The sequence below is a fragment of the Streptomyces sp. NPDC006365 genome (assembly GCF_042870755.1).
Classification (GTDB): domain Bacteria; phylum Actinomycetota; class Actinomycetes; order Streptomycetales; family Streptomycetaceae; genus Streptomyces; species Streptomyces xiangluensis.
Map to the genome: position 1 here is coordinate 1 of NZ_JBIAHS010000008.1, position 112,114 is coordinate 112,114.

106 protein-coding genes, 1 pseudogene and 1 riboswitch (1 of these 108 cut by a window edge) are annotated in these 112,114 nt (G+C 70.0%); of the genes and pseudogenes, 49 read left to right on the plus strand and 58 right to left on the minus strand.

Annotation, left to right across the window (positions count from 1 at the left end):
• Positions 1-138, plus strand: a 138-nt coding sequence (locus ACFYO0_RS22295) for an acetyl-CoA carboxylase biotin carboxyl carrier protein subunit (RefSeq protein WP_388679460.1), incomplete at its 5' end; no start/stop codon positions are given.
• Positions 139-505: 367 nt separating this feature from the next.
• On the opposite strand, the gene ACFYO0_RS22300 is transcribed toward ACFYO0_RS22295, so the two are convergent.
• Together ACFYO0_RS22300 and ACFYO0_RS22305 are read right to left on the minus strand one after the other, a co-directional pair.
• Positions 506-1,456, minus strand: a complete 951-nt coding sequence (locus ACFYO0_RS22300; RefSeq protein WP_388678607.1) for a DeoR/GlpR family DNA-binding transcription regulator — start codon at positions 1,454-1,456, stop codon at positions 506-508.
• Positions 1,457-1,622: 166 nt separating this feature from the next.
• On the minus strand, positions 1,623-3,071 hold the full coding sequence (locus ACFYO0_RS22305; RefSeq protein WP_388678610.1) for an NAD(P)H-quinone dehydrogenase: 1,449 nt from the start codon (positions 3,069-3,071) through the stop codon (positions 1,623-1,625).
• A gap of 96 nt (positions 3,072-3,167) precedes the next feature.
• Here ACFYO0_RS22305 and ACFYO0_RS22310 point away from each other — a divergent pair, with 96 nt between their 5' ends.
• The 3 genes from ACFYO0_RS22310 to ACFYO0_RS22320 all read left to right on the plus strand — a co-directional run bounded on the left by ACFYO0_RS22310 (position 3,168) and on the right by ACFYO0_RS22320 (position 6,811).
• Positions 3,168-3,605, plus strand: coding sequence for a gamma-glutamylcyclotransferase (locus ACFYO0_RS22310; RefSeq protein ID WP_388678613.1), 438 nt, complete (start codon positions 3,168-3,170; stop codon positions 3,603-3,605).
• A gap of 215 nt (positions 3,606-3,820) precedes the next feature.
• Positions 3,821-4,645, plus strand: a complete 825-nt coding sequence (locus ACFYO0_RS22315; protein WP_388678616.1) for a purine-nucleoside phosphorylase — start codon at positions 3,821-3,823, stop codon at positions 4,643-4,645.
• A gap of 522 nt (positions 4,646-5,167) precedes the next feature.
• A complete protein-coding gene (locus ACFYO0_RS22320) occupies positions 5,168-6,811 on the plus strand; it encodes a phospho-sugar mutase (RefSeq protein WP_388678618.1) in 1,644 nt (547 codons plus the stop codon).
• 171 nt (positions 6,812-6,982) lie between these two features.
• Here ACFYO0_RS22320 and ACFYO0_RS22325 read toward each other — a convergent pair whose 3' ends face one another.
• Positions 6,983-8,653 carry a hypothetical protein gene (locus ACFYO0_RS22325; protein ID WP_388678621.1) on the minus strand — a complete coding sequence of 557 codons (1,671 nt, stop codon included), beginning with the start codon at positions 8,651-8,653 and terminating at the stop codon, positions 6,983-6,985.
• Positions 8,654-8,833: 180 nt separating this feature from the next.
• Positions 8,834-9,460: a PH domain-containing protein gene (locus tag ACFYO0_RS22330; protein WP_388678624.1), complete on the minus strand. Its 627-nt coding sequence runs from the start codon at positions 9,458-9,460 to the stop codon at positions 8,834-8,836.
• A gap of 323 nt (positions 9,461-9,783) precedes the next feature.
• Between ACFYO0_RS22330 and deoC the strand changes: the two genes are divergently transcribed.
• The 4 genes from deoC to ACFYO0_RS22350 all read left to right on the plus strand — a co-directional run bounded on the left by deoC (position 9,784) and on the right by ACFYO0_RS22350 (position 13,816).
• The gene (gene deoC / locus ACFYO0_RS22335) at positions 9,784-10,749 is read left to right on the plus strand and encodes a deoxyribose-phosphate aldolase (RefSeq protein WP_388678627.1); all 966 of its coding nucleotides are present in this window, start codon (positions 9,784-9,786) and stop codon (positions 10,747-10,749) included.
• A gap of 5 nt (positions 10,750-10,754) precedes the next feature.
• Entirely contained in the window at positions 10,755-12,194 is a 1,440-nt protein-coding gene (locus ACFYO0_RS22340; RefSeq protein ID WP_388678630.1) for an aldehyde dehydrogenase family protein, read from the plus strand.
• Complete coding sequence (locus ACFYO0_RS22345; RefSeq protein WP_388678633.1) at positions 12,184-13,095, plus strand: aldehyde dehydrogenase family protein; 912 nt, start codon at positions 12,184-12,186, stop codon at positions 13,093-13,095. The genes ACFYO0_RS22340 and ACFYO0_RS22345 overlap by 11 nt, the downstream gene beginning before the upstream one ends.
• Positions 13,096-13,171: 76 nt before the next feature.
• On the plus strand, positions 13,172-13,816 hold the full coding sequence (locus ACFYO0_RS22350) for a uridine kinase (RefSeq protein WP_388678635.1): 645 nt from the start codon (positions 13,172-13,174) through the stop codon (positions 13,814-13,816).
• 270 nt (positions 13,817-14,086) lie between these two features.
• Here ACFYO0_RS22350 and ACFYO0_RS22355 read toward each other — a convergent pair whose 3' ends face one another.
• Positions 14,087-14,845, minus strand: a complete 759-nt coding sequence (locus tag ACFYO0_RS22355) for a SigE family RNA polymerase sigma factor (RefSeq protein ID WP_388678637.1) — start codon at positions 14,843-14,845, stop codon at positions 14,087-14,089.
• A 276-nt stretch (positions 14,846-15,121) separates the two neighbouring features.
• Here ACFYO0_RS22355 and afsQ1 point away from each other — a divergent pair, with 276 nt between their 5' ends.
• The 5 genes from afsQ1 (at position 15,122) to ACFYO0_RS22380 (ending at position 19,145) form a co-directional block, all read left to right on the plus strand.
• Positions 15,122-15,799 (plus strand): two-component system response regulator AfsQ1, encoded by a 678-nt coding sequence (gene afsQ1, locus ACFYO0_RS22360; protein WP_128380879.1) that lies wholly within the window; start codon positions 15,122-15,124, stop codon positions 15,797-15,799.
• Complete coding sequence (locus ACFYO0_RS22365) at positions 15,796-17,406, plus strand: ATP-binding protein (RefSeq protein ID WP_388678640.1); 1,611 nt, start codon at positions 15,796-15,798, stop codon at positions 17,404-17,406. The genes afsQ1 and ACFYO0_RS22365 overlap by 4 nt, the downstream gene beginning before the upstream one ends.
• Positions 17,403-18,104, plus strand: coding sequence for a hypothetical protein (locus ACFYO0_RS22370; protein ID WP_388678642.1), 702 nt, complete (start codon positions 17,403-17,405; stop codon positions 18,102-18,104). Before ACFYO0_RS22365 ends, ACFYO0_RS22370 begins: the two co-directional genes overlap by 4 nt.
• 192 nt (positions 18,105-18,296) lie before the next feature.
• Positions 18,297-18,848 (plus strand): VanZ family protein, encoded by a 552-nt coding sequence (locus ACFYO0_RS22375; RefSeq protein WP_386351066.1) that lies wholly within the window; start codon positions 18,297-18,299, stop codon positions 18,846-18,848.
• 93 nt (positions 18,849-18,941) lie between these two features.
• Entirely contained in the window at positions 18,942-19,145 is a 204-nt protein-coding gene (locus ACFYO0_RS22380) for a PspC domain-containing protein (protein WP_033325258.1), read from the plus strand.
• Positions 19,146-19,228: 83 nt separating this feature from the next.
• On the opposite strand, the gene ACFYO0_RS22385 is transcribed toward ACFYO0_RS22380, so the two are convergent.
• Together ACFYO0_RS22385 and ACFYO0_RS22390 are read right to left on the minus strand one after the other, a co-directional pair.
• Positions 19,229-19,582 (minus strand): ATP-binding protein, encoded by a 354-nt coding sequence (locus tag ACFYO0_RS22385; protein ID WP_388678645.1) that lies wholly within the window; start codon positions 19,580-19,582, stop codon positions 19,229-19,231.
• A gap of 168 nt (positions 19,583-19,750) precedes the next feature.
• Positions 19,751-20,866: an adenosine deaminase gene (locus ACFYO0_RS22390; RefSeq protein ID WP_388678647.1), complete on the minus strand. Its 1,116-nt coding sequence runs from the start codon at positions 20,864-20,866 to the stop codon at positions 19,751-19,753.
• 113 nt (positions 20,867-20,979) lie between these two features.
• Here ACFYO0_RS22390 and ACFYO0_RS22395 point away from each other — a divergent pair, with 113 nt between their 5' ends.
• Complete coding sequence (locus tag ACFYO0_RS22395) at positions 20,980-21,741, plus strand: alpha/beta hydrolase (RefSeq protein ID WP_388678650.1); 762 nt, start codon at positions 20,980-20,982, stop codon at positions 21,739-21,741.
• Positions 21,742-21,904: 163 nt separating this feature from the next.
• On the opposite strand, the gene ACFYO0_RS22400 is transcribed toward ACFYO0_RS22395, so the two are convergent.
• A complete protein-coding gene (locus ACFYO0_RS22400; RefSeq protein WP_388678652.1) occupies positions 21,905-22,858 on the minus strand; it encodes a LysR family transcriptional regulator in 954 nt (317 codons plus the stop codon).
• A gap of 62 nt (positions 22,859-22,920) precedes the next feature.
• On the opposite strand from ACFYO0_RS22400, the gene ACFYO0_RS22405 reads away from it, so the two are divergent.
• Positions 22,921-24,216 carry an MFS transporter gene (locus ACFYO0_RS22405; protein ID WP_388678655.1) on the plus strand — a complete coding sequence of 432 codons (1,296 nt, stop codon included), beginning with the start codon at positions 22,921-22,923 and terminating at the stop codon, positions 24,214-24,216.
• A gap of 379 nt (positions 24,217-24,595) precedes the next feature.
• The gene (locus ACFYO0_RS22410; RefSeq protein WP_388678657.1) at positions 24,596-25,612 is read left to right on the plus strand and encodes a sigma-70 family RNA polymerase sigma factor; all 1,017 of its coding nucleotides are present in this window, start codon (positions 24,596-24,598) and stop codon (positions 25,610-25,612) included.
• Here ACFYO0_RS22410 and ACFYO0_RS22415 read toward each other — a convergent pair.
• The gene (locus ACFYO0_RS22415; protein ID WP_388678660.1) at positions 25,496-25,882 is read right to left on the minus strand and encodes an STAS domain-containing protein; all 387 of its coding nucleotides are present in this window, start codon (positions 25,880-25,882) and stop codon (positions 25,496-25,498) included. The two genes, ACFYO0_RS22410 and ACFYO0_RS22415, sit on opposite strands and share 117 nt — an antisense overlap.
• A 173-nt stretch (positions 25,883-26,055) precedes the next feature.
• Here ACFYO0_RS22415 and ACFYO0_RS22420 point away from each other — a divergent pair, with 173 nt between their 5' ends.
• Positions 26,056-26,976, plus strand: a complete 921-nt coding sequence (locus ACFYO0_RS22420; RefSeq protein WP_388678662.1) for an AEC family transporter — start codon at positions 26,056-26,058, stop codon at positions 26,974-26,976.
• Positions 26,977-27,010: 34 nt separating this feature from the next.
• On the opposite strand, the gene ACFYO0_RS22425 is transcribed toward ACFYO0_RS22420, so the two are convergent.
• The 8 genes from ACFYO0_RS22425 to ACFYO0_RS22460 form a co-directional block, all read right to left on the minus strand.
• Positions 27,011-28,303 (minus strand): thymidine phosphorylase, encoded by a 1,293-nt coding sequence (locus ACFYO0_RS22425; RefSeq protein ID WP_388678665.1) that lies wholly within the window; start codon positions 28,301-28,303, stop codon positions 27,011-27,013.
• A gap of 34 nt (positions 28,304-28,337) precedes the next feature.
• Positions 28,338-28,733 (minus strand): cytidine deaminase, encoded by a 396-nt coding sequence (locus ACFYO0_RS22430; protein WP_388678668.1) that lies wholly within the window; start codon positions 28,731-28,733, stop codon positions 28,338-28,340.
• Complete coding sequence (locus ACFYO0_RS22435; protein WP_388678671.1) at positions 28,730-29,995, minus strand: ABC transporter permease; 1,266 nt, start codon at positions 29,993-29,995, stop codon at positions 28,730-28,732. The genes ACFYO0_RS22430 and ACFYO0_RS22435 overlap by 4 nt, the downstream gene beginning before the upstream one ends.
• Positions 29,992-31,122 (minus strand): ABC transporter permease, encoded by a 1,131-nt coding sequence (locus ACFYO0_RS22440; protein ID WP_388678673.1) that lies wholly within the window; start codon positions 31,120-31,122, stop codon positions 29,992-29,994. The genes ACFYO0_RS22435 and ACFYO0_RS22440 overlap by 4 nt, the downstream gene beginning before the upstream one ends.
• Positions 31,122-32,747 carry an ABC transporter ATP-binding protein gene (locus ACFYO0_RS22445; RefSeq protein WP_388678676.1) on the minus strand — a complete coding sequence of 542 codons (1,626 nt, stop codon included), beginning with the start codon at positions 32,745-32,747 and terminating at the stop codon, positions 31,122-31,124. The genes ACFYO0_RS22440 and ACFYO0_RS22445 overlap by 1 nt, the downstream gene beginning before the upstream one ends.
• A gap of 225 nt (positions 32,748-32,972) precedes the next feature.
• Positions 32,973-34,019 carry a BMP family protein gene (locus ACFYO0_RS22450; protein ID WP_388678678.1) on the minus strand — a complete coding sequence of 349 codons (1,047 nt, stop codon included), beginning with the start codon at positions 34,017-34,019 and terminating at the stop codon, positions 32,973-32,975.
• A gap of 343 nt (positions 34,020-34,362) precedes the next feature.
• The gene (locus ACFYO0_RS22455) at positions 34,363-35,415 is read right to left on the minus strand and encodes a BMP family protein (RefSeq protein WP_388678681.1); all 1,053 of its coding nucleotides are present in this window, start codon (positions 35,413-35,415) and stop codon (positions 34,363-34,365) included.
• Positions 35,416-35,733: 318 nt separating this feature from the next.
• Positions 35,734-36,954 carry a M20 family metallopeptidase gene (locus ACFYO0_RS22460; protein ID WP_388678684.1) on the minus strand — a complete coding sequence of 407 codons (1,221 nt, stop codon included), beginning with the start codon at positions 36,952-36,954 and terminating at the stop codon, positions 35,734-35,736.
• Positions 36,955-37,334: 380 nt separating this feature from the next.
• Between ACFYO0_RS22460 and ACFYO0_RS22465 the strand changes: the two genes are divergently transcribed.
• Positions 37,335-37,982, plus strand: coding sequence for a class I SAM-dependent DNA methyltransferase (locus tag ACFYO0_RS22465; RefSeq protein WP_388678687.1), 648 nt, complete (start codon positions 37,335-37,337; stop codon positions 37,980-37,982).
• Between the two features lie 40 nt (positions 37,983-38,022).
• Here the strand turns inward: ACFYO0_RS22465 and ACFYO0_RS22470 are convergent, their stop codons facing one another.
• The 4 genes from ACFYO0_RS22470 to ACFYO0_RS22485 all read right to left on the minus strand — a co-directional run bounded on the left by ACFYO0_RS22470 (position 38,023) and on the right by ACFYO0_RS22485 (position 43,052).
• Entirely contained in the window at positions 38,023-39,366 is a 1,344-nt protein-coding gene (locus ACFYO0_RS22470) for a hypothetical protein (protein WP_388678690.1), read from the minus strand.
• A gap of 70 nt (positions 39,367-39,436) precedes the next feature.
• Positions 39,437-40,375 carry an N-acetylneuraminate synthase family protein gene (locus tag ACFYO0_RS22475; protein ID WP_388678692.1) on the minus strand — a complete coding sequence of 313 codons (939 nt, stop codon included), beginning with the start codon at positions 40,373-40,375 and terminating at the stop codon, positions 39,437-39,439.
• Positions 40,376-40,389: 14 nt separating this feature from the next.
• The gene (locus tag ACFYO0_RS22480; protein WP_388678695.1) at positions 40,390-41,688 is read right to left on the minus strand and encodes a cytidylyltransferase domain-containing protein; all 1,299 of its coding nucleotides are present in this window, start codon (positions 41,686-41,688) and stop codon (positions 40,390-40,392) included.
• Positions 41,689-41,744: 56 nt separating this feature from the next.
• A complete protein-coding gene (locus ACFYO0_RS22485; RefSeq protein ID WP_388678698.1) occupies positions 41,745-43,052 on the minus strand; it encodes a DUF6716 putative glycosyltransferase in 1,308 nt (435 codons plus the stop codon).
• Between the two features lie 198 nt (positions 43,053-43,250).
• Between ACFYO0_RS22485 and ACFYO0_RS22490 the strand changes: the two genes are divergently transcribed.
• The 4 genes and pseudogenes from ACFYO0_RS22490 to ACFYO0_RS22505 all read left to right on the plus strand — a co-directional run.
• Positions 43,251-44,228 (plus strand): glycosyltransferase family 2 protein, encoded by a 978-nt coding sequence (locus ACFYO0_RS22490; RefSeq protein WP_388678701.1) that lies wholly within the window; start codon positions 43,251-43,253, stop codon positions 44,226-44,228.
• The gene (locus ACFYO0_RS22495) at positions 44,225-45,559 is read left to right on the plus strand and encodes a polysialyltransferase family glycosyltransferase (RefSeq protein WP_388678703.1); all 1,335 of its coding nucleotides are present in this window, start codon (positions 44,225-44,227) and stop codon (positions 45,557-45,559) included. The genes ACFYO0_RS22490 and ACFYO0_RS22495 overlap by 4 nt, the downstream gene beginning before the upstream one ends.
• Positions 45,556-46,734: an acyltransferase family protein gene (locus ACFYO0_RS22500; RefSeq protein WP_388678706.1), complete on the plus strand. Its 1,179-nt coding sequence runs from the start codon at positions 45,556-45,558 to the stop codon at positions 46,732-46,734. Before ACFYO0_RS22495 ends, ACFYO0_RS22500 begins: the two co-directional genes overlap by 4 nt.
• A gap of 158 nt (positions 46,735-46,892) precedes the next feature.
• Positions 46,893-47,145: pseudogene (locus ACFYO0_RS22505) on the plus strand (FAD-dependent monooxygenase); the annotation flags it as partial.
• 181 nt (positions 47,146-47,326) lie between these two features.
• Here the strand turns inward: ACFYO0_RS22505 and ACFYO0_RS22510 are convergent.
• Entirely contained in the window at positions 47,327-48,907 is a 1,581-nt protein-coding gene (locus ACFYO0_RS22510; RefSeq protein ID WP_388678709.1) for a methylmalonyl-CoA mutase, read from the minus strand.
• Between the two features lie 243 nt (positions 48,908-49,150).
• Here ACFYO0_RS22510 and ACFYO0_RS22515 point away from each other — a divergent pair, with 243 nt between their 5' ends.
• On the plus strand, positions 49,151-50,014 hold the full coding sequence (locus ACFYO0_RS22515; RefSeq protein ID WP_388678712.1) for a L,D-transpeptidase family protein: 864 nt from the start codon (positions 49,151-49,153) through the stop codon (positions 50,012-50,014).
• 302 nt (positions 50,015-50,316) lie between these two features.
• Here ACFYO0_RS22515 and ACFYO0_RS22520 read toward each other — a convergent pair whose 3' ends face one another.
• The 7 genes from ACFYO0_RS22520 to ACFYO0_RS22550 all read right to left on the minus strand — a co-directional run bounded on the left by ACFYO0_RS22520 (position 50,317) and on the right by ACFYO0_RS22550 (position 56,707).
• Entirely contained in the window at positions 50,317-51,387 is a 1,071-nt protein-coding gene (locus tag ACFYO0_RS22520) for a hypothetical protein (protein WP_388678714.1), read from the minus strand.
• Entirely contained in the window at positions 51,387-52,049 is a 663-nt protein-coding gene (locus ACFYO0_RS22525; RefSeq protein ID WP_388678717.1) for an RNA polymerase sigma factor, read from the minus strand. The genes ACFYO0_RS22520 and ACFYO0_RS22525 overlap by 1 nt, the downstream gene beginning before the upstream one ends.
• 405 nt (positions 52,050-52,454) lie before the next feature.
• Complete coding sequence (locus ACFYO0_RS22530; RefSeq protein WP_388678720.1) at positions 52,455-53,045, minus strand: hypothetical protein; 591 nt, start codon at positions 53,043-53,045, stop codon at positions 52,455-52,457.
• A gap of 36 nt (positions 53,046-53,081) precedes the next feature.
• Positions 53,082-53,699 (minus strand): RNA polymerase sigma factor, encoded by a 618-nt coding sequence (locus ACFYO0_RS22535; RefSeq protein WP_388678723.1) that lies wholly within the window; start codon positions 53,697-53,699, stop codon positions 53,082-53,084.
• A gap of 148 nt (positions 53,700-53,847) precedes the next feature.
• Positions 53,848-54,423, minus strand: a complete 576-nt coding sequence (locus ACFYO0_RS22540; protein ID WP_388678726.1) for a hypothetical protein — start codon at positions 54,421-54,423, stop codon at positions 53,848-53,850.
• Between the two features lie 110 nt (positions 54,424-54,533).
• A complete protein-coding gene (locus ACFYO0_RS22545; protein ID WP_388678729.1) occupies positions 54,534-55,043 on the minus strand; it encodes a hypothetical protein in 510 nt (169 codons plus the stop codon).
• 107 nt (positions 55,044-55,150) lie between these two features.
• Positions 55,151-56,707, minus strand: coding sequence for a glycoside hydrolase family 20 protein (locus ACFYO0_RS22550; protein WP_388678732.1), 1,557 nt, complete (start codon positions 56,705-56,707; stop codon positions 55,151-55,153).
• Between the two features lie 260 nt (positions 56,708-56,967).
• On the opposite strand from ACFYO0_RS22550, the gene ACFYO0_RS22555 reads away from it, so the two are divergent.
• The 5 genes from ACFYO0_RS22555 (at position 56,968) to ACFYO0_RS22575 (ending at position 61,266) form a co-directional block, all read left to right on the plus strand.
• Positions 56,968-57,546 (plus strand): 2-oxo-4-hydroxy-4-carboxy-5-ureidoimidazoline decarboxylase, encoded by a 579-nt coding sequence (locus ACFYO0_RS22555; RefSeq protein ID WP_388678735.1) that lies wholly within the window; start codon positions 56,968-56,970, stop codon positions 57,544-57,546.
• Between the two features lie 295 nt (positions 57,547-57,841).
• Complete coding sequence (gene sdhC, locus ACFYO0_RS22560) at positions 57,842-58,222, plus strand: succinate dehydrogenase, cytochrome b556 subunit (protein WP_344391811.1); 381 nt, start codon at positions 57,842-57,844, stop codon at positions 58,220-58,222.
• A 5-nt stretch (positions 58,223-58,227) separates the two neighbouring features.
• On the plus strand, positions 58,228-58,719 hold the full coding sequence (locus tag ACFYO0_RS22565) for a succinate dehydrogenase hydrophobic membrane anchor subunit (protein ID WP_388678739.1): 492 nt from the start codon (positions 58,228-58,230) through the stop codon (positions 58,717-58,719).
• Between the two features lie 19 nt (positions 58,720-58,738).
• Complete coding sequence (sdhA, locus tag ACFYO0_RS22570; protein ID WP_344391813.1) at positions 58,739-60,493, plus strand: succinate dehydrogenase flavoprotein subunit; 1,755 nt, start codon at positions 58,739-58,741, stop codon at positions 60,491-60,493.
• Positions 60,493-61,266 (plus strand): succinate dehydrogenase iron-sulfur subunit, encoded by a 774-nt coding sequence (locus ACFYO0_RS22575; RefSeq protein WP_388678742.1) that lies wholly within the window; start codon positions 60,493-60,495, stop codon positions 61,264-61,266. The genes sdhA and ACFYO0_RS22575 overlap by 1 nt, the downstream gene beginning before the upstream one ends.
• Before the next feature lie 94 nt (positions 61,267-61,360).
• On the opposite strand, the gene ACFYO0_RS22580 is transcribed toward ACFYO0_RS22575, so the two are convergent.
• From ACFYO0_RS22580 to ACFYO0_RS22590, 3 genes are all read right to left on the minus strand, one after another.
• Positions 61,361-61,630 (minus strand): TM2 domain-containing protein, encoded by a 270-nt coding sequence (locus tag ACFYO0_RS22580; RefSeq protein ID WP_388678744.1) that lies wholly within the window; start codon positions 61,628-61,630, stop codon positions 61,361-61,363.
• 326 nt (positions 61,631-61,956) lie between these two features.
• On the minus strand, positions 61,957-62,391 hold the full coding sequence (locus tag ACFYO0_RS22585) for a DUF2752 domain-containing protein (protein WP_388678747.1): 435 nt from the start codon (positions 62,389-62,391) through the stop codon (positions 61,957-61,959).
• On the minus strand, positions 62,381-62,839 hold the full coding sequence (locus ACFYO0_RS22590; RefSeq protein ID WP_388678749.1) for a TM2 domain-containing protein: 459 nt from the start codon (positions 62,837-62,839) through the stop codon (positions 62,381-62,383). Before ACFYO0_RS22590 ends, ACFYO0_RS22585 begins: the two co-directional genes overlap by 11 nt.
• A 229-nt stretch (positions 62,840-63,068) precedes the next feature.
• Between ACFYO0_RS22590 and ACFYO0_RS22595 the strand changes: the two genes are divergently transcribed.
• The gene (locus tag ACFYO0_RS22595) at positions 63,069-63,857 is read left to right on the plus strand and encodes a hypothetical protein (RefSeq protein ID WP_388678752.1); all 789 of its coding nucleotides are present in this window, start codon (positions 63,069-63,071) and stop codon (positions 63,855-63,857) included.
• 226 nt (positions 63,858-64,083) lie between these two features.
• On the opposite strand, the gene ACFYO0_RS22600 is transcribed toward ACFYO0_RS22595, so the two are convergent.
• Positions 64,084-66,534 (minus strand): MMPL family transporter, encoded by a 2,451-nt coding sequence (locus ACFYO0_RS22600; RefSeq protein ID WP_388679462.1) that lies wholly within the window; start codon positions 66,532-66,534, stop codon positions 64,084-64,086.
• Between the two features lie 207 nt (positions 66,535-66,741).
• Here ACFYO0_RS22600 and ACFYO0_RS22605 point away from each other — a divergent pair, with 207 nt between their 5' ends.
• Entirely contained in the window at positions 66,742-67,431 is a 690-nt protein-coding gene (locus ACFYO0_RS22605; protein WP_388679464.1) for a response regulator transcription factor, read from the plus strand.
• The gene (locus ACFYO0_RS22610; RefSeq protein WP_388678755.1) at positions 67,428-68,888 is read left to right on the plus strand and encodes an ATP-binding protein; all 1,461 of its coding nucleotides are present in this window, start codon (positions 67,428-67,430) and stop codon (positions 68,886-68,888) included. Before ACFYO0_RS22605 ends, ACFYO0_RS22610 begins: the two co-directional genes overlap by 4 nt.
• Before the next feature lie 57 nt (positions 68,889-68,945).
• On the opposite strand, the gene ACFYO0_RS22615 is transcribed toward ACFYO0_RS22610, so the two are convergent.
• Positions 68,946-70,298 (minus strand): metallophosphoesterase, encoded by a 1,353-nt coding sequence (locus tag ACFYO0_RS22615; RefSeq protein ID WP_388678757.1) that lies wholly within the window; start codon positions 70,296-70,298, stop codon positions 68,946-68,948.
• Between the two features lie 13 nt (positions 70,299-70,311).
• Positions 70,312-70,554: an SCO4848 family membrane protein gene (locus ACFYO0_RS22620; RefSeq protein ID WP_388678760.1), complete on the minus strand. Its 243-nt coding sequence runs from the start codon at positions 70,552-70,554 to the stop codon at positions 70,312-70,314.
• A gap of 151 nt (positions 70,555-70,705) precedes the next feature.
• On the opposite strand from ACFYO0_RS22620, the gene ACFYO0_RS22625 reads away from it, so the two are divergent.
• Positions 70,706-72,025, plus strand: a complete 1,320-nt coding sequence (locus tag ACFYO0_RS22625; protein ID WP_388678762.1) for a D-alanyl-D-alanine carboxypeptidase family protein — start codon at positions 70,706-70,708, stop codon at positions 72,023-72,025.
• Here ACFYO0_RS22625 and ACFYO0_RS22630 read toward each other — a convergent pair.
• The 3 genes from ACFYO0_RS22630 to ACFYO0_RS22640 all read right to left on the minus strand — a co-directional run bounded on the left by ACFYO0_RS22630 (position 71,973) and on the right by ACFYO0_RS22640 (position 74,623).
• Complete coding sequence (locus ACFYO0_RS22630) at positions 71,973-72,986, minus strand: YihY/virulence factor BrkB family protein (RefSeq protein WP_388678765.1); 1,014 nt, start codon at positions 72,984-72,986, stop codon at positions 71,973-71,975. The genes ACFYO0_RS22625 and ACFYO0_RS22630 overlap by 53 nt on opposite strands.
• A gap of 171 nt (positions 72,987-73,157) precedes the next feature.
• The gene (locus ACFYO0_RS22635; RefSeq protein WP_388678768.1) at positions 73,158-74,096 is read right to left on the minus strand and encodes a decaprenyl-phosphate phosphoribosyltransferase; all 939 of its coding nucleotides are present in this window, start codon (positions 74,094-74,096) and stop codon (positions 73,158-73,160) included.
• The gene (locus ACFYO0_RS22640; protein WP_388678770.1) at positions 74,093-74,623 is read right to left on the minus strand and encodes a phosphatase PAP2 family protein; all 531 of its coding nucleotides are present in this window, start codon (positions 74,621-74,623) and stop codon (positions 74,093-74,095) included. The genes ACFYO0_RS22635 and ACFYO0_RS22640 overlap by 4 nt, the downstream gene beginning before the upstream one ends.
• Before the next feature lie 143 nt (positions 74,624-74,766).
• On the opposite strand from ACFYO0_RS22640, the gene ACFYO0_RS22645 reads away from it, so the two are divergent.
• Both ACFYO0_RS22645 and ACFYO0_RS22650 read left to right on the plus strand, forming a co-directional pair.
• Positions 74,767-76,158: an FAD-binding protein gene (locus tag ACFYO0_RS22645; RefSeq protein ID WP_388678773.1), complete on the plus strand. Its 1,392-nt coding sequence runs from the start codon at positions 74,767-74,769 to the stop codon at positions 76,156-76,158.
• Between the two features lie 52 nt (positions 76,159-76,210).
• Positions 76,211-76,966, plus strand: a complete 756-nt coding sequence (locus ACFYO0_RS22650; protein ID WP_388678776.1) for a decaprenylphospho-beta-D-erythro-pentofuranosid-2-ulose 2-reductase — start codon at positions 76,211-76,213, stop codon at positions 76,964-76,966.
• Between the two features lie 34 nt (positions 76,967-77,000).
• On the opposite strand, the gene ACFYO0_RS22655 is transcribed toward ACFYO0_RS22650, so the two are convergent.
• Both ACFYO0_RS22655 and trpS read right to left on the minus strand, forming a co-directional pair.
• Entirely contained in the window at positions 77,001-77,585 is a 585-nt protein-coding gene (locus ACFYO0_RS22655; protein ID WP_388678779.1) for a 2'-5' RNA ligase family protein, read from the minus strand.
• A gap of 194 nt (positions 77,586-77,779) precedes the next feature.
• Entirely contained in the window at positions 77,780-78,793 is a 1,014-nt protein-coding gene (gene trpS / locus ACFYO0_RS22660) for a tryptophan--tRNA ligase (protein WP_388678781.1), read from the minus strand.
• Between the two features lie 89 nt (positions 78,794-78,882).
• On the opposite strand from trpS, the gene ACFYO0_RS22665 reads away from it, so the two are divergent.
• The 3 genes from ACFYO0_RS22665 to ACFYO0_RS22675 all read left to right on the plus strand — a co-directional run bounded on the left by ACFYO0_RS22665 (position 78,883) and on the right by ACFYO0_RS22675 (position 81,210).
• Positions 78,883-79,485, plus strand: a complete 603-nt coding sequence (locus ACFYO0_RS22665) for an RNA polymerase sigma factor (protein WP_388678784.1) — start codon at positions 78,883-78,885, stop codon at positions 79,483-79,485.
• Positions 79,478-80,335, plus strand: a complete 858-nt coding sequence (locus tag ACFYO0_RS22670) for a hypothetical protein (protein ID WP_388678787.1) — start codon at positions 79,478-79,480, stop codon at positions 80,333-80,335. Before ACFYO0_RS22665 ends, ACFYO0_RS22670 begins: the two co-directional genes overlap by 8 nt.
• Before the next feature lie 125 nt (positions 80,336-80,460).
• Positions 80,461-81,210 carry a hypothetical protein gene (locus ACFYO0_RS22675; RefSeq protein ID WP_388678790.1) on the plus strand — a complete coding sequence of 250 codons (750 nt, stop codon included), beginning with the start codon at positions 80,461-80,463 and terminating at the stop codon, positions 81,208-81,210.
• A 64-nt stretch (positions 81,211-81,274) separates the two neighbouring features.
• Here the strand turns inward: ACFYO0_RS22675 and ACFYO0_RS22680 are convergent, their stop codons facing one another.
• Positions 81,275-82,729: a glycine hydroxymethyltransferase gene (locus ACFYO0_RS22680; RefSeq protein ID WP_388678793.1), complete on the minus strand. Its 1,455-nt coding sequence runs from the start codon at positions 82,727-82,729 to the stop codon at positions 81,275-81,277.
• Positions 82,730-82,761: 32 nt separating this feature from the next.
• Positions 82,762-82,850: riboswitch (ZMP/ZTP riboswitch) on the minus strand.
• A 142-nt stretch (positions 82,851-82,992) separates the two neighbouring features.
• Between ACFYO0_RS22680 and rocD the strand changes: the two genes are divergently transcribed.
• Complete coding sequence (gene rocD / locus ACFYO0_RS22685; RefSeq protein WP_388678796.1) at positions 82,993-84,198, plus strand: ornithine--oxo-acid transaminase; 1,206 nt, start codon at positions 82,993-82,995, stop codon at positions 84,196-84,198.
• 24 nt (positions 84,199-84,222) lie between these two features.
• On the opposite strand, the gene ACFYO0_RS22690 is transcribed toward rocD, so the two are convergent.
• From ACFYO0_RS22690 to ACFYO0_RS22700, 3 genes are all read right to left on the minus strand, one after another.
• On the minus strand, positions 84,223-85,407 hold the full coding sequence (locus ACFYO0_RS22690; protein WP_388678798.1) for a glutathionylspermidine synthase family protein: 1,185 nt from the start codon (positions 85,405-85,407) through the stop codon (positions 84,223-84,225).
• Positions 85,408-85,439: 32 nt separating this feature from the next.
• Positions 85,440-85,805 (minus strand): hypothetical protein, encoded by a 366-nt coding sequence (locus tag ACFYO0_RS22695; protein WP_388678801.1) that lies wholly within the window; start codon positions 85,803-85,805, stop codon positions 85,440-85,442.
• A gap of 80 nt (positions 85,806-85,885) precedes the next feature.
• Positions 85,886-87,289, minus strand: coding sequence for a PLP-dependent aminotransferase family protein (locus ACFYO0_RS22700; protein ID WP_388678804.1), 1,404 nt, complete (start codon positions 87,287-87,289; stop codon positions 85,886-85,888).
• A gap of 47 nt (positions 87,290-87,336) precedes the next feature.
• Here ACFYO0_RS22700 and ACFYO0_RS22705 point away from each other — a divergent pair, with 47 nt between their 5' ends.
• The 3 genes from ACFYO0_RS22705 to ACFYO0_RS22715 are packed head-to-tail and all read left to right on the plus strand — an operon-like array spanning position 87,337 to position 89,086.
• Complete coding sequence (locus ACFYO0_RS22705; RefSeq protein WP_388678807.1) at positions 87,337-87,855, plus strand: carboxymuconolactone decarboxylase family protein; 519 nt, start codon at positions 87,337-87,339, stop codon at positions 87,853-87,855.
• A complete protein-coding gene (locus ACFYO0_RS22710) occupies positions 87,852-88,298 on the plus strand; it encodes a carboxymuconolactone decarboxylase family protein (protein ID WP_388678810.1) in 447 nt (148 codons plus the stop codon). The genes ACFYO0_RS22705 and ACFYO0_RS22710 overlap by 4 nt, the downstream gene beginning before the upstream one ends.
• Positions 88,295-89,086 (plus strand): isocitrate lyase/phosphoenolpyruvate mutase family protein, encoded by a 792-nt coding sequence (locus ACFYO0_RS22715; protein ID WP_388678813.1) that lies wholly within the window; start codon positions 88,295-88,297, stop codon positions 89,084-89,086. Before ACFYO0_RS22710 ends, ACFYO0_RS22715 begins: the two co-directional genes overlap by 4 nt.
• A gap of 21 nt (positions 89,087-89,107) precedes the next feature.
• Here the strand turns inward: ACFYO0_RS22715 and ACFYO0_RS22720 are convergent, their stop codons facing one another.
• From ACFYO0_RS22720 to ACFYO0_RS22745, 6 genes are all read right to left on the minus strand, one after another.
• Positions 89,108-90,067, minus strand: coding sequence for an ABC transporter substrate-binding protein (locus tag ACFYO0_RS22720; protein ID WP_388678815.1), 960 nt, complete (start codon positions 90,065-90,067; stop codon positions 89,108-89,110).
• 1 nt (position 90,068) lies between these two features.
• Positions 90,069-92,021 (minus strand): ABC transporter permease, encoded by a 1,953-nt coding sequence (locus ACFYO0_RS22725; RefSeq protein WP_388678817.1) that lies wholly within the window; start codon positions 92,019-92,021, stop codon positions 90,069-90,071.
• Positions 92,021-93,115 carry a glycine betaine/L-proline ABC transporter ATP-binding protein gene (locus ACFYO0_RS22730; protein ID WP_388678819.1) on the minus strand — a complete coding sequence of 365 codons (1,095 nt, stop codon included), beginning with the start codon at positions 93,113-93,115 and terminating at the stop codon, positions 92,021-92,023. Before ACFYO0_RS22730 ends, ACFYO0_RS22725 begins: the two co-directional genes overlap by 1 nt.
• On the minus strand, positions 93,115-94,656 hold the full coding sequence (locus tag ACFYO0_RS22735) for a GMC family oxidoreductase (RefSeq protein WP_388678821.1): 1,542 nt from the start codon (positions 94,654-94,656) through the stop codon (positions 93,115-93,117). The genes ACFYO0_RS22730 and ACFYO0_RS22735 overlap by 1 nt, the downstream gene beginning before the upstream one ends.
• A gap of 135 nt (positions 94,657-94,791) precedes the next feature.
• Positions 94,792-96,312, minus strand: a complete 1,521-nt coding sequence (locus tag ACFYO0_RS22740) for an aldehyde dehydrogenase family protein (protein ID WP_388678824.1) — start codon at positions 96,310-96,312, stop codon at positions 94,792-94,794.
• Between the two features lie 366 nt (positions 96,313-96,678).
• The gene (locus tag ACFYO0_RS22745) at positions 96,679-97,776 is read right to left on the minus strand and encodes a DUF5954 family protein (protein WP_388678827.1); all 1,098 of its coding nucleotides are present in this window, start codon (positions 97,774-97,776) and stop codon (positions 96,679-96,681) included.
• Positions 97,777-97,878: 102 nt separating this feature from the next.
• Here ACFYO0_RS22745 and ACFYO0_RS22750 point away from each other — a divergent pair, with 102 nt between their 5' ends.
• A complete protein-coding gene (locus ACFYO0_RS22750; protein WP_388678829.1) occupies positions 97,879-98,772 on the plus strand; it encodes a GNAT family N-acetyltransferase in 894 nt (297 codons plus the stop codon).
• 81 nt (positions 98,773-98,853) lie between these two features.
• On the opposite strand, the gene ACFYO0_RS22755 is transcribed toward ACFYO0_RS22750, so the two are convergent.
• The 6 genes from ACFYO0_RS22755 to ACFYO0_RS22780 all read right to left on the minus strand — a co-directional run bounded on the left by ACFYO0_RS22755 (position 98,854) and on the right by ACFYO0_RS22780 (position 106,007).
• Positions 98,854-99,657 carry a hypothetical protein gene (locus ACFYO0_RS22755; RefSeq protein WP_388678831.1) on the minus strand — a complete coding sequence of 268 codons (804 nt, stop codon included), beginning with the start codon at positions 99,655-99,657 and terminating at the stop codon, positions 98,854-98,856.
• Positions 99,658-99,706: 49 nt separating this feature from the next.
• Positions 99,707-100,096: a hypothetical protein gene (locus ACFYO0_RS22760; RefSeq protein WP_388678833.1), complete on the minus strand. Its 390-nt coding sequence runs from the start codon at positions 100,094-100,096 to the stop codon at positions 99,707-99,709.
• Entirely contained in the window at positions 100,093-101,856 is a 1,764-nt protein-coding gene (locus ACFYO0_RS22765; protein WP_388678836.1) for a hypothetical protein, read from the minus strand. The genes ACFYO0_RS22760 and ACFYO0_RS22765 overlap by 4 nt, the downstream gene beginning before the upstream one ends.
• A gap of 283 nt (positions 101,857-102,139) precedes the next feature.
• On the minus strand, positions 102,140-103,129 hold the full coding sequence (locus ACFYO0_RS22770; RefSeq protein WP_388678839.1) for a malate dehydrogenase: 990 nt from the start codon (positions 103,127-103,129) through the stop codon (positions 102,140-102,142).
• 415 nt (positions 103,130-103,544) lie between these two features.
• On the minus strand, positions 103,545-104,849 hold the full coding sequence (locus ACFYO0_RS22775) for an XRE family transcriptional regulator (protein ID WP_388678842.1): 1,305 nt from the start codon (positions 104,847-104,849) through the stop codon (positions 103,545-103,547).
• 699 nt (positions 104,850-105,548) lie between these two features.
• Positions 105,549-106,007: a DUF2690 domain-containing protein gene (locus ACFYO0_RS22780; RefSeq protein ID WP_388678845.1), complete on the minus strand. Its 459-nt coding sequence runs from the start codon at positions 106,005-106,007 to the stop codon at positions 105,549-105,551.
• 28 nt (positions 106,008-106,035) lie between these two features.
• Between ACFYO0_RS22780 and ACFYO0_RS22785 the strand changes: the two genes are divergently transcribed.
• Positions 106,036-106,290 (plus strand): hypothetical protein, encoded by a 255-nt coding sequence (locus ACFYO0_RS22785; protein ID WP_388678848.1) that lies wholly within the window; start codon positions 106,036-106,038, stop codon positions 106,288-106,290.
• Positions 106,291-106,386: 96 nt separating this feature from the next.
• Here ACFYO0_RS22785 and ACFYO0_RS22790 read toward each other — a convergent pair whose 3' ends face one another.
• Positions 106,387-106,842 (minus strand): DUF3017 domain-containing protein, encoded by a 456-nt coding sequence (locus ACFYO0_RS22790; protein WP_388679466.1) that lies wholly within the window; start codon positions 106,840-106,842, stop codon positions 106,387-106,389.
• 343 nt (positions 106,843-107,185) lie between these two features.
• Positions 107,186-108,040: a bifunctional methylenetetrahydrofolate dehydrogenase/methenyltetrahydrofolate cyclohydrolase gene (locus tag ACFYO0_RS22795; protein ID WP_386351278.1), complete on the minus strand. Its 855-nt coding sequence runs from the start codon at positions 108,038-108,040 to the stop codon at positions 107,186-107,188.
• Positions 108,041-108,333: 293 nt separating this feature from the next.
• Here ACFYO0_RS22795 and ACFYO0_RS22800 point away from each other — a divergent pair, with 293 nt between their 5' ends.
• The 6 genes from ACFYO0_RS22800 to ACFYO0_RS22825 all read left to right on the plus strand — a co-directional run.
• Complete coding sequence (locus ACFYO0_RS22800) at positions 108,334-108,936, plus strand: hypothetical protein (RefSeq protein ID WP_388678851.1); 603 nt, start codon at positions 108,334-108,336, stop codon at positions 108,934-108,936.
• Between the two features lie 284 nt (positions 108,937-109,220).
• Entirely contained in the window at positions 109,221-109,829 is a 609-nt protein-coding gene (locus tag ACFYO0_RS22805) for an RDD family protein (protein WP_388678854.1), read from the plus strand.
• A 174-nt stretch (positions 109,830-110,003) separates the two neighbouring features.
• Positions 110,004-110,510 (plus strand): GNAT family N-acetyltransferase, encoded by a 507-nt coding sequence (locus ACFYO0_RS22810; protein WP_388678857.1) that lies wholly within the window; start codon positions 110,004-110,006, stop codon positions 110,508-110,510.
• Between the two features lie 239 nt (positions 110,511-110,749).
• On the plus strand, positions 110,750-111,202 hold the full coding sequence (locus ACFYO0_RS22815) for a hypothetical protein (RefSeq protein ID WP_388678860.1): 453 nt from the start codon (positions 110,750-110,752) through the stop codon (positions 111,200-111,202).
• 125 nt (positions 111,203-111,327) lie between these two features.
• Positions 111,328-111,600, plus strand: coding sequence for an ATP-binding protein (locus ACFYO0_RS22820; RefSeq protein ID WP_388678863.1), 273 nt, complete (start codon positions 111,328-111,330; stop codon positions 111,598-111,600).
• 125 nt (positions 111,601-111,725) lie between these two features.
• A protein-coding gene (locus tag ACFYO0_RS22825; protein ID WP_388678866.1) for an FHA domain-containing protein crosses the window boundary here: on the plus strand, positions 111,726-112,114 show its 5' portion. It continues 352 nt past the right edge of the window; 389 of the gene's 741 nt are visible here — the first part of the coding sequence; its start codon is at positions 111,726-111,728; its stop codon lies beyond the right edge, outside the window.

Consider the following 112,114-nt stretch of genomic DNA (forward strand, 5'->3'; position numbering starts at 1 on the left):
GACCTGATCGTCGTCCTGGAGGCCATGAAGATGGAACAACCCCTGAACGCCCACCGCTCAGGCACCATCAAGGGCTTGACCGCGGAGATCGGCGCGTCGATCACGTCTGGTGCGGCGATCTGCGAGATCAAGGACTGAGGCCTCCGGCGGTCGGGCGGGGCGCCTACCGGGCTGGTGGTTTGGGTGCGCGGGCGACTGCGGGTCCATCGTGGCTGGTCGCGCAGTTCCCCGCGCCCCTGAGGGGGCGCTCCCGGAAACGCAACGCCCAACCCTCCCGCACTCTCCCACCGGCGGGAGGGGCCGTGGACCGATGCGTCGCATGCCCGTCGCGTAGGTTCTGACGGGCTGACGCACCGGCCCGCGGCCCCGACCCCCAACGAACTCAGGGGCGCGGGGCTGCGACATCAGTGGCTCCGCCGCGGGGCGCGACCAGCCACAACGCATCCGCAGCGGCAGCGAGCCCCGAACCACCCACCCCGGAAGCCGCCGTCAAGGCGTCAAGGCGTCAACGCCGGCGCATATCCGCAACCCGCGCCCGCTCGCCCTGGGGCTGGTCCCCAAGAACCGCCGCGGTGCTCCGCAACTGCGGCCCCCCACCCGGGACTTGACCCCGACGCGGACTGGGAAGCGGCACATCCCGGCGGGGCGGCTGCCGCCCCGCCGGTCCCGCACCGCCCGAGCCGGCAACAGCGATCTGCACGCCCTGGTCGGCCAGGGCCTGCAACTCGGTGGCCGCGCGGTCGTCATGCGCGGGCGGCTCGTCCGTGACCAGGCGCGTGATCACATCCGTCGGCACCGTCTGGAACATCGTGTCGGTGCCGAGCTTGGTGTGATCGGCGAGGACGACGACTTCCGCGGCGGCCTGCACCAGCGCCCTGTCCACGCTGGCCGACAGCATGTTGGAGGTGGACAGGCCGCGCTCGGCGGTCAGTCCGCTCCCGGACAGGAAGGCCCGGGAGACCCGCAGCCCTTGGAGGGACTGCTCGGCCCCGCTGCCGACGAGGGCGTAGTTGGAACCGCGCAGGGTGCCGCCGGTCATCACGACCTCGACGCGGTTGGCGTGGGCCAATGCCTGAGCCACCAGGAGGGAGTTGGTGACGACGGTCAGCCCGGGCACCCGCGCGAGCCGACGGGCCAGCTCCTGCGTGGTGGTGCCCGCCCCGACCACGATGGCCTCGCCCTCTTCGACGAGACTCGCGGCGAGATCGGCGATGGCCGTCTTCTCGGCGGTCGCGAGATGTGACTTCTGCGGAAAGCCGGACTCCCGCGTGAACCCGCCCGGCAATACCGCACCGCCATGCCGGCGGTCGAGGAGTCCTTCTGCCTCCAGTGCGCGCACGTCCCGCCGTACGGTCACTTCAGAGGTCTGGACGACGCGGGCGAGCTCACGGAGCGACACGGCCCCGTTCGCTCGCACCATTTCGAGGATCAATTGGCGACGTTCTGCAGCGAACACGAAACTGACAGTAACCCCAACGACCGTCTGCTTTCAGCAGTTTGCGCCGAATAACAGAAGTTGTTCGCACGGCAGCACGGAAAGTGGTATACGCACCCGCTCCAGCTGTCCACGCCGTACGAAGAAGCGGCAACTCCCCGTGACCAGCCAGGAGTTACTTCCGGCCTCAGGCGTCGAGCTCGGTCTTCCGGGTGTGCAGCTGACGCGCCACCTCGGCGATCGAGCCCGAAAGGGATGGGTACACGGTGAAGGCGTTCGCGATCTGTTCGACGGTCAGGTTGTTGTCGACCGCGATCGAGATCGGATGGATCAGTTCCGAGGCGCGCGGCGAGACGACCACACCGCCGACGACGATCCCGGTGCCCGGCCGGCAGAAGATCTTCACGAAGCCGTCCCGGATGCCCTGCATCTTGGCGCGCGGATTGCGCAGCAGCGGCAGCTTCACGACCCGGGCGTCGATGACGCCGCCGTCGACGTCCGCCTGCGAGTAGCCGACGGTCGCGATCTCGGGGTCGGTGAAGACGTTCGAGGACACGGTCTTCAGGTTCAGCGGGGCGACCGCGTCACCGAGGAAGTGGTACATGGCGATACGGCCCTGCATCGCCGCCACGGAGGCGAGCGCGAAGACTCCGGTGACGTCACCGGCCGCGTACACCCCCGGAGCCGTTGTCCGGGACACCTTGTCCGTCCAGATGTGCCCGGAGTCCTTCACCTTGACGCCGGCCCCTTCGAGCCCCATGCCATGGCTGTTCGGGATGGCGCCGACGGCCATCAGACAGTGCGAGCCGGTGATGACGCGACCGTCGGCCAGCGTCACTTCGACCCGGTCGCCCACGCGCTTGGCGGACTGGGCACGCGAGCGCGCCAGGACGTTCATGCCACGCCGCCGGAACACGTCCTCCAGCACGCCCGCGGCATCGGGGTCCTCACCCGGCAGCACACGATCACGGCTGGATACGAGCGTGACCCGCGACCCGAGCGCCTGATAGGCACCGGCGAACTCGGCGCCGGTGACACCGGAACCGACCACGATGAGCTCCTCGGGCAGCTCGTCGAGGTCGTACACCTGGGTCCAGTTCAGGATCCGCTCACCGTCCGGCTGCGCGTCGGGCAGCTCACGGGGATGTCCACCGGTGGCGATGAGCACGGCATCGGCGACGAGCGTCTCCTCGCTGCCGTCCGCGACCCGCACCACGACCTTCCGGGACCCGTCCAGGGCCTGCTGACCGTCGAGCCGCCCACGACCGCGCATGACTCGCGCCCCCGCCCGCGTCACGGATGCGGTGATGTCGTGCGACTGGGCGAGCGCGAGCCGCTTCACCCGGCGGTTGACCTTGCCGAGATCGACTCCGACCACCCGGGCGGGCGTGTCGATGTGCGGTGTGTCGTCGGCCACAATGATGCCGAGTTCCTCGTACGAGGAGTCGAAAGTGGTCATCACCTCGGCGGTCGCGATCAGTGTCTTCGACGGCACGCAGTCGGTGAGCACCGACGCACCGCCCAGGCCGTCGCAGTCGACGACGGTTACCTCCGCGCCGAGTTGGGCGGCCACCAGGGCCGCCTCGTATCCGCCGGGTCCGCCACCGATGATCACGATCCGAGTCACGTACTCCATTGTCCCGTACGCCCCACGGTGCTTCCGCCCGGGGGCCTGCTCCGGGTGCCCCTGTTACAGGAGAGGCCCGCGCGTCGCTGCCGTACCCTCAACCCCATGTCGCTCTACGCCGCATACGCCGGCAATCTCGACCCGCGGCTCATGACGCGCCGGGCCCCGCATTCGCCGCTGCGCGCCACGGGGTGGCTCAACGGCTGGCGGCTGACCTTCGGCGGCGAGCACATGGGCTGGGAGGGCGCGCTCGTGACCATTGCGGAGGCGCCGCGCTCGCAGGTGTTCGTCGCGCTGTACGACGTCGCTCCACTCGACGAGGACTCCCTGGACCGCTGGGAGGGCGTCGGGCTCGACATATACCGGCGGATGCGGGTCCGTGTGCACACGCTGGAGGGCGAGGAGCCGGCGTGGGTGTACGTGCTGAACGGCTATGAGGGCGGACTGCCTTCGGCGCGCTATCTGGGGGAGATCGCGGACGCGGCGGAGTCGGCGGGGGCGCCGCACGACTATGTGATGGAGCTGCGGAAGCGGCCCTGTTGATTCAGGGGCGTTGGTTCCGGGCGTTTGTTCCGGGCGTTGGTTCTTTGGGTGCGGGGCCAGTGCGGCAGCAGATTCCTTCGAGGGTGCGAGGTATGCGTTCCCGGGCTGCGTCGGCTCAGAGAAGACAACGACAAGGACAAGGACAAAGGCAACGATCGCGAACCTGTGACCCTCAGCATCTACGCGCGTAGGCATTCACCAGCTACCCTCATCGCGTGAACGCTTCTCTTCTTCCGGACGACATCCAGGGCGACCCCTACGCCGCCGCCGACGCCGCCGCCTCGCGCCTGCGCGAGCTCACGGGCGCCGAGACCCACGACGTCGCGCTGGTGATGGGCTCCGGCTGGGCACCGGCCGTGCACGCCCTCGGTGCCCCCGAGGCCGACCTCCAGGTCACCGAGCTGCCCGGGTTCCCCCCGCCGGCGGTCGAGGGTCACGGCGGCAGGATCCGCTCGTACCGCTTGGGCGACAAGCGGGCGCTCGTCTTTCTCGGCCGCACCCACTTCTACGAGGGGCGCGGTGTCGCCGCCGTCGCGCACGGCGTGCGCACCGCCGTCGCCGCCGGGTGCAAGACGGTTGTGCTGACCAATGGCTGCGGGGGGCTCCGCGAGGGGATGCGGCCCGGTCAGCCGGTGCTCATCAGCGACCACATCAACCTCACGGCCACGTCGCCGATCGTCGGCGCCAACTTCGTCGACCTGACGGATCTCTACTCGCGTCGGCTGCGCGCCCTGTGCAAGGAGATCGACGCGTCTTTGGAGGAGGGGGTGTACGCGCAGTTCCCCGGGCCGCACTACGAGACGCCGGCGGAGATTCGGATGGCTCGGGTCATCGGGGCGGATCTGGTGGGGATGTCGACGGTTCTGGAAGCCATCGCTGCGCGGGAGGCGGGGGCGGAGGTGCTGGGCATTTCGCTGGTCACGAATCTTGCTGCCGGGATGACTGGGGAGCCGCTGAACCATGAGGAGGTTCTGCAGGCGGGGCGGGATTCGGCTGCGCGGATGGGGGCGTTGTTGACGCAGGTGCTGGATCGAATCTGAACCTTTGGGTTCGTTGTTTTTGTGCGGGTGCGTTGTGGCTGGTCGCTCGCCCACTCTCGGCTTCTCCCCCACTCTCGAATTCGCTCGAGCGGGGGACCCCCATCGTGCCGGAGCCGCTGATGTCACAGCCCCGCGCCCCTGGTTCGTGGTGGGTCGGGGCCGTGGGCCGGTGGGAGGCTGCGGGCACGTGCCGGCTGGTGAGCATGGTGACTGACGGCTCCGGGAGCGCTCCGTCAGGGGCGCGGGGCTGTATCGATTTGGGCTCCGCCCGTGGGCGCGGCCAGCCACGACGGACTGGCAGCCGCACTCGATCCCAACACCCCGCCCCGGTAGGCGCCCCACCCCCGGTAGGTCCCACTCCGCCCACGAACCCGCCCACCCGCGGTGAGCACCCCACCCGCCGGGGCAGGGACCTGGGGGCGGCAGCCTCCGGTTTCGGGAAGGGGCGGGGCTGGGGAAAGAAACCCTCCCCCACCCACCCGCACCAGGCCGACTAGGAACCAGAGAAAGAGGTTGACCCCCGTGCAGGATGAACTCGTCGCGAAGGCCAAGGCGTGGTTGGCCGAAGACCCCGACCCGGAGACCAGGGACGAACTCACCAGGCTGATCGACGCCAGGGACGAAGCGGAGCTCACCGCACGATTCACCGGCACCCTCCAGTTCGGCACCGCGGGCCTCAGAGGCGAACTCGGCGCCGGCCCCATGCGGATGAACCGCGCGGTGGTCATCCGAGCCGCCGCGGGCCTCGCCGCGTATCTCAAGGGCAAGGGCCGGGAGAACGGCCTGGTCGTCATCGGCTACGACGCCCGCCACAAGTCGGAGGACTTCGCCCGCGCCACCGCCGCGGTGATGACGGGCGCGGGCCTGAGGGCAGCCGTGCTCCCCCGCCCCCTCCCCACCCCGGTCCTCGCCTTCGCCATCAGGCACCTCGGCGCGGTCGCGGGCGTGGAGGTGACCGCCAGCCACAACCCGCCGCGCGACAACGGCTACAAGGTCTACCTCGGTGAGGGCTCCCAGATCGTCCCCCCGGCGGACGCCGAGATCGCCGCGGAGATCGAGGCGATCGCGAGCCTGAACGACGTACCGCGTCCGGCCGGAGGCTGGCAGATCCTCGCCGACGAAGGCGACGACAGCGTCCTCAACGCCTACCTCGCCCGTACGGACGCCGTACTCGCCGAGAGCTCCCCCCGAACCGCCCGCACCGTCTACACGGCGATGCACGGCGTCGGCAAGGACACCCTCCTCGCCGCCTTCGCCCGCGCGGGCTTCCCGGAGCCCGTCCTCGTCGCCGAACAGGCGGAACCGGACCCGGACTTCCCCACGGTCGCCTTCCCGAACCCGGAGGAACCGGGCGCGATGGACCTGGCCTTCGCGAAGGCCCGCGAGGCGAACCCGGACCTGATCATCGCGAACGACCCGGACGCCGACCGCTGCGCCGTGGCCGTCGAGGACGGCGGCGACTGGCGCATGCTGCGCGGTGACGAGGTCGGCGCCCTCCTCGCCGCCCACCTTGTGAAGCGCGGCGCCCGCGGCACCTTCGCGGAGTCGATCGTGTCGTCCTCTCTCCTCGGCCGTATCGCGGAGAAGGCGCAGCTCCCGTATGAGGAGACCCTGACGGGCTTCAAGTGGATCGCCCGGGTGGAGGGCCTGCGTTACGGGTATGAGGAGGCCCTTGGCTACTGCGTGGACCCCGAGGGCGTACGGGACAAGGACGGCATCACGGCGGCCCTGCTGATCACGGAACTGGCCTCGGAGCTCAAGGAGCAGGGCAGGACCCTCCTCGACCTCCTCGACGACCTCGCCGTGGAACACGGCCTGCACGCCACCGACCAGCTCTCCGTCCGCGTGGACGACCTCTCCCTGATCGCGAACGCGATGCGCCGCCTCCGCGAACAGCCGCCCACCCACCTCGCCGGACTGGCGATCACGAAGTCCGAGGACCTGACGAAGGGCACGGACAAGCTCCCGCCCACGGACGGCCTGCGCTACACGCTCGACGGCGCCCGCGTCATCGTCCGCCCCAGCGGCACGGAGCCAAAGCTGAAGTGCTACCTGGAAGTCGTCATCCCGGTCGCTTCGCACACCGACCTGCCCACGGCCCGCAAGAAGGCGACGGCTCTCCTGACGACCATCAAGCGGGACCTGTCGGCGGCCGCGGGTATCTGACGCACACGGGCGTCTACCGACAATCGCTTGAGGGTCGGATCGTGGGATCCGAGGAGGAGGTGTCCACGCAGGCTCAATGGGCGTGGCCGACGCACGATTTGGTGCGGCGCCAACCGCCACAGCGTGCGCCCTGCCGTCCGATGCGGAGCGCACCCCGAGCAGCCAGCGCGCTCACCTCAGCGCCATCACCGCAGCCACCCACCCCAGCGCCAGCACGACCGCCAGCGGCCACAGCGGGCGCCCGCGTTCGGGAGCCGTGCTCTCCCCCGTGGGCCGCAGCGCGGGATCCGTGCGCATCGCGCTGAGTTCGGCGGCCAGGGCGTCATACGGGTGTACCAGGCCGCGGGTGCGCTCCAGCCAGCCCCAGTGGGGTGCGGCGACAGTCCAGTTGTCGCCGCGCCAGCGCAGCTTGAGTTCGAAGCGCTGGCGGCGTACGGAGCGGAGGTCCTCCCAGGGGACGTGCTGGGGTCCGCGCAGGCCGGTGACCCATAGGCCCGTGCGGTCGGCGGTGATGCGCCAGGCCAGTTTCACGGGGACGCGGACCGCGCCGTAGACGCCCAGTACGACGACCAGGGCGAGCTTCCACATGGCGGTGCCGGATTCGGTGAACCAGGCCCAGCAGAGCCAGACGCCCCAGGCCACCAGCAGCGCGGCGGCCAGCCAGTCGAGCCACCCGGCATGCCAGCGACGCACTGCGACGGGCGGCTGGGTCCCGGCCAACTCCCTTGCTTGCTCCTCCAGTTGGCGACTTTGCGCCTCCCGGGCCTTGGCCCGCTCGATACGCCGCCGCCCCGCGCTCAGCGACAACGGGCGTACGGGTCCCGTCGACCACTCGATCAGCGGAGGCTGGGCCGGGTCCACGTCGGCGCTGAGGACGAGGACCTCGGCGCCGTCGAAGGGCGCACCGAAGAGGACGGCTTCGCGGACCGGGCCCGGGGTGTCGGCGTCCACGACCTCCAGGAGCCGCTCGAGCTCCTCCTCGTCGTCGTCCTCGGTCTCCGCCCCTTCGGCTTCGGCATCGTCGTCCTCGTCATCGTCATCGTCATCGTCGAACGAGGTCAGGTCGACCGTGAACAGGGGGCGGATGGCCCGGACGTCGTCCGCGGCGTAGACCTCCGTGCCGCCTTCCACGTCGTCGCGCACCAGGACGCGCAGTACCGGTGCGGGTTCCCGGCGCAGTTCGACGGCCCGGTGACGGCCGAACCAGGCCGAGGCCAGGGCGGTCGCGCCGAGGCCGGCCACGAAGAAGGCGGCTGCCCAGGCGCCTTGGCGGTCGGCGGCCGAGCCCCAGAGGCCGGAGGTGGCACCGGTCAGCACGCCGAGGGCGAGGACCACGAGGCCGAGGTTGCGCAGGAAGCTGCCGCGCCGCACCGGTTCCTCCGCGTCCGGCAGCCACGCCGTGATGCCCTCGGCTGCCTCCAGCGCCCGCTCGTACTGCGCGCTCCGGGCCCGCAGGCGTACGGCCACCACCGCCCAGCAGGCCGCCACGACGAGCACGAAGAGCGCGGTCACCGCCCACGGCTGCGACGGTGCCTGGAAAGCGAGCGCGAGGAGCAGCGCGGGCGCCCCGGCCCAGACGAGCTCGGGGCGGGCGAGCACCCACAGGACGTACACCGCGAACGCCGCCGCGAGCAACGGCCAAAGACCACCGAGCACCACGGCCCAGCCGCCCGCGCACAGCGCGAAGGTGGTCACTCCGGCCGCGACCGACCTGCGTACGCGCAGGAACGTCCAGCGCGGCGGCAGCGCCGCCGACCAGACCCCGGCCTGCCCTGCCGTCCAGTCCCGGCAGCCCTCGGGTATCGCCGTGGCGGGCAGCCGCAGAGGCTCGTCGTACGACACATCTACTCCCTCGGTGCGTGGCTACGCCGGTGACGCCTGGACCGGTGGTGTCGGGGGCCCCTTGACGGGACCCCCGGACGGCGAAGGCAGCCACCACCCTCTCGTACGGCCCAAAGCGCCCATCTCCTCAAGATCCGGGGTGTTGGGTACCGCATCAGGGCCCTGAGGCGGCCCGAGCGGTCACCCCATCGCCAGCAGAATGGCCAGCAGCACCGCACCGGCCAGCGCCGGCGCCACGATCTCGTAGGCCCATCGCACCGACGGCTCACCCTGCGCCCGCTTGTCCGGTCCACGCGCTACCACCAGCTCACGCAGCTCATCCATGATCTGGTCGGCGTGCGCGCGCACGGGCCCGGTCGGCTCCGGCATCCGCGACGGACGGATCTCGCCGCCCTCCTTGTCGGCGCGGGCCTGCTGCCGCGCCGCCTTCTTGCGGGCGCGCAGCGAGACGGGTATCGCCCACAGTTGGTACTTGGTGCCGGACTTGTCGAGCACCTCGTTCGAGTAGCCGGAGCGCAGGGCCTCGACCGTGCCCCAGGGCAGCACGATCACGCGGAAGGGGTTGCGGATGCGCAGCCTGTCGTCGTTCGCGAAGACGGCCGGGCGCAGGGTGAAGGCGACGACCAGCGGGACGAAGAGGATGAGCCCCGCGAGCGCCAGCCACGGCGTCCGGCCCTTGCCCACGATCAGCGCGTCGATACCGAGCCAGCCCGCGATGGCGAGCAGCAGGACACCGCCCGCGATGGCCGCGGGCGACCGGTAGATCCGGTCCCTGGACTCCGGACCCGAGGGCCGCGAGGGCGGCATGGACGGCGTGGGTTCCGGTGAGCCAGGAGAATCCGACGATGCCGGCGACTCAGGCATGCCCTGGGCATCCGGCGAATCCGAAGAGCCCTGGGAACCCGAAGAGCCCGGAGCATCCGGAGTCTCCGGGAACTCCGAGGAGCCCGAGGAGTCCGGTCGGGGTGGCTGATGGTCCGGGGTCGTCATGCTCCCGATTCTGCCCGACGCCTCTGACAGCGCTCATCCGCGGTCGCCAAGCACTCGATGAACTCGCGGCGAGCCCTCGATGAGCGCCGGGAAAGGCTCGAGGGCTGTACAGCTGCTACGCGCGTAGATATGCTCCCCTCGTGACCATGCCCACCACAGCACCAGCCGCACACGCACTCGGCGACGCAACCGCGTCCGACAGCACGCTGCGCCGCTTCCTCCACGGGCTGCCCGGCGTCGACACGGTCGGCCTGGAGGCGCGCGCCGCCTCGCTCGGCACCCGTTCCATCAAGACCACGGCGAAGGCGTACGCCATCGACCTCGCCATCTCCATGGTCGACCTGACGACACTGGAAGGCGCGGACACCCCGGGCAAGGTCCGGGCGCTCGGCGCCAAGGCCGTCCACCCCGACCCCACGGACCGTACGACCCCCACCACGGCGGCCGTCTGCGTCTACCCCGACATGGTGGCCACCGCAAAGGAAGCCGTCGCGGGCTCCGGCGTGAAGGTAGCCTCCGTCGCCACCGCCTTCCCGGCAGGGCGTGCCGCGATCGGCGTGAAGCTGGCCGACGTACGCGATGCCGTCAAGGCCGGGGCGGACGAGGTCGACATGGTCATCGACCGGGGTGCGTTCCTCGCGGGGAACTACATGAAGGTGTACGACGAGATCATCGCCGTGAAGGAGGCCTGCGGGACGAGCGCCCGCCTGAAGGTCATCTTCGAGACCGGCGAGCTGTCGACGTACGACAACATCCGGCGCGCCTCCTGGCTCGGCATGCTTGCGGGTGCCGACTTCATCAAGACGTCGACCGGCAAGGTCGCCGTCAACGCGACGCCCGCGAACACCCTGCTCATGCTGGAGGCCGTACGCGACTTCCGCGCGCAGACCGGGGTACAGGTCGGGGTGAAGCCCGCGGGCGGCATCCGCACCAGCAAGGACGCGATCAAGTTCCTGGTCCTGGTCAACGAGACGGCGGGCGAGGACTGGCTGGACAACCACTGGTTCCGTTTCGGCGCGTCCTCCCTCCTGAACGACCTGCTGATGCAGCGCCAGAAGCTGGCCACCGGCCGTTACTCCGGCCCCGACTACGTGACGGTGGATTGATCATCATGGCTTCCGTATTCGAGTACGCGCCGGCCCCCGAGTCCCGGTCCGTCGTCGACATCGCGCCCTCGTACGGCCTGTTCATCGACGGCGAGTTCACCGAGGCGGCGGACGGCAGGGTCTTCAAGTCGATCTCGCCCTCCACCGAAGAGGTCCTCTCCGAGGTCGCCCAGGCGGGCGAGGCGGACGTCGACCGTGCGGTGAAGGCCGCCCGTAAGGCCTTCGAGAAGTGGTCCGCGCTGCCCGGCTCCGAGCGCGCCAAGTACCTCTTCCGCATCGCCCGCATCATCCAGGAGCGCAGCCGCGAACTGGCCGTCCTGGAGACGCTGGACAACGGAAAGCCCATCAAGGAGACGCGCGACGCCGACCTCCCCCTGGTCGCCGCGCACTTCTTCTACTACGCGGGCTGGGCGGACAAGCTGGACCACGCCGGCTTCGGCGCGAACCCGCAGCCCCTGGGCGTCGCGGGCCAGGTCATCCCCTGGAACTTCCCCCTCCTGATGCTGGCGTGGAAGATCGCCCCGGCCCTCGCGACCGGCAACACGGTGGTCCTGAAGCCCGCCGAGACGACCCCCCTGTCGGCGCTGTTCTTCGCGGACATCTGCCGTCAGGCGGGCCTGCCCAAGGGCGTCGTCAACATCCTTCCGGGATACGGCGACACAGGCGCCGCGCTGGTCGCGCACGAAGACGTCAACAAGGTCGCCTTCACCGGCTCGACGGCCGTCGGCAAGGAGATCGCGCGGACCGTCGCGGGCACCCGTAAGAAACTCACCCTCGAACTCGGCGGCAAGGGCGCCAACATCGTCTTCGACGACGCCCCCATCGACCAGGCCGTCGAGGGCATCGTCACTGGCATCTTCTTCAACCAGGGCCAGGTCTGCTGCGCGGGCTCCCGTCTCCTGGTCCAGGAGTCGATCCACGACGAGTTGCTGGACTCCCTGAAGCGCCGCCTGTCGACCCTGCGCCTGGGCGACCCCCTCGACAAGAACACCGACATCGGCGCGATCAACTCCGCCGAACAGCTGGCCCGTATCACCGCGCTCACCGAGCAGGGCGAGGCGGAGGGCGCCGAGCGCTGGTCCCCCGCCTGCGAACTGCCGTCCTCCGGCTACTGGTTCGCCCCGACGCTCTTCACGAACGTCACTCAGGCGCACACCATCGCACGCGACGAGATCTTCGGCCCGGTGCTGTCCGTCCTCACCTTCCGCACGCCGGAAGAGGCCGTCGCCAAGGCCAACAACACCCAGTACGGCCTCTCCGCCGGCATCTGGACGGAGAAGGGCTCCCGCATCCTCGCGGTGGCGAACAAGCTCCGCGCCGGCGTCGTCTGGTCCAACACGTTCAACAAGTTCGACCCGACCTCGCCGTTCGGCGGCTACAAGGAGTCGGGCTTCGGCCGCGAGGGCGGTCGTCACGGCCTGGAGGCGTACCTCGATGTCTGCTGAATCAACTAGCGGCTCCGCCGCGGGTCGACTGTCGGTGTTCAAGACCTACAAGCTGTACGTGGGCGGAAAGTTCCCGCGTTCCGAGAGCGGCCGGGTGTACGAGGTGAGCGACTCGAAGGGCAAGTGGCTGGCGAACGCGCCCCTTTCGTCCCGTAAGGACGCCCGTGACGCGGTGGTCGCCGCGCGCAAGGCGTTCGGGCCCTGGTCCGGCGCCACGGCGTACAACCGCGGCCAGATCCTCTACCGCATCGCTGAGATGCTGGAGGGCCGCAAGGAGCAGTTCGTCCGCGAGGTCGCGGAGGCCGAGGGCCTGTCGAAGTCGAAGGCGGCAGCCCAGGTCGACGCCGCGATCGACCGCTGGGTCTGGTACGCGGGCTGGACCGACAAGATCGCGCAGGTGGTCGGCGGCGGAAACCCGGTGGCAGGCCCGTTCTTCAACCTGTCGACGCCTGAGCCGACGGGCGTGGTGACGGTCATCGCCCCCCAGGAGTCGTCCTTCCTGGGCCTGGTCTCCGTGGTCGCCCCGGTGATCGCGACGGGCAACACGGCGATCGTGGTGGCGTCCGAGAAGTCGCCGCTCCCGGCCCTCTCCCTCGGCGAGGTCCTGGCCACCTCCGACCTCCCCGGCGGCGTGGTCAACGTCCTCTCCGGCCGCACGGCCGAAATCGCGCCCCCGCTCGCCGCCCACCAGGACGTCAATGCGATCGACCTGGCCGGCACCGACGACGTACTCGCGAAGGAACTGGAGATCGCAGCCGCGGACAACCTGAAACGCGTACGCCGTCCCCAGCCTGTGGACTTCTCCGCGGCCCCGGGCACGGACCGCCTGACGTTCTTCCTGGAGACGAAGACGGTCTGGCATCCGACGGGATCACTGGGCGCCTCAGGCTCGGCGTACTGAGTTCTGACACGTGCCGCGTTCTCCCTGCCGACCCGGGTATCGGCAGGGAGCTCTCGATGCCGCACACTGGTACCTCGTGAGTTCCCATCCCCCGATACCCACCCGGGTCGTGCTGCTGTGCGGCCCCTCCGGTTCCGGCAAGTCTCTTCTCGCGGCCCGGTCCGGCCTTCCGGTGCTGCGGCTCGACGACTTCTACAAGGAGGGCGACGATCCGACGCTGCCGCAGGTGGCGGGCAGTTCGGACGTCGACTGGGACCATCCGCTGTCCTGGGACGCGGACACGGCCGTCGAGGCGATCGCCGAGCTGTGCCACAAGGGGCGTACGAAGGTTCCCGTGTACGACATCTCCCTCAGCGCCCGTACCGGCGAGGAGACCGTCGACATCGGCAGGACCCCGCTGTTCATCGCGGAGGGCGTCTTCGCCGCCGAGATCGTCGGACGCTGCCAGGAACTCGGTGTGCTGGCGGACGCGCTGTGCCTGAGCCGGGGCCCGGTGCGGACGTTCCGCCGCCGTTTTCTGCGGGACCTCAAGGAGGGCCGCAAGTCCGTCCCGTTCCTGCTCCGCCGCGGCTGGCGCCTGATGCGCGCCGAACGCTCCATCGTGTCCCGCCAGACATCCCTGGGCGCGTACGCGTGCGACCGGGACGAGGCGATGGGTCGGCTGACGGCTGCCGCGGCCGGGCGGTGTGTGACGGCGAAGAACACCGCAACCATCAATTGAGGGACCCCGACGGCGAGAAACCACGTCCGCGAGAGCGGCGCCGGTTTAGGCGCAAAAAAGGAAAAAGCGGGACCGGATGGACCCCCCGGCCCTCCAGTCCCGCTCCCTTTTCCCTGTGATCCCCCGTGGTCCCCCGTTGACCCCGTGGTCCCCCCTGCGGTGCTCCCCCATTGCCCTGTCCGCCGCCTCCCCCCAGAGTGACGAACAGCCCCCGTGCTTCCCCCGTGCTTCCCCCGTACTTTCTTTCCCCCGTTGCCCTCGGCGGGCCTGTCAGGCGACAAGCTCCCCGAAGGACTCCTCCTCGTCACGGCCGAAGCTGAGGACCTCGTCCTCGCGCAGCCGACGGAGCGACCGCCAGATGCTGGACTTCACCGTGCCGACACTGATGTCGAGGATCTCCGCGATCTCCGGGTCCGTGCGGCCCTCGTAGTAGCGCAGGACCAGCATGGTGCGCTGGAGTTCGGGCAGCCGGGCGAGCGCCTGCCACAGGACGGCGCGCAGCTCGGTGCCGCGCATCGCGTCCGTGTCGCCGGCCGTCTCCGGCAGCTCCTCGGTCGGGTACTCGTTCAGCTTGCGGCGGCGCCACGCGCTGATGTGCAGGTTGGTCATGGTGCGACGGAGGTAGCCCCCGACCGCGGCCTTGTCGCTGATCCGGTCCCATGCCTTGTACGTCGAGAACAGCGCGCTCTGCAGCAGGTCCTCGGCCTCGAAGCGGTCGCCGGTCAGGTGGTAGGCGGTTGCGTACAGGGAGGCGCGGCGCTCCTGGACGTAGGCGGTGAACTCCGCCTCCGACACCGAACGACGCTCCCCCGAGCCCTCCCCGTACGTGGATCCCCCGTGCGTTCCCCCGTTGCCCCCCACCAGATGTGCGTCAACCACCGTCATGTACGACCCGGTGTGCTGACGCCCGGTGCCGCGAGCGCACCCCCGCCCGCTCACGGCACCGGACTTCTCGGTGTTGCGTGCGACGTCGTGAAGACGCGTGACAACTGCGACCGCGCTAGTGCTGGTGCTGTGCAGCGTGTTCATCTCGCGCCCCCCGTCGTGGAGTTCCGGTCTCTCGGTACCGCTCTGTGGTGCTTCCTTGCCTGTGCCGAGAAGCTTGCCTACGCGACTTCATGACGGTGTCAGCCGACTGTCACAGGCGTGCAACAGGGACGGGGCCCGGGCACAGCACAGGTTGATCACAGAGAAGCGTCGTACGGCTACTCATCCGGTATCTCGGACGGTCACTCCTATGGGTGAGATGTGTGGGAGCGCTCCAGGAGTCGATACGGCGCCATGTCATGGGACAGAATGACGTCCGTGCCTTCCCTGTTGCTGATCGAGGACGACGACGCCATCCGTACGGCCCTGGAGCTGTCGCTGACGCGCCAGGGGCACCGTGTGGCCACCGCTGCCACCGGCGAGGACGGTCTGAAGCTGTTGCGCGAGCAGCGGCCGGACCTGATCGTGCTGGATGTGATGCTGCCCGGCATCGACGGGTTCGAGGTGTGCCGGCGCATCCGGCGCACGGACCAGCTGCCGATCATCCTGCTCACCGCCCGCAGTGACGACATCGACGTGGTGGTCGGGCTGGAGTCGGGGGCCGACGACTATGTCGTCAAGCCGGTGCAGGGGCGGGTGCTGGACGCCCGGATCCGGGCCGTGCTGCGACGTGGCGAACGGGAGGCCAACGACTCGGCGACGTTCGGCAGCCTGGTGATCGACCGCGCCGCGATGACGGTCACCAAGAACGGCGAGGATCTCCAACTGACGCCCACCGAGCTGCGGTTGCTCCTGGAGCTCAGCCGCCGGCCCGGACAGGCGCTGTCCCGCCAGCAGTTGCTGCGTCTGGTCTGGGAGCACGACTACCTCGGTGACTCGCGGCTCGTCGACGCCTGTGTGCAGCGGCTGCGCGCGAAGGTGGAGGACGTGCCCTCCTCGCCCACGCTCATCCGTACCGTGCGCGGCGTGGGATACCGGCTGGACAGTCCTCAGTGACACAAGCGCAGGGCAAGCTCCGCGGCTGGGCCGCGGCGCGCAGGACGATACTGGCGGGGCTGCGGTTCACGAGCCTGCGACTGCGTCTGGTCGTCGTGTTCGGGCTCGTCGCGCTCACCGCGGCGGTTTCGGCGTCGGGTATCGCGTACTGGCTCAACCGCGAGGCCGTGCTGACCCGTACGCAGGACGCGGTGCTGCGCGACTTCCAGCAGGAGATGCAGAGCCGCGCGAGCGCCCTGGCGATGCATCCGACGCAGGACGACCTGGAAGGCGTCGCACGCCAGATGGCGAACAGCCCGCAGGGGTTCAGTGTGCTGCTGATCGCCGAGGACGAGGCGGGGCAGACCGTCGTCGGCAACTCCGATCTGGACGACTTCTCCCTGGACGACGTGCCGAAGTCCCTCCAGAAGGCGGTGAACAGGGAGCAGGAGGTCACCTCGGGCAACAAACAGCCGTACCACCTGTACTGGCAGCGGATCCTCGACGGCGACCATCCGTATCTGGTGGGCGGCGCGAAGGTGATCGGCGGCGGGCCGACCGGCTACATGCTCAAGTCCCTGGAGCCGGAGGCCGAGGACCTCAACTCCCTTGCCTGGTCGCTGGGTATCGCGACCGGGCTGGCGCTGATCGGTTCGGCGCTGCTCGCGCAGGCCGCCGCGACGACCGTGCTCAAGCCGGTGCACCGCCTCGGCACGGCGGCCCGGCGGCTCGGCGAGGGCAAGCTGGACACCCGGCTGCGGGTGTCGGGCACGGACGAACTCGCCGATCTGTCACGGACTTTCAACCGTGCCGCGGAGGCTCTGGAGAAACGGGTCGCGGACATGAGCGCGCGCGATGAGGCCTCCCGCCGCTTCGTGGCGGACATGTCGCACGAACTGCGGACACCGCTGACCGCGATCACGGCCGTGACCGAGGTCCTTGAGGAGGAGCTCGACGCGGAGACCGGCAGCGTGGACCCGATGATCGAGCCCGCCGTACGCCTCGTCGTCAGCGAGACGCGGCGCCTGAACGACCTCGTGGAGAACCTCATGGAGGTCACCCGCTTCGACGCGGGCACGGCCCGGCTTGTCCTGGACGATGTCGACATAGCCGACCAGATCACGGCGTGCATCGACGCGCGCGCCTGGCTGGACGCGGTGGAGCTGGACGCCGAGCGCGGCATCACCGCGCGTCTCGACCCGCGCCGCCTGGACGTGATCCTGGCGAACCTGATCGGCAACGCCCTCAAGCACGGCGGCTCCCCGGTACGCGTGTCCGTGCGCGAGGAGGGGGACGACGTGCTCATCGAGGTGCAGGACCACGGCCCCGGCATCCCCGAGGAGGTCCTCCCGCACGTCTTCGACCGCTTCTACAAGGCGAGCGCCTCCCGCCCGCGCTCCGAGGGCAGCGGCCTGGGCCTGTCCATCGCCCTGGAGAACGCGCACATCCACGGCGGCGAGCTCACCGCCGCCAACTCCCAGTCGGGCGCTGTGTTCACCCTGAGGCTGCCGCAGGACGCCTCGGTCCTGACGGACCAGGAGGACGGGCAGGACCGGTCGGGCCGGGGAACCCGGACGAAGAACGGCAAGTCCCGAGAGGGCAACGGCTCCAAGGGGGAGGCGCGATGACCGTACGCGGCTCAGGGGGCCTACGCGGCTCAGGCGGCGTACGCGGCTCAGGCGGCGTACGCGGCTCAGGCGGCGTACGCGGCTCAGGCGGCGTACGACGGTTGCGTTCCGCCCTGCTCACCGTGCCGTTGCTCGCCGTGGCGCTCGCCGGATGCGGGATCCGGCCGACGGAGGTGCCGACAGAGTTCGGGCCCGCGCCGTCCCGGTTGTCCTGTACGGCGAGTGGGCCGGATCTCGGTACGCAGTCATCGGGCGGGATCCTCGTCCAGGTCTTCATGCTGTGTTCCTCGCAACTGGTGCGGGTCGACCGAATCGTGCGCGTCACCGACGGCAACACGGAAATGGACCGCGGACAGGCCGCGCAGGCGCTCCTCGACCAGCTCGCCGCGGAACCGACGGACACCGAGCGGCAGGCGGGCTACACGACGGACGTCCAGGAAGGCATGACGGTCGGCGAACCGCGCCCCGAGGACCCGAAGGGCGCGCTCCGGCTCAGCACCGAACCCGCCGCGCTCACCTCGTACGCCCTGGCCCAGCTCATCTGCACCTTCAGCGCCTCGGCCGCGGCCTCCGACGGCGGGGCGGTGATCCTAGGCGGCCCCGGCAAGGACCCCGTACGCCGCTACGAGTGCACGCCGGAGGTCCTCTCCAGGCCGGGCACCCAGTCCCCGCCGTCGACGGAGGTCGGCCGGCCCTGAGCGCCCCGTAGGGGCGCGGGGCTGTGACATATGCGGCTCCACGGCGGGGCGCGACCAGCCCCCACCGGCCCGAAGGTTCTCACCTGCTTCCAGCACAGCGCTCGGCGTGGACGTGGCGGACGCCTCACCCGTGTGAGGCAAGCCCTTGCGACACACGGAACCGATCCTGCCGAAGGCCGCGTCTTGGGGGTCGTGCAGCGTCAAGGCTCAAACGGCGGCAGCGCCGCGATCCGCATCCGTGCGGCGGGAGGTGTTCTTCTCGTCGCACATCTCGCGCTCGTCGCCTGGCTCACGCTGCGTCCCCTGGACGTGCCGTGGGTGAGCGCCGCGAACCTGCGTCCGTTCGCGAGTATCAGAGCCGATCTGGCGCTGGGCCCCGAGGCGGCGGCCCGCAATATCGGCAAGGGCCTGCTGCTGCTCGCTCCGCTCGGCGTACTGCTGCCCATGGCCGGCGGCAGGCTTGCCGCCTCCCCCCTGCTGTCCCTGCTCCGTACGGTCGCCGCCGGCGCCCTGCTCTCCATGGGCATCGAGCTCCTGCAGACCGGGGTCCCCGGCCAGGTCGTGGACGTCGACTCGCTGCTGCTCAACACCGTGGGAGTGGCCCTGGCCCATATGGCGTTCGTCCCTGCCGCACGCGCGAAGCTGCGCCGCCGGACCGAGACGCGGCGCCGGGCCGCCCTCCATCGGGAGGAAGCGGCTCAGGGTCGGACCCCGACGATTCCCAGGGTCGGGATCGCCCCGTAGAGCGACGCTTTGCCCCCTTCGTGCTCGTAGCGTGGAAGGCAGATGAGGCAGCCACAGGGGAGGCCTCGGACCACCTCTCACGAAGGAGCCGTGATGAACCGCCTTGCCCGCCCCACGAACGACCGGATGATCGGCGGAGTGTGCGCTGCGCTGGCACGGCGCTTCGGTACCTCCGCGACCACGATGCGCGTGATCTTCCTGGTGTCCTGTCTGCTGCCGGGTCCGCAGTTCCTGCTCTACATAGCGCTGTGGATCCTGTTCCCCTCGGAGGGGAAGGCGGCTCGTACGGCCTGGTGATCCACGCACCCCACATGCACGTACGCCGATGGGGCGCCCCCCGGATTGGAGGAGGCGCCCCATCGGTGCGTGCATGTGCGGACTCAGACCGCGGGAAGCCCCGGCAGGCCGGCCGCGGGCATCTGGGGCGGCAGGCCGCCGAGCAGCTCCGTGCCGGGGGCGGTACCGGCCACGTCCGTGACCGGCGCGGCCGGGTCAGCGGGCAGCGCGGTCGGGTCCGCGGGCAGGACGCCCTCTGTGGCCGGCTGGGTGGTGCTCAGACCGCCGGCGGGCAGCGTCTGGGCGGCTTGGCCCAGAGGCACTACCGAGGTGACGGTGCCCAAGGTCCCGGTGGGGTCGGGCACGGCCGGGGCCGCGTTGGCGGCACCCGCGCCGACGGCGGCGAAGGCTGCACCGAGAGCGGCGACACCGAGGGTCTTGACAGCAGACTGCTTCATTTTCGACTTCGTCCTTGCGCTGTGACGGGTTTCGAGCGGTTCGAAACCGTAGTCACGTGGAAGAACGCCCCGCAAACATCGAAAAGCGGCCGGGGCGACAGTCGCACGGCCGCTTTCCCTACTACCCGATCAGCTCCCCTTGACCACAGAACCGCTGGTCGACGCGGTCTACTGGAACAGCCACTGGGACTTCAGCTCCGCATAGCCGGGCTTGATCACGTCATTGATCATCGCCAGCCGTTCATCGAAAGGAATGAATGCTGATTTCATCGCATTGACTGTGAACCACTGCATGTCGTCGAGCGAATAACCGAAGGCGTCGACAAGGTGCTCGAATTCCCGGCTCATGCTGGTGCCCGACATCAACCTGTTGTCCGTATTCACGGTCGCGCGGAAATGAAGCCGTCGAAGCAGCCCGATGGGGTGTTCGGCGTAGGAGTCGGCGGCGCCCGTCTGCAGGTTGGAGCTGGGGCACAGCTCCAGCGGGATGCGCTTGTCGCGCACGTACGAGGCGAGGCGGCCGAGCTTCACGGCGCCGTCGCCGGCGACATGGATGTCGTCGATGATGCGTACGCCGTGGCCGAGCCGGTCGGCGCCGCACCACTGGAGGGCCTGCCAGATGGAGGGCAGCCCGAAGGCTTCGCCGGCGTGGATCGTGAAGTGGTTGTTCTCCCGCTTCAGATACTCGAAGGCGTCCAAGTGGCGGGTGGGCGGGTAGCCGGCCTCGGCGCCCGCGATGTCGAAGCCGACCACACCCACGTCGCGGTAGCGGTTGGCGAGTTCGGCGATCTCCAGGGCGCGGGCCGCGTGCCGCATGGCGGTCAGCAGGGCGCCTACGCGGATCCGGTGGCCGCTCTCGCGGGCGCGCCGCTCGCCTTCCCGGAAGCCCTCGTTGACGGCTTCGACGACCTCTTCGAGGGTGAGCCCCTGCTCCAGGTGCTGCTCGGGCGCGTACCGCACCTCGGCGTAGACGACGCCGTCCTCGGCGAGGTCCTGGGCGCACTCGGCGGCGACCCTGACGAGGGCGTCGCGCGTCTGCATGACTCCGACGGTGTGGGAGAAGGTCTCCAGATACCGCTCCAGGGAACCGGAGTCGGCGGCCTCGCGGAACCAGACGCCGAGCTTGTCGGGGTCGGTCTCGGGGAGGTTGGTGTAGCCCGTCTCGCGGGCGAGATCGACGACGGTCCTGGGGCGCAGGCCCCCGTCGAGGTGGTCGTGCAGCAGGACCTTGGGGGCCCGGCGGATCTGGTCCGCACCGGGAGTGTGCTGGTGCTGGGTCGTCATTTCCGAATACTAACGCCTACGCGCGTAGAGCCCTCCTTCGGGAAATTCGCCGATACCCAACGGTGACCCTGCGGACGACTGACGTACACCGTTGCTTCTGACAATGTTCTGTCATGGCACAGCAAGCGACGCCGGTTCGCAGGGCCCGGCTGGGGCGGGCGCTCGGCACGGAACCGACGGCGGTGAGCGGCGTGGTGCTGCTGCTGCCCGGCGGCGAGGAGACCTCCGCCCGCAGGCCGTCACCGATGCTGGCGACCGCCTCCGTACGCTCGCTGGGCCGCCGCCTCGCGCGCGCGGGACGTACGGACGGGCTGATCGCGCACGTGGTGCACTACAGGTTTCGCGGCTGGAACGGCAGCGAGGCGCATCTCGCGCACGATGCCGCCTGGGCCGCCGACGAGGTCGTACGCCGCTACGGGGACGTGCCCGTGTGTCTCACCGGTCTCGACATGGGCGGCCGGGCAGCCCTGCACGCCGCCGGGCACGCCGCCGTCAACTCCGTGCTGTCGCTTTCACCCTGGCTCCCGGAGGACGATATGGCGGCCGCCGAGGAACCCGTCAAACAGCTCGGGGGGCGGCGGGTGCTGATCGTGCACGGGACGATGGATGCGCGCAGTGATCCGGAGTTGTCCTTTCGGCTCGCGGCGCGGGCGAAGAAGGCGAACCGGGACATCTGCCGGTTCGAGGTGCACTCCGATGGGCATGGGCTGTCCCAGCATCGGGAGGAAGTCCTCGCGCTTGCTGAGGACTTCGTGATGGGGGCGTTGTTCGGGCGGGGCTTTTCGCGGCCTGTGGAGGATGCGTTTGCCGCTCCGCCTCCGTTGGGCTTGCGGATGCCGCTCGCCTCCGGCTTTGGCAAGTCCCTTCGCCGTTAGGGCTCGGCGTAGTGGACGCGTGCGGGTCCGTTGTGGCTTGTCGCTCCCCCACTCTCGGCTCCGCTCGAGCGGGGGGACCCCCATCGCGGCGGAGCCGCTAGTTGATACAGCCGTGCTGCCCTTGTAGGCGCGCCCCAGGGGGACCTGCCTCGGAAAGTTACCGTCAGTCCGGGAGCAGGTTGCCCCTTCTCGACAGCAGGAACTTCTTGAAGGCTGCCACCGGTGGTGTGTCCGGGTGGCCCTCCAGCCAGGCGACGCCGATCTCCCGGGCCGCGCGCGGGGCGGTGACCGTGAGTTCGACAACTCCTGGGCGGGGTACGGCCGGTGGCGGCAGGAGGGCCACTCCAAGACCCGCCGCCACGAGACCCCGAAGCGTCTCGGCCTCCTCGCCCTCGAAGGCGATTCGGGGGCGGAAGCCGGCCTCCTTGCAGAGGTCGTCGGTGATGCGGCGGAGGCCGTAGCCGGGTTCCAGGGTGACGAAGGTTTCGTCGGCGGCCTCGGCCAGGCGGACGCGCTTGCGGCCGGCGAGGCGGTGGTCGGCGGGGACCACGAGGCGCAGCTTCTGCTCGTCTAGGCGGCGGGCCGCCAGGTCGGGGGCGTTCGGCATCGGTGAGGTGAGGCAGAGATCCAGTTCGCCCGAGCGCAGCCGTTCGATCATCGCCTCCCCGTAGTTCTGTACGAGGCTGAAGCGGACGCGTGGATGGTCGGCCCGGAAGGCACGGATGAGCCCGGGCACCGTTTCGGAGCCCATGGTGTGCAGAAATCCGAAGGCGACCTTGCCGGAGGTGGCGTCGGCGTCGGCCCGTACCGCGTCGGCCGCGCGCTCGATCTCGGCTAGCGCCCGCTCCACGGAACCGAGGAACGTACGCCCGGCGGAGGTGAGCGAGACCGTACGGCCCCGGCGGGCGAACAGGTCGACACCCAGGTCCTGTTCGAGTCGGACCATGGCGCGGGACAGAGTCGACTGCGGGACCTGCATCTCCTGCGCGGCGCGTGTGACGTGCTCGGTGCGGGCCACTCCCGCGAAGTACGTCAGGCGTGGTGCGAGCAGCGCGACGATGTCTTCTGTGTCACTGGATGGTGACAGGTGAGGCTCTGACCTCTGCTGATGCTTCATGGGAACGATTATGACGATTCCATGCATTGGACGGATGAGAGACCGTTCTTTAGGTTCGAAGCATGCCTTCCGTCAGTACCCAGGCGTCCACCACCATGGGCGCCGCCTCGACCGTTTCCGTACCTTCCGCCGCTTCCACCACCGACTCCCGCATGGCTCCGGGCGGGCCCGGCTACCGCCGGATGAGCCTCGCCCTCTTCCTCGCGGGTGTCGCGACCTTCGCGCTGCTCTACTCCACGCAGGCCCTTCTCCCGTTGATCTCCGGCGACTTCGGGGTGACGGCGAGCGCGGCGAGCTGGACGGTGTCGGCGGCGACCGGCGCGCTGGCGCTGTTCGTCCTGCCGATGAGCGCGCTGTCGGAGCGCTTCGGCCGGCGTACGGTCATGACGGCGTCCCTGGGGATCGCGGTGACCGTCGGGCTGCTGGTTCCCTTCGCCCCGTCGGTCGGCGCGCTGATCGCGCTGCGGGCGGTGCAGGGTGCGGCGCTGGCCGGGCTGCCGGCCTCGGCGACGGCGTATCTGGCGGAGGAAGTGCGGCCGAAGGCGCTGATCACCGCGATCGGTCTGTTCGTCGCGGGCAACAGCGTCGGCGGTATGAGCGGCCGGGTCATCACCGGCTGGGTCGCGCAGGAGTGGGGCTGGCGGGTCGCCGTCGGCACGATCGGGGTCGTCGCGGTGGCCTGCGCGGTCGCGTTCCGGCTGCTGCTGCCGGCACCGAAGCACTTCAAGGCGGGCTCGTTGCGGCCTCGGGTGCTGGCCCGCACGGTCCGCGCCCACCTCTCGAATCCGCTGCTGCGTCGGCTGTACGCGATCGGTGCGCTGTTCATGACGGTGTTCGGCGCCGTCTACACGGTGATCGGCTACCGGCTGACCGACGCCCCGTTCTCCCTCCCCCAGGGGATCATCGGCTCGATCTTCCTCGTCTACCTGGTCGGTACGGTCTCGGCGTCGACGGCGGGCAAGCTGGTGAGCCGCCTCGGCCGCCGGGGCTCGCTCTACCTGGCAGGCGGCACGACGACAGCGGGCCTGCTCCTTTCGCTGGCGGACTCGCTGGTGCCGGTCCTGCTCGGCCTGGTCCTGATCACGGCGGGCTTCTTCGCGGGCCACGCGGTCGCCTCGTCGTCGGTGAGCCACACGGCGAAGCAGGGGCGCGCGCAGGCTTCCGCCCTGTACCAGTCCGCGTACTACGTGGGGTCCAGTGCGGGCAGCACGCTCGGCGCGATCGCGTTCCACGCGGGGGGCTGGGGCGGGACGGTCGCGTTCGGGCTGCTGGCCGTGGTCGGGGTCGTGGGGATCACGGTGCTGGGGTCGCATGCGGCTCGGGTGCAGGCGCGGCGGGGGCTGGTGACGGCGCACTGACGCCGTCGCTGACGCGGGCCCTGAGTGCCGGGGCCGGCGTCGGGGTCTTTCGCCCCCGCCGCCCCTACCCATCCCATCCCTGGGGCTGCGCCCAGAGCCCCACCAGGGGCTGCGCCCCTGGACCCCACTGGCGCTGCGCCCCGGCTCTCCTTCGGGGCTCCGCCCTGAAACCCCTCGGGGCTCCCCCGGACTGCGTTTCGGGGGCAGTCCCCGGACCCGGTCCTCAAACGCCGGACGGGCTGATTTTCTCCGGAGGCGGAGCCCCCTGACCTGGTCCTTCGTGTGGTCCGGGGGCCGTTGTCAGTGGGCTGCGGTAGCTTCCGAGGTGCTGGCGCGCAAAGGTGCGCGTGACGGAATGAGCCACAGGGGTGGGTTGGCCATGAGCGACGGTACGGCGACTGCAGCGGATCTCGATGTCCGGCTGGAGAAGCACCGGGTCGAGCTGACGGGGTACTGCTACCGCATGCTCGGCTCGTCCTTCGAGGCGGAGGACGCGGTGCAGGACACACTGGTGCGCGCCTGGCGCAGCTACGACAAGTTCGAAGGCCGCTCCTCGATGCGCTCGTGGCTGTACCGGATCGCGACGAACGTATGCCTGGACATGCTGACGGCGGGCAACAAGCGAGCCCGCCCCATGGACCTGACGGACTCGACACCGCTGGCGCAGGCGGCACTGACCCCGCGCCCGGACAACACCTGGCTGGAACCCATGCCGGACAACCGCGTACTACCCACCCCCAGCGACCCGGCAGAGGCGGCGGTGGCCAAGGAGTCGGTGCGCCTCGCCTTCATGGCCGCCCTCCAGCAACTGCCGCCCAAGCAGCGGGCCGTGCTGATCCTGCGCGAGGTCCTGGCCTGGAAGGCGAGCGAGGTCGCCGAGCTGCTCGACACCACGGTCGCCTCGGTCAACAGCGCGCTCCAGCGGGCCCGCGCGACGCTCGCGGAGCGCGAGGGCGCGGCCGAGGAGGGCGCCGTCTCCGACCCGCTGGACGAGGAGCAGCAAAAGCTTCTGGAGCGCTATGTGGCGGCGTTCGAGGGGTACGACATGACGGCGTTGACGGCGCTGCTGCACGAGGACGCCGTGATGACGATGCCGCCGTTCGATCTGTGGCTGAGCGGCCCCGAGGACATCACGGGCTTCATGACGACGCTGGGCGCCCCCTGCGCGAACTCGCACCTGGTGCCGGTCGAGGTCAACGGCCTGCCCGGCTTCGCCCAGTACAAGCCGGATCCGGAGAACGGCGGCTATACGCCGTGGGCCGTTCAGGTCCTGGAGATTTCAGGGGGCCGGATCGTGGGGTTCCACTGTTTCCTCGACACGAAGCGGTGGTTCCCGCTCTTCGGGCTGCCCCTCCACCTCGAAGCGGATCCCGACGAGGCCGAGCAGCGCGCGTAGCGCAGGGTCAGGGTCGCGCAGGCGTATCCGGCCCCCGGCCCGGCGGGCAGCGAGCTGGAGTCTGGCCAGTACGTCGACGGTGGTCAGTCCGGGCGGACCGAGACCCGCGACATCGCAGACCAAGACCCCGGCACCGGTGGCCTCCAGTCTCGCGCGCACGTCCTCGCACAGCCGGGGCACGTCATCACGGGTGACGGAGCCGGGCAGCACGAGTACGGCGGGTGTCATGGAGTTCACGAACGGTAGACCGGGCGGCGGCGCGGAACTCATCGCCGATCCTGCGTGAGGTCGCGTCGTCCAAGGTCACATTGACCTTGGGAGGGCGTACCCCGGAGGGTTTGGTGTATGCCCCATGAATCAGCGCCCGTACGGATACCCCACGCACCCGACGAACCGGCAGCCGTACGGATCTCCGCCCGCTTCCTCGCGCCCGAGGGGACTTCGTGCAGGGGGTGCTGAACGGCTTCGCGGTGATCGCAGTGGTCATCGGCGTCGGCTACTTGATCGGCCGCCGGGGCTATCTCGGGGACAACGGACGGGAGGTGCTGACCAAGCTCGCCTTCCATGTGGCCACACCCGCCCTGCTCTTCACCACCCTCGCGCAGGCCGACCTGTCGGTGATCCTGTCCAGCCGGCTGCTGGTCACGGCGATCAGTACGTGCGCGGTCGCCGGTGTCTTCGTCGCGGTCGGTGTCGTACGCCGCTGGGGTGTGGGCCGGACGACGATCGGCGCGCTGTGCTCCAGTTATGTCAACGCGGGGAACCTCGGCATCCCGATCGCCGTGTATGTGCTGGGCGATGCCTCGCTCGTGGCGCCCGTGCTGCTGTTCCAGCAGATCGTGATGACGCCCGTCGCGCTGACGATCCTCGACCTGTCGGGACCGGGCGGGAAGGGCACGGTCTGGCGGCGGGTGACCGCTCCCGTCCGCAACCCCGTCGGCATCGGCTCCCTGTCCGGCGTGGCCGTCTCGGCGAGCGGACTGACGGTCCCGGGCCCGGTCCTCGACCCGCTGACGCTGATCGGGAACATGTCGGTCCCGGCCGTCCTCCTGGCCTTCGGCATCTCCCTGTGCGGCAGCACGATGCCGGGACGGGGTCCCGACCGGCACCTTGTCCTGCTTTCGGTCGCCCTGAAGTCGGTGGGCCAGCCCTTGGCCGCCTGGGCCCTGGCGGCCGGCGTCTTCGGCCTGCGCGGTGCGCCCCTGCTCGACGTGGTGGTCACCTCGGCCCTGCCCGCCGCCCAGAACCTCTTCACGTATGCCTCGCGTTACAGGGTCGGTGAAGTGCTGGCGCGTGAAGCGATCCTGCTGTCGACGATGTTCGCGGTGCCGGTGTTGGTGGTGGTCGCGGCGTTGCTGGGGTGAGGGTGGCTCAGCCGACGGGAGGACGTACGGCAGGTCAGGCAATACGTTCCAGGACCACCGGCGCAGCCGTGAAGTCCGTGCCCGACGCCGCGACGTCGTACGAACCCTCGACCGCCTCCAGCGCGTACGCGAAGCGTTCCGGAGTGTCCGTGTGCAGGGTCAGCAATGGCTGGCCTTCCGTCACCGTGTCGCCCGGCTTCGCGTGCATCTCCACGCCTGCGGCCGCCTGGACCGGGTCCTCCTTGCGGGCGCGGCCCGCACCCAGGCGCCAGGCCGCGATGCCGATGTCGTACGCGTCGAGGCGGGTCAGGACGCCCGATGAGGAGGCCTTGACCACGTGCTGTTCACGGGAGGTCGGCAGGGGCGCGTCCAGGTCGCCGCCCTGGGCCGTGATCATGCGGCGCCATACGTCCATCGCTGAACCGTCGGCCAGGGCCTTGGCCGGGTCCGCGTCCTTCACGCCCGCCGCGTCCAGCATTTCGCGGGCCAGGGCAAGGGTCAGCTCGACCACATCGGAAGGGCCGCCGCCAGCCAGGACCTCCACCGACTCGCGGACCTCGAGCGCGTTGCCCGCCGTCAGGCCCAGCGGGGTCGACATGTCCGTCAGGAGCGCGACCGTCCGCACTCCGTGGTCCGTGCCCAACCCGACCATGGTGGACGCCAGTTCACGCGCGTCCTCGATCGTCTTCATGAAGGCGCCCGTACCCACCTTCACGTCCAGGACCAGCGAACCCGTACCCTCCGCGATCTTCTTCGACATGATCGAGGAAGCGATCAGAGGGATCGCCTCAACCGTCCCCGTCACATCGCGCAGCGCGTACAGCTTCTTGTCGGCGGGAGCCAGACCGTCGCCCGCCGCGCAGATCACCGCGCCGACGCCGTCCAGGACGTTCAGCATCTCCTCGTTCGAGAGCAGCGCCCGCCAGCCCGGGATCGACTCCAGCTTGTCGAGGGTGCCGCCGGTGTGGCCGAGGCCGCGGCCCGACAGCTGGGGAACGGCGGCCCCGCACGCCGCCACCAAAGGTGCCAGCGGAAGCGTGATCTTGTCGCCCACTCCGCCCGTGGAGTGCTTGTCGGCCGTCGGGCGGGACAGCGTCGAGAAGTCCATGCGCTCGCCGGAGGCGATCATCGCCGCCGTCCAGCGGGCGATTTCGGCACGGTTCATGCCGTTGAGCAGGATGGCCATCGCAAGGGCGGACATCTGCTCGTCGGCTACCTCACCGCGGGTGTACGCGTCGATGACCCAGTCGATCTGCTCGTCGCTGAGCTCACCACGGTCCCGCTTGGTGCGGATGACGGAGATGGCATCCGCCAGCAACAGCGTCATGGCTTTCCTTCCACAATGCACTTGTCGTCGCTTGTCACTTGTTGAGATGGCCCGGGCCGAAAGCCTGCGGCAGCATCTCCGACAGCGGCACGATCCCCGCCGGCGTCTCCAGGAGCAGCTCGGGGCCCCCGAACTCGTACAGCAGCTGGCGGCAGCGCCCGCACGGGACCAGGATCTCGCCGCGGCCGTCCACGCAGGTGAAGTGCGTCAGCCGGCCGCCGCCGGTGAGCTGTAGCTGGGAGACCAGCCCGCACTCGGCGCACAGCCCGATCCCGTACGACGCGTTCTCGACATTGCAGCCCGACACCGTGCGGCCGTCCTCGACCAAGGCCGCCGCGCCGACCGGGAAGCCCGAATACGGGGCGTACGCACGGGACATGGCGGTACGTGCCGCTTCCCGGAGGGCCTCCCAGTCGACGGCGTGTGTCACTTGCCCTGGCCTTTTCGATACGGCATGCCGTTCGCCCTCGGCATTCGCAGGCGCTGCGCGGACAGTGCGAGGACGAGCAGCGTGATGACGTACGGCGTGGCGGAGACGACCTGGTTCGGGACCTCGTCGGTGAGGGCGTACCAGGTGAAGACCAGCACGCCGACGGCCAGAGTCGGCACGGCGGCCACATACCTCTTCTTGACCACCAGCCAGATCGCGCCGATGACCAGCAGGATCGCGGCGAGCAGCAGCAGGGCGTGGACGTTCGAGGAGCCGCCGCGCAGGTTGAGGCTGTCGGTGTAGCCGAACAGGCCGGCGCCGATGGCGAGTCCGCCCGGCATCCAGTTGCCGAAGATCATCGCGGCGAGACCGATGTAGCCGCGACCGCTGACCTGGCCCTCCAGGTAGAAGGGGTTGGCCACGATGGAGAGGAACACGCCGCCGAGACCGGCCAGGCCGCCGGAGATGATCACGGCCAGGTACTTGTACTTGTAGACGTTGACGCCGAGCGACTCGGCGGCGACCGGGTTCTCACCGCAGGACCGCAGGCGCAGGCCGAAGGCGGTGCGCCACAGGACCCACCAGGTGCCGGGGATCAGCGCGATGGCGATCAGGGTCAGCCAGGAGACGTTGGTGACCAGGCCGCCGAGCAGGCCCGCGATGTCGGAGATCAGGAACCAGCCCTCGCGGTTGAGGTCGATGAGCACGTCGGAGAGGCCCGGCACCGTGAAGTCGCCGAGGGATTCCACCGGCGGGGACTGCTTGGCCGAGCCGCCCTGGACGCCCTCGAAGGCGAGCGGGGCGAGGTAGCGGGTGGCACCGAGGGCCAGGATGTTGATGGCCACACCGGAGACGATGTGGTTGACGTTGAAGGTGATGGTGACGATCGCGTGCAGCAGTCCGCCGACGCAGCCGCCGATGATGCCGACGAGGATGCCGGTCCAAGGCCCCCACTGGTAGCCGGCCCAGGCGCCGAACCAGGTGCCGAGGATCATCATGCCCTCGAGGCCGATGTTGACGACGCCCGCGCGTTCCGCCCACAGACCGCCGAGACCGGCGAGGCCGATCGGGACGGCCAGTTCGAGCGCGGTGGACATCTGGCTGACATTGGTGATGCCGTCGGCGCCGGTGATGATGCGGACGATCGAGGTCAGCGCCAGGGCGCCCGCGATGATCAGCAGAAGGACAGGGAGTGTCAGGCGACGGCCGACGGGTGCCGCGGGCTGCAGCGTGGGCTGGTTGAGGTCGGTTGCGGTGGTCATCGGCCAGCCACCTCCTTCTCGGTCGAGTTGGCAGAGGAGGCGCCGAGGACGTGGCCCGCGGCGAGTTCAGCGCCGACGCGGCGCTGCTGGCGGCGCAGACCCCATTCGCGTACGGCCTCGTACGAGACGACGACCGAGAGCACGATCAGGCCCTGCATGATGACCGCGATCTCCTTGTCGTAGTCGTGGAAGTCCAGCTCGGGCGAGGCCTTGTCGAGCCAGGCCCACAGCAGGGCCGCGAAGGCGATGCCGGTCGGGTTGTTGCGGCCGAGCAGGGCGATGCCGATGCCCAGGAAGCCGATGCCGGTGGGGAAGTTGAGGCTGTACGTGTGCGTGTCGCCGAGCAGGATCGGCAGGCCCGCCATGCCCGCGAGACCGCCGGAGAGCAGCATCGCGGTGACCACCATGCGCTTGGGGTCGACTCCGCTGGCCGCGGCGGCGGTCGTCGAGGCGCCGGAGGAGCGCAGGTCGAAACCGAAGCGGGTGCGGTTGAGCATCACCCAGTAGCCGATACCGAGCAGCACCGCGATGACCACGAAGCCGTAGATCTCGCCGGCCGCGCCCATGTCGATGCCGGGCATCCAGCCGGACTCGTGCATCTCGCCGGTGGTGTTGTTGTTGCCGACCTTGACGCCGAAGACGTTGGGCAACCACAGGTAGCCGATGACGGAGGTCGCGATGGCGTTGAGCATGATCGTCGCGACGACCTCGCTGACGCCTCGGGTGACCTTGAGGACGCCGGCGATGCCCGACCAGAACATGCCGGTGAAGACCGCGGTGAGGATCAGCAGCGGGATCTGCAGGGCCGCCGGCAGCGCGACATGGGCGCCGACGATCGCGGCCATCATGGCGGCGAGCTGGTACTGCCCGTCCACGCCGATGTTGAACAGGTTCATCCGGAAGCCGATGGCCACCGCGAGCGCCGCGATGTAGTACATCGAGGCCTGGTTGATGATCAGGACCTGGACGTCGGAGAACGTGGCCTGCTCGAACATCAGCGTGTACGGCTCGACCGGGTTCTTGCCGGAGGCGACCAGCACGATCGAGGTCAGGGCCACGGCCACGACGAGCGCGATGACCGGCCCGGCCACCGCGAGGAGCACGCGCTCCCTGTCGAACTTCTTCATCAGCGGGCCTCGTCTTCCGGGGCTTCTGCCTTGGTCTTCGCCGGACCGTCTGCCTTGGTCATCGCCGGACCGTCCGACGAGGGCGCAGCGTCCGCAGCGCCCTGGTCGGACTCGTCGTGTTCGAGGTGTCCGGAGGCGGCGCCGGTCATGGCCGAGCCGAGTTCCTCCGGGGTGATGGTGGCCGGGTCGGCGTCCGCGACCAGCCTGCCGTTGTAGATCACCCGGAGGGTGTCGGAGAGACCGATCAGCTCGTCCAGGTCGGCGGAGATCAGCAGCACGGCCAGGCCCTCGCGGCGTGCCTCGCGTATCTGGTCCCAGATCGCGGCCTGCGCGCCGACGTCCACACCGCGGGTGGGGTGGGCGGCGAGCAGGAAGCGCGGCTTGTGGCTCATCTCGCGGCCGACGATCAGCTTCTGCTGGTTGCCGCCGGACAGGGAGGCCGCCGTGACGTCGATGCCGGGAGTGCGGACGTCGTACGCCTCGACGATGCGCCGTGTGTCCGCCTGCGCGGCCTTCGGGTCGAGCCAGACGCCCTTCGCGTTGGGCCGCTCGGTGACATGGCCGAGGATGCGGTTCTCCCAGAGCGGGGCTTCCAGGAGCAGTCCGTGGCGGTGGCGGTCCTCGGGGATGTAGCCGACGCCCTGCTCGCGGCGCTTGCGGGTGGGCCAGGAGGTGATCTCCTCCTCGGCCAGCTTGATGACGCCCGAGTCGGCGTGCCTGAGGCCGATGAGCGCGTCGACCAGCTCGGTCTGGCCGTTGCCCTCGACTCCGGCCAGGCCCAGGACCTCACCCGCGTGGATGGTGAAGCTGATGTCGTCGAGCAGGGCCTTGCCGCCGGGAGCTTCCAGGCGCAGGTCCTCGACCGTCAGTACGGGGCGGTCGGTGACCGTGGACTCCGCGGTCTCCGGCGTCGGCAGCTCGCTGCCCACCATCAGCTCGGCGAGCCGGCGCGAGGTCGTCTCGGCGGGCACGACCGTACCGACCGTCGTACCGCGTCGGATGACCGTGATCTCGTCGGCGACCGAGAGCACCTCGCCCAGCTTGTGGGAGATGAAGATGACCGACAGGCCCTCGGCCCTGAGCTCGCGCAGGTTGGCGAAGAGTGCGTCCACCTCCTGCGGCACGAGGACGGCGGTGGGCTCGTCCAGGATCAGCGTGCGGGCGCCGCGGTAGAGAACCTTGAGGATCTCCACGCGCTGGCGGGCGGCCACACCGAGTTCCTCGACCAGGAGGTCGGGGCGCACCCCGAGGCCGTACCGCTCGGAGATCTCCTGGATCTTGCGGCGGGCCTTGCCGCCGATGCCGTACAGCTTCTCGCTGCCCAGCACGACGTTCTCGAGGACGGTCAGGTTGTCGGCGAGCATGAAGTGCTGGTGCACCATGCCGATGCCGCGGGCGATGGCGTCGGCGGGCGACGAGAAGGTGACCTGCTCGCCGTCGATCGCGATGGTGCCCTCGTCCGGCTTCTGCATGCCGTAGAGGATCTTCATCAGGGTCGACTTGCCGGCGCCGTTCTCGCCGACGAGGGCGTGGACGGTGCCCTTACGGACGCTGAGGTGGATGTCGTGGTTGGCCACGACGCCCGGGAATCGCTTGGTTATCCCGGCAAGTTCGACTGCGGTCACCTGACCGCCCGCCGCCTCGGCCGGAGGGCTGCTGGACGCGTTGATGGCGCACTCTCCTGGGGAAGGGGGTCGTCTACGCGCGCCCCTACGGCATCGGAAGAGGGGCGACGTACCGCCGACAACGGGGTACGGGGAGCCAGACTCCCGGTACCCCGTTCAGCGGACGTAACCCCGCGGTTACCAGCGGCCACTCGGGACCGCCGCACTGCTCGTGGCCCTACGGGATCAGCTGGTCTTGACCTTGATCTCGCCGCTGATGATCTTCTCCTTGGCCGTCGTGATGGCTTTCTGGAGCTCGGTGTTGTTCTTGAACTCCGGGTTGGAGTCCGCGAGGCCGACCTGACCTGCCTTGAGATCGCCCCTGACGATACCGGTCTCGGGCTTGCCGTCCTCGACCGACTTGGAGAGGTTGTACACCGCCTTGGCGACGTCCTTCGTCGCCGAGGTCAGGATGTGGTTCTTGTACTTGGCGAGGGCTTCCTGCTTGTACTGGTCGGAGTCGACGCCGATCGCCCACACCTTGCCTGCGGCGGCGGCCTCGATCACACCCTGGCCCGAGAGACCCGCCGCCTGGTAGACGACGTCGGCCTTCTTCTCGATCTGGCTCTCGGCGGCCGTCTTGCCCTTGTCGGGGCTGGAGAAGCCACCCTCCTCCGCGGTCTGCGTCAGATACTGCGAGAGGACCTTCACCTTGGGATTCGTGTCCGCGACTCCCTGCTCGAAGCCCGCCTGGAACTTGTGGATCAGCGGGATGTCCACACCGCCCACGAAGCCGACCGTGTTCGTCTTCGTGGACTTGGCCGCGGCGACACCGGCGAGGTACGAGGCCTGCTCCTCGGAGAAGACCAGGTCCGCGACGTTCTTCGCCTCGATCGTGGAGTCGTCGACGATGCCGAAGGTGGTGTCCGGATACTTCTCCGCCGCCTCCTTCACAGCAGTCGCGTAGGCGTAGCCAACGCCGACGACCGGGTTGTAGCCCTGCTTCGCCAGCGAGACCAGACGCTGCGTCTTGTCGGCGTCCGTCTCACCCTCGGTGGGCTCGACGTCGGTGGTCTCGTACCCGAACTCCTTCTCCGCCCGCTCCAGACCCGCGTACGCCGCGTCGTTGAAGGACTGGTCGCCCTTGCCGCCGACGTCGTACGCGATGGCGAGGCCCTGGTTGCCGTCCGCCTCCGAGGAGGCGGAGGTCGAGGTGCCGCCGCAGGCGGTCAGGGCGAGGGCGAGAGAGGTGGTCGCGGCGCCTGCGAGAGCGAGGCGGGAAACCCGGCGCATGAGTTGTTGCTCCTGTCGTACAAAGCGGCCTTGGTGAAGTCCGGTGCGGTCCCGCGCCCCGTGAGGGGCGCGGAGCTGTGTCAATTTGCGGCTCCGCCGCGTGGGCGCGACCGGCCTCCGCCGGCCCGCGGTGCGTCACGGTTCTTCCAGCGGAGCGCCAAGCGCCCTTGCGGTACGGCTCTGGCGCTGGCTTCGCCGCAGAGTAACGCGCGTAGACCCGCGAGAAAACCCCCACCGTTCACCTTGTTATCCGGCCGTGAACAACACCGCGGACCCCGGCGAAAGACGAGCAGGCGGGCGCCATGCGCGCCCGCCTGCCTCCCCCAACCGTGCCGAGCAATCGTTACTCGGTCTTGACCTTGATGGTGCCGTCGATGATGGCGGCCTTGGCCTTGTCCACCGCGTCCTTGAGGCCCGCGATCTTGGCGTACTCCGGGTTGGTCTCGGAGAGGCCGACGCCGTCCACCTTCAGGTCGAAGGTCTGCACGCCGGTCAGCGGCTTCTTGTCCTCGACGGACTTGGCGAGCGCGTACACGGCGCCACCGACGTCCTTGAGCGCCGAGGTCAGGATGTAGTTCTTGTACTTGGCGAGAGCCTGCTGCTCGTACTGGTCGGAGTCGACGCCGATCGCCCACTTCTTCTGGGTGGCGGCGGCCTCGATCACACCCTGGCCCGAGAGACCGGCGGCCTGGTAGACGACGTCCGCGTTGTTCTCCAGCTGGGACTCGGCGGCCGCCTTGCCCTTGTCGGGGCTGGAGAAGCCACCCTCTTCGGCGGTCTGCGTCAGGTACTGCGAGAGGACCTTGACCTTGGGGTTGGTGTCGGCGACACCCTGCTTGTAGCCGGCCTCGAACTTGTGGATCAGCGGGATGTCCACACCGCCGACGAAGCCGACCGTGTTGGTCTTGGTCGCCTTGGCGGCGGCGACACCGGCGAGGTACGAGGCCTCGTTCTCGGCGAAGACCAGGGACGCCACGTTCTTGCCCTCGACGACCGAGTCGACGATGCCGAAGCTGACCTTCGGGTACTTCGCGGCGACCTCCTGCATCGCGGGGCCGTACGCGAACCCGACACCGACGATGGGGTTGTAGCCCTGCTTGGCCAGCGAGGTCAGGCGCTGCACCTTGTCGGCGTCGGTCTCACCCTCGGTGGGCTCGATGTCGGCCGTGTCGTAGCCGAACTCCTTCTTGGCCTTGTCCAGGCCCGAGAAGGCGGCGTCGTTGAAGGACTGGTCGCCCTTGCCGCCGATGTCGTAGGCGATGGCGAGGCCCTTCTTGCTGTCGCCCTCACCATCGCTGCTTCCGGCTTCATTGCTGGTGCCGCCGCAAGCCGTGGCAGCGAGCGCGAGCGACGCGACCCCCACCGCGACTCGGGTCAGTTTGGATATCCGACGCATGTTGAAGTTTCCCCATTCTCCAAAGCCCGCAGTGGGTGCTGAGTTCGGCGCAGATTAACGCGCGTAGACACTGGGGGGAATGGGGTACCGCCTGGCCGTTATCCATTCGTGCCGATGGCCGGTTAAGTCCTTGTGAACCGCGGTCCCGAAAGGTGCGATTCGCGCATAACGCCCCTTGTGGCACTCACCCTCCGTATGCCCGGTCGGCCTCTACGTGACGGTGCGCGCGCCGTAGAGGCACGCGCACCGGGCTGCCTCGCGGGTGGTCGGTGGCGCAACCGGAGTGATGCCGTGCGGCCACCCGGCTTGCCGAGTCGCTTACTGGGCCGCGTCGAGGAGGGCGCTCGCCGTGAAGAGCTCGACACCGACCGTGATGGCGTGCTCGTCCGCGTCGAAGTCACCCTGATGCAGATCCCGTACGCCGCGCTCACCGGGCGTCCGTACACCGAGGCGGGCCATCGCGCCTGGCACCCGCTCCAGGTACCAGGAGAAGTCCTCGCCGCCCAGGCTCTGCTCGGTGTCCTCGACGGACTGGGCGCCGAAGCGGGTGGCCATCGCCTCGCGGAGCAGTTCGGTCGTCATCGGGTCGTTGACGACGGGCGGGACGCCGCGGATGTAGTTGATCTCCGACTTCGCCTTGTAGAGGTTGGCGATCTCGTCGATCGCGGCGTGCACGAGGTCGGGGGCGGCACGCCAGGAGTCGAGGTCCAGGCAGCGCACGGTTCCGGACAGCTCGGCGTGCTGGGGGATGACGTTGCAGGCGTGCCCGGACTCGATACGGCCCCAGGTGACGGCGAGTCCGCTACGGGCGTCGACACGGCGGGCGACCAGGGCGGGCACGTCGGTGACGACGCGGGCGGCGGCGGTCACGAGGTCGGTGGTGAGGTGAGGGCGCGCGGTGTGTCCGCCGGCGCCGTCCAGCGCGACCTCGAGCCGGTCGCACGCCGAGGTGATGGGTCCGTGCCTCAGCCCGATGCGCCCCGCGTCGACCCGCGGGTCGCAGTGCACGGCGACGATGCGTCCGACACCGTCCAGGGCTCCGGACTCGATGGCGTCGGGCGCACCGCCGGGCAGCACTTCCTCGGCGGGCTGGAAGATCAGCCGTACGGCACGCCTCAGCAGGCCCTTCTTGTGCAGCTCGGCGAGCACGAGGCCGGCGCCCAGCACCACGGTCGTATGGACGTCGTGTCCGCAGGCATGCGCACGGTCGGGGACGGTCGAGCGATACGCGCAGTCGACCTTCATGTCCGGGATCGGCAGCGCGTCGATGTCCGCGCGCAGGGCGAGCATGGGGTGGGCGGGGTCCGGTTCGCCGATGTCACAGATGAGCCCGGTTCCGATGGCGAGCACACGGGGCCGGAGCCCGGCGCGCTCCAGCCGTGCCTTGATCGCCGCGGTGGTACGGAACTCCTGGTTGCCGAGCTCCGGGTGCATGTGGAGGTCGCGGCGGAACGCTACGAGTTCCGTGCGCAGGCCCTCCGGGAGCGTGCCGGGGAGCACTGCTCCGCCGGTCGTTGCGGCCTCGGACTCTAGGGACATCAGTTGCTTCACCCTTTGAAGGGTAGGGCGACACGGGGGCCGGCTGGCCCACGATCCACAAAAAATCAGCCCGCCGGCCGAGAAAACCCGCCCGCGTCGCGCTTACATATCAGGCACGATGGGTAAACTCGCCCGGCTTCGGGCCGAGGCGGGGCCTCCGCTCCCGGAACCACGGGGATGACCGGTGCTGCCGGTGGAGGCCGGACTCGATGCCCGGACTTCTACGCATACCACGCATCCCAGTCGCGGGCCGTTCCAGCTCGCCCGCTCGGACGCCCGCCCGCAACGCATCGCACGGCCCTCCCCCGAAGCCGACGTTCCGCCGAAGAACGCGTGAACCGCGGCCACCGACCCCATGCCGCGCAGTATCGTCCCCGACCGTGAGCGAACCGGACTTCATACGTAACACCCGCGCGTCCTACGACTCGATAGCCACCGAGTACGCGGACCGCTTTCCCGACGACCTGGAACGTAAGCCTCTGGACAAGGCGCTGATCAACGGGTTCGCCGAGCTCGTGCGGGGCGCCGGGGTCGGCCCCGTGGCCGATGTCGGATGTGGGACGGGGCATGTGACGGCCTACCTCAGCAGCCTGGACACGCCCGTGTTCGGGATCGACCTGTCACCGAAGATGGTCGCGATGGCGCGGCAGTCGTACCCCGAGCTTCGTTTCCATGTGGGCTCGATGACGGCCATCGACCTGCCGGACGACGTACTCGGCGGAATCGCGGCCCTGTACTCCACCATCCACGTCCCGGACGACCAACTCGCCGATGTCTTCACCGAGTTCCACCGCGTACTCGCCCCCGGCGGCCACCTGCTGCTCGCCTTCCAGGCAGGCGACGAGCACTTCGAGCTGGCGGAACGCTTCGGCCACGCCATCTCGCTGGACTATCACTGGCGGCGTCCCGAGAACGTCACCGAGCTCATCGACAAGGCCGGACTCGTCATGCACGCCCAGGTGATCCGCGAGCCCAACGAGAACGAGAAGCTCCCGCGCGCCTTTCTGCTGGCCCGCAAACCCCACTGAGCCCGCGCTGGGCCCGCGCTGAGCCCGCGCTGGGCCCTCATCAGGTTGCCGTCGTGACCGCCGACAACCGGTGTACGTCCCGCGCCGTTCCCGTGACTCCCGACAGGAAGCCCTGGGCCCGCGGGGAGGCGGTCGCCGTGAGCCATGCCGGGTCGATGTCGCAGACGGCGACGCGGACTTCTGTGCCGGCGAGCGCCAGCGGGAGGGTGTGGACGACCGTCGAGGGGAAGCTGAGGATCGTACGGCCGATGGGGCCGCGGCGGGCGATCAGTTCCAGCGGGAGGTCCGGGCGGACGATCTCCAGGCCGGTCTCGACGGCCAGCCGGTGGAGTTTGTCGGGGGCTTCACGGCGGTGTGCGAAGTAACGGGTCGCGCCGTAGGTCTTGGTGAGACCCCTCACCGCTTCGAGGTATCTGTCGGGGTCCACGACACCCGTCTCCACCAGGGAGGTGCCCACGAGGTCGGCGCCCTTGGTGAGGCGCGGCGGGCCGAAGCGGGCGCGGGTCCAGGAGAAGTCGTTGGCCGTCACGTGGACGCCGTCGGGCGTCTCCGTGATCGGCATGGAGGAGAACACCTCCACGCGGCGCCCGGAGCCGGGCGTGAGGCGGCGCCGGGCCGAGGCAGAGACCGGCGCGAACACCAGGTCGCGCGGGCCGGGCCGGCCGCCGCGCCGGTGCCAGCGCACCAGGCGTTCACCGCGGGCGAGTTGGGAGACGAACTCCATCGTCGCGGTGCCGTCGTCCACGACGACGAGGTCGCGGGCGCGGGTGATGGTGAGCAGGAGTTGTACGTAGCGGGAGAACGGGTCCCCCATGACGATCCGTTTCGCCCGCCGCAGCAGCGGCGCCAGCCCGCCCACGGTGTGAAAGGGCGCCGTAGCCCCACCCCGGGCCTCCTCCCAGCGCACTTCGTGCCCTTCACCACGGGCGAGTTCCGCCATGCGGCGCAGCTGCCCCCGGGTCATGGGGTCGTTGGGGGAGAGAACGACGAGGGTGAGCCCCGCGTGGGTCACCGCGCGGGCAGTGCCGGGCACGGGGCCACCCGCCGGGCCGGTGGCCTCCGGCATGGTCGCCAGTCCCGCCACATGACTCGGCCCCGCGGTCCCGGGCGTGGGACCGGACGCCGCCTCGACGGCATCCGGCGCCGCGCCGGCCGTCGATTCGCCGGCCCCCGGGCCCGCCGCGGATGCCGGCTCCGCCGCAGGCGCGGGCGCCGGCCCTCCGCCCCCCGCGCCGGGCGCGGGCCCGGCCGACTCCCCCGCAGCCCGGAGGGCATCGGCATGTGCCCATTCCAGGACGTTGAGGAGTTGGACCGGGCTCTCCACGAACGCGAGCGTGTGTGTGGAGGCCGGGCGGGGGCCGGCGGATCCGGCGCGGGGGCTCATCGACGTATGACCGTCGCTTCCGTGAGTACGGACTGGGGAATCCGTGGATACGGACTGATGGGGGCCGGGATCAGACCGCGACCGGCTCGCCCGCGGCGGCGGCGATCTCGGCCTCGGCGATGACGCCCTGGACGCGACGCAGCTTCTTCATCGGGCCGAGCTCGGAGTCGTACACCTTCTTGACGCCGTCGCCGAGGGAGGCCTCGATGGTGCGGATGTCGCGGACCAGGCGGGTGAGGCCCTGGGGCTCGACGGAGGCGGCCTGGTCGGAGCCCCACATCGCGCGGTCGAGGGTGATGTGACGCTCGACGAAGGTGGCGCCGAGGGCGACCGCGGCGAGCGTGGTCTGCAGGCCCGTCTCGTGGCCGGAGTAGCCGATCGGGACGTTCGGGTACTCGGCCTGGAGGGTGTTGATGACCCGGAGGTTGAGCTCCTCGGCCTTCGCGGGGTAGGTCGAAGTGGCGTGGCAGAGAAGGATGTTGTCCGAGCCGAGGACCTCGACCGCGTGGCGGATCTGCTTCGGCGTCGACATGCCGGTGGAGAGGATGACCGTGCGGCCGGTGGCGCGCAGCGAGCGCAGCAGCTCGTCGTCGGTCAGGGACGCGGACGCGACCTTGTGGGCCGGGACGTCGAACTTCTCGAGGAAGGCGACGGCCTCGGTGTCCCACGGGGAGGCGAACCAGGCGATGCCCTTCTCCTTGGAGTACTCGTCGATCTGGCGGTACTCGTCCTCGCCGAACTCCACGCGGTGGCGGTAGTCGATGTAGGTCATGCGGCCCCAGGGGGTGTCGCGCTCGATGTCCCACTGGTCGCGCGGGGTGCAGATCTCCGGGGTGCGCTTCTGGAACTTCACGGCGTCGCAGCCGGCCTCGGCGGCCGCGTCGATGAGCTTGAACGCGTTCTCGAGCTCGCCGTTGTGGTTGATGCCGATCTCGCCGACGACGTAGACGGGGTGGCCCGGGCCGGCGGTCTTCGGACCGAAGGTGCGCAGACGGGAGTTGGTGCTCATGGTGGAGAAGTTCCTTACTTGTCGAGGGAGTCGAGAGAAGGACCGAGGATCCAGCTGGCGATCTCTCGGATCGCGCCGTCGCCGCCGGGGACGGTGGTGACCGCGCGTGCGGCGCCGCGCACGACGTCGTGGGCGCTCGCGACCGCCACGGGCCAGCCCACGAGGGCGAAGCACGGGAGGTCGTTGACGTCGTTGCCGACGTAGAGCACGCGCTCAGGCGCGATGCCCTGCTCCTCGCACCACTGCTTCAGTGCGAGGTCTTTCCGGTCGATGCCGTGGAGGACCGGAATCTGCAGCTTCCGGGCTCTGGCGGCGACGACCGGGTTCTGCTCCGTGGACAGGATCAGCATCGTCAGGCCGCTCTTGCGGAGGGCCGCGATACCGAGTCCGTCCCCGCGGTGCACGGAGACGAACTCCCGTCCGTCGGAGTCGATCAGCACCCTGTCGTCGGTCTGGGTGCCGTCGAAGTCGAGGACGACCGCGTCGATGTCGGCGGCGGTCGGGAGGGTGCCGGGCCTGTTGGCGTCGAAGAGGGGCGCCAACGCCCGTGCGCGGGCGAGGTCGTGCGGGTCGTCGATCTCCAGCACGCGAGCGGGGTCGGTGCGGACCAGCTCCGTACGGCCGAAGAAGCGGTGCTTGTGCTCGCGCAGCCCGGCAGCGTCCATGGCGTACGCGGCGCCGGTCTCCAGGAGGTCCTGGGGGCGGTCCTGGCGGCGCGGGCGGAAGGACTTGTCGTGGTTGACGCCGTAACCGCCGTCGGTGGCCGTGGTGTTGGCGACGGCCGTGCCACCGCCGACGGCCTGGGTGGCCCGGGTGTCGACCACGGCCGGGTCGTCGTCGGCGTCCCGCCAGATGAAGCCGTGGAAGGGCGCCACGGTCAGCGCGGTGTCCGCGCCGTTCTCCACGACCGCGCCCGCGACCCCGTCGAGGTCCTCGCGGACGATGAACGGGCTGGTGCACTGGACGAGGAGCACTACGTCGACCGCGGAGCCGTGCAACGCCTCGTGGGCGTCCATGGCGTGCAGGACGGCCGCCTCGGAGGTGGCCGTGTCGCCGGCGATGGCTGCGGGGCGCAGTATGACTTCGGCGCCGGCTTCGCGGGCGGCGGCGGCGATCGCCTGGTCGTCGGTGGAGACCACGACGTCCGTCACCAGCCGGGCCGCGCGGCATTCGCGCACCGCTCGGGCCACCAGCGGCACGCCGCCGACCGGGAGGAGGTTCTTGGCGGGGACACCCTTGGAGCCGCCCCTGGCGGGGATCACCGCGAGCACGCGACGTACCGAAGTCGCCGGGCCCGCTTCCGAGTTGGACATGCGAAGTACTCCTTGCGAGGGGTTCGGGGCGCCCACGCCCGTCTGCTCGGGGGCGCTCACAGCTCGCCCATCCGCCGGATGACGGGCGCCACGCGCTGCACGCCGTGCCGGTAGGCGCCGCGCGCCGCCCGGCGCACGATCTGCCGCACGGGTCCCGGCTCGGTGTCGGCTACAGGCGCGCCGGGCAGCGGGCTGCCGTCCGGGGCGAGGTGGTGGCGGGCGAGGATCCCGGGCAGATAGCCGGGGGCCGTGACGGGCGTGTAGTAGGGGGCGAGGGAAGGGAGTTCGCCCTTGTCGAGCAGCTCGGCGATGCGCGTACGGGCCGCGTCGAAGGCCGTCTCGTACGCCCCGTCGGCTGCGACTCCCTGCCGTGCCACCCACTCCTCGTCGGGCGCCGGCTGGTGCCCGGCGTCGAGCTGGTCCCAGGAGGCGAGGCACCCGGAGCCGACGAAGTGGTGGTTGCCCAGCGACTCGCGCACGCCCAGGTCCGTGAGCAGGACCGTGGGAATACGCCGGTGCAGGGACTCCAGGGCGGCCGTCGAGCTGACGGTGACCAGCAGGTCGGTGCGGTCGAGGACCTCGCCCATGTGCCCGTACACGAGGCGGAAGTTGGCGGGCAGGTCGAGGCGCTGCGCCAGCTTCTGGTAGGGCTGCTCCTCGATGTGCGTGGTGTGCTCGCCGGGCTTGGAGCGCAGCTTCAGCAGGACCTCGCGGTCCGGGTGCAGCCGTGCGTGCCGGACGAGCCGCTCCAGCAGGTACATGCGGTCCTCGCGGCTCTCCGGGACGGAGGGCTGCGCGGCGAAGACGACGGTGTACGGGTCGTGCTTCTCGTACGAGTCGCCGCCGAGGAACGGCAGCGCGACCTCGGTCACGGAGGAGGCGTCGGCGCCCACTCCCTCGTACACGGCGGTGAAACGCTCCGCGTCCTGGCGGGAGTTGGCGAGGACGAGGTCCGCGCCGTGCCGCAGCAGCAGCCCGTCGGCGAGCTTTTCGTAGACGACGCCGACATAGCCGGTGACGACCACGGGCCGCTTCGCGCGCTCCTGCCAGGCGTGTCCGAGACCGTGCAGCATCGCCTGGACGGCGCCGCCGACGAGGGCGAGCACGACGATGTCGTACTCCGCTTCCCGCAGGGTCCGCAGGAATTCGACACCGGTGACCTCGCGGAGCGAGTCCGCGCGGACGCCGACCTCTTGGAGCTGGCGGGCGGTGGGGGTCGCACGGCCGCGCAGGAGATAACCGTCGAGACGGATGTCCGATTCGGCCGGTGCAATACGGTTCGCGGTGAGCGCGCCCCATTTCCACCGGGTGTCGGAATCCGCGAGAACGGCGACTCGCAGGGAGTTCGAGGTACTTGCTGGCACGTCGAAGACGCTAGGAAGCGATTCCGATGCGCGGCCCAACCGGAATGCAACAAAGGGTTAACAGCACATCGCCGAATGGCGAATCGGGCCCGGATCCACCCTGAAAAAGGCTGGGTTCACCATTCCGCCATGCGCCGTTCACCTGGCATCTCACCATCGGTCAAGACGAATGCCGGGCTTCCCCCTAACGTCACGTGGGTGGTCAAGCTCTCCGTCATCGTGCCGTTCTACAACGTGCAGCAATACGCACCCGACACCCTGAGGAGCCTGCGTGCCAACGCGCGTCAGGACTTCGAATTCATTCTCGTCGACGACTGTTCGCGCGACGAGACACCGGACATTCTCGCGCGCGCGGAGCGCGAGCTCCAGGGTGCCGTGTACGTCAGACACGAGCAGAACGGAGGTCTGGCGACCGCGCGCAACACGGGTATCGACGCGGCGCGCGGCGAGTACCTGACGTTCCTCGACGGCGATGACTGGCTCGCGCCCGGGTACTACGAGCAACTCCTCGCAGCCATCGAGGACTTGGGCGTCGACTTCGTCCGTACCGACCATGTCCAGGCGACCGCGCGGGCCCGCTCGATCCACCGGGTTCCGCACGGCCGGCGCGGTGTCGTGCTGAACCCGCGCGAGGCGATCCTGCCCGCCGACCGCTCCACCTCCGTGGACTACGCGTACGCCTGGGCGGGCATCTACCACCGCCGCCTGATCGACCGGGGCGTGCTGCACTTCACCGATGGGCTGCGCACGGCCGAGGACCGTCCATGGATCTGGAAGCTGCACCGCGAGGCCGAGTCGTTCGGCGTGGTGGGGCTGCTCGGTGTGTTCTACCGGCGCGGAGTTTCGTCTTCGCTGACGCAGATCGGGGACGTACGGCAGCTGGATTTCATTCGCGCCTTCGACCAGGTCGTACGGGAAACGGCCGAGGACCGGGAGGCGGATAAACTCCTGCCGAAGGCCGTGCGGACCTACTGTGCGATTATTTCTCATCACCTGGGTTCCATCGAAAGGTTCGAGCCTCCCGTGGCACGGAAACTGAAGTCGATGAGTGCCGTCGCATTGCGGCGTATGCCGCAGGACGTCCTCGACGACGCCCTCGACTCCATGGACGTACAGCGCGCGACGCGGCTGCGCCGGCTGCGCCGCCGTCCCGTGTCCGCGGGGGTGGCGGCGTGACCACCCAGATCTTCATGGCGTCGACGCTGTACGGCACGGCGACGCTGGCGGCGGCCGTCGACGCCGACTGCTTCCGCCCTGCCGACCGGCGCATCCTGCTGGTCTCCAACAACTCGGCGACGCCCGAGACTTCGCGGGGCATCGACGAGATGCCGGGCTTCGAGCGCCTGCGCGGCCGGTTCGACGAGGTGGTCTCGTGGAACGAGACCATCTCCCCTTTCCACCCGGGCGGTTGGTCGCCGCGTCTGAACGACGTACCGCTGTGGGAGCGTCATCTGCGGCTCGCCTGGAACCTCGGTGACGACGACATCGAGCTGGCCGTCGAGTCGATCCAGGTGAACCCGGCGCTCGGTGTCGCGCAGATCTTCACGGGCGCGCCCATCACCGTCTACGCGGACGGCCTGATGAGCTACGGGCCCACCCGCAGCAAGATCGACCCGCTGGTCGGCACGCGTATCGAGCGGCTTCTCCACCTCGACCTGGTTCCGGAACTCAAGCCGCTGCTGCTCACCGAGTTCGGTGTCGAGCCGGAGATCGTGCCTACGGACGCGTTCACCAAGGTGCTCGCCGAACTCGTCGACACCGGTGACGAGTTGCCCGTCATCGAAGGGCCGGCCCTGCTGCTCGGCCAGTACCTCTCCGCCCTCGGCATCCTCACCGCCGAGCAGGAAGAGGATCTGCATGTACGGATGCTGAGGGGGGCCGTCCAACTCGGCCACCAGCGGGTGGTGTTCAAGCCGCACCCCAGCGCACCGGCCCGCTGGTCGCGCGCCCTGGAGAAGGAGGCCGAGAAGCTCGGCGCCGAACTCACGGTGCTGGACACTCCGGTGCTCGCCGAGGTCCTCTACCAGCGGATGCGGCCGGCGCTGGTCGCCGGCTGCTTCTCCACAGCACTGCTCACCGCCTCGGCGCTGTACGGCCTGCCCGTCGCCCGGATCGGCACGGAGTCGCTGCTGGACTGCCTCACGCCGTACGAGAACAGCAATCGCGTCCCCGTGACGATCGTGGACGCGATGCTGCCCGAGCTGACGGACCAGAAGGCGGTCACCGAGCAGCGCAAGGGGCTCGGCACGGACCAACTCACCGAGCTCCTGCGAGCGGTGGGCTACGCCATGCAGTCCAAGATCTACCCGGATCTGCGGCCGGCCGCCGAGCGGTATCTGTCGCGCCGCCTCAACGGCCATACCTGGCGCTACTTCAAGCGCCGACGGCTCACCTCGCTGGGCCTGCCCGGCGCCGTGCCGACGCAACTGGCCTTCATTCCGCGCAACGCCACCGTACGCCGTGTGGCGCGTCGCGCCCGATCGCTCAAGAGGGCCACTCTCGGATGACTTCGGTCGACTCAAAGCCCGTCCCGACGGCATCTCCGGATGCGGGCACCACCGCCGTGAGCACCGGCACCGGTACCGACGGCACGCCACCGCCCCGGATCATCGCCCAGCCCCGCGCCGCCTCGCGCCTTCGCGCGCTCGACGGACTGCGGCTGATCGCCGCGCTGATGGTGGCCGCGTACCACTACGGCGGCCGGGACGGCGAGGTCGCGAAGGCGTGGGGCTCCTCGGCGAAGCTGCAATTCCCCACGCTGCACGAGTGGTTCGCGTACGGCTGCCTGGGCGTGCACGTCTTCTTCGTCATCAGCGGCTTCGTGATCTGCATGAGCGGCTGGGGACGGCCTCTGCGCTCGTTCTTCGCCTCGCGTGCGTCACGGCTGCTGCCGTCCTACTGGGCGGCGGTGATCCTCGTGACGGTGGTCTTCGCGCTGCCGGTGGTGGCGTACAAGGCCGTCTCGCCGAGCGACGCGCTGCTGAACCTGACCATGCTGCAGCAACCCCTGGGCGTGGACCGGGTGCTGGGCGTCTGCTGGACGCTGTGGGCCGAGGTCCGCTTCTACGCGCTCTTCGCGCTGTGCGTCGTCATGCCGGGCGCGAACCGCCAGGGCATCATCCTGTTCTGCGCGGGCTGGACCATGGCCGCGGCGATCGCCGACGCGGCGAACGAGCCGCTGCTCGACCTGGTCCTGATGCCCGAGTACGCGCCGTTCTTCATCGGCGGCATCGGCCTCTACCTCATCCACCGCGACCGGCACGACGCGTACGCCTGGGGCATCGTGGGCGTCAGCTGGCTGCTCGGTCAGCACTACGCGGTGGCCAGCCTGTGGCACGCCCCCAACCCGGACTTCTTCTCCTACCGCACCTCGTCCGGCATCATCCTGGTCGTCACCTTCGGCTTCGTCGCGGTCGGCGCGATAGCCCTGGGCTGGCTGAACTGGGCCCACTGGCGCTGGCTGACGGTCGCGGGCGCGCTGACGTACCCCTTCTACCTGGTGCACGAGCACCTCGGCTGGGTCGCCATCAAGGCCTACCACCAGAGCCTGGGCATCCCGTCGTACGCGACTTTCCTGCTGACGATCGCGACGATGCTGCTGCTGGCGTGGCTGCTGAACCGCCTCGTCGAGGACCGCTTGGGGCCACGGCTGCGCTCGGCGCTGTCGAGGCCTCGTCGCTGAACGCACCTGGTTCGACGCACCAGCGTCCTGCCACCGCGCCGACAGCTCACCGAGGTCGGCGTTCATCCGCCGGAGCATCTCGGTCGCCAACCCGTCGACAGCGCCTGCTTGTCCTTGAAGTGCCAGTAGAGGGCAGGGGCCATGACGTCCAGTTCATCGGAGACGTCACGTTCGGCCGCGAGCTCACCGGGCTCACGCAGGACGCGGACGGGGTTGACGGCGACGTTCGCGGCGGGCGCCCCCGTACGTGCCCGGTACGCGGTCGCCGCGGACGTCGGACGCTCCACCGTGTGCCGGCTGCTCGGCATCGGCATGACCGGCGAGACGGTCGACCCGAGCCCCACGCTGGTAACGGACGTCCGCATCACCGGCATGCGGGCCGTCCGGCGGCGATGTCACAGCGAGCCTCCCCTGGAGAATCTCCACGCGGTGCCCAGGCAGTGCACGGGAGAGCAGGTCGGCGGCTTCGCCCAACGTCGGCTCGTGTTGCAGTACAGCCACGGCATCCCCCTTTTGGGGCTCACTCTTCACGAGCGTAACCGGGGACGTACGGTTACCGCCGCCGATCACTCGCTAGGAGTAATTGGCCAGGTCAGAACGCATCCGACGGCACGTAAGTCCCCCAAACCCCCCGCAACGCGTTGCACACCTCGCCCACCGTCGCGCGAGCCCTCAACGCGTCCTTCATCGGGTACAGGACGTTGTCCGTGCCCTCGGCCGCCTTCTTCAGGGCGGTCAGCGCCGCGTCCACCGCCCCCTGGTCCCGCTCGGCCCGCAGCTTCGCGAGCCGCTCCGCCTGCTGGGCCTCGATCGCCGGGTCCACACGGAGGGGCTCGTACGGCTCCTCCTCATCCAGCTGGAAGCGGTTGACGCCGACTACGACGCGTTCGGCGGAGTCCGTCTCCTGGGCGATGCGGTAGGCGGAGCGCTCGATCTCCGCCTTCTGGAAGCCGTGCTCGATGGCGTTGACGGCTCCGCCCAAGTCCTCGACCTTCGCCATCAGTTCGACGGCCGCGGCCTCCACCTCATCGGTCATCTTCTCGATCACGTACGAGCCGGCGAACGGATCGACCGTCGCCGTCACATCCGTCTCGTAGGCCAGCACCTGCTGCGTACGGAGCGCGAGGCGGGCGGACTTGTCGGTGGGCAGCGCGATGGCCTCGTCGAAGGAGTTGGTGTGCAGGGACTGGGTGCCGCCCAGCACGGCGGCCAGGCCCTGGACGGCGACCCGGACCAGGTTCACCTCCGGCTGCTGGGCCGTCAGCTGCACGCCCGCCGTCTGCGTGTGGAAGCGCAGCATCAGCGACTTCGGATTCTTGGCGCCGAACTCGTCCCGCATCACCCGGGCCCAGATCCTGCGCGCCGCTCGGAACTTGGCGACCTCCTCCAGGATCGTCGTACGCGACACGAAGAAGAAGGAGAGGCGGGGGGCGAAGTCGTCCACGTCCATGCCGGCCGCGACCGCCGTACGCACGTACTCGATGCCGTCGGCGAGGGTGAAGGCGATCTCCTGCACAGGTGAGGCGCCCGCCTCGGCCATGTGGTAGCCGGAGATCGAGATGGTGTTCCACTTCGGGATCTCGGTTTGGCAGTACTTGAAGATGTCCGCGATCAGACGCAGGGACGGCTTGGGCGGGAAGATGTACGTGCCGCGCGCGATGTACTCCTTGAGCACGTCGTTCTGGATCGTGCCCGTCAGCTGGTCGGCCGATACACCCTGCTCCTCCGCGACCAGTTGGTACAGCAGCAGGAGCAGGGAGGCGGGCGCGTTGATCGTCATCGACGTGGACACCTTGTCCAGCGGGATGCCGCCGAACAGCACCCGCATGTCGTCGATGGAGTCGATCGCCACGCCCACCTTGCCGACCTCGCCGCTCGCGATCGGCGCGTCCGAGTCGTGGCCCATCTGGGTGGGCAGGTCGAAGGCGACGGACAGACCCATCGTGCCGTTGGCGATGAGCTGCTTGTAGCGGGCGTTGGACTCGGTGGCCGTGCCGAAACCGGCGTACTGGCGCATCGTCCAGGGGCGGCCCGTGTACATCGAGGGGTAGACGCCGCGCGTGAACGGGTAGCGGCCCGGCTCCCCCAGCTTCTCGGCCGGGTCCCAGCCCTCCAGGTCGTCCGGCCCGTACACCGGCTCGATGGGCAGTCCGGACTCCGACTCGCGCGCCATGGTGTGTGCCTCCGCTTGCTTCACATACTCGCCAGTACAGACGACCCTAGCCACGGACTGTAGTGGTGACCGTGCGGCCGGTGGAGAGGCCCAGGCTGGGAGCTTGCTCACAGCCCGGACGAGACCCCGGTCACAACCGCTCGCCCGGTCACCACAATGCCCCGTAGTTCGCAACCAAGCACCCCCGGGAAACCTCTCAGAGGGCACAGTGAGCAACGGGGGGTCCCAATGCGTACTCCAGGCATGTGGAGATCAGTCACGGCTGTCGTGGTACTCGCCGCGGTGAGCGGCTGCACGGTCCAGGCCGCCGGTACGTCCGCCGAGCCGGACCCGGTACATATCTCAACGGCGCCGGTCGAGAGCCCCGACGACCCCAAGCCCGAGAGTCCCGAGAAGCCTGCCCAGCCGGCCGAGGCCGCCGGGGACGACGCCAGCCCCTCGACACCCGCGAAGCCCCCGAAGCCGTCCCCACCGCCCAAGGTGCTCTGGGCGCGGGGCGACCAGGGCAGAGACGTACGCGAAGTGCAGGCCCGGCTGCGTCAGATCGCCTGGCTCTTCGAGGGCCCCACGGGGACGTACGGCGCGGCGACGGTCGCCGCCGTCAAGGGCTTCCAGGGCAAGCGGGGACTGCCGCAGACCGGGAAGACGGACTCCGTGACCTGGCAGCGGCTGCTGAACATGACGCACGAGCCGGGCAAGTGGGAGCTGTACGCGGCGGGCGACCAGCCGGCCGCGAAGCCGGACCCGCGCTGTATGACGGGCCGCGTGATGTGCATCAGCAAGACGAGCCGCACGCTGCGCTGGATGATCGACGGCAGGACCCTCTCGACGGTGGACGTGCGCTTCGGCTCGCAGTACACGCCCACGCGGGAGGGCGAGTTCAACGTCACCTTCAAGTCACGCCACCATGTGTCGACGCTGTACGACACCCCCATGCCGTACGCGATGTTCTTCAGCGGCGGCCAGGCGGTCCACTACTCCTCGGACTTCGCGGCGACCGGCTACAACGGCGCCTCGCACGGCTGCGTGAACGTACGGGACGAGGCGACGCTCGCGGCGCTGTTTTCACAGGTGAGGAGCGGCGACAAGGTCGTCGTCCACTGGTGAGCGCCGGGGCCGGAAGGCGGCGAGGAGAGGTGTGGGGCGCGGGCGGGACCGGGGGAACGTGTCCCGCCCGCGCCATTGTGCACTGAGCCATGGGTACGGGGGGAACCCCGGCTCGTGCGCCAGCCGATGACCAGTCGGCTCACTTAATACTGCGCTGCTGCGGCCGAAAGTGTCACACCCTGCGGGCCAGACCTTTGAAGGCGTACGAAAACGCAGGTCAGGGCCGCGATGGGGGTCGAGGACAGCGGAGTCGTGACGTCCCCTGAGGCCAGGGGCGACGTCTTCTCACCGGGGGTGATCCCCTAGGCGGAGGTGGTGGTGAGGGACGGGGCGGCGTGCTGAACGTCGCTGGTGGTGGTGTCGGTGGCCTGGGTTATTTCGCCCGGCTCTCCGTCCTTGCCCTTCCCGTCCTTGCCGCCCTTCCCTCCCTTCCCGTTTTTCCCGTTCTTCCCGCCGCCGTGGTCGGCCCCGTCGTCGGAGTCGTCGGCGTCGTCGGAGTCACCGTTGCCCTGGCCGTTCCCCTCGGGCGCCGCGTCGTCCCGGTCCTGGGACTGCGCGAGGACGTTCGTGCAGTACTGCCGCACGCGCTCGGGCCCGCTCGCCGCTTCCTCCAGGCTGCGTCTGCGGTCGGGGCTGAGTTGCTTGCCGTCACGGACGTCCCGACAGGCGGCGGTGACCTTCTTCCACCACTCCGCGGAGCGCGCCTCATTGCCGGCGTCGCCCGCTCCGGGCCGCGAGGGTGTGCTCCCCGGCGCTTCCCTGCGTGCGTCGCCGCCGGTGTCCGGAGCCGAGGGGGAGCCGTCGCCGGTTGAACCGCCTGTGTCGCCGTCCCGATTCGGGACGTCGGGGGCGCCGCCCCGCGTCTCGCCGGGGGACGGAGTGATCAGCGGACGCTTCGGGGTGGCGGGCGCGGTCACCGTCGCTCCGGGTTCCGGATCGTCGTCGGTGAACGGCAGCACTCCGGCCGTGGCGACCATCGCCGCCCCGCCGAGCATCCCGGCGGCCAGCGTGGCGGCGAGCCCGTAACGCACCGGACGGGCCACGCGGGACGGACCGCGGCGGCCCGCCGAGGCGCGGCCGATGCGGACGAGTCCCGCGTCGGCGGAGGTGGCCGTGTGCGAATGGCCGCGGTGCCCGAGGCTCGCGTGTTCGCCGTCCCGGGCGGCCTGCGCCTTGCGGAAGGCGGCCATGGCATTGGCCTCGCCCGGGAGTTCCGCGCTGCTCAGCGGGGGTTCGGCGGTCAGCGCGCCCAGGGCGCGGACGAGCCGGTCGGCCTGGTCGCGCTGGTCGGCGTCGACGGTTTCGAGTGGCTCTCCGCGCAGCAGTCGTTCCGCGGTACTGCGGTCCAACCACTTGTACTGCTCGTCGGCCATCACATGTCCTTCTGCGTCCGCGAACGCGTATGCGTCACACCTGCGGACGACACCGCGTCGCTGCGCGGCTCTCTTTGTGGGGGTACGGCACTCAGTGCGCCGGTGGATTCCGGATCCGCGCCGAGCAGCTCCGCGAGCCGCTTCAGACCGCGGTGCGCCGCCGTGCGGACGGCTCCCGGGCGCTTGCCCAGTGTCTCGGCGGCGGTCTTCGCGTCGAGGCCTACGACAACGCGTAGTACGACGGCCTCCGCCTGATCCTGCGGGAGCTGGGCTATGAGGGACAGGGTGTTGCCGGTGGCGAGCGCCTCGATGGCCTCACCGGCGGTGTCGGACTCGGCCGCCCGCCCGGTGAGTTCGGTCTCGTCGCCCCCGATCGCGGGGCGCCGACCGCGCATCCGTATGTGGTCCAAGGCGCGGTTGCGGGCGATCCGGGCCGCCCAGCCGCGGAAGCGGTCCGCGTCTCCGCTGAAGCGTTCGAGGTCGCGGGCGATCTGCAGCCAGGCCTCGGATGTGACGTCCTCGGCATCCAGGTCGCCGACCAGCGTCCGTACGTACCCCAGCAGCCGTGGGTGCACGGCCCTGTACACAGTCCGGAACGCGGTCTCGTCTCCGTCCTGTGCCGCAAGCACCGCGGCGGTCAGCTCCGCGTCGTCCCCCAGCACGCGCGCCCCTTTTTGCGCCTAAGCCGGCGCCGCTCTCGCGGACCGGGTTCTCGCCGTCGTGGTTCCTCAATTTGTTGGATGCGGTCCTGCCCCGCATCCGGCGCGAAATGCACGGTACGGCCAGAAAGCGTCTGTCGTCCATGCGGGTACAACGTACTAGCAAGCCTTGCCGCGCCGAGGTGTGACAGAAAACGCACCCTCGGCGCTGTAGAGAATACGGGTCGCCGCGCGGCCCGTGCCGCGCGACGGTCGGGGCCTCTCCTGTGGGGGGTGGCGGCCCCGGCCGTTGCCATCGGCCATGGTCACGTTGCCGTCGCAGACGCCGGGCCATGTTGTCCTCCCGGGCATCGCTGGGCGCATCGCCCCTGTTCGCCGGGCATATCGCCACATTGAATCAGTGTCGGATCAGTTCTGCGGGCCTTTGGTGGGGCCGCCGCCGGGGTTCTTCGGGGGTATGGCCGCCTTGCCGGACTTGCTCGGCTCGGCCGGCTTGTTCGAAGCGGTCGGCCTTTCACCCGTACGGGGGTCCGGGGAGCCCGGCTTCTTGACCGGCGGGCCGGAGGGCCCGGTCTCTTCGTCCGGGGCCGACGGCGGACGGTCGGAGGGTGTGGCGGAGAAGCCGTCCCGCTGCCCGGGCGTCCCAGGCGTGGCGGCGGGATCCTCCGCGGTCCGGTCCGGCGCGCTCTTCGAGGGCCGCGGTACGCCGCTGTCGTCGTCCGAGGTGCCGACCGAGCCGATCGAGGCGAGAGCCACACCGCCGAGGGTCGCGCTCGTCACCAGCGCGGCCAGCGTCGCCCGCAGCGAACGCCCGAGCCTCCGGTGGACCCGTGGCCGCCAGTCGTCCCGCCGCCGGGTGCGCGCAGCGTGGGCTCCCGTCTGGCGTGCGGTGCGGTAGGCGGTGCGGGCCCGGTCCTCGGCGCCGGGGTCGAGCGAGTCGGCGCATACGGCGGCGGCGAGGAGGTCCTCAAGGGTGGGGGCCTCGTGTCGTTCACCCATGTCCGAGTCCACCCTTGCCCAAAGATCGCGTGCCGTTCATCCCGACTCCCCCAGCGTCCTGGGGCCGTCATCCGTCACACCTTCTGCACCCAACTGACGAGCAAGGGTCTTCAAACCCCGGTATGAGGCGGTACGTACCGCTCCGGGGCGTTTACCCAGCACGCGCGCCGCGGCGGGACCGTCCAGGCCCACCACGACCCGCAGCAGTACGGCCTCTGCCTGGTCGCGCGGCAGTCCCGACACCAGCTCCAGGGCGTACTCCGTGGAGATGGACTCCAGTGCCTGGTCGTGCGTGTTGTGCACGCCCGGGAGTTCCAGGACGTCCTGTTCCAGCACGGATGGCCGCGGCCGGGTCTTCTGCCGCCGCAGATGGTCGAGCGCCCGGTGCCGGGCGATGGTCGCGGTCCAGCCGCGGAATCCGGCCCCGTCCCCGCGGAACCGCCCCAGATCCCGGGCGATCTCCAGCCAGGCGTCCGAGGCCACGTCTTCCGCGTCGTCGCCGACAAGACCGCGCAGATAGCCGAGCAGTCCGGGCTGCACCAGCCGGTACGCGACCGAGAAGGCGTCCTCGTCCCCCTCCTGCGCCCGTGCGACGGCCATGCCCAGTTCCCCGTCGGCCGCCTGCCCGCGGCGGGGTTTGCCTCCCTGGCCCAACACTGTCCTCGTTCGCACCGAGTTCGTACCAAGATCCGCGCCACGCGCCATGGATCGCCTCGAGGGCGTGCCCTCCAAGGCGATCAGCGCCGAGACGTCCAGAAACGTCACAGCGGCACGAACATGGGGCAGACTCCCCGGTCCCCTCTCAGACCCGTCCGCGGGCCCGCCGCGACACGACCGCGCGCAGGACACGCCGCCCCTCCGTCGACAGGTCCAGAGCCTGCCGCAGACTCGCGGCGCCGCCCCCCGACAGCAGCTCCAGGATGGCGACTTGGCGGCGCAGTTCGGCGGCGACGAGGGGCGACATGTGCTGCGTACGGCCCTCGCGGCGGGCCGACACCGAGGACGCGCCGTCGTCCGCCGCGTCCAGCAGGCGGTGGACCTGGAGGGCGGCTACGGAGCAGGCGTCCGCCCATGCGCGCAGGTTTTCCGCGGAACGCTCCAGGGGAGCGGCGTCGAGCATGCGATGGGCGAGCGTGGCGGCTTCGCCCTCGGCGGAGACGTCGCCCTCAGGAGTCTGGGAGGCTTCCAGCTCCGCCCGGGCCCGCGCCACGCGCTCGCCCCAGTCCTCGGCCGCCGCGCCCTCGGCGAGGCTCGCCCACAACGGGCGCAGCACCTCGTCGTCACCACCCAGCAAGGGTATGCAGCGGTCCAGACATGCCAGACCGCTGGCGGCAAGACCGCGCTCGTCGGCCTGAGCGATCAGTTCCACCAGGCTCATCCACGCCTCCCTACGGTGGGGCGCCTCTTGTTGCGGAGCCCGCACTTCCCCTTACTGCGTCCTCCGTGGCCGGAACGTCACAGTACGGAGTGGCCGAATCTCGCCGGGTCTCAGCTGCGCATCACCCCGAGCCGGTCCAGGAACTGGAAGAAGAGCATCTCGGCGGACGGGTCCGCGTCCGCGGTGAACACCTCGAGAAGCTGCTCCTCCGGCACCGTACGGCCCGACTCGGCGGCCCAGGCCACGGCCCGCTCGGCGGCGTCGCGCGGCTCCAGGAAGTAGTCCTCGACTGTCAGCCCGTTCTCGGCGCCCCCCAAATACCCGGCCATGGCGTCGCGCGCCAGGCAGCTCGTCCACGCCCCGCTTTCCGGAGCGGCGGCCTCGACGACCACACACTGGCTGTCCATGACGTACCCGAAGAGCGCGGGCGCGCCCGTCTCCTCGGCGAGGTGGCTCATGTTCCCGACATCACCGGTGCCGTCCTCGATCGGGTACTCCCACACCTGCCAGCCGTCGTCGGCCCTCTCGTGCAGCGTCAGGCCCTTGGCCTCCGACAACGCGTCCAGCTCGGCGAGCGGCGACTCGCTCCTGCCGACGACGTAGTACCCCCAGTAACCCATTCCGGCTCCCCCCGGCGTTGCAGTTCAACCCGGCCCCAACGTCATCACAGTCGTACGGCCGTTCGCTACCGAAACGGTCAACTCATCCCAACCGCACCGACTCGGCGTCAGCCCAGCTTCTGCGCCAGTCCGGTGAACTCGCCCCACGACGCGCCCGGCTTCCGCGGATCCCACAGCTTCTGTCCCAGCGCCCGCAGCGGCATACGGATCCCCGCGGCCACCTGGTCCTGGGTCTGGGAGTTCGCCAGATCGCACCAGACCGCGAAGGAGCCGCCGAGGATCTGGTCGTCGTACTCCTGGGAGACCGGAGTCGTGCCGCGCAGGACGAGGGGCGTCCACTGCTCGTAGATGCGCTGCCCGGTGGGGTAGACGAACTGGTTGGGCTGACCGAGGACGTAGTAGAGGAACTCGTCGTTGTAGTTGATCACCTCGCGGCCCGCCCGCAGGTACTCGGTGGGCTGGCGGGCGCCGATCTCCTTGCCCGTCCAGTACGCGACCTGGATGTCGTCGGCGGCCTGGACGGCACCCCCGGGGAAGAAGCCGTCGTTCCAGGCCCGCGTCGTCCGGTCGTGGCCGCGCATCAGCCTGGCGCGGTCGTTGAGCCACCCGGTCGCCAGATCCGCGACGCCCGCGTTCGCCCCGTACTTCTTCTGCGCGGCCGCGGCCAGCTGCGGATACGTCGCCTCGGGGTTCGAGACCATCAGCGCCCGGTACTCGTCGGCGCCGAGGTGCCAGTAACGCCCGGGGAACAGCTCCGCGTACTCGTTCAGCAGCTCGTCCACGAGGTCCGCCGCCGCGGGCTTGGAGATGTCGACGGCTCCCTGCGTGGCCACGCCGTTCACGTTGCGCAGCTGGAGATCGGGGTGCGCGTCGAGCACCGCGCCGAGGTGGCCCGGCGAGTCGATCTCGGGGACGACGGTGATGTGCCGGCTCGCGGCGAGATCGAGGATGCGACGCACCTCGGCCTTGGTCAGATGCTGCTCCGACACGACCTCGGGGTGCTTGTCGGACTCGATCCGGAAGCCCTGGTCGTCGGAGAAGTGCAGCCCGAGCTGGTTGTACTTGAGATCCCCCAGCTCACGGATCCGGTCCTCGATCCACCCGGCCGTGAAGTGCTTGCGCGCGATGTCCAGCATGAACCCGCGCTGCGGCTTCGCCGGACTGTCGCGTACGACCCCCTCGGGCGCCGCACCGTCCGCACGCACCGCCTGCTTCAGGGTGCGCGTCCCGTAGAACACGCCCGCTTCTGCCGGCCCGCTGATCCGCACCCGCCCGTCCTTGACGGCCATCGTGTACGCCTCGGCTCCGGCGTCCTCGTCGGTGAGGGCCAGCTGTACATCCCCGGCGCGGGCGTCGCCCGTCCCCGCGTACGTGAGCTTCAGCTCCCCGGCGAGCAGCCGCCCCTCGTCCGCGAGGTCGGCGTCGTTCACGACCACGCGGCCCCCGTCGGCCGGACGCCAGCCGGGTCCCCGGGCGGGGGTGTGCTCGCGTACGGCCGGGATCGTACGAGGCGTCGTCGACATCGGATACGTACGGCTGGGCGACGGCGAAGCCGCGGGCGGGTCGGTGGGCTGCTGTGTCATCGGCGCGCCGTTGCCCCCGCTCGGCCACAGGGAGACCGTCAGGGCCGTGGCTCCCGCCACCGCCACTCCGGTCACGACCATCAGAGGCCTCCGGCTCCTGACCAGCTGGGGCCTCCGGCCCCTCGTCGCCCGGCGCCCACGCCCGTTCACCACAGATCACCCAATCAATTGCCCTGCCTGTCCCCCCGCGAACCTAGGCCCTCAGCTCACCACGCCACCGTCCACCACACGATCCGAAACTCTGCCGTCCGGGTGAAATTCGGGCATCCCTCGGACAGCTTCGGTCGCACCTCGATAGCGTGAATGTCACATCTCACACTTGATCCACTCCCGAATCACGCGTGAAGCCCTCACAGGAGCTTCACCGAACCGCCGAGGAACCCACGCTGCCTGCGCACCGCCCTTCTCGCCACCCCGGGCAGGTCGTCGCCCTACCCGGGCAAACCCGCTCCAGACCGAGCCCCACAGGCCTGGAGCGGTTCAACGCCGCGCCCGCGGACACGGCCGAACGGGCCCTGATCGCCTGCTGCGGCAGCCACCGCTGGGCCCGCCGCCTCGCCGCCCACCGCCCCTACCCCGACCTGGCCTCCCTGCTCGCCGCGGCCGACGAGGCGGCGTACGACCTGGCCCCCGCAGACCTCTCCGAGGCCCTGGCCCGCGAGCCCCTCCCGCATATCCCCGCCGACGCCCACTCCGCGGCCCACACAGCCCTGAGGGCAGCCCACGCCGCGTACGAGGCCCGCTTCGGCCACGTGTTCGTCATCTGCCTGGACGACATGACACCCGAGGAGACCCTCGACCAGGCACTCGACGCCATCCGGTCACGTTTGGCAAACGATCCCGAGGAGGAACGTTGCCTCACGGCGGAGGAGCTCCGCCGTCTGGCAAAGGGCCGTTTGTCACGTATGACCCGCTCATAAGTGCCCCTCCGGGGCCTTTCAGGACGCGGACCGTGACATCAGCGGCTCCGCCGCGATGGGGGTCCCCCGCAGAGACAAGCCACGACGGACCCGCACCCGGCAGACGACGAGGCACCCCACCCGGAAGTCGCCCCGGTAGCCGGACGCTGCCTTTTTGATCACATCGGGTAGGCCCGCTGTAAGCATCCCGACAGTACGTCGCTACGATGGCCAGGGCCGGTGGACCGTACCCGGCCGGGCCCGACCGACAGCACAAGCCGGCGCGGCCCCAATCCCCGCTCCCGGAGGAACTTCCGTGCCGGCTGGAACGCTGTACCGCGGCCGGGAAGGAATGTGGTCCTGGGTGGCTCATCGAGTCACCGGCGTCCTCATCTTCTTCTTCCTGTTCGTACACGTGCTGGACACCGCTCTCGTCCGTGTCTCCCCCGAGGACTACGACAACGTCGTAGCCACCTACAAGACGCCGATCGTCGCGCTGCTGGAGTACGGCCTCGTCGCCGCGATCCTCTTTCACGCGCTCAACGGTCTGCGGGTCATCGCCGTCGACTTCTGGTCCAAGGGCCCGCGCTACCAGAAGCAGATGCTCTGGACGGTCGTCGGTGTCTGGGTCGTGCTGATGATCGGGGCGCTGTACCCGGTTCTCGGCCACGCCGTCCGCGAAGTCCTCGGGAGCTGAGCCTGATGTCCACTACTGAGAAGTCCGCCGCCTCCGGCATCGGCCCCATCGAGGGCGCAGGCGAGCTGGCGTACAGCGTCGACAACCCGGCGCCCTACATCGAGGCGCCGCGGCAACGCACCAAGAAGACCCCGAAGTCGACCCGTGGCAACTTCGAGATGGCCGCATGGCTGTTCATGCGGCTGTCCGGCATCGTCCTGGTCGTCCTGGTCATCGGCCACCTGCTGATCCAGCTCGTCCTCGACGGCGGCGTCTCCAAGATCGGCTTCGCTTTCGTGGCCGGCCGCTGGGCCTCCCCCTGGTGGCAGACCTGGGACCTCGCCATGCTGTGGCTGGCGATGCTGCACGGCGCCAACGGCCTGCGTACGGTCATCAACGACTACGCGGAGCGGCCGAACACCCGGCTGTGGCTCAAGGGCCTGCTCTACACCGCCACGGTGTTCACCATCCTGCTGGGCACGCTGGTGATCTTCACCTTCGACCCGAACATCCGCTAGATCCGGGGCTACGAGACTCATGAAGATCCACAAGTACGACACCGTCATCGTCGGCGCGGGTGGCGCCGGCATGCGCGCCGCCATCGAGTCGACGAAGCGCAGCCGGACCGCGGTGCTGACGAAGCTCTACCCGACCCGCTCCCACACGGGCGCCGCGCAGGGCGGTATGGCCGCCGCGTTGGCGAACGTGGAGGAGGACAACTGGGAGTGGCACACCTTCGACACGGTCAAGGGCGGTGACTACCTGGTCGACCAGGACGCCGCCGAGATCCTGGCGAAGGAGGCCATCGACTCGGTCCTCGACCTGGAGAAGATGGGCCTGCCGTTCAACCGGACGCCCGGCGGGACGATCGACCAGCGCCGCTTCGGCGGTCACTCCCGTAACCACGGCGAGGCCCCGGTCCGCCGGTCCTGCTACGCGGCCGACCGCACCGGCCACATGATCCTCCAGACGCTGTACCAGAACTGCGTGAAGGAGGGCGTGGAGTTCTTCAACGAGTTCTACGTCCTCGACCAGCTGATCACCGAGGTCGACGGCGTCAAGAAGTCGGCGGGTGTGGTCGCGTACGAGCTGGCGACCGGCGAGATCCACATCTTCCAGGCGAAGGCCGTGGTCTACGCGTCCGGTGGCTGCGGCAAGTTCTTCAAGGTGACGTCGAACGCCCACACGCTGACCGGTGACGGCCAGGCGGCCGTGTACCGGCGGGGCATCCCGCTGGAGGACATGGAGTTCTTCCAGTTCCACCCGACCGGCATCTGGCGCATGGGCATCCTGCTGACGGAGGGCGCCCGTGGTGAGGGCGGCATCCTGCGCAACAAGGACGGCGAGCGCTTCATGGAGAAGTACGCGCCGGTCATGAAGGACCTCGCCTCGCGCGACGTCGTCTCGCGGTCCATCTACACGGAGATCCGCGAGGGCCGTGGCTGCGGCCCCGAGGGCGACCACGTCTACCTCGACCTCACGCACCTCCCGCCGGAGCAGCTGGACGCCAAGCTCCCGGACATCACCGAGTTCGCGCGTACGTACCTGGGCATCGAGCCGTACACCGACCCGATCCCGATCCAGCCCACCGCGCACTACGCGATGGGCGGCATCCCGACGAACGTCGAGGGTGAGGTGCTGCTCGACAACACCACGGTCGTGCCGGGTCTGTACGCGGCCGGTGAGGTCGCCTGCGTGTCGGTGCACGGCGCGAACCGGCTGGGCACCAACTCGCTGCTCGACATCAACGTGTTCGGCAAGCGGGCCGGGATCGCCGCGGCCGAGTACTCCTCGAAGGCCGAGTACGTCGAACTGCCGGAGAACCCGGCGGAGTTCGTGATCGGTCAGGTCGAGATGCTGCGCGACTCGACCGGCACCGAGCGCGTGTCCGAGCTGCGCCGCGAGCTCCAGGAGACCATGGACGCCAACGTGATGGTGTTCCGTACGGAGCAGACCATCAAGACGGCGGTCGAGAAGCTCGCCGAGCTGCGTGCCCGCTTCAAGAACGTCTCGGTCCAGGACAAGGGCAAGCGGTTCAACACCGATCTCCTGGAGGCCATCGAGCTGGGCAACCTGCTCGACCTCGCCGAGGTCATGGCCGTCTCCGCGCTGGCCCGCAAGGAGTCGCGCGGCGGTCACTACCGCGAGGACTACCCGAACCGCGACGACGTCAACTTCATGCGCCACACCATGGCGTACCGCGCGGTGGGCGACGACGGCACCGAGTCGATCCGGCTCGACTACAAGCCGGTCGTCCAGACCCGCTACCAGCCGATGGAGCGTAAGTACTGATGGCAACCCCGACCCTCGACAAGGAAGACGCCAAGCCCGAGCCGGGCTTCGCCGACTCCCCGTACATCACGGTCACCTTCCGGATCCGGCGCTTCAACTCGGAGGTCTCCGCGGAGGCGACCTGGGAGGACTTCCAGGTCGAGATCGACCCGAAGGAGCGCGTCCTCGACGCGCTGCACAAGATCAAGTGGGACATCGACGGGACGCTGACGTTCCGCCGTTCCTGCGCGCACGGCATCTGCGGCTCGGACGCCATGCGGATCAACGGCAAGAACCGCCTGGCGTGCAAGACGCTGATCAAGGACATCAGCCCCGAGAAGCCCATCACGGTCGAGCCCATAAAGGGCCTCACGGTCCTGAAGGACCTGGTCGTGGACATGGAGCCGTTCTTCCAGGCGTACCGCGACGTGATGCCCTTCCTGATCACGAAGGACACGAACGAGCCGACGCGTGAGCGTCTGCAGTCCGCCGAGGACCGTGAGCGCTTCGACGACACGACGAAGTGCATCCTGTGCGCCGCCTGCACGTCCTCGTGCCCGGTGTTCTGGAACGACGGCCAGTACTTCGGCCCGGCCGCCATCGTCAACGCCCACCGCTTCATCTTCGACTCGCGTGACGAGGCCGGTGAGCAGCGGCTGGAGATCCTCAACGACAAGGACGGTGTGTGGCGTTGCCGCACGACGTTCAACTGCACGGACGCCTGTCCGCGCGGTATCGAGGTCACCAAAGCGATCCAGGAAGTGAAGCGGGCGCTGATCACGCGCCGCTACTGAGTTCTGCCGAGTTCGCCTGCTCGGCACTCACACGAGGGCCCCGTCTCCCACTGGGAGACGGGGCCCTCGGCGCACTGCGGGCTGTGAGCGGGTGTCAGCCTCGCAGCACGCGGCCCTGCTTGTCGGTGCGGTCGTTGCTCGTGAAGAACAGGATCGCGTCGATCAGAGCCCAGAAGCCCAGGCCACCGCAGGTGAGGAGCTGAGCGACGCCCACGCCGACGGAACCGACGTAGAAGCGGCCGATGCCCAGCGTGCCCAGGAAGAGCTGGAGGACGCCCGCGATGACCTTGGACTTGTCGGAGTACGGGCGGCCCTGGGGGTCGTAGCCGAACGGGGCGTCAGGGGTGGGGACGGGGACAGACATGCGAGTTGCTCCTGGCGTACAGAGGATTGAGGAACGGAATGTTCCGAGCGGTCGCCGGAGGAAACCCGCGACAAACTGCACGCATGCGCTCATCCCCCCTGCGGATCATGAAGCCTAGAGGGCGGAAGGAAGCGGGACGAGAGAGGTCAGGTGATCGTATCGATTCCGTGACCCGTTGACCGAAACTCAACTTGACACTTGCCGAAGTCCGGTGCGTCGCCGCGACCTTCAGCGGCGCGGGGCTGTGTCAATTTGCCGGCTCCGCCGCGTGGGCGCGACCATCCACGACGGGCCCGCAGCTTGGAACCGACATGTCGGCGGAGCACTCAGTGAAGGTTGCGGACCACAGTCCACGCAACCGCCACGACCAGCACCAGCGCCTGGGCCACGCGGCCGAGTTCGGGCCGCCACCGTCGGCCGCGCAGGCCCTCGATGGCCCACCGGCCCAGCAGGGCCAGCGCGAAAGGCGAGGCCAGCAGCAGGACCCGGTTGTCGTGCCACGCGGCGCTGAAGTGGCCGTGCATCAGGTCGTACACCATGCGAGTGCCGCCGCAGGCCGGGCAGAGCAGCCCGGTGACGAGACGGAAGGGGCACTGGGGCAGCAGATGCCCCGGCTCGTGCGGATCGGTGCCGTAGAGATAGCAGGCACCGGCGGCACCGGCGACGAACACGGCAAGCGGTGCCGTCGCCGGGTGCCTCAGTACGGATCCGAGTGCGGATCCGGGTGCGGATCCGGGTGCGGATCCGGACTCAGCCGCCACGCAGGACCCGCCCTTGGGAGTCCGTGTTGTTGCTGCCGGTCAGCAGGATGATGCCGTCGATCAGTGCCCAGATGCCGAGGCCGCCGCACGTGAGGAGCTGGGCGATACCGATGCCCACGCTGCCGATGTAGAACCGGCCGATGCCCAGCGTGCCCAGCGTCAGCTGGAGTACTCCGGCGACGACCTTCGACTTGTCGGAGTACGGCCGCCCCATGGGGTCGTAGCCGTACGGGGCGTTCGGGTCGCCCGTGTACATGCCGGGCGGCGGCATGGCACCGGGCGGCGGGTAACCGCCGCCCTGCGGGTACCCGTAGCCGGGCTGCTGCTGGTACGGGCCCTGCTGCTGCCCGCCGGCATAGGGGTTCTGCCCCTGACCAGGATTGGGGTTGGCGTTCGGATACCCGTACCCCGGCGGCTGGTTCGGGGGCTGCGGGGGCTGCTCACTCAAGGCGACGACTCCTGTGTTCCGGTGCTCCGGTTGACCCGGTACGCGAGAAAATAGACACGACCGCTCGTCATGTTGTCAGGCTGGACCGGGCAAGTGCCAGCCTGGGTTGCGACTTGCCCGTACAAATGGCTACGTCCTGCCTGTACGGGTGGCTGCGTCGGCCTCTCAACTTCCGTGCGCCCATGTCGAGTTGCTGTGACTGATGGGACTCCTGTTACAGACTGGGCCCATGGCATCCCTGAGGAAGACCACCGTCGCGCTGGCCGCCGCCGCGGCGATGCTGCTCGCGATACCCCCCACGGCCTCAGCAGGCCCCGCCCCGCACGACACGCACGGCACGCTCGTACGGGAGAACTTCGATCGCCTCCCCCTCGGCCCGGTCACCGCGGGCCGCGGCTGGACCACCGACGCGGAAGGAGGCACGCTGACCGTCGCGCCCAGCACCACCGGGCACGGCCGCGAACTCCGTATCCGCACCGAAGGCAACGGCCGCGCCTTCCTGGTCCTCGACGACCTCACCCTGCCCGGCAACAGCGCCTGGGCCCGCATGCGCCTGCGCGTGGCCGACTACCCCACGGCCCCCGACTGGGCCCACTGGACCATGGCGGAGGCCTCCGGCTCCGACTCCCCCACCCTGGTCCGCCCGCTCGGCGGCCAGTACGCCCCCACCGACAAGGGCAACTTCTGGGGCGTCGGATCGGACTTGGGCCCCACCGGCGACTGGACCGCCTGGAAGACCTCCTCCCCCGCGACGGCCGGAAAGTGGAGTTGCGTCGAGTTCCACCTGGACGCCACGGACAATCGCGTCACGGTCTACCTGGACGGCGTCGAACAACCCGACCTGACGGTCTCCACCAACAACCACGGCGGCACCGAGGACGACTTCGTCTTCCCGACCTTCGACAAGCTGAAGCTGGGCTGGCAGCTCTACCAGTCCGACCCCGCGCCGTCTTCGTACGACGTCCGCCTGGACGACATCGCCCTCAGCACCCGGCGCGTGGGCGGCTGCCGGGCCTGAGCACGGCGCCCTTCGCCAACGGCCACTCGATCGGGTGGACTGCCGCCGCTCCGCCGCGCACGTCGTGGTGTAGGGCGCCACTGGCTGGGCGGACTTACCGAAGTCCGGTGCGGTACGCGAACCGTTCACGGACTTCTTCCGGGGATGACGAAGGCACTGCCCGATCCGACGAAGAGGCCCAAGCCCTCAGGGCCTTGGGCCTCTTCGTCATGCAGGCGAGCAGCGGTCAGTTCACCGCGTCCATCTCGTCCTCCGCGAGCTCCACGTCGTACACCAGCGGCCCCTCTCCGACCGTCACAGAGCGGGCGCGGGCGGCATGCCCGGGCGCCGTGGCCGACAGGAGGTAGGGGCCCGGCGCGGGCACCGAGACGATGTACGAGCCGTCGGCCAGGGAGGTCACCTGGTCGAGCCGAAGGCCACCGCTCTGGGAGTGCAGGGTCAGTACGGCCCCCTCGACCGGCCCCCCGTCCGCACCGCGCACGAAGCCGTGGACCACCGTGGAGTGCCCCTTGTCGTCGGGCACGCGCGCGTGGGGCACGTTTTCGACAGCCCCTGCGGCCCCGCCGACTTCGGCGGCCTCCTCCGCCGGTTCCACCGCGAGATGCGGCAGCCGCTTCTCCAGCCCCTCCGGCAGCCACCAGTTGGAGTTCCCCAGGAGGTGCATCGCGGCCGGCACCAGTGCCGTACGCAGGACGAACGCGTCGAGCGCGACCGCCGCGGCCAGCCCGATGCCCGCCATCGCGCCCTCCATGTCGCCGCTGAGCACGAAGGCCGAGAAGACGCAGATCATGATCAGGGCAGCGCAGTTGATGACCCTGCTGGTCTCGGCGAGGCCCACCCGGACCGCCCGAGCGTTGTCCTTGGTGTGCACCCACTCCTCGTGCATTCGGCTCACCAGGAACACCTGGTAGTCCATCGACAGCCCGAAGAGCAGCGACAGCATGATCACCGGCAGGAAGGCGGTGATCGGGCCTTCCTTGCCGAGGCCCAGGAGTTCCGCACCCCAGCCCCACTGGAAGATCGCCACCAGCACACCGAACGACGCGGCGGCCGCGATCAGGTTCATCAGGGCGGCCGTCAGCGGCACCACCAGGGAGCGGAAGGCCACCAGAAGGAGCAGGAAACCGAGCGTGATGATCGCCCCGACGAAGTACGGCAGCCGGTCGCCGGTCACGGACGCGAAGTCCTTGAAGATGGCGGTCACTCCGCCCACATGGGCCTCGGTCCCGGACTCCGGGATCACGTCCTCCCGCAGCCGGTCGATCAGCTGGTCAGTCTGCTCGGACTGCGGTGACGTGGTCGGCACGACCTGGATCACCGTGATGCCCTGGGCGGGCGGCGCGGCGGCGACCTGTGCGACACCCTCGGTGGAGCGGATGGCCGAGACGAGCGCGTCCGTGTCGCCGCGTTCCGCGACGACCTGGAGCGGGCCGTTGAAGCCGGGCCCGAAGCCCTCGGCGAGCAGGTCGTACGCCTGTCGTGTGGTCGTCGACTCCCGGTGGTTGCCCTGGTCGGTGGCGCCGAGCCGAAGCGACAGGACGGGGAGCGCCAGGAGCACCATCGCGACCAGCGCCGTGACGGCGACCGAGCGCGGGCGCCTCTCGACGAACGCGGACCAGCGTGCCGCCAGGCCACTCGCCTCCTCGGACTCCGGTCCCGCGGCGGCGAGCCGGCGCCGCTGCCTGCGGCTGAGGACGCGCATGCCGAGCAGGCCCAGGAGCGCGGGCAGCAGGGTCGTCGCGGCCAGGACGCTCAGGACGACCGTCAGCGAGGTCGCGATGACCACGCCGTCCAGGAAGCGCATGTTCATCACCAGCATTCCGGCGAGCGCGATGCACACCGTGCCGCCCGCGAACAGCACCGCCCTGCCCGAGGTGTTGAGGGCCGTGACGGCCGCCTCCTCGGGCTTCATCCCGCGCAGGATGCCCTTCCGGTGCCGCGTCACGATGAACAGCGCGTAGTCGATACCGACGCCGAGGCCGATCAACGAGCCGAGCAGCGGGGCGACTTCGGGTACATCGGTGACATGGCTGAGCAGCGAGGTCGCCATCAGCCCTGTGCCGAGCGCCGCGATCGCGACGACGAGCGGCAGCAGCATCGCGAAGAGCGAGCCGAAGGCGATGAAGAGGACGACGGCCGCGGCCACGATGCCGACCATCTCGGCGATGCCGGTGGGCGGCTCCTGGACTCGGGTGATCGCCTGGCCGCCCAGCTCCACCTGGAGACCGGCTCGTTCGGCGTCCTGCGCCGTGTCGACGACGTCCTCGACCAGTTCCTTGGGCACGGAGTTCGCCTGCTCGGTGAAGGTCACCTGGGCGTAGGCGATCCGCCCGTTCTCACTGATCTGTGCGGCCCCCTGGGCGGCGTACGGGCTGCTGACCTCGCCGACGCCCTCCATCCGCCCGATCTCCTCGAGCGCGGGCTCGATCCGGGAGCGTACGGACTCGTCCCGTACCGTTCCGTCGTCGACCTTCCACACCACCGTGTCGGTGTCGCCCGAGCTCTGCGGGAAGGCCTTCTCCATCAGGTTGTACGCGCGTGTGGAGTCCGTGTTCGGGAGGGAGAAGCTGTTCGCGTAGTCCGTGCCCGCAGCGGAACCCGCGAAGCCCACGCCGAACAGTGCCCCCACCCACAGCAGCAGGACCACCAGCCGGTGCCGATAGCACCAGCGTGCCAATGTCGCCACGCCTCAACGCTCCTTACTTGTCGGTCGGTTGGTCCCCCAGGTCCTGCGGCTCAGCATTGACGGCCCGGCGCGGTCGTGGACACGGCAGGGCCATGACTCTCAAGGAACTCCAAAGAGCGCGGCGGCCCCGATGTCGGTGCCCCGGCCGATACTGGGGACATGACCGCTCACATGGGGCACGAGGGGGAGACCGGGGACATGGGCGTGCATGAGGGGGCCACCGTCCTGGTCGTCGAGGACGAGCCGAGCATCGCCGACGTCCTGACCATCGCCCTGCGCTACCACCGCTTCGAGGTGATGACGGCGGGCACCGTCCGGGGCGCGCTCACCCTCGCCGAGCGCACGCGCCCCGACGCCGCGCTCCTCGACGTGATGCTGCCGGACGGCGACGGGCGGGCGCTGGGCCGCGAACTGCGCGAGCGCCAGCCAGACCTGGCGCTGGTGTTCCTGACCGCGCGGGACGCGCCCGCGGAGATCGTCGGCGCGCTCGGCTTCGGCGACGACTACATCACCAAGCCGTTCAACATCGACGAGGTCGTCGCCCGGATCACCGCGGTCCTGCGCCGCACCCGCCCGGCCGACGTCCTCCCCCAACGCCCGCCCCTGCGCTACGGCGACCTGGAGCTGGACGAGACGACGTACTCCGTGCACCGCGCGGGCCGCTCGGTGGAGCTCACGCCGACGGAGTACGCGCTGCTGCGCTTCCTGGTGCGCAACGAGGGGCGGATCGTGCCCAAGGAGCAACTCCTGCGCCACGTCTGGCAGTACGAGCACCCGGCCGAATCGACCGTCGTGGAGACGTACATCAGCTATCTGCGGCGCAAGCTCGACGCCCTCGGTGCGCCCGTGATCACGACCCGCCGCGGCGTGGGTTACGGGCTCGCATGACCATCAGGGGCCTTTGCCGCAAAGGCAGCCATTCACTGCGCGGCCGGCTGACGCTGGCGAACGTGGCGATGCTGGCGCTGGGCATCATCGTGGCGACCGCGGGGAGCCTGATGGGCATGCGGACCTACCTGCTGGACAGCGTCGACACCCAACTGATGGCGACCCGCGACTCGATCGGGAACTCCAGACTCACTCTCGAGCAGGTCGACTCGCTGGGCGCCCTGGCCGCCGTACGCGCCCGGGTCTCGCCCACTCCCTCCGACAAGAAGGCGGACGCCGACTCGTGGGTGCAGGACGGCATCTTCGTGGCGGTGGACGATCAGGGACGTCCCGCGGCCATCGGCCCCTTCGCGCCCACCGAAACCCAGCGCGCGCTCGCCGCGGCGGTGGACGATCCGGCCGCCCTCGTCGGCGACGAGGAACCGCACGACCTCAGACTGGACGGCACCCCCTACCGGGTCATCGCCGCGCCCCTGGCCGGCGGCACGACGGTGCTGATGGCCAGGTCGACCGCGTCCGTGCACGAGGTGATCCGCAAGGCGGCCGTGCTCGACTTCACCGTCGGCGCCCTGCTGCTCGCGCTGCTCGGCATACTGACGATGCTCAGTGTGCGGCGCCGGATGCGCCCCCTGGAGGACATGGTGGAGACCTCGTCGGCGATAGCCGAGGGGGATCTGACCCGCCGGGTGCCCTCCAGCCGGCATCCCACCGAGGAGGTCGAGCAGTTGCGGATCGCCCTCAACTCGATGCTGCACCAGGTCGAGTCGGCGTACCGCACGCGCGAGCGCAGCGCGGCCCAGCTGCGCCGTTTCGTCGCGGACGCCTCGCACGAGCTGCGTACGCCGCTGTCGGCGATCCGCGGCTATCTCCAGCTGTACGACAAGGGGATGCTGCGCGATCCGGTCCAACGCAAGCGGGCCTGGGACCGGATGAACTGCGAGGCCGACCGTATGGGCCGCCTCGTCGACGAGCTGCTCACTCTGGCCCGCCTCGACCAGCAGCCCGAACTGCGCTTCAAGAACGTCGACTTGAGCCGTCTTGTGCGCGACGCCGCCGAGGACCTGCGGGCCCAGCAGCCCGACCGGCCGGTCAACGTGGACGCCGACGGTGCCCTGCTGGTCCAGGCCGACGAGTCGGGGCTGCGGCAGGTTCTCGGCAACCTCGTCGGGAACATACGCACGCACACGCCCGCCGACGTACCGGCCACCTTCGCTCTCAAGCGCCAGGACGGGGTCGTACGGCTGTGCGTCGCGGACGAAGGGCCGGGGCTCGCGGAGGAAGACGCGGCGCGGATCTTCGACCGGTTCTTCCGGGCGGGCGGCGGCGCGGGCAGCGGCCTGGGAATGGCGATCGTGCAGGGCGTGGTGACCGCGCACGGGGGCGACGTCGCGGTCCGGACCGCTCCGGGCAAGGGGCTGGCGGTGACGGTGACGCTGCCGGGCCGGACGGGCGGCTGAGGCGGGGAGCCCGGATCCGGGACAGCCCAGCCTGCCAGTAGCCCGAACCCGGAGCGATCAGGCCTGCCTGGAGGCCAGTTCCACGACCGTGATGTCGGACGGTGCGCCCACCCGCGTGGGCGGCCCCCACGCGCCGGCGCCCCTGGAGACGTACAACTGGGTGTCGCCGTAGCGCTCCAGGCCCGCGACGGTCGGGTTGGCGAGTGCCGCGACGAAGTTGCCGGGCCAGAGCTGGCCGCCGTGCGAGTGGCCGGAGAGCTGGAGGTCCACGCCGTGGTCCACGGCGTCGTGGATCTGCACCGGCTGATGGGCGAGCAGCACGCACGCGCGTGCCCGGTCGCGGTCGCCGAGCGCCTTCTCGAAGTCGGGCCCCTGCCCCTCGTCCTCACCCGACACGTCGTTGACACCGGCGAGATCGAAGTCGGGCAGCTCCGTGCGCACGTTCTCCATGGGCGTGATCCCCAGTTCGCGTACGTGCTCGACCCACTGCTCCACACCGGAGAGGTACTCGTGATTGCCGGTGACGAAGTACGAGCCGTGCCGCGCCTTCAGCTGGGCGAGCGGCGCGGCGGCAGGCCCGAGGTCCTTCACGGAGCCGTCGACGAGATCGCCCACGACCGCGATGAGGTCGGGCTGGGTCGAGTTGATGGTGTCGACGACCTTCTGAGCGAACCCACGCCCGAGCACGGGGCTCAAGTGGATATCGCTGACCACAGCGATCCGGAACCCGTGCGCGCTCCGCGGCAGTTTGGCCAGCGGCACGGTCACCCGCTTCACCTTCGGCCCGCGCAGCACGCCGTACGTCCCGTATCCGACCGTGCCCAGCGCCGCGGCGGCAGCGGCGCCACCGACCACACGGGAGACGAAGAGACGCCGGGAGGGCCCACTGGCGTCACCGGACGTGGCCGCGCCCTCAGAACCGTCGTCGGAAGTGCCGTCGCCCTCGGCGCCCTCGCCCTCGGAAACGGGCTCCATCGCGCCGGCCCCGGCTTGCCCAGCCCCCGCCCCGACGACGGCATCGGGCGCGGCAACCGCCACCGGCTCGCGCTCGCTCACCGCCTCGGGTGCCGCGGGTGCCTCAAGCGCTGAACGCCGCTCTACGAGCCGCCGTACGAGGGGCCGTACGACCTCTCCCACGAGCAACGCGAGCAGAAGATAGAGCACGATCGCCAGCCACAGGAACCCCGGCCATCCCAGCACCTGTTGGAGCCAGAAGGGCGCCCCGCCCCGCTCGGCGGTCATCGCCGCGACGAAGAGGAGCGGCCCGGAGATGAACACGGCCGCGCCCACGCGCCGGGCGAGCCCTGGACCGGTCGTCGTGTCGCGCACCAGGCGACGCCACATGTACCAATGGACCGCGCCGAAGAGGGCCAGAACCAGCAGGATGATGAGCACAAAGACGATGACCACGCGGAGGCTCCCGTTATGACGTGCGGCGAATGGCGCGAACTCCGCGCAACCCGATGAACCCGACGACCGTCCCAAGGACAAAGGAGACAACGGCGAGCGTCAAGTGCACCCAGAAGTACCCGGTCGGATCGCCCGCGTCGTCGAAGGCGAGCCCACTCCCGTCCGCCCAAAGATTCTTGACGAAAGTGATCCAGATGACCCAGCTCCACACCCCGAAGGCGAGCAGGAACCAGGAGACGGGACGGCTGAGCTTCATAAGTTCAGTATCGCTGCCGTCGAGTGGTGACCGCGTCCGGGGTGAGGAGACCCACAGCGGACTGGGCCACAGTGGAGTGGGCCACGGTGGACAGGGCGGCAGTGGGGAGGCCGGTGCGACTTCCCGTCCGGGGCCAGGTACGTTCTCGTCCGTGTCCGTCATGAAAAAGACCGCCAAGTCCTCCTTGCTGGTCACTTCCGCCACGCTGTTGACCTTGTCGCTCACCGCGACCGCGATCGCCACCGGGCCCGCTGTCGCGGACGGAACGCCGACACCGGGTCAGAAAGCGACCCCCAAGGCCAGCACATCGCCGAGCGCCACACCTCCGGCGGACATGTCGACCGTGGGCGGCGCCCAACTCGGCAAGGCGGGCACCCAGGTCAACCTCGGCAGCGGCGCCCCGGTGCTCCCGAAGGACCTGAGCGCGCGTTCCTGGGTCGTCGCGGACGCCGAGTCCGGCGATGTGCTGGCAGCGAACAACGCCCACTGGCGGCTGGCCCCGGCGAGCACCCTGAAGATGCTGTTCGCGGACACCCTGCTGCCGAAGTTCAGCCAGAGGGAGGAGAAGCACAAGGTGGTGCCCTCCGATCTGGCGGGCATCGGGCCGGGCTCAAGCGTGGTCGGCATCAAGGAGAACGAGACGTACACGGTCAAGGACCTCTGGCTCGGCGTCTTCCTCGCCTCCGGCAACGACGCGGTACGCGTCCTTTCCGCGATGAACGGGGGCGTCGACCAGACGGTCCAGGACATGAACGCGCACGCCGAGGAGCTCCAGGCCCTCGACACGCACGTGGTCAGTCCCGACGGCTACGACGAGGTGGGGCAGGTGTCATCGGCGTACGACCTGACTCTCATCGCCCGCTCCGGCCTGCAGAAGAAGGACTTCCGGGAGTACGCCTCGACCGTGCGCGCCAAGTTCCCGGGTGAGACGAAGAAGAACAAGAAGGGCAAGACGACCCGCACGTCCTTCGAGATCCAGAACACCAACCGACTGCTGACGGGCGCCAACGGCCTCGGCGTCTACAGGGGCATCGCGGGCGTGAAGAACGGCAACACGACGAACGCGGGCTCCACCTTCACCGGGGTCGCCGAACGCGACGGCAAGGTGCTGCTCGTCACGGTCATGAACCCGGAGAAGGACGAGAGCTACGAGGTCTACAAGGAGACCGCTCGCCTTCTGGACTGGGGTTTCCAGGCTGCGGACAAGGTCGAGCCGGTGGGTGAGCTGGTGCCGCCGAAGAGCGCGGACACGGGTACGGGCACGCAGCCGGACGCGGAGGCCTCCGGTGAGGCGGGCGGCTCCGGTGACGGCAGCCCGGTCGCGGCCTCGGCGCAGGGGACGGGGTCGAGCGGCGTCGGTGTCGCGCTGGGGATCACCGGAGGTGTGCTCGTGCTCCTCGCCGGCGGGGCGTTCCTCGTCAACCGCCGCTGGCCGCTGCCCGATCTGGTGCGCCGCCGGCCGCGCCCCTGACGTCCGTCTTGCCGGCCTCGGGCTTGCCGGTGTGCGCGGCGTCTTCAGCGGCTTCGTCGGCATCCGCGTCTGCTTCCTCCGACGACTCCCCGGAATCCTCGGAATCCGGGGACTCGTTCTTCTCCGCCGCCGTCCAGGCGGCGCAGAAGAGCACCAGTTTGGCGGTGAAATTGATCCACAGCAGCAGTGCGACGGGCACCCCGAAGGCGCCGTACATGCTCTTCGAGGCGACGCCGCTGATATAGCCGCTGAGCAGCAGCTTCAGCAGCTCGAACCCGAAGGCGCCGATCAGCGCGGCCGTGAACAGCCGGCGGCGGGGCGGCTCGACGCCGGGCAGCAGCGTCAGGACGTACAGCAGGAGCAGGAAGTCGGCCAGGACGGCGATGGCGAACGCGGCGGTCTGCAGCAGCGCGCCACCCCAGCCTGCCTCGTCGATGCCGAGCTGCCGGGCGGTCCAGCCGACCGTCGTCGCCGCGACGGCGGACGTGGCGATCGTGACGAGCACGGCGCCGCCAAGACCGACGAGGACCCCGGCGTCCTGGACCTTGCGCAGTACGGGGTTCTCGTCGGGCTCGGGCAGCTCCCACACCGCCCGCAGGCACTCGCGCATGGAACCGACCCAGCCGATGCCGATGAACAGCAGCAGGGCGCCCGCGATGACGCCGACGGTGCCGGCGTTGTTCACCAGGCCGCCGATGTCCAACTGGTCGGAGATGCCCGGGATCTGCTCGGCGATCTTGTCCTCGAGCTCTTGCTGCCCCTTCTCGTCGAGGGTCGCGGCGGCCACCGCGGCGGCGACGGTGATCAGCGGGAAGAGCGAGACGAAGCTGATGAAGGTCATCGCGGCGGCGAGCCGCGTCCACTTCACACGGTCCAGGCGTTCGTACGAGCGCCACGCGTGCGTGGCCATCAGACGCGTGACGACCGGCCCAATGCCGGGGAGCTTCTTCAGCCAGTCCATGATCCGAACCTGCCCCCTTTGCCGACGCCCAATGTCCGGGTACCCCAGAACCGCAGAAAGAGCGCCCCAGTGGCGAGGACCGTGACGGTCCCGTACCGCCGCGCCCCTCGTGGCCGCGCGTCCTCGTATGCCCGGCGCTCGTGGCTCCCCAGGTCCCCCGGTGCCCGTGGCTCACCAGTCGGCCACCTCCAGGGCGTACATCCCGAGCCACGCCCCGCCGATCAGGGCAAGCGGGCGGTCGCGCAGGACGACCTCCTCGGGCTCGCCCGCGGTGCCGCGGTCGGCGAAGACGGCGTACCGGAGGACAGCGAGGATGAAGGCGACCATCGACAGCTGCCGCCAGGGCAGCACGCCGGTGTGCGGCAGGCCGCCCTCCTCCAGGGCCCACAAGCAGTAGCCGAGGACGGCGACGCCGGCCGCGAGCTGCCAGACGAACCGGAGGTAGCCGGTGGTGTATTCGGTGAGCAACGCGCGCGTGGCGCCCGTTTTTCCGGCCATCTGGACGGCTTCGGAGTACCGCTTGGCGGCGACCATGAACAGCGCGCCGAAGCCCGTGGTGATCAGGAACCAGTGCGACAGCGGGATCCCGAGCGCGACCCCGCCGATCATCGCACGCATCAGAAACCCGGTGGTCACCACGACGAGATCGACGACGAGGACATGCTTGAGGCCGACGCAGTACGCCAGTTGCATGCCCAGGTAGGCCATCAGGAGCGCCGAGGTGGGCGGCGAGCACAGGACCACGGCGGCGGCCGGGGCGACGACGGCAAGGGCGGCCCCGACGACGTACGCGACCGGAACGGGCACCTGTCCTGCAGCGACCGGGCGATGGCGCTTGACGGGGTGGGCTCGGTCGGCGTCCGCGTCCCGTGCATCGTTGATCAGGTACACGGCGATGGCACAGGCGGTGAACAGCAGGAAGCAGAGCGCGACCTGGGTGAGCGCGCGATGCGAGAAGAGCTCTCCCGCAGCGGCCGGGGCGGCGACTACAAGGATGTTCTTGACCCACTGTCTGGGACGGGCAGCCCAGAACAGGCCCCTTAGAAGGCCGATTTTCTGCGGGCCGGGCTGCGGCTGTGGCGTGCCCTCCAGGAGGGCCGATTCCGTCATGGTCGCGGCCTCCTGTTGTTCGCGAGACGGGGCGTCAGCATCCAGCGGGATCCGAGCCGGGCGGTGAGCGCGCCGAGGGCCGCGCCCGCCGCCACATCCGACGGGTAGTGCACGCCGGCGACCAACCGCGAGACGCACATCGCGGCGGCCAGCGGCGGCACCGGACGCGCGCCCAAGGCTCCATAGGCGAAGGCCGCCGCCACTGCCGACGTGGCGTGGACGCTGGGGAAGGAGTGCCGGCCGACGGTACGGACCAAAGGCTCGACGTGCCGGGGACGCGGGCGGCGCACAAGTCGCTTCACACCCATGCCGACCAGGTGCGCGCCCGCGGTCAGGGCCGTGCCGCGCAGCCAGGCACCACGCCGGTCACGGTCCATGGCGGCACCCACGAGCCCGACCGCGAGCCACAGCCCTCCGTGCTCTCCCGCCCGGGAGAGGGCGCGGGCGGCGGCCTCGACGCGCGGGTCCGTACCGCAGCCGTGGAGGGCGGACAGGAGCCGACGGTCCATGTCGTCGAGGTTGTCCATGCCGATCCACTGTTCACGGCGACCGCCCGGAAGCTCCGGCAATATTTGCCGACATCCCATTAATCACCCGTTTCGGCGAGAGCAGTGACACTTCTGTTGTTTCCTTGATAAGTGGCACATATAGGGGCGATACGGTCGCCGGTATGCCCGCCGACTCCACGCCCACCATCGCCTCTGTCTCCGTCTCCGATGTCGTCCCCGTGCCCGTCACGGGCTGGGGCCGCACCTCCCCCACGGCCGCCCGCCTGATCCGCCCTCGTACGTACGGGGAAGCCGCGGCGGCCGTCCGGGCGTGCGGGGCCCGTGGGGGCATCGCACGGGGGCTGGGACGGGCGTACGGGGACGCGGCGCAGAACGCGGGCGGTGCCGTGCTCGACATGACGGGCCTTGACCGGGTCCACGCGATCGACGCGGACGGCGGGACAGTCCTGTGCGACGCCGGAGTCAGTCTGCACCGGCTGATGCAGGCCCTGCTGCCGCTGGGCTGGTTCGTGCCGGTGACTCCCGGGACCCGCTATGTGACGGTCGGTGGGGCGATCGGCGCCGACATCCACGGGAAGAACCACCATGTGTCCGGGTCGTTCACCCGCCATGTGCTCGCCCTGGAGCTCCTCACCGCCGACGGCGAGATCCGCACGGTGAGCCGTGGCACCCCTCTCTTCGACGCCACCGCGGGCGGCATGGGCCTGACGGGCGTCGTCCTCGCGGCGACCGTGCGCCTCCAGCCCGTGGAGACCTCGCTGATGTCGGTCGACACGGAACGCGCCGCGGACCTGGACGACTTGCTGGCCCGCCTCACGGCCACCGACCACCGCTACCGCTACTCGGTCGCCTGGATCGACCTGCTCGCACGCGGTACGTCACTGGGGCGCTCGGTACTGACACGCGGGGACCACGCTCCTGTCGACGCGCTGCCCGCACGCGCGCGTAGAGACCCACTCGCGTACCGTCCTGTTCGCTTCCCCGCCGCTCCCTCGCTCGTTCCCGAGGGCTTGCTCGGCCGCACGACGGTCGGTCTCTTCAATGAGCTCTGGTACCGGAAGGCGCCCCGCGCTCGTGCCGGTGAACTGCAAACGATCTCCGCCTTCTTCCACCCCCTCGACGGTGTGCCGCACTGGAACCGCCTCTATGGGAGGGGCGGTTTCGTGCAGTACCAGTTCGTCGTCGGATACGGCCAGGAGTGCGCCCTGCGGCGGATCGTGAGCCGGATCTCGCGGCGCCGCTGCCCGTCGTTCCTGGCCGTGCTGAAGCGCTTCGGGGAAGGCGATCCGGGCTGGCTGTCCTTCCCGATGCCCGGCTGGACGCTCGCCCTGGACCTCCCCGCGAACCTGCCGGGTCTCGGCGCCTTCCTGGACGAGCTGGACGAGGAGGTCGCGGCTGCCGGCGGACGCGTCTACCTCGCGAAGGACGCCCGGTTGCGGCCCGAGCTGCTCGCCGCGATGTATCCACGGCTCGATGAATTCCGGGCGCTGCGGGCGGAGTTGGACCCGGCCGCAGTGTTCACGTCGGATCTGTCGCGGCGCCTCGGGCTGTGAGCCGTACAGGGAGTCCGGTCTTCCAACTCACTTCTACAGGAGCTCGATTTCCATGAAGGACGCATTCGGAACCCCCCAGTCCCTGCTCATCCTCGGCGGCACATCCGAGATCGCGCTCGCCACGGCACGCCGCCTGATCGCCCGCCGCACCCGCACCGTGTGGCTCGCGGGCCGCCCCTCGTCCGCCCTGGAGACGGCCGCCTCAGGGCTGCGCGAACTCGGCGCCGACGTTCGCACCGTCGCCTTCGACGCGCTCGACTCCGACTCGCACGAGTCCGCGCTCGCCCCGGTCTTCGCCGAGGGCGACATCGACATGGTGCTGCTCGCGTTCGGCGTCCTGGGCGACCAGGCGCGTGACGAGAACGAGCCCGGTGCGGCGGTGCGCGTCGCCCAGACCAACTACACCGGCGCGGTATCGGCCGGCCTGATCTGCGCCAAAGCCCTCCAGGCCCAGGGACACGGCTCCCTGGTGGTGCTCTCTTCGGTCGCCGGCGAACGCGCCCGCCGCGCCAACTTCATCTACGGCTCCAGCAAGGCGGGCCTCGACGCCTTCACCCAGGGCTTGGGCGACGCGTTGCACGGGACGGGCGTCCACGTCATGGTCGTACGCCCCGGATTCGTACGCTCCCGCATGACGGCCGGCCTCCCGGAGGCCCCCCTCGCGACGACCCCGGAGGCGGTGGCGACCGCGATCGAGGTGGGCCTGCGCCGCCGCTCCGAGACGGTGTGGGTGCCGGGGTCGCTGCGCCTGGTGATGTCGGCGCTACGGCATGCGCCGAGGGCGGTGGTCAGGCGCCTGCCGGTGTAGTCGCCGCCGGGGGGGATCAGACGCGCGGTTGGCTTCAGCGCGTGGGCAGCGTCGTGTCGCTCTGTGTGGGCGCGCTCGCCTGCGGAGGCACCACCACTCCCCCGAAGACGAAGTCGCGGAGCCTGCGCCACACCCCGTCGGCGCCCTGCTCGTAGAGCGAGAACCCGGTGCAGGGCCACTCGGCCCCGTACTCGGACAGCTCCTCGTACGCCCGGTCCATAGCCTCGTCGTCGATGCCGTGCGCCACCGTCACATGCGGGTGGTACGGGAACTGCAGTTCGCGTGCCACGGGCCCGGACGCGTCCCGGACCTGCTTCTGCAGCCACGTACAGGCCTCGGCGCCCTCGACCACCTGGACGTACACGACGGGCGACAGCGGGCGGAAGGTTCCTGTGCCGCTCAGCCTCATCGGGAAGGGGCGCCCGGCCGCCGCGACCTCGACGAGATGCGCCTCGATCGCGGGCAGCGCCGAGTCGTCGACCTCCGTCGGCGGCAGCAGCGTGACATGGGTCGGGATGCCGGAAGCGGCGGCGTCGCCGAAGCCCGCGCGCCGCTCCTGGAGCAGGCTGCCGTGTGGCTCCGGGACCGCGATCGACACGCCGATCGTTACGGTCCCCACGTCGTCTCCTGTCGTTGTGCTTGCTGTTGTGCTTGCTGTTGTGCTTGCCGTTGTGGTGGTGCTTGCCATGGCGCTCCGTGTGTTCCGGACGCTTCTGGCGGGCAGGAATGGCCGCTGGTCCTGTGTGTCCCCTGTTTCCGTACGGCTTATGACTGTACGGCCGTCGGGCCCGATCCCGGGTGTCAGTGCCTCGGTCAGTGCTTGGCGGGCAGGAAGCCCACCTTCTCGTACGCCTGGGAGAGCGTCTCCGCGGCGACGGCACGCGCCTTCTCCGCACCCTTGGCCAGGATCGAGTCGAGCGTCTCCGGGTCATCCAGATACTGCTGCGTACGCTCCCGGAACGGCGTCACGAAGTCGATCATGACCTCGGCCAGGTCTGTCTTGAGCGCACCGTAGCCCTTGCCCGCGTACTTCTGCTCCAGTTCCGCGATACCGGCTCCGGTGAGGGTGGAGTAGATGCTCAGCAGGTTGCTGATGCCCGGTTTGTTCTCGGCGTCGTAGCGGATCTCCGTGCCGGTGTCGGTGACCGCGCTCTTGACCTTCTTGGCGGTCGCCTTGGGCTCGTCGAGGAGGTTGATGAGGCCCTTCGGAGTCGACGCCGACTTGCTCATCTTGATCGACGGGTCCTGGAGGTCGTAGATCTTCGCCGTCTCCTTGAGGATGTGCGGCGCCGGGACCGTGAACGTCTGCCCGAAGCGGCCGTTGAAGCGCTCGGCGAGATCGCGCGTGAGCTCGATGTGCTGCCGCTGGTCCTCGCCGACCGGCACCTCGTTGGCCTGGTACAGCAGGATGTCGGCGACCTGGAGGATCGGGTACGTGAACAGGCCCACGGAGGCCCGGTCGGCGCCCTGCCTGGAGGACTTGTCCTTGAACTGGGTCATACGGGATGCCTCGCCGAACCCGGTGAGGCAATTCATGACCCACGCGAGCTGCGCGTGCTCGGGGACATGGCTCTGGACGAAGAGCGTGCACCGCTCCGGGTCGAGCCCGGCGGCCAGCAGCTGGGCGGCGGCGAGCCGGGTGTTGGAGCGCAGCCCGGCGGGGTCCTGCGGAAGGGTGATCGCATGCAGGTCGACGACCGTGTAGAACGCGTCGTGGGTCTCCTGCAGGGCCACCCACTGACGGACGGCGCCAAGGTAATTGCCGAGGTGGAACGAGCCTGCGGTGGGCTGGATTCCGGAAAGCACACGGGGACGGTCAGAGGCCATGTTCCTCATTCTCTCAGGTGTCGGGAGTCGCACCGGAACTGGTCGGAAACAGGTGGGAACCGATCCGTCTCCGGCGGTGTAACAAGAGTGTGAGGACGCGGGAGGGGGGCCGCATCGTCGATGAGGCCGCGGTGATCGCACGCGTACGCGCCGGAGAGCCGGAGGCGTATGCGGAGCTGGTGCGTGCCCACACGGGCATCGCACTCAGAGCGGCCGCGGCACTGGGCGCGGGTGCGGACGCGGAGGACGTGGTGCAGCAGGCCTTCTTCAAGGCGTACTGCACCTTGGGGCGCTTTCGGGACGGCGCGGCATTCAAGCCGTGGCTGCTCTCGATCGTCGCCAATGAGACGAGGAACACAGTCCGGAGGGCGGTGCGTCAGCGGACCCTGGCGGGCCGGGAGGCCGCGCTCGTGGAGGCGGAGCCGATTATACCGGAGTCGGCGGACCCGGCGGTCGCGGCTCTGGAGGTCGAGCGCAGGGCGGCGCTGCTGGCCGCCCTGGACCGGCTGAGCGAGGAGCACCGGCTGGTCGTGACCTACCGCTACCTGCTGGAGATGGACGAGCCGGAGACGGCCCAGGCCCTGGGCTGGCCGCGCGGGACGGTCAAGTCCCGGCTCAATCGCGCCTTGCGCAAGCTGCAGCGGCTGCTGCCGGATTTCCAGCCCCGGGAAGGAGGTGATGAGCATGAGTGAGTCGTACGAGCACGGGGGCGCGGAGCCCTCGGGCGGTCGTGCCCCCGGGGAGCCGGGGCGTGTGCACAGGAGCTCGGACGGGCTGCCCGAGGAGCTGCGCGCGCTCGGACGGTCGCTGGATCCGCCGGGCGCGAGCGGGACCGAGTCGATGGTCGAGCGGGTGCTGGAGCAGATACTGGCCGAGCATGTGCCGGTCCCGGTGGCCGAGCCGTCGGGACCGGCGACGCGGATCCGGTCGGCTCGGCGGTGGGCGCGGCAGCGCCGGCGTTCGCTGACCGCCGCGCTGTGTGGACTGCTGACGGTGCTGGTGCTCACGCCTCCCGTGCGGGCGGCGGTCGTCGACTGGTTCGACTTCGGCGGTGTCGATGTGCGGTACAAGCCGGGGCCGCACGCTTCTCCTTCTCCGGTGCCGGGCTGCGAGCAGGGACTGACCGTGGCCGGGGCGGCGCGACGGGCGGGATTCGAGCCGTTGCTGCCAAGGGAGTTGGGGCGCCCGTCGGCCGCGCAGGTGTCGGCCGACCGCCGGGTCCTGTCGCTGTGCTGGCACACCGGGGACGGCGAAGTGATACGGCTCGATCAGTTCCGGGCGGCGCTCTCTCCGCTGTTCTGGAAGTCGACGACGGTGCCGTACAGACCGACCACGGTGAACGACGACTCGGGCCTGTGGTTCGCCGAGCCCCACCGTCTCGAGCTCGCCTTGGTCGACGAGCAGGGCCAGGAGTACGCCCGGACCGTCCGCACAGCGGGGCCGACGCTGCTGTGGCAGGAGCGGGGGGAGCAGCGGACGCTGCGGCTCGAGGGTGTGGAGTCGCGGGAGCGGGCGGTGGCTGTCGCGGAGTCCGTGGAGTAGGCGCCGTGGAGTGGTCGGAAGTCGTGCGGGCCGAGTGGGAACCTCGGCGGGGCGGGCGGTGTACCAGAAGTGACAGGGTGCGGACGGGCCGCATCCGGGATCGACTGGGGGGTCCGATGCGTCCGATGCGCAGGGTTCGTGAACTGGCGGCGGCAGCCGGGGCGTTGACGGTGGCGCTCGCTCTGGTTCTGACAGTGGCGCCGACCGCGGTGGCGGGTGGGCCGACGAGTGTGCTGCTCGTATCGCCCGACAGCGGGGAGACGGCGTCGCTGTACAACAGCGACGAGGAATACACGCGCCTGAGTGACCTGCTTCCCCAGGAGGGCGGCGACCTCAAGAGGTTGCAGGAGAAGCCGCCGGACCTCGATTCCATAGGCCGTCGGATCAACATCACATGGATGATCCATGACGTCACTCCCTGGCGGGTGGACACGGTGCACCCTGACGTGACCGGCTCCCGGAGCGTCTGGATCCTCACGCAGCTCACAGTGGGGCCTGAGGCGTCGCAGCCGCCGAAGGAGGTCTGGCACCGGGCGGAGAAGCCCGACGAGCTCCGGTCCTTGCTCACCGGTCTCGGCGTCATGAGCGAACACCCAGAGGGCACGAACCCGGATTCGGGGCCGAAGGATGCCTCGGACGACATATCGGCAGCGGTGCCGCCCAACGCCGGGAAGACCCCTGCGACTGCGACTACGGCCACGGCCGCCACAGGGGCAGATGACGGAACCGACTGGTGGTGGGCGATACCGGGGCTGGCGGCCGGAGCCGTCCTGGCACTACTGCTACGGCCGTTCGCGCCGTGGTTGCCGGGGGCACTGCCTTGGGGCCGGGAGCGACGCGATGTCGGGCCTCGGCAGGAGCTGCGGGACGTTTGACCGGCGCAGCTTCAAGCCGAGGCCCAGGGGCGAGAGGCAAAACCCCTCGGCCGACGCCGCTGTCTCAGCCCAGGTCGATCTCCGGGTACAGCGGGAAGCCGGCCACGAGATCGGTGGCCCGGCGGGAGATCTCGTCCGCGACCTTCGGGTCGAGCACGTGCTGGGCCTTGGAGGGGGCACCCTTGGCGGTCGTGCCGGGCTCCGTGGTCGTGAGGACCCGGTCGATCAGGCCGGCGACCTCGTCCATCTCGGCGGTCCCCAGGCCACGCGTGGTGAGAGCGGGGGTGCCGATGCGGATGCCGGAGGTGTACCAGGCGCCGTTGGGGTCGGCGGGGATCGCGTTGCGGTTGGTGACGATGCCCGAGTCGAGCAGGGCGGACTCGGCCTGGCGGCCGGTGAGGCCGTAGGAGGTGGCGACATCGATCAGGTTGAGGTGGTTGTCGGTGCCGCCCGTGACGAGGGTGGCGCCCCGGCGCATCAGGCCCTCGGCAAGGGCGCGGGAGTTGTCGACGACGGCCTGGGCGTAGTCGCGGAACTCGGGGCGGCGGGCCTCGGCGAGCGCGACGGCCTTGGCGGCCATGACATGAGGAAGGGGGCCGCCGAGCACCATCGGGCAGCCGCGGTCGACCTGGTCCTTGAGGGAGTCGTCGCACAGGACCATGCCGCCGCGGGGGCCGCGCAGCGACTTGTGGGTGGTGGTCGTGACGATCTGGGCGTGCGGGACGGGGTCGAAGTCGCCCGTGAGGACCTTGCCGGCGACGAGGCCCGCGAAGTGCGCCATGTCGACCATCAGCGTCGCACCGACCTCATCGGCGATCTCACGCATGATGCGGAAGTTCACGAGACGGGGGTAGGCGGAATAGCCGGCCACGATGATCAGGGGCTTGAACTCACGAGCGGAGGTGCGCAGGGCCTCGTAGTCGATGAGGCCGGTGGCGGGGTCGGTGCCGTAGGAGCGCTGATCGAACATCTTGCCGGAGATGTTCGGGCGGAAGCCGTGGGTGAGGTGGCCACCGGCGTCCAGGGACATGCCGAGCATGCGCTGGTTGCCGAAGGCCTGGCGGAGCTCGGCCCAGTCGGCCTCGGAGAGGTCATTGACGTTGCGGACACCGGCCTTCGCGAGCGCCGGGGCTTCCACGCGGTCGGCGAGGACGGACCAGAAGGCGACGAGGTTGGCGTCGATACCGGAGTGCGGCTGGGCGTAGGCGTGCGCGGCGCCGAAGAGTTCACGGGCGTGCTCGGCGGCGAGGGCTTCGACGGTGTCGACGTTGCGGCAGCCGGCGTAGAAGCGGCGGCCGACGGTGCCCTCGGCGTACTTGTCGCTGAACCAGTTGCCCATGGCCAGCAGAGTGGCCGGGGAGGCGTAGTTCTCGGAGGCGATCAGCTTGAGCATCTCGCGCTGGTCGGCGACCTCCTGGCCGATGGCGTCGGCGATCCGGGGCTCGACGGCACGGATCACTTCGAGGGCGCTGCGGAAGGCGGTGGACTCGGTGGAGAGGGGCGCAGAGTTGTCAGACATCAGGGACCTCCGGACGTGGCGTTCAGCGTTCACGGTTCGGCCCAGGCGCACGGCACTTGTTCGTCACGGGCCGCTCCCCGATGGTCGGTCCCATCCCAGCGCGCCAGTCACGGCCCGCCGATCAGCCTACCGGGCCTCCCCGATCACAGATCCCCGAGTCCACCATGCGAGCGGCGGCGCGAGGGACGATACGAGCGACGATGGGATGGGACCACAGACCGCCCGGATCCCTGAGAAAGCGTGCCGTGAGGAGGGGAGATCCCGTGACCCGTACGGAAGCGCTGATCGCCTCGGCCGAAGCGCACAGCGCGCGCAATTATCACCCGCTGCCGGTCGTCGTGGCCACGGCGGACGGGGCGTGGATGACGGATGTCGAGGGACGCCGTTTTCTCGACTTGCTGGCGGGATACTCCGCGCTCAATTTCGGGCACCGCAACAGACGGCTGATCGACGCGGCCAGAGCACAACTGGAGCGGGTGACGTTGACGTCACGGGCGTTTCACCATGACCGGTTCGCCGAGTTCTGCGCTCGGCTGGCGGAGCTGTGCGGCATGGAGATGGTGCTTCCGATGAACACGGGCGCGGAGGCGGTGGAGTCGGCCGTGAAGACCGCGCGAAAGTGGGGCTACCGGGTCAAGGGCGTGCCCGACCAGATGGCGAAGATCGTCGTGGCGGGCGACAACTTCCACGGGCGTACGACGACGATCATCAGCTTCTCCACGGACGCGGAAGCACGGGCAGACTTCGGTCCGTACACGCCGGGCTTCGAGATCGTGCCGTATGGCGATCTGACCGCGATGCGCGAGGCGGTCACGGAGAACACGGTCGCCGTGCTGTTGGAGCCGATCCAGGGCGAGGCGGGGGTGCTGGTGCCGCCGACCGGTTATCTCGCGGGCGTACGGGAGTTGACGCGGGAGCGGAATGTCCTGTTCATCGCGGATGAGATCCAGTCGGGACTGGGGCGGACGGGCAGGACCTTCGCGTGTGAGCACGAGGGTGTGGTGCCGGACATGTATGTGCTGGGCAAGGCGCTCGGTGGCGGAATCGTGCCGGTGTCGGCGGTGGTGTCGAGCGCCGAAGTGCTCGGGGTGTTCCGGCCCGGGGAGCACGGTTCGACGTTCGGCGGGAATCCGCTGGCCTGTGCGGTGGCGATCGAGGTCATCGCGATGCTGCAGTCCGGGGAGTTCCAGGTGCGGTCCGGGGAGCTGGGGGAGCATCTGCATCGTGAGCTGGCGGTGTTGCGCGATATGGGCAGGGTGGCGCAGGTCCGGGGGCGCGGGCTGTGGGCGGGGATCGACATCGCGCCGGCGTACGGCACGGGCCGGGAGGTCTCCGAGAAGCTGATGGACCGGGGCGTGCTGGTCAAGGACTCGCACGGTTCCACCATCCGGATCGCGCCGCCGCTGGTGATCGGCAAGGAGGACCTGGACTGGGGACTCGCCCAGCTCCGGGCGGTCCTGAAGGCGTAGCGCAACGAGTCGCGCGGGAGACCGTCACAGAATCACATGCGGCAGAAAACGCGCGTACTCGTCCGTCACCAGCCCCGACGACTCGCGGATGCCGAGCCCCGCCGACTCGTGCTCGACGACCCACGCGCCGAGGACGACATGGTTGCCGTCGAAGGAGGGAAGGGGGGCCAATTCCTGGTAGCAGCAAGGCTCTTCACGGATCACGGGGGCGTTTCCGGGTTCGTGGACCGTGACGCCGGCGCCCTCGCGGCCGAGGAGGGGCTTGGCAACGTAGCCAGCGGCGGTGGCGAGTTCGCGAGGCCCGTCGAGATGGGCGGGGAGGAGGTTCGGATGGTGCGGGTAGAGCTCCCAGAGGATGGCGAGGAGCGCCTTGTTGGACAGGAGCATCTTCCAGGCAGGTTCGATCCACATCGTCGAGCCCGTGCCGCCGCCGTTGTCGAGGGTGTCAAGGACGTGCGCACCGAAGCGGTCGGTGGTCAGCCACTCCCAGGGATAGAGCTTGAAGCAGCTGCGGATGAAGCGGAGTTGCTTGTCGACGAAGCGGCCGGAGAGCCGGTCCCAGCCGATCTCCTCCATGGCGATCCAGTCGGTCTCCAGGCCGGCCTGTTCCGCGGTCTCCTTCAGATACGCGACGGTCATCAGGTCCTCGCCGAGTTCGTCGGCGGCGGAGTGCGCGAAGTAGAGCGGGCTGCCCGGTGGGAGGAGGGCGGACTGTTTCTTCCAGGCGTCGACGAGGCGTTCGTGGAGGGAGTTCCACTGATCGGCGCCGGGGAAGCGTTCTTCCATCCAGAACCACTGAGGGCTGGCGGCCTCGACCAGCGAGGTCGGCGTATCGGCGTTGTACTCGAGGAGTTTCGCGGGGCCGGTGCCGTCGTAGCGGAGGTCGAACCGGCCATAGAGGGAGGGGAGTTCGGACCGCCGTTGCCAGGCCTCGGCGACCGCTTCGGCCACCCGGGGATCGGTGATGCCGAGGTCGCCGAAGCGGTCCCGCTCAACGATGTGCGCGGCGGCGGCCAGGCACATGCGGTGGAGTTCCTCGACGACCTCCTCCAGGGCCTCGACCTCGGGGAGGGAGAAGACGTAGTACGCGCTCTCGTCCCAGTACGGGCGCAGGGTGTCGTCGGGGTAGCGGGTGAGGGGATAGATCAGCCCCTGCTCCTCGACCGTCTGCTGCCAGCCGGGGCGGGGCGTGAGCGTGCGGCGTTCCATGGCGGTTGTCCTTGGCCTCGGGTCCTGGCAGCTCAGCCGCCGGAGCTGCCGCCGTCGCCGCTGCCGAAGCCGCCGCGGTCCACGCCACCACTGCTCGAACCACCCGAACCGTTGGAGGACTTGGTGAAGGAACCACCGTCCACCCAGCCCTTCTTCTCCTCGCCGCCGTAGTACCAGGCGTCGTCGGAGGAGACCCTGCGGCTCTTGCGGCTGCCGGAACCGGTCGACTTGCAGTTCTTGTCTGAGACGGCCTTGTAGCCCTTGGCGGCGTTGTAGCTGTCGCGGTCGACACAGCGCTTGTCGGGGGCCGAGGAGCACGCGGTGAGCGCCGCCGCCAGTAGTCCCATGCCCCCGAGTACGACCGTCCCCGAACGCAGTTGCTGTCGTGAGTCCGCCATGTCGCTCCCCCGTGACCGATCACCATCGACTTCTCGGACATCAGCTTATAGATCATGGTCCCGGCCGCCGCACTCGGGGCCTAGGGGAGGACCCTGCACAGGGCGTCCAGTGTGCCGGACCACGCGTGGTCCGGCGGCGTGCCGTAGCCCACGACAAGGGCGTCGTACGGTTCAGCCGCAGCGGCAGCGTCCTCGTGGCGGTAGCGGTTCAGGCCGTGGAGCAACAGGCCCTGCCAGGTCGCCGCCCGGATCACCGACTGCTCGGTGCCGGGCGGGAGTTGGAGGACTGCGTGGAGGCCGGCGGCGATACCGGTGGCCCGCACCGACGGAGCATGGGACGCGAGCGCCTCTACGAGCTGGTCGCGGCGACGGCGATAGCGCAGACGGGACGCGCGGACGTGACGGTCGTACGCGCCCGAGGTGATGAACTCCGCCAGGGTCAGCTGGTCCAGGACCCCGCACGACCAGTCTGTGCCGCCCTTCGCCGACACGACCTCCGACGCCAGCGACGGCGGCAGGACCAGCCAGCCGAGCCGCACCCCCGGTGCCAGGGACTTGCTCGCGGTGCCCATGTACACGACGCGGTCCGGGTCGAGGCCCTGGAGCACGCCCACCGGCTGCCTGTCGTAACGGAACTCCCCGTCGTAGTCGTCCTCCAGGATCAGCCCGCCGGTCCGCCGCGCCCAGTCCACGACGGCGGCCCGCCGGTCGGGCCGCAGCGGCACGCCCATCGGGAACTGGTGCGAGGGGGTGAGAAGGACCGCCCCCGCCCCCGTTCCCGCCAAGCCGCCGGTACACGTCCCCAGTTCATCGAACGGCAGCGGCACCGTCCGCAGCCCCGCCGCCTCCGCCACTCCCCAGTGCACGTCGAGCCCGTACGACTCCACGGCGAGCGAGCGCAGCCCTCGTTGCCGCAGTACAGCGGCGAGCAGCCGCAAGCCGTGTACGAAGCCGGAGCAGATGACGATGCGCTCGGGGTCGGTACGTACGCCGCGGGCGCGGGCGAGGTAGGCGGCGAGGGCGGTGCGGAGTTCGGCGCGGCCCCGTGGGTCGCCGTAGCCGAGGGCGTCGTGAGGTGCCGAGGACAGCGCGCGGCGGGCCGATTTGAGCCACTCGGCGCGGGGGAAGGAGGCGAGGTCGGGGTTGCCGGGTTCGAGGTTGTGCGCCGGTCCGCGAGGCGAGCGAGGCCGGGACGCCGTTGCCGGGTCCGGCGCCACCGCGGCCCGTTCCGCGATCCGCGTGCCCGAACCCTGGCGCGCGGTGAGCCAGCCCTCGGCGACGAGATCGGCATACGCGTCGGCGACGGTGTTGCGCGCGATACCGAGGTCGGCGGCGAGCGACCGCGACGACGGCAGCCGCGTCCCCGGTGCGAGCCGCCCGCTCCGCACCGCCTCGCGCAAGGCGTCCGTGAGTCCTCGGCGCAGACGGGAGCCGCCCAGCTCGAGATGCAGATCAACACCCAAAGTGGCCCGGGATTCTTGCATGGAAATGGACCATACTCCTGGGCTACTCGAACCGTAGGGTCACAGTCATGACGACGAACGAGACGACCTACAACACGACCACCAACACCTCGTACGTCCCCGAACACACCCCTCGGCTCGCGTGGGCCAAACTCGCGCCCGACGTCTACAAGGCCATGATCAGGCTCGACACGGCGGCCCGGCGGGGCGTCGACCCCGTGCTCCTGGAGCTGGTGAAGATCCGCGCGTCGCAGATCAACCACTGCGCCTTCTGCGTCGACATGCACTCCAAGGACGCGCTCGCGGCCGGCGAGAGTGTCGAGCGCATCATTCAGCTCAGCGCCTGGGAGGAGTCGCAGCACTTCTACACGGCGAAGGAAGTCGCGGCACTCGCGCTGACCGAGGCGGTCACAGTCCTCACGGATGGCTTCGTGCCGGACGAGGTGTACGACGCCGCCGCCAAGCAGTTCGACGAGGCCGAGCTGGCGCAGCTGATCGCCGCGATCACGGTGATCAACGCGTGGAACCGGTTCGGCGTGACCTGCCGTATGGTCGCGGGGCACTACCAGGCGGGCGAGCACAAGTGACGGCTCGCACGCAGGTCCTCGATCCCGAGGTCGGCAAGGCCATGTCCGCGCTGAGCGCCGCCGCGAAGAAGGGCCTGGGCGACTTGGGGCTCGCCGAGCTCGTGCAGATCCGCGCCTCACAGCTCAACCACTGCGCGTTCTGCCTCGACATGCACCTCGAACTGGCCCGCAAGCACGGCATGAGCGAGCAACAACTCGACCTTCTGAACGCCTGGGAGGAGGCGGAGGACCTCTACAGTGAGCGCGAGCGGGCCGCGCTCGCGCTGACCGAGGCGGTCACGGTCCTCACGGACGGTTTCGTGCCGGACGACGTGTACGAGCGGGCGGCGCGGCACTTCGACGACGCCCAACTCGCGCATCTCATCAGTCTGATCACCGTTGTCAACGGGTGGAACCGGCTGATGGTCAGCCGACGCATCCCGCCGGGGGGCCACACGTGGTGAGCAAGGCTGAGACTTTCCGCGCGCTCCACCAGGGCCGCGCACCAGGCGATCCCCTGGTCCTGCCCGGGCCCTGGGACGCGGCCAGCGCGCGGGTCTTCGCGGAGATCGGTTTCCCGGCGCTCGCGACACCCAGCGCCGGGGTCGCCGCCTCGCTCGGGTACGAGGACGGACATACCCCGGCGGACGAGATGTTCGCGGCGGTCGCGCGGATCGTACGGTCCGTCGACGTGCCCGTGTCGGCGGACGTGGAGGACGGCTACGGGCTCGCGCCCGAGGAACTGGTGGAGCGGCTCCTGGAGGCGGGCGCCGTCGGCTGCAACCTCGAGGACTCGCACGCGGGCGTCCTCAAGGACCCGGCGCGGCACGCCGACTGGCTGGCCCAGGTACGGGCCGTCGCGGGGCACGCACTGTTCGTCAACGCGCGCGTCGACACGTTCTCGCGCGGGGTCGCCGATCCCGAACGGGCCGTCGAGCGGGCCGCGTTGTACGTGGCTGCGGGCGCCGACTGCGTGTATCCGATCGGCGCCCCGGCGGATGCCCTCCCGGTGCTGCGGGCCGGGATCCCGGGGCCGATCAACGCGTCCGCGCCACTGGACGGTCCCCCACCGGCAGAGCTCGGCCGGCTCGGCGCCACACGGATCACGTTCGGCCCCGGCCTGCAGCGCCGCGCGACCGAGACGCTGACCGGCATCGCCCGCGCCCTGCGCGAGGACTGGCTGGGCCAGGCGCGCGCGGCTGCGCGACGCCCGGCCGCCGAGAGCCTCTCCGCGGAGCCGAACACCTGGTGACCGTCACGGACACAGCTGACCTCACTTGGACAGCCACGCCCGCCAAGTCGACTCGTGCCTGTCCACCCACTTCTTGGCCGCCTCGTCAGGAGTCAGCTTCTCCTCGGCGATCATCAGGGAGACCTCGTTCTGGTCCTCGGTCGTCCACTTGAACTTCTTCAGGAAGGCCGCCGCCTTGCCGCCGCCACGGGCGAAGTCCGCGTTGAGGTACTTCTGCAGCGGGGTGTGCGGGTAGGCGCAGGCGACCTTCTTCGGGTCGGCGTCGCAGCCCTCCTTGTACGCGGGCAGCTTCACCTCGGTCATCGGGACCTTCTCGAAGAGCCACTGCGGGGTGTACCAGTACGTCAGGAAGGGCTTCTTCTCCTTGGCGAACTGCCTGATCTGCGTGATCTGAGCCGCCTCCGAACCGGCGAACACGACCTGGTAGTCCAGGTCCAGGTTCTGCACCAGCGCCTTGTCGTTCGTCACGTACGAGGGCGAACCGTCGAGCAGCTGCCCCTTGCTCCCGCTCTCCGCGGTGCGCAGCTGGTCGGCGTACTTGTTGAGGTTCTTCCAGTTCGTGACGTCGGGGTGCTGCTTGGCGAAGTACGTCGGGACGAACCAGCCGATGTGTCCGGTGACCCCGAGGTCACCGCCGCGCGCGATCGTCTTCTTGTCCTTGACGTACCGCTGCTCCTCCTCGGGATGCCCCCAGTCCTCCAGGATGGCGTCTATCCGCCCCTGGCTGAGCGCGTCCCAAGCGGGGACCTCGTCGACCTGCACGGTGTCGACGCGATAGCCGAGCTCGTGCTCCAACAGATACTGCGCGACCGCCACGTTGGCCTGCGCGCCCACCCAGGACTGCACGGACAGGGTGACCGTCTTCGCGCCCTCGACACCAGCGAAGGGCGAGGCCTGCTTGGTCATGTCGGCGGCTCCGCAGCCGGTCAGCACCAGCAGGGCGGACACACCGGCAACGGCCGAGAGCGTCTTCGTACGCATCTCAGGCCCCCTTCCTCGTACGGCGTTCCGTCGGCTGGGTCACCCGGTCGAGCATCAGGCCGAGGCAGACGATCGCCGCACCGGCCACCAGCCCGGTCGCCAGGTCGCCCTGGGCGAGCCCGAACACGACGTCGTAGCCGAGCGCGCCACCGCCGACCAGGCCGCCGATGATCACGACGGCGAGGACCAGGACGACGCCCTGGTTGACGGCAAGGAGCAGTGCCGGGCGGGCCAACGGCAGCTGCACTTGGCGCAGTTGCTGCCAGCTCGTCGCGCCCAGCGAGCGTGAGGACTCCATCGCGGCCGGGTTCACCTGGCGCAGGCCCTGCGTGGTGATGCGGACGACCGCGGGCAGGGCGTAGACGACCGCCGCGGCCACGGCGGGTGCGCGGCCCACTCCGAAGAGGGCCACCACCGGGATCAGATACACAAACTGCGGCATGGTCTGGAACACGTCCAGTACGGGGCGCAGCAGCCGTTCGACGCGCTCGCTGCGCGCGGCCGCGATGCCGATCGCGAAGCCCACGACCAGCGTCACCGCCACGGCCGCGAGCACCTGCGAGAGCGTGTCGAGCGACTGGTTCCACACGCCGAGCACGCCGATCGCGGCCATCGCGAGGACGGCGGTGAGAGCCGTCTGCCAGGTGCCGATGAGCCACGCGAGCGTGGCGACGATCAGCAGGACCGACCACCAGGGCAGCCCCTGCAGGCCGTCCCGCACCGGGTTCAGGACCGAGGTGGTGAAGTGCCCCGCCCAGTCGGCGGTGCCGCCCACGTAGGGGACGCCGGAGTAGAGGTGGTCGGTCATCCAGTCGACGGCGCGGTTGACCGGCTCGGCGATGTTCACGATCCAGGTCTCGGGCCAGTCGAGGCGGTCGGTGAAACGTCCGGCGAGGGCCACGGCCACGGCGCCGGCGGCCGCGAGAAGCCACAGCTTCGGACCGGACTCGGCGGGCTGGGCGTCCCCGGCTTGTTCCCCGGCCGCTGCCGTCACGCGGTCCAGGACGACCGCGAGCAGCACGATGGGGATGCCGGCGGCGAGCGCGGCGCCGACGTCGACCGAGCCGAGCGCCTGGTAGACGCGGTCACCGAGACCGGCCGCGCCGATGACAGACGCGATGACAGCCATCGACAGGGCCATCATGATCGTCTGGTTGAGGCCGAGGAGAAGTTCCTTGCGGGCGAGCGGGAGACGGGCGGTCAGCAGTCGCTGTCGCGCGGTGGTGCCCATGGATTCGACGGCCTCCATCACGCCCGCGTCGGCGCCGCGCAGGCCGAGCGCGGTCAGCCGGGCCATGGGCGGGGCCGCGTACACGACGGTGGCGAGGACCGCGGCCGGGACGCCCATGCCGAAGACGAGGACGACCGGCAGGAGGTACGCGTAGGCCGGGAACACCTGCATGGTGTCGAGTACGGGGCGCAGCGCGCGGTACGTGCGGTCGGAGAGCCCGGCCGCGAGGCCGAGCAGCACGCCGAGCACGACGGACGCGAGGACCGCGACCACCATGAGCGCGAGCGTCTGCATGGTGGGAACCCACATGCCGAGCAGCCCGCAGGCCAGGAAAGCGACACCCGTGCCGACCGCCAGCCGCACCCCGGCCACACGCCACGCGACGAGCGCCGCCGCGGCCGTGACGCCCGCCCAGCCCGCGGCGAGCAGGACGAGGTAGACGCCGCGGACGGAGATGACGACCGCGTTGGAGATGTGCCCGAAGAAGTAGAGGAACAGCGGGTGGCTGTCGCGGTTGTCGATGACCCAGTCGCTCGCCTTGCCCAGCTGTTCGGAGAAGTCGACGGTCAGGGCGTCGGGCCAGGCGCCGCTCGCCCAGCGGGCGTCGGCGAGCGGCACGAGGACCGCCGCCACGAGGGCCAGCAGGAGCAGCTTGCCGACGACACGGTTCCTCAGGAGCCCGGTGACGCCGGTCTGGGGGACGGGTGCGGTGGCGGTGGCCATCAGACCACCTCCTTGGAGCCCGTCTCTGCTGCGGCCGTGGACTGTGTCCCGGCCACGACCCCGAGCAGCCGCTCGTGGTCGACCACGCCGACGCAGCGGCCGTCGTCCATGACCCGCGCGGGCAAACCGCTGCGGGCGACGGCCTCGATGGCCTCGGACACGGTCGCCTCCGGCGCGAGAGCCGGACCCTGCCCGGCCTCGTCGACGCCGGCGGGCCGCATGGCCGTACGGACCGTCATCACCTGCTCGCGCGGCACGTCCCGGACGAATTCGCGTACGTAGTCGTCGGCGGGCGAGCCGACGATCTCCTCCGGCGTGCCGAGCTGGACGATGCGGCCGTCGCGCATCAGGGCGATGCGGTCGCCCAGGCGCAGGGCCTCGTTCAGGTCGTGGGTGATGAAGACCATCGTGCGGCCCTCCTCACGGTGCAGCCGGATGACCTCCTCCTGCATATCGCGCCGGATCAGCGGGTCGAGCGCGCTGAACGGCTCGTCGAACAGCAGCACTTCGGGGTCCACGGCGAGCGCCCGCGCAAGCCCCACCCGCTGCTGCTGGCCGCCCGACAGCTGCCCCGGCCGCCGCTGCTCCATGCCCTCGAGGCCGACCTTGGCGACGACTTCCTGCGCCTTCTTCCGGCGCTCGCCCTTCGCGACGCCCTGGATCTCCAGGCCGTACGCGACGTTGTCGAGCACGGAGCGGTGCGGCAGCAGCCCGAAGTGCTGGAAGACCATCGAGGCGCGGTGACGGCGCAGTTCGCGCAGGCGCGTCCTGTCCATGGCGCGGACGTCCTCGCCGTCGATCGCGAGCGTCCCGGCGGTCGGCTCGATGAGGCGCGTGAGGCAGCGTACGAGCGTGGACTTGCCCGAGCCGGACAGGCCCATCACGACGAAGACCTCGCCCTTGCCGACCTCGAAACTCACATCGCGGACGGCGGCGGTGCAGCCGGTACGGGCGCGCAGCTCGGCGGCGTTCAGCGCGCCGAGTTCCGGGTCGCCCGGTATGCGCTCGGCCTTCGGCCCGAAGACCTTCCACAGGCCCTCGACGGAGAAGACGGGTTCAGCCGCGGTGTCCTTGCTGGGAGTTGACGTGGTCATCACTCGCCACCCCCGATCAGGTCGACGCACTTCTCCCCGACCATGAGCACCCCGATCATCGGGTTCACCGCGGGCATCGTCGGGAAGACGGAGGCGTCGGCGATCCGGATGCCGTCCAGACCGCGGATTCTCAACTGTGGGTCGACGACGGCGAGTTGGTCGTCGAGGGCGCCCATCCGGCAGGTGCCCGCCGGGTGGTACACCGTGTGGGCCACCGACCGCGCGTACACGCTGAGCTCCTCGTCGCCCGTGACGTCGGGGCCGGGAGCCACCTCGCGCTTGAGCCAGCCCGCCAACGGCTCGGACTTGGCGATCTCGCGGGCGATCCTGATCCCGTCGACGAGGGTGCGGCCGTCGTAGTCGTCCTCGTCAGTGAAGTAACGGAAGTCGAGGGCGGGCTTCTCGGCCGGGTCGGCGCTGGTCAGGTAAAGCCTGCCGCGGCTGTGCGGCTTGGGGATGTTCGGAGTCATGGAGACGCCGTGGGCGGGCCGTTCGTACCCCAGCCGTTCCGGGTTGTCCGTGAACGGAACCTGGTAGAAGTGGAACATCAGGTCCGGGCCCGGCTGTTCGGGATCCCGTCGCACGAACAGGCCCGCGTCGGAGTCCATCGCGGAGTTCTCGGGAATCGGCCCGTTCGTCTCCCAGACGATCACCGACTCCGGGTGGTCGAGCAGGTTCTCGCCGACGCCGGGCAGGTCGTGCACGACGGGAATGCCGAGCGCCTCCAGGTCGCGGGCGGGCCCGATACCGGAGTGCAGGAGCAGCCGGGGCGAGTCCACGGCGCCCGCGCACAGCAGGACTTCGCTCTTCGCGCGTACGAGGATCTCCTCGCCGTCCTTGGTCCGTACGTGCACGCCGCGCGCCCGCGTCCCGTCGAGCTCCAGCTTGTACGCCCAGGTCTCCAGCAGGATCGTCAGGTTCGGGCGGTCCAGGAAGGGGTGGAGGTAGGCGACCGACGCGCTCGAGCGCTTGTTGTTCTCCGGGTGGTACGCGAGGTCGAAGAAGCCGACGCCCTCGCTGAACGGCTTCTTGTTGAAGCCCTCGACGCGCGGCACGCCCAGCGTGGCCTGGGCGGCGTCGACGAAGTCGCGGGCGATGGCGTTCCGGTCCTTCTCGTCGACGGCGACGATGTTGTTGCGCAGCCGGGCGTAGTACGCCTCCATCGGCACCGCGCCCCAGCCCTTGGCACCGGCCGTCTCCCACTCGTCCCAGTCGGACGGCAGCGGCTTGAACGCGATCAGCGTGTTGTGCGAGGAGCAGCCGCCGAGCACCCGGGCGCGGCTGTGCCGGATGAACGAGTTGCCGCGCGGCTGCCGGGTCGTCGGGTAGTCGTAGTCCAGTTCCCCGCCGAGCAGCCCCATCCAGCGGCGCAGGGTGAGGACGTCGTCACGGCCGACGTCGCTGGGGCCGCCCTCGATGACGGCGACGGTGACGTCCGGGTCCTCGGTCAGCCGGGAGGCGATGACGGAGCCGGCGGTACCGCCGCCGATGACGACGTAGTCGTACGTGTGCTCGTGGACGGGCGTGGCTTGCTCAGGCATGGGGGATTACTCCTCGGGGTCGTACAAGGTGCTGCACTCAGGCGCGGGGACGAGGGCAGGACGGGAGCCGGGACATGGGCCTGTCCCGGTGGCTCGCGAACGGGGGCGGCCGCCGGGGACCCGTGAGCCCGGGCGTCAGCCCGCGAACCACCGCACCGGCTGGGGTGCGAGGTTCTGGTACACGTGCTTGGTCTCGCGGTACTCGGCGAGACCGGTGGGCCCGAGCTCCCGCCCGACGCCGCTCTTGCCGAAGCCGCCCCACTCCGCCTGCGGGAGGTAGGGGTGGAAGTCGTTGATCCAGACGGTGCCGTGCCGCAGCCGTGCGGCGACGCGCCGGGCGCGGCCCGCATCGGCGGTCCAGACGCCGCCCGCGAGCCCGTACTCGGTGTCGTTGGCGAGCGCTACGGCCTCGTCCTCCGTACGGAACGTCTCGACGGTCAGTACGGGCCCGAAGACCTCCTCACGTACCACCTTCATCTCGCGATGGCACTGGTCGAGGACGGTGGGCTCGTAGAAGTACCCGGTGGCGGGCCGCCCTGCCGACGGTTCGGGCCGCTTGCCGCCGGCCCGCAGCACAGCGCCCTCGGCCAGGGCGGAGGCGACGTACGCCTCGGTCTTCTCCCGCTGCTGCTCGGACACCAGCGGTCCGCACTCGACGCCGTCCTCGGTGCCGCGGCCGAGCCGGATCCTGCCGGCCCGGCGGGCGAGTTCGGCGACGAAGCGTTCGCGTACGGACTCCTCGATGATGAGACGTCCGCCGGCGGAGCAGACCTGGCCGCTGTGGATGAACGCGGCGTTCAGGGCCTGGTCGACGGCGGTGTCGAAGCCTTCCTCCGTGGCGCAGGCGTCGGCGAAGACGACGTTGGGGTTCTTGCCGCCGAGTTCCAGGGCGACCTTCTTCACGGTGACGGCGGCGGCCTGCGCGACCTTGATCCCGCTGAGGAGACCTCCGGTGAAGGAGACGAGGTCGACACCGGGGTGCTCGGCGAGGCGGGCGCCCACGGTGTGCCCGGGGCCGGTGACGATGTTCGCGACCCCCTCGGGCAGCCCGGCCTCTTCGAGCAGTTCCACGAGGGCGATCGTGGTCAGCGGCGTGATCTCGCTGGGCTTGATGACGAAGGTGTTCCCGGCGGCGAGCGCGGGCGCGACCTTCCAACTCGCCTGAAGCAGCGGATAGTTCCAGGGCGTGATCATGGAGCACACGCCGATGGGTTCATGCACGACGACGCTGTGGATGTCGTCGGAACCGGCGTCGACGACCCGGCCGCCGCCCTCACCCACGACGAGATCGGCGAAGTACCGGAAGGCGTCGGCGACACAGTCGATGTCGACGCGCCCCTCTTCGAGCGTCTTGCCCGCGTCCCGGCTCTCCAGCAGCCCGAGCCGCTCCCGGTCGCGCACGAGGAAATCGGCGACGCGACGAAGTAGGGCGGCGCGTTCGGCGACAGGGGTGCGGGGCCAGGGCCCTTCGTCGAAGGCTCGGCGCGCGGCGTCGACGGCCGCGTCCGCATCCCGTCCGTCACCCTCCGCAACCACGGCGAACGGTTTGGCGTCCGCCGGGTCGAGCACCTCGCGGGTGTTCCCGGAGACGGCTTCTCGCCACTCCCCAGCCACGTGAATCGTGTGCTGCGCCTGTCGTTCCGCTGGTCCCGCCATGATCGGTGCGCCTTTCGTTCCTGTTCCACGCTCCTGTGGCACGCCTGTGCCGCTGCCAGGGAGCTGGATGCCCCTGCCCCGGGCTGGGCGATACATGCACAATCCGTGGCCGAAAGTGCGCTGAGTCACTGCGCAGGGGGGTGGGGCCTGGGGTTCGCGGGCGACTGCGGGTCCGAGGTGGCCTGTCGCGAACCTGAGCGACGGGCATACGAGGCACCGGCCCACGTCCCCTCCCGCCGGTGGGAGAGCGCGGGAGCACTGGGGTACGGGCTTGCTCGGGGCGCGGGAAGGCGCAGGCTTTTGCTTTCAGCGGCGCGGGGAACTGCGCGAGGGGCCACCACGGACCCGCTGCCGAACGCGAAAAACTCAGCCCCCCTTGCGCTTCTGCGCCGCCCGCCGCCGCTCCTCCTCCGCCTCCCACAGACGCTTCAGCTCCAGCGTGCGTTCATCGAGCTCGATGGGCTCGTCCTCCTCCTTCCAGAGCCCCTGCTCCTTGAGCCGGCGCGCATGGACCTCGACCGGAGGGTCGGGGTCGAAGTCCGAAGGCCGCGGGGCCTCGGGGCCGTCGGGCCCGATGCGGACCAGACGTTCGACGCGGGTGACGCGAAAGCGGCGGCCCGCGACACTCGCCACGTTGCTGCGCCTCTCGTCGAGGCGGTCGGCGGCACGGGCGTACTCCTCGCGGGCGGCGTCGTCGAGGCGGAGTTCGAAGGGGCCCATGACGCGCAGGTACGACGCCAGGACGTCACGCGCGGCCTGCGGCGAGGGGTGGGACGCCCCAGGATTGTGCGGCTTCCAACTGCCGTCCACACGCTCGGAGATCATGAACACAGCGGGGAGGAGGACGCCGCCCGGATGAGTCGCCAGAGCCCGGCGCGCGTCGTCGGCGACGTCCGCCGGCGCGCCCGGCACGACGCCGACGAACCGCACCAGGTCCAGTTTGAGGATGCCGTCGGCCAGCCCCGTACCGGTGTACGGGTCGATCACCCGACCCCGGGGACGTACATGATCGGCGTCGAGAGGATCAGGGTCGGAAGGGCGGGGTGGCTCGGGGCCGTTGCCGCCCATCCGGATGAACCGCGAGGCGCGGACGATCCTGAACCGGCCGCCCAGCACGGTCAGTTCGTCGACGACCTCGCGGTCCATACGTCTGGCCGCAGACATCCACTTGCCCGGTGCGCTCTCGTCCCCGGCGTCCTCGGCCTCCTTGGCGCTGCGCCGGAAGTGCGAACCCAGCATGTCCCGCGCTCCCTGCGGCGTATCGCTGCTGTAGTCGGACAGCTGCCAGCCGCCCTCCTCAAGCTCCCGGGCATGGAAGAACTCGGGAATCCCCACCCCCAGCAGCTGCGGGTACCGCTCCCGTGCCTGCCATGCCTCCTGCTCGGCGAAGGCTGCGATCGGCCCCTCCTGCGGGGTCACCCGGAACGTCAGATAGCCGGGCACCTCGTCTGCGTAACCGCTCATGTACGGACTGTGCCCGGTGGGCCGTACCCCTGCCACCTACTTCGGACAATTCATGGGCTCCCCCTTACACCTCCCGGCACCTTTGACTAAAGTCAAAGAAATATGGAGCCAGTGTCCACAGAGCACGTGACCACCTTGCGCCGCTTCAACCGCTACTTCACCCGGCGTATCGGCGCACTCGACGACCACTACCTGGGCCAGGACCGGCCACTCGGCGAGGCCCGGCTTCTGTACGAGATCGGGGACGGGACCTCGCTGCGCGAGCTGCGCGGCCGACTCGGCCTGGACGCCGGGTACTTGAGCCGGATGGCGAAGGCCCTGGAGGCGCAGGGCCTGGTGCGGATCACCGTGCATCCGCAGGACACCCGGCTGCGGCTCGCGGAGCTGACCCCGGCCGGACGCGTCGAGGTGAAGGAGCAGAACCGGCGGGCCAATCGCCTCGCCGAAGGCCTGCTCAACGGGCTGACACCGGCCCAGCGTGGGCAGTTGACCGAGTCCCTCGGCACCGCCCAGCGGCTGCTCAGGCTCGCCGCGATCACGGTCGAACTCGTCGACGGAGCCGCCCCGGACGCCCGCGCCTGCCTCTACGCCTACGCCGCCGACATCGACGCCCGCTTCCCCGAGGGCTACGACCGGGCGGCCCTCGTCCAGCCGCACGAGGCGTCGGGGGACACGGGCGCCTTCCTCGTCGCGTACGAGGAAGGCCGTCCCGTGGGATGCGCGGCCCTGCGGCGGCTCGAACCGGGCGTCGGCGAGATCCGGCATGTATGGGTGCACCCGGACGCCCGCCGCCTCGGCCTCGCCCGTCGGCTGCTCGCCGAGCTGGAGCGGCAGGCCGTGGAGCGCGGCTACGGAGTCGTACGCCTCGACACGCATGCCTCGCTCAGCGAGGCACAGGCGATGTACCGGGCGTGCGGGTATACCGAGATCCCCCGCTACAACGACGACGTGTACGGGGCGTACTGGTTCGAGAAGTCCCTGAAGAAAAGTCGCTGAAGCAGCCGCCTCTGCGTCCCTGAAACAGCCACCCGTAACCCGCTGAGCGGGCCGCCTCCGCCTCCTGCCCGTGCACGGGCGTCATTCCGTTGCCGGTTCCGGGCACACCATGGCCGGTGGGCAGAACCAGGCCAACGCCGTTTCCAGGACCTTGCGTTCGTCGTCGAAGCCGTCCGACTCCGGGCCGTAGGAGGTGATCGCGTACAGCTTGCCGTCCACGGATTCGAAGCGGTGGTCGACGACGTGCCAGATGCCGATCTCCTGCTCGCCCCTGAGGGAGTCGGCGAGGTATTCGAGGCGGGCGGCGGGGAGTCCGCTGTCCTCGGGGTTCTCCAGGGAGAGCTGCTCGAAGCCGTCGGGCTTGGGGGTGTCGGCGGACACGAACTCCTGGAGCGATTCCTCCGGGCTGGCTTCCAGCACCTCGTAGATCTGAAGGCGGCGGGAACCGTCCGCACTGCGGTAGTTGACGACGTCGAAGCCGTGGATGGAGTCGACCGTCTGCCGGTTCTCGACCCAGTCCTCCTTGACGGCCACGCGGAAGCCCTCCTCGTCCTGCACGGGCTCGAATCCGAGAGGCAGTGTGGCCGACGGGCTCGGGGACGCCGGGTCCCCGGTGCCCGTACCCCCGTCCGGGTCGCCGTTCGTTTCCCCGCTCTGTCCGGGCGCCGGGGTCTCGCGGGCCGTGAAGTACCCCCGCGGTCCCGGCTCGTCCTTCCAGCCCAGCGCCCACGTGCCGAAGGACAGTCCGCAGACCGCGAGGACCACGACGGCTCCGCGCAGCGCCTGGCGCTGGCGTACTCCGTCGCGCCGCTGGTCCACGACGATCTGCTGTTCCTCTTCGGGCCCCGCCCAGTCCTGGCGGTCGGCGTCGAAGACCCTCACCATCGTTGGACCCTCACCATCGTTGTCCCTGTGCCATCGTTGTCCCTCCGGCTCAGCCGAGCAGCTGGGTGATCGCCTGGGTGACGGCGGTCACGGACGCGGCAGTCGCCGCCGCGGGGCCGTAGGCCGCGAGACGGTCACGTAGCCGGGTGAGCGGTCCTGGCGCGCTGCGCCCGGTGCGGGCGATCTCGCCCTCCACTTCGGCCAGTTCGGCACCGAGGGCCTCACTCTCGGCCGTACGTTCCTGCTGTCCGAGTTCGGTGCGCAGCGCCCGTACGGCGGTGAGCAGCTCCCCGTACCCCGGCTCGGCAGATACAGCCGTGTAGTTGACGGACTCGGCCTTGCCGTGGTCGCCGAAGGCCTGGGAGCCCCCGCTGATCGAACCGATGTGGATCTGCGGCCCGCCGCCCGTCCCCCCGCTCGCTCCCCCGTCGGTGCTCATACCGTGCTCCTCTCCGTGTGCGTGGCCTGGCCGTGCGAGCCCGTGGCGAGGGCGCCGCCGGACATCTCCTTGATGTAGAGCCCGCTGTTGTGGATGTTGGTGATGTTCTGCTCCAGGCGGTCGGTGCGGTAGCCGTGGGCCTGGAGGGCCTCCCGTACGCCTTCGCCAATCCGGTCCTGGAGGGTCCTGATGTAGCGGGCGACATCCATCTCCTGGAAGAGGGACAGCTCGTCGGTGCAGGCCAGCTCGCGCAGCGAGACCAAGGGCGCGTCGGGCGCGGCCAGTTCGGGACGGGCCGACGACTGCCGCAGTGCGGAGCTCAGGGTGCGCAGGGCCGCGATCCCCGTCGCCAGGCCGACCGAGGGTGCGTCGACGAGGGCGCGGACGGCGTCCCGCAGCGGACCTTCCGGCGGGCGCCCCACGATGGCGTCGATCTGCCGGAACTCCGGCACGATCGGCCCCAGCACATGCGGCACCACCTCCAGCACGAGCATGCCGCCCTGGGTGTGCACGCGGACCAGCAGCGAGACGACGACCTGCTCGTTCCAGGCCCCCACCCTGATCCGCAGGAAGTGCCGCCGGGCCTCCCCGCCCTCCCCCACGGACTCGGCCAAGTGCCGGTTGGCCTGCGCGGACTCGTACACGCTCGCGGTACGGGTGTCGTCCGGGCCGATGACGAGCGGCTCGTCGCGGCCCACACCGGACGGAAGGTAGACGAACTCCTCGATCTCCAGCTCCCGCAGCCGGTCCCGGCTCCCGTCCCCGGCCGGCGTCTTCAGCGCCCGCAGCCGGGGGGTGATCATGTCGATGATCTCGCGTGCCGTGAGCCGTGCGGCATCCGACCGGGGTGCCGGTACGCCGTTGCCGCCCTCCCCCGCCTCCCTGCGCCGCAGCTCCAGTACGACCGACCAGGGCTTACGGGTCACTCCGGCTCCGACGAAGGGCCGGTTGACGTCGTAGAGGGTGAGCGAGGCGTCCTGCTCCCGGCGGATGCGCTCGGCGAGGGCCTCGTAGCGGCCGGGCAGGTCGGGGCCGGGCGTCTCGGCGAACGTCTGGCGAGCCAGCGCCGTGCGCAGCGTCTGCTTCCGATGCCACTGGTGACGCCATACGACGACGGCGAGCAGGAGCGGGAAGATCACGGGGTACGGGTTGTCCTCGATCCCGGCCCAGGCCTGCACCCAGTATCCGAGGCAGGTCAGCCAGGCGAACGCGGTCACCAGCCAGCCGAGGCGCCGCTGCACCCACGCCAGCGCGGGTGGCAGCTTCAGCCGCTGCACCACGGCGGTGTCCGTGCCCCGGCCGGAGATGACCCGCGCGAACCACAGCAGCAGGACCACCGAGGCGTACGACATCGTCCAGGTGCCCGGCAGCAGCCCGCCGAACAGGCCCGGCGCCCCCAACTCGTCCGAGCCGTCCGACTCGAAGACGAACCGGACGTAGTCGACGAAGGACAGCCCGGTGTCGCCGCCGGCGCGGTCCTCCACGGTGTCCCTGATCATCACCACATCACTGGCCAGGAAGCCGGCCCACACCGCGAGGAGCAGCAGGGCCGTACGCACCTCTTCGCGGCGGGCGCGCAGTGCGTGTGCGAGGACGGGCAGGACGTCCGCACCGAGCGTCGGCGCCACCGGGCGCTCCGCGTGTCCGACGAGTTCGTCGATGATGCGCCTGCGGAACCCCGCGTCCAGATGGGCACCCGCGCACAACAGCCTGGTGGCCTCGGTGTGGCCCCAACGCCGCCTCGACGGTTCGCTTCCCATGCTCCCGACACTCCCGATTGCCGCAGGCGCATACCGACTGCGGGCGAATTCCATTGGTGGACAAGGGAGTTGACGTTAGCGGAGCAACCACGGTGACGGGAGGGGCGAACCGAAATCCCGCTCGAACAGGTGAATCTTCCCGGTCCGGCGCATGAGCGCTGCCGTACGCGGAGAAAGGACGAGCCCGCACGGCCGGGTGTGGCCGTACGGGCTCGCGGAATGCCGGGGGTCGGCTCGGCCGAACGCCGAGGATCGTCTCGGATCAGCCGCTCAGGTCAGGCCGTTAGATGAGGCCGAGACCGCGGACTGCCTCCCGCTCCTCCTCCAGCTCCTTCACCGACGCGTCGATGCGGGTGCGGGAGAAGTCGTTGATGTCGAGGCCCTGGACGATCTCGTACCGGCCGTCCTTCGCGGTGACCGGGAAGGAGGAGATCAGGCCCTCCGGGACGCCGTACGAGCCGTCGGACGTGATGCCCATCGACGTCCAGTCACCGTCGGCCGTGCCGTTGACCCAGGTGTGGACGTGGTCGATGGCGGCGTTCGCTGCGGAGGCCGCCGAGGAGGCGCCGCGGGCCTCGATGATGGCCGCGCCACGCTTGGCGACGGTCGGGATGAAGTCCTCGGCCAGCCACTTCTCGTCGTTGACGGTCTCGGCGGCGTTCTTGCCGGCGACCGTGGCGTGGAAGATGTCGGGGTACTGGGTGGCCGAGTGGTTGCCCCAGATCGTCAGGCGCTTGATGTCGGCGACCGAGGCGCCCGTCTTCTTCGCGAGCTGGCTCAGCGCACGGTTGTGGTCCAGACGGGTCATCGCCGTGAAGCGCTCGGCCGGTACGTCCGGGGCGGCGGCCTGGGCGATGAGCGCGTTGGTGTTGGCCGGGTTGCCGACGACGAGGACCTTGATGTCGTCCGCGGCATGGTCGTTGATGGCCTTGCCCTGCGGCTTGAAGATGCCGCCGTTGGCCTCGAGCAGGTCGCCGCGCTCCATGCCCTTCGTACGGGGGCGGGCGCCGACCAGGAGGGCTACGTTCGTGCCGTCGAAGGCGACGTTCGGGTCGTCCGAGATGTCGATGCCCTGAAGGAGCGGGAAGGCGCAGTCGTCGAGCTCCATCGCCGTGCCCTCGGCGGCCTTCAGCGCCGGGGTGATCTCCAGGAGGCGCAGCTTGACCGGCACGTCCGCGCCGAGCAGCTGGCCGGAGGCGATGCGGAAGAGCAGGGCGTAACCGATCTGGCCGGCCGCGCCGGTGACGGTGACGTTCACGGGGGTGCGGGTCATGGCGTTCTCCGTATGACAGCTGGCGGTGGGGCGTCCTTGCCCCGGGGTGCGGACCTACAGATGATCGATCTCTTGGCGTCAAGAGAGATCCAGCGATCAGGCTATCGCGCATCCAGGATCCAGGACGTCCGGGTCCGTGTGGCCCACCCCACAGCCCCACGAAGCGGCGGCCGCCGGTCCGGGAGAGGGGGTGACGACGGCCGCCGGGTGGGGGTGCCGGGGCCGGGAGGTGGGTGCCACCTCCCGGCCGGGACCGGATTCCCGTGGGGGCTGGGGTTCGCCTGCCCCGCAGTTGGCGGGTCATTCCTGTCGCCCGGGGATTGCGGGCGCCTACAGGGGTGGTGGGTTCGGTTCATGGGCGACTGCGGGTGCGTCGTGGCTGGTCGCGCCCCGCGCCCAAGAACGAACCCCCTGCTCAACCGGCGGACGCCGTACAGCCCTCCTCGCCCGAAGCCAGCGTCGCGCAAGCCTTCGCCTCGCCCGCGTCCTTCACGGCCACCATCGGCGTGTACGTGTCGGTGTCCACCTTCACCTTGCCGGTCTGCTCCGCCGCGCCGGACGAGCTGATCTGGACCTCGTCGCCGACCGTGGCCTGCGTGATGCGGGCCCAGGCGGCGCCACAGGTCTTGCTGTAGCGCACCTCGACGAGGGCCGTGCCGACCGTGACGTTGTCGGTGGTCGTCGCCAACTCGCCGCCGCAGCCCATGTTCTCCGGGTCCTGGCCCGTGCAGTCCTTGCCGCTGCACTGGACACCGGACGGCAGGTTCTTGCTGACGGACGGGGTCGGGCTCGGCTTCGCCTCGTCCCCGTTCCCGCCCTCCCCACCGGGGTCGGTGAGGTAGAGGGCAGCCGCGATCACCACGAGCGCGCCGACGACGCCCGCGAGGAACATCGTGACGCGCCGCTTCCGCCGCTGAGCGTCCGGCGAACCACCGGAGCGCGGCGGCCGGGCGTCCTCGGGCGGCCCTCCGGTCGGACCGGACGGCCCGGTCGGCGCGGAGTACCCGGACTGCCCGGAAGAACCCGACTGTCCCGGCCATGCCGACTGACCGGACTTGCCGGCCAGTCCCGCCGAACCGGAGAGATTCGACGGAGGAGCAACACCCCAACTGCCCGTACGCGGAGCCGAAGGACCACCAGGAGTGGACGTACCAGACCTACCGGACGCACCGGGCGAAGCCCCACCCGCCGAACTCGACGAGCCCGACGACTCCTTCTGCGGAACCCGCCCGAGGAACGACGTCGGCGCATCCCCGCCCGACGCGGGACCCCGCGGCGGCGCCGAGGCCCCGGCGCCCGCCGGCTTGGGTGGGGCCGCAGCTGCGGCCTTGCTCGCCGGCTTGCCGCGGCTGCCACCCTTGGCCTTGGGAGGCGTGGGCCCCAACTCCCCGAGCGCGGCGCGCGCCTGGGAGATCCGTATGGCCTCCATGGTCATGTCGTGGCGCATCTCCGAGCGGCTCCATGCCCGCTCGGCCAGCTCCCACATCGTGGTCAGATGAACCGGATTCGTTCCGGTCACCTCGGCCAGTGCCACGATCGCACCCTTGGGCGCGAGCAGCCGGCCGTTCAGATACCGCTCCCAGGACGTCTTGCTGTAACCGGTGCGGTCGGCCACGGCAGCGACGCTCAGCCCACTGCGGTCGACAAGTCGACGCAGCTGGCTGGCGAACTCCCTGACCTGCGGATCGAGTTCATCCGGCAAGGCCCTCCAACGAGGCATTGCTCCCCCTCTTCCCCCCGTACGTGCTTACTTTCCTCGCGCGTGACGCCCTCTGCCGAGTCCCCGTTCCGGCCTACCCACAGGGATGCGCGGAGCCAGGATCTCAGTTCCCCGGGTGCGGGCGCACAGGAGCATTTCGAGCCGTGGGCATGCACCGTTGCACGCCCGCTGGTATGCGGTCCAGTGTCCCACCGAGATCCCGTGCTACCTGCTGGGCCCCCTGGTCAGCGCACGGGAAGTCCCGGACCGTCCCGATTGCCCACGTTATCCCTGGCGTTGGACGTGATCAGATCAAATCCCCGAACTTGTCAATACATCGACACAACGGGAACACATACACGACATCGTCTGTCACTAGTGAACCGGATGCATCAGGGGAATCGCATACCTACCGGCGGGTGAAGTACAGATCGTTACGGGACTTGTCGCACGACAAGCACGAGGTACCGGAACGGTCACCTCCGTGCCACAGGGAACTCACAGGTGTTGAAGCCCCGTTGGCACGTCCATGACTCTTGAGCGCAGGCGGCGTCCGTCCTCGCTCGGGGGAGTGGACGGACGTCGCCGTCACGCCGCCGGTCCCGGGCTCAGGCGCACCGATACAACCGGGCGCAAGCCAAGCTCAGGCCTCGATGCAGACACGGTCACCCTTGGCCGGAATCAGGCAGACGTGGGTCCCGGCCGGATCGTCCGCCGGCGTCATCGCCGTCGCGAGATAGCCGGTCGTGTCATCCCGCACGGTCGCCCGTACTTCCTTGGGGCCGGCCCGGAGCGGGTCAGCTCGACCCGGTCCCCGATCCGCAGCCGCGTCGCGCGCGCCCACGCCGCGTGGCACGTCGTGCCGCGGCGCAGTTCCACGCGCTGTCCGTCGGAGAAGGTTCGCTGGGCGGCCGTGGTCACCATGTTGTCGCCGCCGCAGCCCATGTCCACGGGGTTCTGGCCGTCGCAGTCGGGGCCGGTGCAGCCGGGTGAGTACGTCGGTGGGGGCACCGCGCTGTCCGCCGACTCGTCCGGCAGCAGGAGGAGGACCGCGGCGCACACGGCAGCGGCGATGGCCGCACCCGCGGCGAACGCGACCCGGCGTACCCGGCCGCCGTGCCGCCCGCCCGCCTCCGCCTCGGCCTCGGCCTCCGCAGCGCTCCTCCCGGGAGGAAACACCGAGCTGCCCCGAGGACAGGCTGCACCTGTGGCAGCACAGCAACTTCCGCGGCGTCGGCTGGTTTTCAAGGACGAGGGCTACTGGCAGAACCCGAGCGGATACAGCTTCGACCGCAAGGCACCGTCGTACTGGAACCGGCGCGACGACGACGCGGCGTTCCAGGCCCACACCGGCGTCAAGGTCTGCATCGCGAGCGGTCAGCGGTCGGCCTCGATGACCGGCGGCGGCTGGAACGACGCCGTGCCACGTGTCTACCCGGCCAACACCGACAACAACTGCTGAGCCGCATACGAGCCCGACCGAGCCACCGCGAGGAAACGCGGAGGCCCGCACTCCGACTCGGGGGAGAGTGCGGGCCTCCGCCACGGGCGCTCGTGCTCAGCGGATCGTGAAGTGCAGTATGTCTTCCAGGAACGGGATCTCCAGCTTCGGGTTGGGCTGGACCATCATCGCGAGCAGCACGATGGTCACGCCCAGGACGCCGTACGTGACGAGGTCCGTGAAGCGGGAGCGGACGGCGAGCATGCCCACGCCGGGCAGCGCCCAGCGCAGTACGCCGCCCATGAGCAGCCCGACTCCGATCAGCAGCGTGCCGTACCGGAAGACGTCGAACGCGGTGAGCAGCAGCCCGAGCCCGACGGTCCCCGCGACGGTGAGCATCGGCCACTGCCGCGCGGGCGCGGGCGCGTCGCCGGACGCGGCCCGCCCCCCGCCCTCGGGCCGAGCGGTGTCCCTCGTGATCCGCGGAAACCGCCGGGTGGTCCGCTGCGGCTCCCCGTCGGGGCCGACGGTACTGACGGCGTCCCGGGTAACGATCTCGCCCTCCCGCGGAATGTCGCCGGCTGCCGCGACGGAACCCGGCCCGCTGCCCGCCGGCTCCTCGCCGTGCGGCTCAGCGCCCGGCGAACCGCCGGCAGACGGCTCCGCAGCCTGCGCGGATGCCGCGGGCGACTCCGTGCCTTGCCGTTTCGCGGCACGCCGTTCTCCGTTGTGCGGCCGGTCGGCTTCCGACTTCGCGGCCCGCGCGGACTCGGTGCGCGGTGCGGCGTCGCGTGCCTGTGCAGACCTGGTACCCGGCTCGGCGTCGCCGGCTCGCGCTGACCCGGAGCCCGGCTCGGCGTCGCGTGCCCGCGTGGCCTCCGGCGATTCGGTCGCGTCCCGGTTCTCGGTCGTGTCCTCAGCCGGCACTGCGCTCCGCCGCCTCGACCACGTTGACGAGGAGTTGGGCCCTGGTCATGGGGCCGACTCCACCGGGGTTCGGGGAGATCCAGGCGGCGACCTCGGCGACTCCCGGGTGGACGTCGCCGACGATCTTGCCCTCGGCACTGCGGGAGACGCCGACGTCGAGGACCGCGACACCCGGCTTGACGTCCTCGGGGCGGACCAGGTGCGCGGAGCCTGCCGCGGCGATGATGATGTCCGCCCGCTTCAAGTGGGAGGACAGATCACGCGTACCGGTGTGGCACTGCGTCACCGTCGCGTTCTCGCTGCGCCGGGTGAGCAGCAGCGGCATCGGGCGGCCGATCGTCACGCCACGGCCGACGACCACGACCTCGGCACCCTTGATCTCCACGCCGTGCCGGCGCAGGAGGGTGAGGATGCCGTTCGGCGTGCAGGGCAGCGGCGCCGGCTCGTTCAGTACGAGACGGCCGAGGTTCATCGGGTGCAGACCGTCCGCGTCCTTGTCCGGGTCCATCAGCTCCAGGACACGGTTCTCGTCGATGCCTCTGGGCAGCGGCAGCTGGACGATGTATCCCGTGCAGGCCGGGTCCTCGTTGAGCTCCCGGACGACGGCCTCGATCTCCTCCTGCGTGGCGGTCGCGGGCAGCTCGCGCTGGATGGAGGCGATACCGACCTGGGCGCAGTCGCGATGCTTCCCGGCGACGTACTTCTGGCTGCCGGGGTCATCGCCCACCAGGACGGTTCCGAGACCAGGCGTGATGCCCTTCTCCTTCAGGGCCGCCACGCGGACGGTCAGGTCGGACTTGATCGCGGCTGCGGTGGCCTTGCCATCGAGAATCTGGGCGGTCATGTGCCCATCCTCGCGGATGACCGGGCCCCGGTTCCAATCAGGTCACCTCAAGACCTCCCCAAGGCATCCCCGGAGCCGCTCGGCGCCCTGTCCCCCGCATCCGTCCAAGATCAGCGCTGTTGCACTTGCACAACACATTCCGAATCCGTCTGGACAAATAAGCGGCGCGTTAAGGACGATGAACGCCACAGTGCCGCGGGGCAGTACCGGGGGGACGAACCGCATCTGTAGAGCTTTCCTCCGAAATGTGCCGCGTCGTCCCCGCACTCACGCCACAACGGAGGCAAGACGCCATGAGCTTCGGCGACCCGAACAACCCCTACGGTCCGCCGCAGGGCCAGCAGCCCGGCTATCCGTCCCAGCAGCCCTCGGGGCAGCCCGGCTTCGGCGCCCCGCAGGGACAGCCGGGTTACGGCTACCCGCAGGCGCCGCCCCTCCAGCAGCAGCCGTACGGCGGCTACCCCGGCGGTCCGATGCAGATGCCGGGCGGCGTGAAGTCCGCGCGCGTGATGCTGTTCGTCATCGCCGGACTCCAGGTGATCGGCGCCATCCTGATGGCGATCTCCGCCGTCGCGGTCCAGGCGGCCAAGGACGACCCGTCGCTCGAGAACGAGGTCGAATTCCAGCAGCTCGCCGACTTCTCGACCGGCGCGCTGTGGTTCGCGACCGTCGCGGTCCTGGCCTGGGGCGTCTTCGCGGTCTTCCTCGGGGCGAAGGTCGGCAGCGGCGGCAACGGCATTCGTATCGCCGCCATGGTGTTCGCCATCATCACCGCGATCCTCGGCATCTACCCGTTCATCATCATCGGTCTGGCGCACACCGTGCTCGCGATCCTCATCGCGGTGTTCGTGGGCCGGTCGGACGGCGCCGCCTGGTTCAACCGCCCACGCCACTGAGGCGGTTCCGAGTCCAGGCGCGACGCCCCCAAGACCCGCGCGATGGCCTGCCCAAGACCCGCGCGACGGCCTGTCCCACGTTGTCCCCCGCGTTTGTCCAGGATCACCGATGTTGCGCTTGCACATCTCCTCCGGGATCTGTCTGGACAAATGTGCCTGGCCTTTAGAACGATGAGCGGCGCAGTGCCGCGGGCAGTGCACGGGGGACAGGCGGCGATCAGCTCGAACTTCTCCTCCGTACAAGCCGCGTAGTCCCCGCACTCTTCAACGGAGGAATCACCGCCATGAGCTTTGGCGACCCGAACAACCCGTACGGACAGCCGCCCCCGCAGGGCGGGCAGCAGCCGTACGGCCACCCGCAGCAGCCGCAGGGCCAGCCCGGTTACGGCTACCCGCAGCAGGCCCCGCAGGGTGTCCCGCCCCAGCAGGGCTACGGCTACCCCCAGCAGCCCGGCGGGCAGTACCCGCAGCAGGGGCAGATGTACGGCGGTCCGCCCCCCTATGCCCACTGGGGATCGCGGGTGCTCGCGACACTGGTGGACTCGCTCATCCTCCTGGTCGCCTACCTCCCCGCGGTGATCGGGGCACTGATCAGTGAAACAGCGGCGGGTATAGGCGGCCTCATCACCATCGTTGCCATGATCGGCGTAATTGTCTGGTTGCTGATGCAGGAGGGCAAGACCGGCCAGACGATCGGCAAGAAGACCATGGGCATCAGGCTGCTGCGGGAGAGCGACGGCCAGCCGCTCGGCTTCGGCATGGCATTCGTCCGCCGCATTGCCCACATCCTCGACAGCGCCGCCTGCTACCTCGGCTGGCTGTGGCCGCTTTGGGACGACAAGAAGCAGACGTTCTCCGACAAGGTCTGCAGCACGGTGGTCGTCAAGGCCTGACGGGCGCGCTCACGCCACTCACGCCAAGGGCCGTGTCCCACCCCGCGAGGGAGGGGCACGGTCCTGGCACGTCACGGCGCACGGCTCGCCTTCGGGCGGGCCCGAGAGCAGCAGTCGACTCACCCTCGCGAAAACAACTGGCCCCGGATTGCGGCAACTTGAAGAATGACGGCCATGCAGACGCGACAGGCGTGGCCTGATGACGCATCAGCGGTCGCCGGGGTCTATGTGCGCTCCTGGCAGGTGGCCTTCGCGGGGCTCGTTCCCCGTCACTACCTCGACGCCATGGACCGGAGCCGCGAAGAGGCCGAGTGGAAGGCGCACATCGCGGAGGCACGTTGGCCGAGGTCGGGAGTACTGGTGGCCGAAACCGAGGCGGGCATCGTCGGATTCGCAAGCTTCGGCCCGTCTCAGGAGGCACCTGCCACCGCGGAAATCGGCACGCTCTACGCGATGCCCGAGGTCTGGGGCACCGGAATCGGCAGGCAGCTGATGCTGGCCACACTGACGACGCTCGGACAAGCCGACTACACGCAGGCCACCTTATGGGTCCTGGAGGACAACGAACGAGCCCGGCGCTTCTACGAAGCCGCCGGCTGGCGCGCAGACGGAGCGGCCGTGGAGGACACCACCGGCGGAGCCTCTCTCAACAAGTTTCGCTACCGCCGCCGCCTTGGCTGAGTCTCCTCGGCCAGTTCACTATGCGCGCCGCCGTCAGCGGGGTCTCGCCCGGTTCCGTGAGGGCGAACTGGATTCCGTGACTGTTGAGATGACACCATCGGGGTCGCCGGACACCCGCGAGTCCGTATCCTCGGGCTCGTCTGTCCTCAAGCCGGTTCAGAAGGCCCGTGCAAAGGCCACGGGCGGGACGAAGCGGCGGGGCCGACGACTACAGCAGCAACTCCTCGAAGGATGTGTCCATGCGGCTGGCCCCGAAGACGTCGGACCCTGTGCGAGCCCGGTCCCTGCGCAGGGTGCTCATCGCACTTCTGGTTGCCGCTGTCGCCGCCGTCCTGGCGATCGGCGGCATTGCGCTGGCCAACGCGGTGAACCAGCCGGAGCTCCGGATACGCGGCATCCCCAGCAGCGGCGTGCTGAACGCCGCCGCGCTCTCCTCGGCCACGCTCACGGTGGACACGGTGGACACGGCAGGTCGCAGCGACGACGAGTCGCTGCGTGAGGCGCTACGCAATATCGAGGTCAGGCTGAACGGCGAGATCGTTCCCACCCTGTGGGTCGGAAGCCACAGGGTGCTCGATGTGAGGGCGTTGCGGGACGGGGAGTACGAGCTGACGGTGACCACCGACCTGGGCCTGCTCTCGAGCGAGATCAGTCTCAGCCGCCGCTTCATCGTGGACACCACCCAGCCCTGACCTCAAGATCCCAGATCATGATCGGACGCGCTCGTCGTAGAGGTCCGCCGATCAACTCGTCGGTACGTCGCTGCCCTTGAGCGCGGTGTGCGAACGTGATCAACCACCTCGGCGAGGGAACCCCCGTGACGGTCCGTCTCACCCGTGCGGACGGTGGCGGTACGCGTCTGGAGGTCAGCGACCCGGACGCGTACGCCTGGCTCATCCGGCGGCGGCCGGGCCCGGACGACGAGACGGGCCGCGGCCTCCTGCTGCTCGACGCGGTCGCGCTGTGCTGGGGCGTGGAGCAGGGGTCATGCGGCAAGACGGTGTGGTGCGAGCTTCCGCACGGCGCGCGAGCAGGGCTGTTTCCCGTTCGCAAGCAGGCATCGGGTGAACATCAGGAGAACGAAAAGTGATTGATCCGGGTGGCTTCGCACTGTTGCTCGCTCAACGGCCGTGTCCTCGTCGCGCCGCGGTGACATGTCCCCCGTAACACCCCTTACTCTGACCTCCGTTGGGCTAGGAGGAGGGGGACGACTCCATGTACAGCGTCATCGTGGTGCCGCCACGCAGCACAGGATCAGACGACCAGATCAGACTCTCGGCGGGCGAACGGCTCGCCTTCGGCCGCTCCGAGACCGGCAACGGGCTTGCGATCGCACACGAAGGGGTCTCCCGGATAGCCGGTGAGATCACCGCACACCGTGCCTTCTGGATCCTGAGCAACCTGAGTCAGGGCCAGACATACGTGGTGGAGAACCCGGAGGGCGCGGGCGAGCACATCAAGGTCGCGCCGGGCCGTCTGGACGCACCCGTGTCGTTCGAGTTCTCGCGCGTGGTACTGCCCGCGGCGGGCGAGCTGCTCAGCTTCGACGTGTGGGCGCCGCGCCACACCTACCGCAGCGCGAACCGCCCCGGCCTCTCCGGCGC

What these genes read in the sequence shown, in the direction of transcription:
- ACFYO0_RS22305 (WP_388678610.1), bottom strand. Translation starts at nt 3,071, where the DNA reads ATGGAGTACGTGACTCGGATCGTGATCATCGGTGGCGGACCCGGCGGA.
- ACFYO0_RS22310 (WP_388678613.1), top strand. Translation starts at nt 3,168, where the DNA reads ATGTCGCTCTACGCCGCATACGCCGGCAATCTCGACCCGCGGCTCATG.
- ACFYO0_RS22330 (WP_388678624.1), bottom strand. Translation starts at nt 9,460, where the DNA reads ATGCCGCCCTCGCGGCCCTCGGGTCCGGAGTCCAGGGACCGGATCTAC.
- ACFYO0_RS22340 (WP_388678630.1), top strand. Translation starts at nt 10,755, where the DNA reads ATGGCTTCCGTATTCGAGTACGCGCCGGCCCCCGAGTCCCGGTCCGTC.
- ACFYO0_RS22345 (WP_388678633.1), top strand. Translation starts at nt 12,184, where the DNA reads ATGTCTGCTGAATCAACTAGCGGCTCCGCCGCGGGTCGACTGTCGGTG.
- ACFYO0_RS22355 (WP_388678637.1), bottom strand. Translation starts at nt 14,845, where the DNA reads ATGAACACGCTGCACAGCACCAGCACTAGCGCGGTCGCAGTTGTCACG.
- ACFYO0_RS22370 (WP_388678642.1), top strand. Translation starts at nt 17,403, where the DNA reads ATGACCGTACGCGGCTCAGGGGGCCTACGCGGCTCAGGCGGCGTACGC.
- ACFYO0_RS22380 (WP_033325258.1), top strand. Translation starts at nt 18,942, where the DNA reads ATGAACCGCCTTGCCCGCCCCACGAACGACCGGATGATCGGCGGAGTG.
- ACFYO0_RS22385 (WP_388678645.1), bottom strand. Translation starts at nt 19,582, where the DNA reads ATGAAGCAGTCTGCTGTCAAGACCCTCGGTGTCGCCGCTCTCGGTGCA.
- ACFYO0_RS22390 (WP_388678647.1), bottom strand. Translation starts at nt 20,866, where the DNA reads ATGACGACCCAGCACCAGCACACTCCCGGTGCGGACCAGATCCGCCGG.
- ACFYO0_RS22395 (WP_388678650.1), top strand. Translation starts at nt 20,980, where the DNA reads ATGGCACAGCAAGCGACGCCGGTTCGCAGGGCCCGGCTGGGGCGGGCG.
- ACFYO0_RS22400 (WP_388678652.1), bottom strand. Translation starts at nt 22,858, where the DNA reads ATGAAGCATCAGCAGAGGTCAGAGCCTCACCTGTCACCATCCAGTGAC.
- ACFYO0_RS22405 (WP_388678655.1), top strand. Translation starts at nt 22,921, where the DNA reads ATGCCTTCCGTCAGTACCCAGGCGTCCACCACCATGGGCGCCGCCTCG.
- ACFYO0_RS22410 (WP_388678657.1), top strand. Translation starts at nt 24,596, where the DNA reads ATGAGCGACGGTACGGCGACTGCAGCGGATCTCGATGTCCGGCTGGAG.
- ACFYO0_RS22415 (WP_388678660.1), bottom strand. Translation starts at nt 25,882, where the DNA reads ATGAGTTCCGCGCCGCCGCCCGGTCTACCGTTCGTGAACTCCATGACA.
- ACFYO0_RS22425 (WP_388678665.1), bottom strand. Translation starts at nt 28,303, where the DNA reads ATGACGCTGTTGCTGGCGGATGCCATCTCCGTCATCCGCACCAAGCGG.
- ACFYO0_RS22435 (WP_388678671.1), bottom strand. Translation starts at nt 29,995, where the DNA reads ATGACCACCGCAACCGACCTCAACCAGCCCACGCTGCAGCCCGCGGCA.
- ACFYO0_RS22440 (WP_388678673.1), bottom strand. Translation starts at nt 31,122, where the DNA reads ATGAAGAAGTTCGACAGGGAGCGCGTGCTCCTCGCGGTGGCCGGGCCG.
- ACFYO0_RS22450 (WP_388678678.1), bottom strand. Translation starts at nt 34,019, where the DNA reads ATGCGCCGGGTTTCCCGCCTCGCTCTCGCAGGCGCCGCGACCACCTCT.
- ACFYO0_RS22455 (WP_388678681.1), bottom strand. Translation starts at nt 35,415, where the DNA reads ATGCGTCGGATATCCAAACTGACCCGAGTCGCGGTGGGGGTCGCGTCG.
- ACFYO0_RS22460 (WP_388678684.1), bottom strand. Translation starts at nt 36,954, where the DNA reads ATGTCCCTAGAGTCCGAGGCCGCAACGACCGGCGGAGCAGTGCTCCCC.
- ACFYO0_RS22470 (WP_388678690.1), bottom strand. Translation starts at nt 39,366, where the DNA reads ATGAGCCCCCGCGCCGGATCCGCCGGCCCCCGCCCGGCCTCCACACAC.
- ACFYO0_RS22475 (WP_388678692.1), bottom strand. Translation starts at nt 40,375, where the DNA reads ATGAGCACCAACTCCCGTCTGCGCACCTTCGGTCCGAAGACCGCCGGC.
- ACFYO0_RS22480 (WP_388678695.1), bottom strand. Translation starts at nt 41,688, where the DNA reads ATGTCCAACTCGGAAGCGGGCCCGGCGACTTCGGTACGTCGCGTGCTC.
- ACFYO0_RS22500 (WP_388678706.1), top strand. Translation starts at nt 45,556, where the DNA reads ATGACTTCGGTCGACTCAAAGCCCGTCCCGACGGCATCTCCGGATGCG.
- ACFYO0_RS22510 (WP_388678709.1), bottom strand. Translation starts at nt 48,907, where the DNA reads ATGGCGCGCGAGTCGGAGTCCGGACTGCCCATCGAGCCGGTGTACGGG.
- ACFYO0_RS22515 (WP_388678712.1), top strand. Translation starts at nt 49,151, where the DNA reads ATGTGGAGATCAGTCACGGCTGTCGTGGTACTCGCCGCGGTGAGCGGC.
- ACFYO0_RS22520 (WP_388678714.1), bottom strand. Translation starts at nt 51,387, where the DNA reads ATGGCCGACGAGCAGTACAAGTGGTTGGACCGCAGTACCGCGGAACGA.
- ACFYO0_RS22530 (WP_388678720.1), bottom strand. Translation starts at nt 53,045, where the DNA reads ATGGGTGAACGACACGAGGCCCCCACCCTTGAGGACCTCCTCGCCGCC.
- ACFYO0_RS22540 (WP_388678726.1), bottom strand. Translation starts at nt 54,423, where the DNA reads ATGAGCCTGGTGGAACTGATCGCTCAGGCCGACGAGCGCGGTCTTGCC.
- ACFYO0_RS22545 (WP_388678729.1), bottom strand. Translation starts at nt 55,043, where the DNA reads ATGGGTTACTGGGGGTACTACGTCGTCGGCAGGAGCGAGTCGCCGCTC.
- ACFYO0_RS22550 (WP_388678732.1), bottom strand. Translation starts at nt 56,707, where the DNA reads ATGGTCGTGACCGGAGTGGCGGTGGCGGGAGCCACGGCCCTGACGGTC.
- ACFYO0_RS22565 (WP_388678739.1), top strand. Translation starts at nt 58,228, where the DNA reads ATGTCCACTACTGAGAAGTCCGCCGCCTCCGGCATCGGCCCCATCGAG.
- sdhA (WP_344391813.1), top strand. Translation starts at nt 58,739, where the DNA reads ATGAAGATCCACAAGTACGACACCGTCATCGTCGGCGCGGGTGGCGCC.
- ACFYO0_RS22575 (WP_388678742.1), top strand. Translation starts at nt 60,493, where the DNA reads ATGGCAACCCCGACCCTCGACAAGGAAGACGCCAAGCCCGAGCCGGGC.
- ACFYO0_RS22580 (WP_388678744.1), bottom strand. Translation starts at nt 61,630, where the DNA reads ATGTCTGTCCCCGTCCCCACCCCTGACGCCCCGTTCGGCTACGACCCC.
- ACFYO0_RS22595 (WP_388678752.1), top strand. Translation starts at nt 63,069, where the DNA reads ATGGCATCCCTGAGGAAGACCACCGTCGCGCTGGCCGCCGCCGCGGCG.
- ACFYO0_RS22605 (WP_388679464.1), top strand. Translation starts at nt 66,742, where the DNA reads ATGGGCGTGCATGAGGGGGCCACCGTCCTGGTCGTCGAGGACGAGCCG.
- ACFYO0_RS22610 (WP_388678755.1), top strand. Translation starts at nt 67,428, where the DNA reads ATGACCATCAGGGGCCTTTGCCGCAAAGGCAGCCATTCACTGCGCGGC.
- ACFYO0_RS22620 (WP_388678760.1), bottom strand. Translation starts at nt 70,554, where the DNA reads ATGAAGCTCAGCCGTCCCGTCTCCTGGTTCCTGCTCGCCTTCGGGGTG.
- ACFYO0_RS22630 (WP_388678765.1), bottom strand. Translation starts at nt 72,986, where the DNA reads ATGGACTGGCTGAAGAAGCTCCCCGGCATTGGGCCGGTCGTCACGCGT.
- ACFYO0_RS22635 (WP_388678768.1), bottom strand. Translation starts at nt 74,096, where the DNA reads ATGACGGAATCGGCCCTCCTGGAGGGCACGCCACAGCCGCAGCCCGGC.
- ACFYO0_RS22640 (WP_388678770.1), bottom strand. Translation starts at nt 74,623, where the DNA reads ATGGACAACCTCGACGACATGGACCGTCGGCTCCTGTCCGCCCTCCAC.
- ACFYO0_RS22645 (WP_388678773.1), top strand. Translation starts at nt 74,767, where the DNA reads ATGCCCGCCGACTCCACGCCCACCATCGCCTCTGTCTCCGTCTCCGAT.
- ACFYO0_RS22650 (WP_388678776.1), top strand. Translation starts at nt 76,211, where the DNA reads ATGAAGGACGCATTCGGAACCCCCCAGTCCCTGCTCATCCTCGGCGGC.
- trpS (WP_388678781.1), bottom strand. Translation starts at nt 78,793, where the DNA reads ATGGCCTCTGACCGTCCCCGTGTGCTTTCCGGAATCCAGCCCACCGCA.
- ACFYO0_RS22670 (WP_388678787.1), top strand. Translation starts at nt 79,478, where the DNA reads ATGAGTGAGTCGTACGAGCACGGGGGCGCGGAGCCCTCGGGCGGTCGT.
- ACFYO0_RS22675 (WP_388678790.1), top strand. Translation starts at nt 80,461, where the DNA reads ATGCGCAGGGTTCGTGAACTGGCGGCGGCAGCCGGGGCGTTGACGGTG.
- ACFYO0_RS22680 (WP_388678793.1), bottom strand. Translation starts at nt 82,729, where the DNA reads ATGTCTGACAACTCTGCGCCCCTCTCCACCGAGTCCACCGCCTTCCGC.
- ACFYO0_RS22690 (WP_388678798.1), bottom strand. Translation starts at nt 85,407, where the DNA reads ATGGAACGCCGCACGCTCACGCCCCGCCCCGGCTGGCAGCAGACGGTC.
- ACFYO0_RS22695 (WP_388678801.1), bottom strand. Translation starts at nt 85,805, where the DNA reads ATGGCGGACTCACGACAGCAACTGCGTTCGGGGACGGTCGTACTCGGG.
- ACFYO0_RS22700 (WP_388678804.1), bottom strand. Translation starts at nt 87,289, where the DNA reads ATGCAAGAATCCCGGGCCACTTTGGGTGTTGATCTGCATCTCGAGCTG.
- ACFYO0_RS22705 (WP_388678807.1), top strand. Translation starts at nt 87,337, where the DNA reads ATGACGACGAACGAGACGACCTACAACACGACCACCAACACCTCGTAC.
- ACFYO0_RS22720 (WP_388678815.1), bottom strand. Translation starts at nt 90,067, where the DNA reads ATGCGTACGAAGACGCTCTCGGCCGTTGCCGGTGTGTCCGCCCTGCTG.
- ACFYO0_RS22725 (WP_388678817.1), bottom strand. Translation starts at nt 92,021, where the DNA reads ATGGCCACCGCCACCGCACCCGTCCCCCAGACCGGCGTCACCGGGCTC.
- ACFYO0_RS22730 (WP_388678819.1), bottom strand. Translation starts at nt 93,115, where the DNA reads ATGACCACGTCAACTCCCAGCAAGGACACCGCGGCTGAACCCGTCTTC.
- ACFYO0_RS22735 (WP_388678821.1), bottom strand. Translation starts at nt 94,656, where the DNA reads ATGCCTGAGCAAGCCACGCCCGTCCACGAGCACACGTACGACTACGTC.
- ACFYO0_RS22740 (WP_388678824.1), bottom strand. Translation starts at nt 96,312, where the DNA reads ATGGCGGGACCAGCGGAACGACAGGCGCAGCACACGATTCACGTGGCT.
- ACFYO0_RS22745 (WP_388678827.1), bottom strand. Translation starts at nt 97,776, where the DNA reads ATGAGCGGTTACGCAGACGAGGTGCCCGGCTATCTGACGTTCCGGGTG.
- ACFYO0_RS22750 (WP_388678829.1), top strand. Translation starts at nt 97,879, where the DNA reads ATGGAGCCAGTGTCCACAGAGCACGTGACCACCTTGCGCCGCTTCAAC.
- ACFYO0_RS22755 (WP_388678831.1), bottom strand. Translation starts at nt 99,657, where the DNA reads ATGGTGAGGGTCTTCGACGCCGACCGCCAGGACTGGGCGGGGCCCGAA.
- ACFYO0_RS22760 (WP_388678833.1), bottom strand. Translation starts at nt 100,096, where the DNA reads ATGAGCACCGACGGGGGAGCGAGCGGGGGGACGGGCGGCGGGCCGCAG.
- ACFYO0_RS22765 (WP_388678836.1), bottom strand. Translation starts at nt 101,856, where the DNA reads ATGGGAAGCGAACCGTCGAGGCGGCGTTGGGGCCACACCGAGGCCACC.
- ACFYO0_RS22770 (WP_388678839.1), bottom strand. Translation starts at nt 103,129, where the DNA reads ATGACCCGCACCCCCGTGAACGTCACCGTCACCGGCGCGGCCGGCCAG.
- ACFYO0_RS22775 (WP_388678842.1), bottom strand. Translation starts at nt 104,849, where the DNA reads ATGCCTCGTTGGAGGGCCTTGCCGGATGAACTCGATCCGCAGGTCAGG.
- ACFYO0_RS22795 (WP_386351278.1), bottom strand. Translation starts at nt 108,040, where the DNA reads ATGACCGCCCAGATTCTCGATGGCAAGGCCACCGCAGCCGCGATCAAG.
- ACFYO0_RS22800 (WP_388678851.1), top strand. Translation starts at nt 108,334, where the DNA reads ATGAGCTTCGGCGACCCGAACAACCCCTACGGTCCGCCGCAGGGCCAG.
- ACFYO0_RS22805 (WP_388678854.1), top strand. Translation starts at nt 109,221, where the DNA reads ATGAGCTTTGGCGACCCGAACAACCCGTACGGACAGCCGCCCCCGCAG.
- ACFYO0_RS22810 (WP_388678857.1), top strand. Translation starts at nt 110,004, where the DNA reads ATGCAGACGCGACAGGCGTGGCCTGATGACGCATCAGCGGTCGCCGGG.
- ACFYO0_RS22815 (WP_388678860.1), top strand. Translation starts at nt 110,750, where the DNA reads ATGCGGCTGGCCCCGAAGACGTCGGACCCTGTGCGAGCCCGGTCCCTG.